Here is a 115,343-nt window from a genome sequence, read left to right on the forward strand (position 1 = left end):
AGTGACGCTGTAGAGGCGACCTGTCAACAATACCGAATTTGGGATAACTTAGACGCCAGCGCGAACTGCTACGACTACCTGGAAGCATTTTGCATTAGCTTTGCCGAATTACTGGTCAGCCGCGAGGCGCTGGGGGTGATGCGGGTGTGCGCCGCCGAAGGCGGACGCTCTGACGTGGCTGAGTTATTTTGGCAGGCCGGGCCAGTCAAAATGCGGGCAAAGCTCAAAGAGTTTCTTAGCGAGCAACAACGGCAAGGCCAACTTCACTTTGCCGATGTGGATACTGCGGCTTCGCAGCTTATTGCCATGCTTCACGGCCAGACCCATACCCGTCTGCTACTGGGGCTAGATAGCAGCTATGACCCCAAGCAGCTAAGCCGTTACGCCATTTCTTGCGCGCAACTATTTTATAAGGCACATCAAGATTGAATACCGGGTTTAGCAGGCTCTTGAACTTCCACGGGGCTTGGCAGCTCTTCTGTTGGTGCAGGCTTCTTAGCAAGTAATTTGATCACGGGTTTTTGCAACAATGCACTATTGGGATAAGTCACCGTGCTGCCGTCATCCCGGCGTATCAAAACATGAAACGACGCCACCTCGACGATCTCCCCCGAAATATCCTCATCAGGATCGACAACTTTTACCCGATCCCCCACCCTGTAGGGAAAGCCAAAAAAGATAATCATCCCCGCCGTTAAATGGCTGAGAATCGACCACTGCGCAAACAGCGCAATGCCGATAACCGCCAGCACCGAGGACAGAAAGATAAATAACTGTTGATACCCCAAACCCAAAATAAAGCAGAACACCATCACCGCCAACACAATCATCAAGGTGTTGAACAGCTTGCGAATAAACAACACTCGCATTAACGGCACTTTGCGCGCCCGGGCAAATTCATCTAAAAAACGATTTAGTACACGGCTCAATAATAACAAGCCAATTAAAGCGCCCAACAATATGAGGACTTTTAACAACATTGTATTTCCCTTTTCATGTTCTCAGCGCGTTGTTCTTGATACACAGTTTATGAGCATACCGGTTTTCAAGGTCTTGATTTAAACGCGGGGTTTATCAGATGCTCATTCAAGATGACGGCGCCGACTTCAGAGCCTTATTTTTTAAAGGGTCTGCGGAGTTTTCGCAAGTGCTGCAGGCCATTATTATACCCGCCGCTGGGTAGTACATTCTCCCGATGCTGATACATATTTGCGGTATATGCTGTGGTCACCTCTGCCAACCACGGCGCCCACTCGGGTGCTTGAGACTGTACCCGAAGCAAAAATGCTGCCGGGGTTTCGCCAGGCTCTCGGCTTACACCTCGACGCGCCAGTGCGCGGCAGCAGCGCAAATACTCTCGACTGAAGGGGTCTGCACTCTTCGACCGGGGCAGTCGCATAGACGATAAAGCGATGTACAACAGCGGCAGGCCACCCGCCAACATCACCACCGCCAACAAGCGCATGGGGCTGACTTCACCTAATAATTTGCCAAGCAACTGCCATTGCCGCTGCTCATCGTAATTCAACACCCAACGTGCCCAGGCATAATTAATACTGTCCATGAAGTAACGCATTTTGGTGGCCCAGGCAAAATGCCGCAGCGACAAAGGCGCATCTTGAAGAAAACTGCCCTGCTCTCGCATTAAGGCATCAGCGCCAAGCTGAATACGTGAGGGTGCGACAAAGCTGGTGGGATCAATCCGCTGCCAGCCCTCGTCGTCTAACCATACTTCTACCCATGCATGAGCGTCGGATTGATGCACCATCAGATAATTTTCCGCCGCGTTGAGTTCGCCGCCCTGATACCCCACTACCAACCGTGCGGGCACACCGGCAGCGCGCATTAAAAAAGCAAAGCTGCCTGCAAAGTGCTCACAAAATCCCTGCCGAGCCGTAAACAAAAACCCATCCACGTTGTTCTCACCCAGCGTCGGCGGGTTCAAGGTATAGATGAAGTCATTTTGCAGAAAATATTGCTGCGCAGCGGCAACCCGCTGGCGAGGATCCTCCAACTGCCGCCACTGATTCGCCAAGACTCTGGCTTTGGGATTGCCCGCCCCTGGCAAGCTCGTATTCCGTCGCAGCGTATCGGGATACGGCTCGGGCTTGCGACGGCTAATGTCACTTTCTACGCGGTAGCTTAAGCGGCCACTTAACGGCCGTTTAGGTGACCAGACATAGGCACTGTTGCTGCGAATATCATCACGATGGATGTCGGCAACGGCAAGACTGTACAGCCATTGATGAAAGCCCGGTTCCAAGGTCACGGTATACCCTTGGCTGTCGTTGAGGTTTGTCGGAGCGGCTTTAAGAATTTTACGCCACGGCGCCTCCGTCCAGCGCCGACCATCAAAGTCTTCAAACACCAAGCCCCGCCAATACAGATCTTGCTGCCGGGGCGCTTCGCCCTCAAAGCTGACGCGAAAAGCTAACTCGCCAGAACGGCTGAGTCTGGCGACATCACCAAATTCCAAACTATCGGACATACCGGTGCGGGCGTCTTTACCTGGCAAAGGCATAGACCACAGCGGCCCAATTCTGGGAAAAATTAAAAACAACGCCAACATCAACGGCAGTGACTGCGCCGCCATAAGCAAACTCAAACGCAACATGGTCATGGGCTCATGGCGTTGACGATGCAGCGATTGCTGGGCAATTAAAATCACCAGCAATTGCCCCAACGCGATCAATACTGAGCCAATTTGCTGCGAGAATAAAAACCCACTGGCGACCAAAAAATAACACAGCAGCAATAGCAACCAATGATCCCGGGCGCTTTTTAGCTCCAGCAATTTTAGTGTTAACGCGCAGACCAGAATGGCCAACATGGCCTCAAGATTGACCAAGCGCTCAAACTGCCAGTAGACCAGCGCTATCACCAACGCAGCCAAAGCAAATTTCTGCCAACTGGGAGGAAATGCGCTGCGGCCCTGGGCAATGCGCCAATACCAATACGCCACGGCCAGCCACGCAGGAAACGACCACAGCGGCAAAATATCCAAGCGCGGCAATATCGCCACAGCCTGTGCCAGCAGCAACCACACTACCGAATAACGCCCCTGCAGCAGCATCACGCCTCCGCCAAGGCCAGGGCAGCCAGCACGTTTTCTAAATGCGCCTCACCACTGCCTAACTCAATTTCGCGCTTGGGCAACCGCAAACCAAACTCCACCCCGGCGGTATCGCACTGCAATGCCCAAGCACACAACGTACTTAAGCGCTGCTCAACGGTGAGTCCAGCCAAATCGGCCCAATCCAGCATCAACTGCTGGGACTCTCTTTGCTCAAAATATCGGCTGATCAGCCCCTGCCCTTTTGCCAGTGCTTTCCAATGAATACGCCTTGGCGGGTCACCCAGTTGATAGGCCTTAAACCCCGAAAACTCATCGCTATCCCCGCGCAAATCCTGCCCCATTTCGCCCCCGGTGCCCGCATTAAGTGGCAGCGGTCGATGGGCCTGGGGAGCGGGATAGACCAGACATTGCCAATCCAGGCGGGACAATGACCAACAGCGCAGCAGGCCCAGCGGAAAATAACTTCGCAACTGCAGCCGGTCGGGGTGCAGCAAACCTCGATGCTGCGTGGCGCAGTGAATCTGCAGTTCACGGCTGTAATTTAATTGATCTGCTTCCAGGCTGAAACTCAACTCAGATTGCTCGAGGAAACCAATATATATTTGCTGACGCGGCCGCTGCGACGCCTCTACATACAGTTTAAACACCGCCGTTTGGCCAGCAAAAACCGGTTCTGCCGCACCCGCTTTTAAGCTGATGCCCGCGATATTGCGATAACTATGCAAAATGGCAACTAACAACAAACTGAACAACCAAAAACTCAGCGCAAAAATTAAATTGTTTTGGTAGTTAATAGCCAATAACAGCAAGGTTGCCAGCATGCCTAAAAATGCCAGCCCGGCTCGGGAGGGGAAAATAAAAATACGACGATGATTAAGAAAAAGCTGACGCTGAACAGGATTGCGCTTGTCCAGCCAGCGGTTGAGGTGGGGCTGCCACAATTTGGCAAGGGGCCACTTCATCACACCACAACCGGCACCTTGGATAACAACCGCTGGACTAAATCGATAGCGCCGCTCTGGCCTTCTGCAGAGGGTTTGACCCGATGAGCAACCACCGGCTCTAATAACTGCTGAATATCATCTGGCAGCACATAATCTCGACCCGATACCAGCGCCCAAGCTCTGGCACATTGCAACAGTGACATAGCTGCACGGCTAGACAGTCCATAAGCGTATTGCCCGTCTTCACGGGTAAAGGCAATCAAGCGTTGTAGATACGCCACCACCGCTTCGCTCACCGTGATGCGGTCCACTGCGGCTTGCAGTTCTTGTATTCGGGTTGCATTGAGTATCGGCGTCAACTCGTCGAGGTGATTGCGGGGATTGCCTTCCATAAGCAAGCGACGCTCGGCCCGCTCGTCCGGATAACCCAATGAAATACACATTAAAAAGCGATCCAACTGGGACTCAGGTAAGGGAAAGGTGCCAGATTGAAACCAAGGGTTTTGGGTGGCCATAACAAAAAACGGCTGGGGTAATTTGCGGGTTTGGCCCTCAACCGTGACTTGATACTCAGCCATGGCCTCAAGCAATGCACTTTGCGTTTTGGGACTGGCGCGATTAATTTCGTCGACGAGTAAAAACTCGGTAAAAATAGGCCCCGAATGAAACTGAAAGCTGCCGCTATCTTGATCAAAAATCGACACTCCCAGCATGTCCGCAGGCAATAAATCGCTGGTGCATTGCACCCGCTGATATGCCAGCCCCGCCGCTTTGGCAAAGGCTTGTGACAAAGTGGTTTTACCCACGCCGGGCAGGTCTTCTATTAACAGGTGTCCCCGGGCAAGCAAGCAACACAGCGCTTGCTTGATGGGGCCTTCCTTACCCAATACAACGCGGCCAACTTCCTCACTAAATTGCTGGAGAAGATCAGTCATAACTACAGCGCATCCAAACCACGCTGCATATCCTTTTTCAAATCGACAATATCTTCCAGGCCGACCGCTACCCGAATCAGGTTGTCAGTGATACCCGCTTGATCTCTATCCTCTTGGCTGAGGCGACCATGGGTCGTTGTGGCCGGATGCACAATCGTTGTTTTAGCATCACCCAAATTTGCGGTAATCGACACCAGTCGGGTCGCGTCAATAAAACGCCAGGCAGCAGCTTTATCGCCGCTTACTCTAAACGACAGCACTCCACCAAAAGCCGATTGCTGGGATTTGGCCAAGGCGTGTTGCGGATGGCTTTCTAAACCTGAATAAAACACTTTGTCGATGCCCGCTTGCTCAGACAGCCACTGAGCCAAGGCCAAGGCATTGCTGCTATGGGCCTGCATACGCAGACGCAATGTTTCCAAGCCTTTGAGAAAAACCCAGGCATTAAAGGGGCTCATACTGGGACCGCAGCTGCGGATAAAGCCCAGTACTTCGTCCATATGCTCTTTGCGCCCTACCACCGCACCGCCAACACAACGGCCTTGGCCATCGAGGTATTTGGTAGCCGAGTGCACCACAATAGCAGCACCCAAACTCAAGGGTTTTTGCAGTGCAGGAGTACAAAAACAGTTATCGACCACCAGCAGGCTGCCGTGCTCTTTGGCCAGCGCCGACAAGGCTTTGATATCGGCAATTTCTGCCAGTGGATTAGAGGGCGTTTCTAAAAACAGCAGCTTGGTTTCTGGACGCAATGCATCGCGCCACTCTTGTGGATTGAGCGGCGAAACATAGCTGGTACTGACCCCCAACTTGGCCAGGTATTTGTTCAACAACACGGTGGTGGTACCAAACACACTGCGGGAACAAATGATGTGATCCCCAGACTTCAGCAGCGCCATGCAAGTGCTGAGAATTGCAGCCATGCCCGATGCGGTGGCTACCCCCATCTCGGCTCCTTCCATTGCCGCAATGCGGTCTTCAAAGGTGCGCACCGTGGGGTTGGTATAACGAGAATACACATTGCCCGGCTCTTCGCCCGAAAAACGCGCCGCCGCTTGAGCGGCTGAGCCAAACACATAGCTTGAGGTGGTGAAGATAGGCTCGGAATGCTCACCTTCAGGGCCGCGCACTTGCCCTGCTCTAACGGCTAAAGTATCGAGCTCTGCCTCGGCAAGAACGGCTACGCGCTGTTGTTGATAGTCTTCCTCTGTCATGCTCTTTTCCAAAATCTGCCTCTGAGAAGAAGCATTGAAATCTTTAGGACACGTCGTTGTGCAAACCGATCAGTGCGCCATCCCCAACAGCGGCGTTGCGTGCTGTTTGGTTATCGTCGCTGCGATCGGCAGCAAGCTTATCCAGGTAAGCCTGATCTACATCGCCAGTCACGTAATTGCCAGTAAACACCGCGCAATCAAACTCCTGGATATTGGAATTACCTTCAGCAGAACAATACACCAGATCTTCCAGGTCTTGATAGATCAACCAATCGGCGCCAATTTCTTCCTGAATCTCGTCGACACTGCGACCATGGGCAATCAACTCGGTTGCCGCAGGCATATCAATGCCATAAACATTCGGGTAACGCACCGGGGGGGCGGCAGAAGCGAAATACACTTTTTTGGCCCCGGCATCTCGAGACATTTCAATAATTTGCTGGCAGGTGGTGCCCCGTACAATAGAGTCGTCCACCAACATCACATTTTTATCTTGAAACTCAAGACCGATGGCATTGAGTTTTTGCTTAACCGATTTTTTGCGTGCGCTCTGCCCCGGCATAATAAAGGTGCGGCCGATATAGCGGTTCTTCACCAGCCCTTCCCGAAACTTCACCCCAAGCCGCGCCGCCATCGATTGCGCGGCAATCCGACTTGAATCGGGAATAGGAATAATAACGTCGATATCGTGATCAGGGTGATCTCGCAATATCTTATCTGCCAAGCGCTCGCCCTGGCGCAACCGGGATTTGTAAACTGATACGCCATCCATAATGGAATCGGGACGGGCAAAATACACATGCTCAAAAATACAGGGATTTAAACGGCTAGACGTCGCGCACTGACGAATAGTGATATCGCCATCGCTGCTGATAAATATTGCTTCGCCGGGGGCAACATCTGCCACCAATTTAAAGCCCAGCGCATCCAGCGCCACACTTTCTGAAGCCAACATATATTCGTTGCCAGCAGCCGTTTCTCGCACGCCGTAAACCAGCGGCCGAATACCATTGGGGTCACGAAAGCCGACAATACCGTAACTGGCCACCATCGCGACCACGGCATAGCCGCCCCGGCAGCGTTGATGCACACCGCCAATCGCCGCAAAAATATCATCGGCTGCAGGAATTAACTTACCCAACCGCTGCAATTCATGGGCAAATATATTGAGCAACACTTCAGAGTCGGACTCGGTATTAAGATGTCGCAAATCTGATTGGAACAACTCCACCGACAGAGCTTCTGAATTGGTCAGATTGCCGTTGTGCGCCAAGCTAATGCCATAGGGGGAGTTAACATAAAACGGCTGGGCCAATGCCGGGCTAGAGCTGCCCGCAGTGGGATAGCGAACATGGGCTATGCCCATATTGCCCATTAAGCGCTGCATATGACGGGTGTGGAAAACATCTTTAACCAGCCCATTACCCTTGCGCTGGTTTAGCTTGCCATTTTCACACGTTACGATACCGGCCGCGTCCTGGCCTCGATGCTGTAGTACGGTGAGCGCATCGTAAAGATCCTGATTTACATTGTTTTTGGCGACTATGCCGGCAATGCCACACATGCAGTGTTACCTCATTTGGGACGCTATCAAAAAAACATCAGCTCGAATGGCTGGAGAAAAAAGACGACCCCCAAGAAACAAGGTCGTTAAAGGTTTGTTCGGACCAGTCACTCATCATGGTGAACTCGGGGATTAATTGTGAAGCTCGCCACCATTGATCTTGCTCAATGCCGTTTAGCATTGACGGTAGCAATACCACCAGGGCGAGCACCACAATTAGCCCTCGGGCGGTGCCAAACATCATTCCCAGTAGTCTATCTGTGCCGCTAAGCCCGGTGCGTTTAACCATTTCAGCAACTAAGTAGGTCAGCAGACTGCCAACAACCAAGGTGCCAGCAAACAACAATACGTAGGCTAGAATTTCTTGCAGGTAGGGTTTCTCTACCAGCGAGGCCAGTAATGCCACCATTTGCTGATGAAAGGCCACTGCAATAAAAAAAGCCGCAGCCCACGATGCAAGCGACAGCGCTTCGCGAACAAAGCCGCGAATCAGACTGATCAATGCGGAGGCGCTAATGACGGCAATAATCGCCCAATCTGCCCAGTTAAAGCTTGTCAGCACCGCGTCCGGCTCTCCTGATGGGATGAGCTGCGGATTCTAACAAGCCAAAGAGCCCAGCCCAAGCAGCAATTGCGCGGGAGTGGGAAATTACCCTTCAAAACGGGTCACAATTGACTTCACCGCAAAGCCTTTATCAATTTCTTGTTTCAGTGATCGCGCTCGACTCTCTTCGATAACGGGGCCCACTTGAACCCGGTAAAGACTGCGGCCGCCGCTGCTGTAACTATCGTAAAAAGCTTTGTAGCCACGGGCTTTTAGCTTGCCGACCAAGGCATCCGCATTGGCTTTCTGACCAAAGCTGCCCACTTGCACCACCCACGCCTTGGGTAGACCACGCTGGTCTATTTTGGACGCGCTTTTTGCTTCGGTTTTGCTAGTCTCGCGCTCAGGCTCAGTTTTAACTGCGGGCTTGGGTGCAGGCTCGGGCTCGGGCTTGGGTGTTGATTCCGGCTTGCTTTGGGATTCGGATTTAGGCTTTTCTGAAAACAAGCTCGGTGGCTCTGCACCAGCGCGAACACCTTCACCGCCATCAACCTCCTCGTCGCTAGGCGCTAAGGTTTTTTGGGGAGGTAAACGATTATCTGCCACCGACGGCACGCCTTCTGGCTCTTGAGGGCTTTGTTCCAATACCGGCTCAATACGCGGAGACGGCGGAATCTGGGTTTCTCTGTCTACCCGGTTATCCACCGAACCGGTAAACAACAAAGACCAAACAATGACACCCAAACACAATAAAACCAGTGCCCCTACCAACCGTTGCCGCATCATTACTGTTGTCCTCCAGCAAAACTCTGCTCGTCCATTACAGCCACTATTTCAGCAACCGTAAAGAAAGAGCCAAAAACCAGTATTTCATCTTCTGCACGGGTGCTGGCAACAACCTCTGCTAGCGCCTGCCCGGCACTGTTGTGCAAGCGATACTGCCGCCCCAAACCCTGCAACACATCGCCGATCGTTGCCGCGGCCATAGCCCGGGGCGTGGAATGCAGTTGCAGTATATGCCATTGGTCTATGGCGGAGTCACACATAGACAGCATTTCATCCACCGCCTTATCGCTTAACGCCGAAAAAATAGCGACTCGCCGCTGGCCGTTATCTAAGACTGGCAAGGTCGCCAGCATCGCCCGCAGCGCAGCGGGATTGTGGGCAACGTTCAAACGGACCTTGCGCTGCCGATAAAGGCGACTTTCGCCCCGCCCAATCATAGAGACGTTTTGCAGACCTTGCCGTATCGCGGACTCATCAACCACTAAAGCGAGTTGGGACAAGGCTTGCAGCACTGTTGCTGCATTGTCCAGCAACACCGCCGGGAGAGGAAGGTCGCGGTAAGATTTGCGCTCGCTCTGCTGCCCCCTTCCCCACCAGTGCCAGGAGGTAGCCTCTCGGCTAAAGCCAAAGTCGATATCTCGGCACAGCAATCCTGCTTTTATTTCTTGAGCATGGTCCACGACGCTGTCCACTCGCAGGGGGTCACCCATGACGGCAGGCTTTGTCGCACGGAAAATACCGGCTTTTTCCCGGCCAATCTGTTCTCGGGTGGTGCCCAACCAGGCTTGATGGTCCAAATCGACTGAACTGACAATAGCAACGTCAGGGTCAATAATATTGACCGCGTCTAATCGTCCCCCTAGTCCCACCTCTAAAATCAGCACATCTAACTCGGCCTGCTGAAACAGCCATAATGCGGCTAAGGTGCCAAATTCAAAATAGCTTAAAGGCGTGCCCCCTCGAGCTTGATTAACCGCGCTAAACGCCCGGCATAAATCGGCATTACCGGCTTGCTGGCCATCCAGGCAAACACGCTCGTTGTAACGCAATAAGTGGGGAGAAGTATAGGCGCCGCAGCGATAGCCAGCCGCCGTTAAAATAGAAGAGAGAAGCGCAACACAGGAACCCTTGCCATTGGTCCCCGCAACACTAATAACAGGAATATCAAAACGGATGGCCAGAGCCGCTGCCACAGACGCGGCTCTCTCCAAGCCCAACTCAATTTCTTGCGGATGCTGCTGCTCAATCCAATGCAGCCACTCATCAAGGGTGGAGAAAGCCATCAGCCCTAAATTACTGTTGATAAAAGGTCATATTGCCCAGCAGACGAGACAGCGTGTCGCGCATGTCTTTACGATGCACAATCATGTCAATGGCACCGTGGGCCAGCAAAAACTCACTACGCTGGAAGCCAGGTGGCAATTTTTGACGGATGGTTTGCTCAATAATATTCGGGCCAGCAAACCCGGCGCGAGCACCCGGCTCAGCAACATTGATATCACCCAGCAGAGCCAAACTGGCAGAAACCCCACCGTAAATAGGATCGGTCATCACCGAGATATACGGAATGCCATTTTGCTTGAGGCGTTCAAGCACGGCGCTGGTTTTGGCCATTTGCATGAGTGAAATTAGCGCTTCCTGCATTCGGGCACCGCCTGAAGCAGAGAAACACACCAGCGGACGGCGCTCTTTTAAGGCGACATTAGCTGCTTGGGCAAACTTCTCCCCCACGGCCGAGCCCATAGAACCGCCGTGGAAGTTAAATTCAAATGCGACAACAACAACGGGGACTTCTTTAACTTCACCTTTGAAAGCCAGCAACGCATCTTTTTCGCCAGTACTTTTTTGCGCGGCGCTGAGACGATCTTTGTATTTCTTTTTGTCTTTAAATTTCAAGCGATCAACCGGCTCGATATCGGTCAGAATTTCTTCTCGGCTGGACTCATCAAGAAACAGAGCAACACGGCGACGGGCCCCCACGCGCATATGGTGATCGCACTTGGGGCAGACTTCCAGATTGCTTTCCAGCTCGGGCCGATAAAGCACAGCGTCACATTTAACACATTTTTTCCACAAACCTTCTGGGACAACACCGCGTTTGTCCCGTCCCTCTTCTGGTTCTGTTCGCCGCACCCCTGATGGCAGAATCTTATCGACCCAACTCATATTTTCTTCCTGTCTTTTATGGTTCTACATTTTGCTACGACTGTATATTCAAGGCCTTAAAAGGCCTCACGCATCCCAACACCGTTTGCTAGGATGACTGGCTACTCACCATATCCACCGCCTCGCGGATTTCAGCAATCAACGCCGCTGCGCTTTCAACTGCGGGCACAGTATCCTGAGAAGCTTGCGCCTTGGCAAGCCGCTCAATTAACGCACTACCCACAACAACACCTTCGCATAAAGGTGCCAAAGCAGCGGCAGATTTACCGTCTTTTATACCAAAGCCCACGGTAACCGGCAGTGTAGTATGCCGCTTAATCACCTCAAGCTGTCTAGCAACCGCCTCTGTATCCAGATTCCCTGCACCCGTTACGCCTTTTAAGGACACGCAGTACAGATAACCCGTTGCCAGCGAGACAATTTTCTTAACCCGGTCTTCGCTCGTGGTTGGTGCCAACAGAAAAATAGTGTCAATTCCATTGTCACGCAAAACATCAACTTGCTCGGCAGCCTCTTCCGGCGGAAGGTCGACAGTCAACAGGCCATCCACGCCTGCCGCACTGGCGCGCTCGGCAAACACCTTAAAGCCCATGCGCTCAACCGGGTTAGCATAACCCATCAATACCACCGGCGTATTGGAATCTTGCTGCCGAAACTCACGGACCATTTCCAGCACCATGGTCAAGGAAACTTTATTCTCCAGCGCTCGCTCGTGAGCCAGCTGAATAGTTGGGCCTTCGGCCATAGGGTCCGAGAACGGCACGCCCAACTCGAGAATATCCGCGCCTTGTTTTACCAGCTCGTGCATCAACGGCACCGTGGTATCCAACGCCGGATCACCGGCAACAATATACGGCACCAGTGCTTTACGACTGCGGGCAGCCAGCTCCGCAAATACAGCGTTTAAACGGCTCAACAATCCGCTCCTTTAATCAATGCCAATGCCGTCGAGTGTCGCGACGGTATGAATGTCTTTGTCCCCACGACCAGAGAGATTGATCACAATACTCTGCTCAGGGCTCATTGTTTTTGCTAGTTTTTCGGCGTAAGCCACCGCATGACTGGATTCCAAGGCGGGCATAATGCCTTCAACCAGCGTTAACTTGCGGAAAGCAGCGAGGGCTTCATCGTCGTTAATGGCAACGTAGTTAACCCGGCCAATATCTTTTAACCAAGAATGCTCAGGCCCCACACCGGGGTAATCTAAACCTGCAGAGACCGAATGGGTATGCATGATTTGACCCGCGGCGTCCTGCATTAAATACGTGCGGTTACCGTGGAGAATGCCGGGAATACCATCACTTAAAGGCGCGGCATGTTCACCCGTTTGCACACCGTGGCCACCGGCTTCAACGCCGTACATTGCCACGCCGTCATCGCCTAAAAAGGGGTGGAACAAGCCAATGGCATTAGAGCCACCGCCAACACAAGCCACCAGCGCATCGGGAAGTTTGCCGGTTTGATCCAAACACTGGGCGCGCGCTTCGCGGCCAATCACCGACTGAAACTCCCGAACCAGTTTGGGGTAAGGGTGTGGACCTGCTGCCGTGCCGATTATATAAAAAGTGTCGTCGACATTGCTGACCCAATCACGCATCGCCTCGTTCATGGCGTCTTTCAGGGTTTTGGTGCCAGACTTAACCGATACAACATGGGCACCCAGCAATTTCATGCGATATACATTCAACGCTTGGCGACGAATATCTTCTTCGCCCATAAATACATGGCATTCCATACCCAAGCGGGCCGCTACCGTCGCAGAGGCAACGCCATGTTGGCCGGCACCTGTTTCCGCAATAATACGGTTTTTCCCCATGTATTTAGCCAGCAATGCTTGGCCAATGGTGTTATTTACCTTGTGAGCCCCCGTGTGGTTGAGATCTTCACGCTTCAGGTAAATCTGCGCACCGCCCACTTCGCTAGACCAGCGCTTGGCATGGTACAGCGGCGAGGGACGCCCCACGTAATGGGCTAAATCCAGATCGAATTCTTGCTGAAAGCTGGGTTCTTTGCGCAGTCTTTCAAAGGCTTCAGACAATTCGTCGAGGGCAAACATCAGCGTTTCTGAAACGAAACGGCCACCATAAGGGCCAAAATGGCCAGTATTGTCTGGAAATTGACTGAAATCGGTTTTAATAGCTTGGTTACTCACTACTCGTTGACTCCTGTAAGTCAGCTCGCGCAACGGCGGCTAAAAAGTCTATCAAGGCTTGCTGACATTTTATGCCGGGGCCGCTTTCTACACCGCCACTCACATCCACAGCCCAGGGTTGAACCTCTGTGATAGCGGCTTGAATATTGTCCGGCCGCAAACCACCAGCCAACACCAGCGGCAGTGCTAATTCACCTGGAATCCGCTGCCAGTTAAACACTTCACCCGTACCGCCCGGCACGCCTGGTCGATAGCTGTCCAGCAATAAGCCACAAGCTTGGTGATGCTGCTGAGCAAATGCGACAACATCAACCTCGTCTTTCATTCTCAAGGCTTTCAGGTACGGTCGACCAAACTGCTGACAATAATCCGGCGACTCGCTACCGTGAAATTGCAAAATATCTAAGGGGCATTGTGCCAGCACTTGCCTGACAACATCGGGATTTGCGTCGACAAACAAGCCCACCGTGCTCACAAAAGCAGGCAACGCGGAGATGATGTCTGCAACCTGCTCTGCCGTGACAGCTCGAGGACTTTTTTCGTAAAACACAAACCCCAAGGCATCGGCACCCGCCGCCACCGCTGCCAAAGCATCGGAGACTTGGGTAATACCGCAAATTTTTACGCGGGTTCTTTGCACTTGGATGTGAAGACCTGTCATTCGTGGGAGCGAATAATAGCAAATTCAACAGCTTGCTGTCTGTAGATCCGGGAACTAAGGACGGAGAAATTCCGTGTTCACAAACACCGGCCCCGGCCGATTTTGCGGCAAGTTGAAGTGCGCGGGATAACTCACGTCAACGAGATACAAGCCATAGGGCTTGGCAGTAACGCCGCCTTGGGTACGATCCCGACTGGCCAGCACCTGCGCCGTCCAGCCCGCAGGCTGTTCACCACGTCCAACCGCAATCAAAACACCGGCGATATTACGTACCATATGGTGCAAAAAGGCATTGCCCTGAATATCCAGAACAATAAAGTCCTGCCAGCGCCGTACTTCGGCAAAATGAATATTGCGCATCGGTGAATGGGATTGACAGGACGACGCCCGAAAGCCACTAAAGTCTTGTTCGCCCAACAATACCTGGGCCTCGCGGTGCATTAATTCTGCATCTAAGGGCACATCAACGTGGGTCACCAAACCGGCAAGGTGGGCAGTTGGCTGCTGACGGTTCAAAATAATATAGCGGTAACGTCTGGCCGTGGCTGAAAACCGGGCGTGAAATTCATCGGTCACCGGCTCCGCCCACTTCACCACAATATCGCTGGGCATTTGTGAGTTACAGCCTGTCACCCAGGCTTTACGAGAACGCATCGCTGGAGCATCAAAGTGCACCACCTGATGTGCCGCATGCACTCTGGCGTCGGTTCTGCCTGCGCAAATTACGGTGACGTCTTTGGCTGCAATTTTGCTCAGGGCTTTTTCCAGCTGCTCTTGAACACTGGGCATACTAGGTTTGCTTTGGCGCTGCCAACCCCGGTAATTTTGACCTTGGTATTCCAAGCCCAAAGCAATGCGCCCCTCCGGTAGAGGGGCGCTATCGATACGCAGAAAAGCGTCTTTTGAGTCGGGAAGCTGGGGCATTTACAACTGTTCTAATAACAATAAAGCTTCTTTCTTTTGCTGTTCATTGCCCTCGGCAATGACCTCATCAAGAATATCTTTGGCACCGTCATTGTCACCCATGTCCACATAGGCTTGAGCCAAGCCCAGCTTGGTACTGACATGGTCGTCATCATCTAACAAGAAGCTATCATTATCAGACTCGTTCAGGTCTGCATCAAACTCATCAAACACGATATCTTGCAGATCTATGCCATCTTCCAGCGCATCGGTTTGCTCAGCCTCAGCTGCTTCGCTGACATGCTCTTCTGACTCTCCTTTTAAACTCTCTTGATCAGCCTCGCTTGAATCCTGCTCCTGAACAGACTCTTCCGGAGCGGAGGGCTCTAAATCAGCATCAAAAGAAAGCTCACTATCGTCTTCCAAAGAGAGATCAAACTCTTCGCCAGCATCCAATGCCTCATTTGCTTCAGAATCAGAAAGCTCAAACTCAACACTATTGTCTAAACCCGATGCTATAGCGCTGTTGTCCAAATCCGCCGTTTCGCCAACAGGGTCAGGGGTGGTAGCCAAGTCAAACTCGCTGGCACTGCGCTCTAGACTCAATTCTCCGTCGGCTTCGGCATCGGCCTCTGCCAGAAGATGATTTACGCTGCCATGGCCCTCTTCATCGTCTTTCTCGCCTTCAAACTCAGGCAGCAAATCGTCAGAGCTCGACAGCTCATCCAATGCCGAAGTGGTATTCTCTTCACTACTGGAGTCAAAGGTGTCATCAAGGTCGAAATCTAACTCGCCATCAACATCTGCTAGCGGTGCGGCTTCTTCCAGAGAAACATTCTCTAAAGTCGAATCATCATCAAAATCAAAATCCAGTGCAGCCAGGTCATCATCCAAGGACGCCAACTGATCGGCTTCGTTGTTGACGCTGTCGGACCCCGCAGCTGCATCGCTTTCAGTATTTTCGTCCACAATGGCTTCTGGTGCAGATTCATTCAATGCCGCAATTTCATCTGCCGACAACTCAGCACTTGGCTCAGCCGAAACGGCTTGATCTGACGGCGCCTCATCAATATCTAAAGGCTCGTTGTTTAAAGAGGCTGCATCAAAGTCCAGCGAAAATTCATCCTCACTGGCCGATCCAGGAGAATTAAAGTCATCGTTTTTTAATGACGCCTCATCCCGCTCAGAAGCTGGATCTTCTTTTGTGCCTTCATTAAACGTGTCTTCATCAAATTCGAAATCAAATATATCTTCGTCATCTAGCTTTGCTGCCGCCACGTTGTTTGTATTATCAGCGCCTTCAATATTTTCAAATTCAACACTGGCATCAGCGCTATCTGCTGGCGCAGTATCGACAACGCCACTGTCGGCAGTGCTATCAAATGGTGAGTCCGAACTACCAGTGTCACGCAGCCAATCACTGACGCCCTCTGTTGCAGACATAGACTCTTTAACACGGGCTATCGCATCCGTATCACCTAAGGCTTGAAGTTCTGCATAAGCTGTTTCAAAACCGCTGCGATTGTGGGTATCCAAATACACATCAATCAATTTAAGTCGCAGTTCGCTGTTCTCAGGGTCTTGAGCAATCGCATTCTTTAGTAGTGCTGCGGCTTGGTCATAGCGGCCATAGGCAGCGTAAATATCCGCCTCTGCTGCCGCATCGCCCATTTGTGGTTGAACGGCGTTCTCACTGACGCCATCATCTTGCAGCTCAGCGGTGATATCGCTTTCGCTTACTTCTTTATTATCTTCTTCGCTTACAGCTTCAGCACTTTGTTGATCGTCATCTTCAACACGGCCCTTCTGCTCTTCTTCAGCAAAATCCAAGTCGGCCACGGCAGCAAAGACGTCTTCCGGATTCTCACCCTCTAAAGACAGTTCCTGCTCATCTACGAGGTCAAAATCAGTTTGTTCGCTGCCAATATCCGCAAAAGCAGCGGGGGTGATTTCTGGCGTTACCTCATTGTCAAAATCTGAAAGATCTTCGTCTTGTTCCCGCTGATTCGCTCGTTGCTTTAACCACAATACAAGCAAGGCCAACAATGCGAGAATCCCACCCAGCAACCACAGCAAACGCTGCTTGTACCAGGATTGTTGCGTGGTATTGGATGTTGAATTATCGGCTTGCGACGCGGTTGAAGGCGCTGCAGGCTCCTCGGCCATGTCCGAGCTTTGCTCGTCCACACCGTTTTCGGCACCCTTTGACGCCTCTGTAGACTCTGGGGCAGACGCCCCATCCTCTGCTGCTTCATTGTCGCCGGTCATCGCCAATTGGCTGTTTGCTTGTGCCTCGTTTGCTTCAGCCTTGCTAAGCTGTTGCTCAAGCATCTGTGCTTCTGATTTAGCACTGGCATCGGTAGAGGGTTCACCGGACTGCAACGCTGCAAGCTGGTCATTCTTTAATTGCACCAAAGATTTCAGGGCGGCAATCTGTTGCTCCATGGCCTGAGCTCTTTGCACCATCGCTGAGTTTTCAAGGCGGGATTTTTCAGCCTCTTCTTCAGCGGCCTGCAAACGCTCTTTTAGTTGCGCACTGTCGCCATCGGCACTGCCACTATCACCGGCGCTGGCAATCGAAAACTTGGCATCATTCGTACTATTGTTGTCAGCCGCCGCTTGACGGCTCCCTCCGGTAAGCTGGGGGGCAGTCGCTGACGATGTCGTAGAATTACTGTCAGAAGAAGGACTGCCAGCAGAGCTACCCGCACGCCAAGCTTCATCCTGTCGCTTTAATTCTTGCAAGGCATTTCTATGGGATACGGCTTTGACTTCCGCCTCACTGGGTAACGCCAACACATAACCAGATTTTATGCGGTTGACATTATTAGCAATAAACGCCTCAGGATTTTTTTCAAGCAAAGCCAGCATGGTTTGCTGAGTCGTCACATAGGGGCTGGGTTTAAAGCGGCTAGCCAACTTCCACATGGTGTCTTGATGTTGAACCCGGTAGCTTGACGGTGCCGAAGACTCGGGCAAAGATGCTTGCATATCCTTGGCCCGAGGAGCGACATCCGCAGGCCCCGTCGCGGCGGATTCTGCCGCTACAGGCTCAGGGCGAGTATTGCGCATTACCGGGCCAGAGCTAGAGGGCTCAACCGCATTAGTGGTCGGCCTAACTGCGGGGCTGTTATTCCGCACAGGCGCCGACACCCGCGAAGCCGGCGCATCATTAAAAACCGGTAAATCTAATAAGACAGTGTATTCACGCAGAATGCGGCCGTTAGGCCAGCGCGCTTCGATAATAAAATCGAGGTAGGGCTCCACCACAAAGCTGTCACTGGTAATAACAACCCGACCACGGCCATTGGCATCTACCTCTACCACAAAGCTGAGGGAGGACAGAAACTGGCTGCGATCAACACCGGCATTTTCAAAAGCATTGTTGTCAGCAAGCGTAACGAGAATTTGTTCGGCACTGAGGTCGCCAAGATCACTGAGGGGAATACTGGCTTGCAAGGGCTGATTCAAGGCTGACTTTAAATTGAGTTCTCCCAAGCCAAGTGCAGCTACCACACCACTTTGCAGGGCTGTAAAAGCCAATACCGCCGAAGCCAGCTTCGTTCTCACCATAATAAAATCACCGTATGTGTTCCGTGTCTGTCAGCGGTATAATTGAGTGCTTTGTTTACAAGACCTTTGTGGTTTCAAAGATTTTAGCGCACCCATGAATGCTCAAATTACAATATTAAACCCAACTCTTTACTCAGAAATCAGCGAAGTTCTGCATTGAATCGCCAAGCCTGTATCAGCTATCAGCACCATCAACTACGCTGCTGTTGTGTTTTGGCAGAGCAGCGCGTCATTAAGACTGATTGTCCTTAACAAGCGCTGCCACATAACTGCCGCAACGCTGCCTCAGTAGATGAAGCCTAAGTTATCACAGAGTGACGTAGAGGTTCCCTCGCTAAATAGTAGTTATATATCACTTTTTATCAAGATTTCCAGCGCGGAAGCAATGTTTGTTATTACCCCATCCCGCAAATTATCGCCAATTAATGTGCAGCGAAGGCGTTTATCGCTCCGCTTATCAATGCGAATATCTGCAATATCGATGCCGAGATCATCTGGCAAGCTTGCAGGAGAAACGTGCTCAGATATGTCACTCGCCAAACGGAAGCGGGATTTAGCCCCTAACGACTGCAGTAGTGCGGAGTAATCGATGGTCTCATTACAGTCCACAATAAGACTAATATTGTGACCGTAAAATACCGGTGCGGTAATCACATGACAGCGCACATCAACCGGAGCCTCAAAGTACTCAGCGAGTTGCTGTTCGATTTGATTGGCAAACAAACCAGCTTGATCTGCCACCACATTAAAGGCAATTTGCTGCCCCAATGCTTTCTGCTCTATCGGCTGGCCGTTAAGTAACCGAGCTGACTCATAGGCAAGAGCATCAATTCCCTTCTTACCGTGGTAAGACACCGGCAGACATATCGCTGCATCTACCGCAACCGGTACTTGATCAAGCAGGCCTAACAACGCAGCGCAGTGACTTGCCGCGGCACCGGCAATAGAAAACTGGCGCTGGCCCGGCGCCAAGTCTTCGCCAAAATACCACGCGCCCTGGCCGCGCTGAGCCAGACTGTCAGTGCCATCTAAAATCAGCACGTCTGCATCTAACAATGCGTCTATAGCACGCTCTGCCAGTTCTTGATCATCCAGAAAAATCGCTGCCGCAATATCTGTGGCAACAATATCTTCTGGAGAGCGCACTGCGACCGGACGTCCGCGCCAAATCAGGCTGTCACCGTCGGCGTCAGCCGTGACCGGCAGAATACTGCCGATAGCCTGATTGTCACTTAAGCGTTCCAGCAGGGCATCGACGCCGGGGCCTAGCTCACAGTAAATTGCCAGCGAAATTGCCATTACTTAATATCACCCATCAAAATACGCAGCATTCGACGTAAAGGCTCTGCGGCACCCCATAGCAGCTGGTCACCCACCGTAAAGGCGTTGATGTACTGATCACCGAGGTTGGTTTTACGCAAACGGCCAACCGGGACCTGAAGCGTACCGGTTACCGCTGTGGGGGTTAGCTGTGAAAGCGTGGACTCTTTATCGTTAGTGACCACTTTCACCCAATCATTTGCCGAAGCAATCGCGCTTTCAATGGCATCCATCGAGGCGGATTTATTCAACTTAATAGTCAGCGCCTGACTGTGGCAGCGCATGGCGCCGATACGCACACAGGTGCCATCAATGGCCAACGGCGAGTTTTCGCGACCGAGAATTTTGTTGGTCTCGGCTTGCGCCTTCCACTCTTCACGGCTTTGACCATTTTCCAAGGCAGTGTCAATCCAGGGTAACAAGCTGCCACCCAAGGCGTGGCCAAAGTTGTCCGTTGGAAAATTCCCAGAGCGCATGGTTTCAGCAACCTTGCGGTCAATATCCAAAATATTGCTGCGGGGGTCGGCCAGCTCTGTGGCAACGCCGTCGCGAATACTGCCCATTTGCTCAATCAACTCGCGCATATTTTGGGCGCCCGCGCCAGAAGCGGCTTGGTAAGTTTGGGCACTCACCCACTCCACCAATCCTTCCCGGAACAAGCCGCCAATACCCATCAGCATCAAGCTGACAGTGCAGTTACCACCGATAAAGTTTTTGACGCCTTTATCCAAGCCCTGTTTAACCACATCGAGGTTAACCGGGTCCAGAACGATAATGGCGTCATCTTTCATACGCAGTGACGACGCCGCGTCAATCCAGTAGCCATTCCAACCGCTATTGCGCAAAGGTTCGAATACCGACTTGGTGTAATCACCACCCTGACAGGAGATAATAATATCCATTGCCGCCAGCTCGTCGATGTTGCTGGCATCTTTCAAGGCCGGGATCTCACGGCCAATATCCGGTCCCTGACCACCCACATTGGAGGTAGTGAAAAAAACCGGCTCGATACCCGCAAAGTCATTTTCTTCCAACATGCGGCCCATCAATACTGAACCGACCATGCCGCGCCAACCAATAAACCCTACTTTTTGCATCATTACTTCCTCTTGATTCTGTGTGTTTCAGCCTTAACTTTTTGTCCTTAGCTTAAGGCCTCGATAACCGCATCGCCCATCTCCGTTGTGCTGACTAACTTACAGCCCTCAGAAGCAATATCGGCGGTGCGTAAACCTTGGTCCAGAACACGACTGACCGCATCCTCGATAACCTGCGCAGCGGCTGCTTCGTTTAATGAATAACGGAGCATCATGGCCACTGACAAAATAGTCGCCAAGGGATTGGCCTTGTTCTGGCCAGCAATATCCGGCGCGCTGCCATGACAAGGCTCATACATGCCTTTGCCATTCACATCCAACGACGCTGACGGCAGCATACCAATCGAGCCGGTCAACATGGCGGCAGCATCAGAGAGAATGTCACCAAACATATTGCCGGTCACCATCACGTCAAACTGCTTGGGTGCTCGCACCAGTTGCATCGCAGCGTTGTCCACGTACATATGGCTGAGTTCAACATCGGGATAGTCCTTGGCCATATCCTGCACCACTTCCCGCCACAACATCGTGACCTCAAGCACATTCGCCTTATCAACACTGCACAAACGGCCGCCACGCTTTTGCGCCAGCTCAAAGGCAAGCTTGGCAATACGACGAATTTGCGATTCGTTATAAACGTAGGTGTTGTAACCTTCGCGCTCGCCATTTTCCAGCTCGCGAATACCTCGGGGCTGACCAAAATAAATACCACCCGTCAGCTCACGAACAATCAGAATATCCAAACCCGCAACCAACTCTGGCTTTAGCGACGAAGCATCGGCCAACTGAGGATACAGCAGTGCCGGTCGCAAGTTGCCAAACAAATCCAGTCGCGACCGAATCGCCAACAAACCAGCTTTTTCTGGACGCTCTGCTGGCGGCAAGGTATCCCATTTAGGGCCACCCACAGCGCCCAACAAAATGGCATCGGCGGCGTCACACAAGGCAATCGTTTCTTCAGGTAATGCCGTGCCCTTCGCATCAATCGCGGCGCCACCGACCAGACCGTCTTCAAGCGTTAGGTTCAAACTGTGTTGATCATTGACCAGTGCTAGTACGCGGCTGGCTTGCGCCATAATTTCCGGACCAATGCCGTCACCGGCCAAGATTGCAATTTTCTTTGTATTACTCACGGGAAATCCTTATTTCAACGTTGCTTAACCAGCCCGGAATAACCAGGGAGATTTTTGCTGCCATTTGACTTCATAAGCTTTAATGTCGTCGGCATCTTCAAGGGTGAGGCCGATATCATCCAAACCGTTAATGAGGCAATGCTTACGAAAACTGTCCACCTCAAAACTAATGCTCTCACCAGACGGAGTTTGAATAGTCTGGGTGGGCAAATCTACCATCAGCTTGTAACCGTGTTCGGCATACATCTCTTTAAACAAGCTATCAACTATATCTGCTTCTAAAACAATAGGTAAAACGCCATTTTTAAAGCAGTTATTAAAGAATATATCGGCAAAACTCGGCGCGATCACACAGCGAAAACCGTAATCTTCCAAGGCCCAAGGCGCGTGCTCACGACTCGAACCACAGCCAAAATTCTCCCGAGCCAGCAATATTGAGGCCCCCGTATAGCGCTGTTCGTTTAAGGGAAAATCCGGGTTTAATGGCCGCTCACTGCAATCCTGCCCGGGCTGTCCCTCATCCAGATAACGCAGCTCATCAAACAGATTGGGACCGAAGCCACTGCGTTTAATGGATTTCAAAAACTGCTTAGGGATGATCATATCGGTATCAACATTGGCGCGATCCATTGGCGCGGCAATACCGTTTAATGTCGTAAAAGGCTTCATGCTGCACTCCCTTTGGTAAACTCACGCACATCAACAAAGTGACCCGCAATCGCAGCGGCGGCGGCCATGGCGGGGCTCACCAAATGGGTACGCCCCCCAAAGCCCTGCCGCCCTTCAAAATTACGGTTAGACGTGGACGCACAATGCTCCCCTGCCCCTAATTTATCGGCATTCATCGCCAAGCACATTGAGCAACCGGGCTCCCGCCACAGCAATCCCGCCTCACTAAAAATCTTGTCCAGTCCTTCAGCCTCAGCTTGCTGCTTTACTAAACCTGAACCGGGAACCACCAAGGCCTCTTTAATATTGGCGGCAACTTTTTTGCCCTTGACGACGCTGGCCGCTTCTCGCAAATCCTCAATACGAGAATTGGTACAGGAACCAATAAAGACTTTATCCAGCTGAATATCGGTGATTTTCTCGCCGCCTTTCAGCCCCATATATTTCAACGCCGATGCGCAGGCACTACGTTTTGCCGGGTCAGAAAAATCCTCTGGCGTGGGCACAACGCCCCCAACAGGTCCAACCATTTCGGGGCTGGTCCCCCACGTGACCTGTGGTTCAATCTCGGCGCCGTTTAATTCAATAACGGCATCAAATGCGGCATCGGCATCGCTGTGCAGGGTGTTCCAATAACTCACCGCATCGTCCCACTGCTCAGCTGTCGGTGCAAAAGGTCGACCTTTAACGTAGTCGATGGTGGTTTGGTCTACAGCAACCATACCCACTCGGGCACCGGCCTCAATGGCCATATTACAAATGGTCATGCGGCCTTCCATTGACAGCTTGCGAATGGCTGCGCCACCAAACTCGATGGCATAACCCGTGCCGCCCGCCGTACCAATTTTGCCAATCACCGCCAGCACGATATCTTTTGCCGTGACGCCGGGACCAAGTTCACCGTCGACACGAACCAGCATGTTTTTGCTCTTTTTCTGAATCAGGCACTGGGTCGCCAACACATGCTCGACTTCAGAGGTGCCAATCCCGTGGGCCAGCGCGCCCAGCGCGCCGTGGGTAGCGGTGTGGGAATCGCCGCACACTACCGTCATTCCCGGCAAAGTCGCGCCTTGCTCCGGGCCAACAACATGAACAATACCCTGACGAATATCATTAATAGAAAATTCGGTAATCCCAAATTCATTACAGTTATCGTCCAGGGTTTTAACCTGAATGCGAGACACCTCGTCTTCGATACCCTCAACACCGCCACTGCGCTGCAACTTTTCTGTTGGCACATTGTGGTCTGGCGTCGCCAAATTGGCATCGATGCGCCACGGGCGACGGCCCGCCAGACGCAAGCCTTCAAAAGCTTGCGGCGAGGTTACTTCGTGAACCAGCTGCCGATCGATATAAATCAAGGCAGTGCCATCGTCACGGGTTTTGACCACATGGTCGTCCCACAATTTGTCGTATAAGGTTTTAGCCGTCATCGCCGTCTCTTCCGTTTAACCATCTAGCTTGGATTGGTGATATTTTAGGCAAGGCCATCCAATAAAACAAATTCATATTTTTTATTATTTGAATTCCAAAAAGGAATAGATAAACTTAAAGCATGGATACTCAAGCCCTGAATGCCTTTCTCGCGGTGGCAGAAAACCAATCGTTTTCACTGGCTGCAGAGCAGCTACACATTACCCAACCCGCAGTAAGCAAACGTATTTCAAGTTTAGAAAAGCAACTGGACTGCCGATTATTTGACCGAATCGGCCGCCACGTTCATCTTACCGAGGCCGGGCGCGCTCTACTTCCCCAGTGCCGCAAGATATTACAGGATATTCGCGAAGCTGCCCGTAGTATTCACGATCTTCAAGGCGGCATTTCAGGTCGTTTATCCATGGGCATCAGCCACCATATTGGTCTACACCGTCTGCCACCTGTATTGCGAGAATTTAGCCAACGCCACCCCGACGTGCAGCTGGATATTGATTTTATGGATTCAGAACGGGCCCACGACCGCATTTTACACGGCGAAATGGATCTGGCGGTGATCACCCTCTCTCCCGTTGCCGACCAGCATTTGCAGTCCATCCCTGTCTGGGAAGATCCCCTCATGGTCACCATTGCTGCAGACCACCCACTGGCAAGCCAGAAAGAGGTCACCGCCGAGATGCTCAGTCACTACACGGCGATCCCACCGGGTCTTAACACCTACACCGGCCAGATCATTAAGGAGCTGTTTGACACCAAAGGACTGGAAATGAATATCGGCATGTCGACCAACTACCTGGAGACCATTAAGGTGATGGTGGGTATCGGGCTTGGCTGGAGTATTTTGCCGTTGACGCTGCTAGATGACACCGTGGTGGCGCTGCCGCTAAAGGGCATGCCTCTGCAACGGATTTTAGGCTGCGTACACCATCGCAGCCGAAGTCTGTCGAATGCCGCTCAAGCCTTTATTACGTTACTGGAAGCCGAGGCCATCAATGCCAAACATTAAGAGCCAGGCACTGACCTCCATCAACGATTTTTGGGGCTAAGTTGAACAAGCAGTGCAGCCATTGCTGCAGGGGTATCCCCATCGAGATAAATGCCCGGATCACTCACCACAATGACATCACAGCACTCGGGATGATCCGTAATAATCGCTTTGCCACCCCGGTCTCCACACAGCTGGCTTAAAGCCGGAAAAAAACGGCGTCCAAACACCACTGGGTGACCTTGACGGCCATCACATTGCGGCAAAACAATGCGCTCAGGGCTGGCCGATGCCGCCAAGGCAGCCAAGGTGCTCACTCGTATTAACGGTAAATCTGCAGGCATCAACATAACAGCATCTAGCGCCGAGTCAGTCATCACATCATTGAGCATATCGGCAATGGTGCCACCCATCCCCTCCTGCCCACGCGGGCAGACGATAGTCTCACCCACTAGCAAAGGAGCAATATTATCATGACGACGAATACCAACCCGAGCCTCGACCCCCGCTTTTTTCAGTCGTCGCAGCATGGCATTGACCAATAAACCGCCATCGGGCATGCGTACACTGCGCTTATCCTGCTCGCCAAATCGGCGGCTTTGTCCGGCCGCCAGCAAAAGCGCCAACACCTTCATTATTTGAATTTGGCCCGCAAGGAGGTGAGTTCCGCCATAATCGCCACCGCAATCTCCATCGCCGTTTTGCTGCCGATAGCCAAACCCACTGGCGCTCGGAGCTTAGCCAACTGCGCTTCGCTGACATCTAGCTCTAACAAGCGTTGGCGACGCTTATCTGAGGTACGCTGAGAACCCAGCGCCCCGACATAAAACAACGGCTGGGTCAGCGCCTCCATGAGCGCCATATCATCAATTCTGGGGTCGTGGGTTAAGGTGATGACAATACTGTGGTTATCGCTTGCCCGCTGTCTCACTACATCATCCGGCATCCCTGAAACCAGCTCTACGCCAGGGAGTGGCCATTGATCCAAACGCTCCGGCCGAGGGTCGGTCACCAACACGCGATAATCCATCGCCAACGCAATCTCGGTAATACAGCGGGCCAACTCATTCGCCCCCACCAAAAGCAGTTGGTAATGAGGACCAAAATCCTGCTGTAATCTGTCTTCGCTCAACTCTAAGGCAGCGCAATACTCACGCTCGGCTAACTGCCAATCACCGGACTGTAAACACACCAGACGGCGAATCGCCCGGCGTGAACTCAATGCAGAGCTAACTCGCTCTATTAAAGGCAAATGTCGGGCATCCAGACGCTCCACCAGAATTTGCATTCGCCCACCACAAGGTAAGCCGAATCGCTCATTCTCTTCAGCACTAAGACCAAACTCGATAAGTTCGGGATGCTTCTTCGCCAACGTTCCCTCTGCTAACCGCTGCAATAAATCATCTTCTATACAACCGCCAGATAAAGAGCCACTCAACTGACCATCATCACTAAGCAGCAACAATGCGCCCTGGGACCGAGGTGAAGCGCCAAAGGTTTTGGCAACCGTACACAACCAGGCCACTTTACTTTCTCGCAAGGCAGCAGTGGCAGCGGTTAAAACAATGTCATCTGATGAACGCAAAGTTGATATTCCCAAATACAAAAAACGCCGCAAAAGCGGCGTTAATATTAATGCTTAAACAAGACTCAAACCGAAATTCAAACTAGTACCAGCGATAGGTACCTTGAATTGCAATGGTGCGAGGCTGCTCAATAAAACCGTAATGGCCAATGCTACCAAATATGTTACTGGAAAGCGGCGTATCGTTTGAGTAAGAAATGACGGTCTCATCGGTTAGATTTTTAACCAAGGCCGCAACTTCCCAACCCTTACCGGGGTCCGCCAGAGACACCCGTAAATTGGTTTTTACGTAAGCGTCTTGCTGCTGGCTAGGATCCAGATTCTGAGAAGAGTTGTAGTCACCCGTAAAGACAAAGTCCGCCGCGCTACGCAACTCCAGATCTTTCAGTATCGAGGTGGTGTAAACCAAACCTATATTACCGGAATAGTCTGCCACGTACTGATTCGTCTTGCCTTTGTAGTCACAAAACTCAACACCGCTAACCTCTCTGTCTGGCTCTTGACCCTGAAAGCACTGACCGTTCTCGTAGTCCGTAAACTCAAAGTCCAAAAATGCCAGCGCCCCTGTGATCATTAACTTTTCCGTCAAAGCGACCCGGCCATCCAGCTCAAGCCCCATGGTCTCGGCAGCACCCGCATTACCCACATTAAAGCCCAAAGTACCGTCAAAAATACTCACCTGCAGGTCGTCATACTTGGTGTAAAACAACGCCGTATTAAGCTCTGCAGCGCCACCCCAAAGCGAGGTTTTTGCACCAAATTCAATGCTGGTTGCCTGCTCTTCTTCGTACTCAAAGCTACCCACTAGCATTTGCGGATCAGCAAGATTTTGCAATGGGCGAATGGAGTTAGTATCTGGTGACGCGTTAGACCGAGCGTCGTAACCACCCGATTTAAAGCCTCGGCTCAAAGTAGCGTACAACATCACATCGTCGCTATAGTCGTACTGAAGATTTAATGATGGCGAAACATTGCTCTCGGTACGGGAACCAGTCAGGTTGTGTCGCTCAGCTGAAAAGTTCTTCGCCACAACCGTATCCACTTCACCTTCAGGGATACGCTCGCCGGTTTGGATATTGGCAAAATCTAAGCTGCGACTACCATCTTTTTTCTCGTAGGCGTAGCGCAAGCCCAGGGTTGCCCGAAACAGATCTGTGACATTCCACGTGGTTTGTAAAAACACAGAGAACAGCTCGGTGTCACTGCTGAAATACCGAGGTGTACCCAGGTTACGAATCGCATCCCCTGCATCACCAATACCGCCCAACTCAGGTAAACCCGCATCAAAAAATGGTTGCAGAATGGCTTCCAGCGGCGTGCCAGCAAAGGTCCCTTCCACAACATCATCCAACGGCCCACCCGTCAAATCGCCACTCTGAGGACCTTCACCACGGCCACCCACTTCCTGGATATCCGCTGCATTGATTAAGCCCGGAAGAATATCGCTCTCTACCCGAATGCTATCGTAGAAATCCAATTCACTGTACTGAACAAAGGCGCCACCGATAAACTCAAAGGTTTCCCCAACAGGCGATACCCAACGCAGCTCTTGGCTAAATTGTTTGTACTCTTCTTCTGCGGCCACGCTAAATAATGGCGCGCCCGTAAAATCACAATCACAAAGCTCATCGGTTTGATAACCAAGTAAACCAGTAATAAAAGTGAACTGGTGACCATCACGATAATAGTCTACGTTTAAGGTCGCATTACGGGTGTCGTTATAACTGAAGTCACCGTTGGAAGAACGCTTAAAATCTTGCCGATTGTTAAGCACAGAGGAATCAGCATCAACCGTGGCCAGCACGATAGGACCGACACCAACTTCCGTAGAATCCAGGATTTCGGCATAAGTTTTTCCGGTAAAAGAACTTGTCGTCGAAGTTGACCGCTGATCATTAATAATTTCAATTTGACGACCATTCACATCAAAAGAGCCCGCCTCTAATTTCAGCGATGCCGTCAAATCGGCGCTGGCATCCCAATCCAGAATAAGTCGGAAAGTTTGCTCATCTCTTTCAGGCTCATCACGGTTCAGGGTGATGTTTTCAATGTGGCCATCAATCTGGCGTTTACGAATTGCCACCCGTGCGCCAAACTCATCGTTGAGGGGGCCAGAAGCGACAAAATCCAAAATGCGCTCATTGGTCTCTGGCTCATAGGTCAAGGAGACTAAACCTTCGGTTTCTTGACCGGGTCGTGCTGAGATTAAACTCAACGCACCAGCAATACTGTTTTTACCGAACAAAATATTCTGTGGACCACGCAATACTTCCACCCGTTCTAAATCGAGAAATGGGGCTCGGGTCAACTGAGCGCGACCATAGCTAATGCCGTCAAAATACATCCCTACCGATTGTTCAAAGCCGGGGTTGATACCCGAGCCAATACCGCGAATATAAATATTGGTACCAATCCCCGTCTCGGACATGGTGAGGTTGGGAACATAAGACTGCAGGTCTTCTATTTTGCCAATCCCGGCCTCCAGCATCTTATCGCCAGTGACCGCATTAACAGAAACCGGAACATCTTGCAGGCTTTCGGCCCTGATAGTGGCCGTCACGATCACCTCTTCCAGCACCGCTTGCGCAAAACTGGCACTACTGGCCAAGGCGACGCTAGTGGCTAGAAGAGTTTTTTGAAAAGATGAAAAAACACGTTTTAAGGCCATATGACCTCCGAGGCTATTATTTTTTATTGGCTCTTTGTGGCTACCCTATAAGCAACCCCAAACACAGAAGCTTAGCTTCTCACTTTAGCTTTATGTTTGCAATGAAAACATGGCGCAATTTTCTATATTCCCCGCAATATAAATTGTACTGCTAAAAAAATGCCCTGCAATGCAGGGCAATAAAATCACAAGGCATTATTCCTTCAGCATGCTACCAACGCAGAGACAGCTGCAGCGCAACACTCCGAGGGCGCTCAACAAATGAATAATGACTGATGGCACCAAAGCTGCTGTTAGCCAATGGGGTATCATTGGAATAAGAGACTACCTCTTCATCGGTGAGGTTTTTCGCGACTAGCGCCACTTCCCAGCCATCGGCTTCACTCGCCAATGCCAGACGCATATTCACCTTCACGTAGCCATCTTGCTCTTGGCTAGGGTCAAGGTTTTGCGAAGAGTTATAGTCATCGGTGAAGACAAAATCAGTAGAAGCACGGAATAACAGATTATTGGCTACCGGTTGCTCATAATTAAAAGCCAGGTTGCCTGAATAATCCGCCACGTACTGGTTAGACTTGCCTTCGTAGTCACAGAAATCCACACCGTTCACCGTCGCATCAGGCGTTTGCCCCTGATAACACTGCCCATTCGGGAAATCAGTAAACTCAAAGTCAAGGAATGCTAACGCTGCGGTCATACTTAAACGATCGGTAATCGCCAATCGGGTATCCAACTCGATACCTTTGGTTTCAGCCGCCCCCGCATTGCCCACATTAAAGCCTAGTGTGCCATCGAAGATACTGACTTGAAGATCATCGTATTTGGTGAGAAATGCCGCTACATTCAGCTCGAGACGACCGTCCATAAAGCTGGTTTTAGCACCGACCTCAAAACTGGTGGCTTTTTCTTTGTCGTATTCAAAGGCCCCCACAATCACCGATCCCGCTGCATTAGGAGCCGTGTTTGGCGACGCATTTGAGCGCGCATCAAAACCACCTGTTTTATAACCCTTGGTGACTGTTGCGTAGCCCATAACGCTATCACTGAAGTCATATTGCAGGTTTAACGATGGCGCAAATTGATCTTCATCCTGCTCACCAGAAAGGTTATGGCGTTCTATTTTAAATACGCTTGCCAACACCCCATCCACCGTACCCAAAGGCCGCTCATTACCGTCCAGGTCTGCAACTGTCAGGCTTCGGCTACCATCCTTCTCTTCAGAGGAGTATCTAACACCCAATGTGGCGCGAAAGCGCTCAGTTGCATTCCATGTGGTTTGCCAAAATACAGACCATAAATCAGAATCGGAAGTGAACTCCCTTGGCGTGGTGGTATTGGCAATAGCATTTCCTGCTGCTGCCGAACCAGTACTCACAGCAATCGCTTGGGGAAGAATGGTGCCGTCTATGCGAATAGAGTCATAAAAATCTAACTCGCTTTTCTGGTAGTACGCACCGCCGATATGCTCAAAAGTGCCTCCGGAAGCCGACACCCACCGAACTTCTTGACTGTATTGTTCATACTCCTCATTGAACAACACATTAAACACATTGGCGCCGGTAAAATCACAGTCACACAGCTCATCAAACTCATAACCCAAAATACCGGAAATAAAAGTAAGCGTGCCTTCACCTAAAGCATAATCGACATTCAGGGTGACATTACGAGTGCGGTTATCGCTGTAGTCGCCATTGGATGAGCGTTTAAAATCCAAGCCCGTATTCAGCACCGAAGGATCGGCGCCAAAACCCCCTACAAGGGTTTGTGAATAGTTTGGATTGCCCACCGCCACGGCCCTGTCAGTGGTGATTTCCACCTGCCGACCATCAACATTAAATTTGCCCAGTTCAAACTTCAACATGGCGGTCAAATCGGGGGTTGCATCCCAATCAAGTATCGCCCTGAACGTGCTTTCTTCTCGGGCTGGCTCATCGCGATTCAGCGTTAAATTTTCGATATAGCCGTCAAATTCCCGTTTCCGCAGCGCCACACGCCCACCCAGGGTGTCCGTAATAGGACCAGACAACACCACGTCTGCTACTTTTTCACCGTGGTCTGGTTCATATAGCAATGAAACAAAACCTTCTTTTTCTTGCCCCGGCCGCGCCGATACCAAGCTCAGCGCACCCGCGATGCTGTTTTTACCATAAAGAATATTTTGCGGGCCCCGGAGCACTTCCACCCTCGCCAAATCAAGAAATGGCGCGCGGGTAAGCTGAGCGCGACTGTAAGCAATGCCATCAAAATACATGCCCACCGACTGCTCAAACCCTGGGTTAATACCTGAACCAATACCTCGAATATAAATATTGGTGCCTATGCCGGTTTCCGACATAGAAAGGTTCGGCACATACGCCTGCAGGTCCTCTATCTTATCAATACCAATTTCCTGCATTTTTTCACCGGAAACGGCATTTACAGAGACAGGCACGTCTTGCAGGCTCTCAGCCCTAAACGTTGCCGTTACTAAGACCTCCTCTAGAACCGGAGCTGCAACAGCACTTGCACTACTGGCCAAGGCTACGCCGCTTGCTAAAAGGCTTTTTTGAAACGATGTGAAAACACGTCCTAAGGTCATATGACCTCCAAAGTTTGTTAATTATTATTGGTACATTGAGATAACCATTGATGATCAACCCAATCCACTGGAACTTAGCTTGCCACTTTCAATACATGTTTTCAATGAAAACATGACGTAATCGGCTGTAATTTTTAAATACTAACTATTGTTATGACTTAAGCATTTATACGCGATTTATCACAATCTGATTTTAGTGTAGATGGGAATATGGACTTGTACATATTTCGGGGCAAATTTAGCTGTAAAAAATCACACTTTGCTGCCAGAGCTACATTCAGCCAAGGCCTGATCACACTAACCCAATTGTCACTGCTGGAAGTCATTTTTGCCTCCGGCTAGGCGCCAGCCACTTGTTTAGTCACTCTAAACAAGTGGCTGGCAACAAAACTGGGGGCAAAAATGGTCCCAGCCCTACCTACAGGTTGTGGCTAAAAAATCCCCATACACAAGCCAGCCGCAAAAGCGGCACCAAGCTCTTCAGCACTTGCCAAGACTGTCGCATCTGGCGGACCACGGAAAATGCTCGGCTCTGTTGCAGAAATCCAAGGAATACCTTTGGCAATACGGGCAGCGAGTTGGGCGGCGTTACGGCCATCATTCCCGGTACATATCAACAAGCCATAGGGCAAATGTAACTCTCTATCAATAGCTGGATAAAAGCAGCGATCCAAAAACTCCTTCATTCCTCCAGCCATTGAGCCAGAATATTCAGGAAAGACCATTAAAATACCATCAGCCCATATCACGTCCCGAGTGCCCGCCTCTGCCGCCCGCAATAAACGTGCAGAAATCGCCTCGTCGGCCTCTATAGCACCTTTATAAACAGCATACGCCAGCTGTTCATTGCGACCAGACTGGCTGTGATAGACAATAAGGAAATTCTTTTTTGCTAAATCTGTCATTCTCTTAATATAGCCTCAACCTCAATACATATTGCTTGCTACTGTAACGCCACCAGCAAAGCCCGTGAACTACTGAAATCACGATTCAAAGTTTTAACGGGGACTTATTGGCAAGTAGTACAAAGGAGCCACAATGAAGTATCTACACACCATGGTCCGGGTTCGCGACCTGAACGCCTCGTTAAATTTTTACTGCACCTTGCTAGGCCTCAAGGAAATATCGCGTTACGACAGCGAAAAAGGCCGTTTCACATTGATTTTCCTTGCCGCGCCAGAAGATGCCGAAAAAGCTCAAAAAGACAAAACACCCACCTTGGAGCTGACCTATAACTGGGACGATGAAGTTTATGAAGGTGGCCGTAATTTTGGCCACTTGGCATTTGCCGTGGACGATATCTACCAGCTATGCCAAAAGCTCCAAGACGGCGGCGTCACCATTAACCGACCACCCAGAGACGGTTATATGGCCTTTATCCGTTCGCCCGACAACATCTCAATAGAATTACTGCAAAAGGGCGACGCCAAAGCACCTGCAGAGCCTTGGCAATCGATGGCCAATACCGGCGAGTGGTAAGATTTCGTTTATATCGACGGATAGGAAAAACGAAAGAAAAACTCAGAACAGACCAAAGAACCAGCCGTCGCGCTGCAGGTCTTTTTCGCAAATAGCCAACTGGCCACGATAGGTTTGAGACCGGGACGTCACTTTACTGGCGACCCGTTTCAACCACGCTTTGCGATCAAAAGTACGGCGTTTAAAACCACCATGGCCTTCATGATAAGCCAGATACAAGCTATAGGTGTCCGCAGGGCTAATGCCGTTTATACGCGTACTGGTGTTGTTGTACCAACCAACAAAATCAATAGCATCTTCAAAGTCATCCCGGTCAGCACCCCAGTTACCTGACTTATCTTTATACCAACGCCAAGTACCATCTTTAGCTTGCGCATAACCATAGGCATCGGACATACGTCCCGCAGGAATAAAACCCAACCAGTATTTACGTGGCGGTTTAGCGTTAGCAACAAACCTGGATTCTTGATGCATAATAGCCATCATCGATGGAATCGGCGAATTCCAGCGTTTAGATGCCGCTTTAGCATCGTCATACCAGCCACTTTTTTCGCGAAAAATATCGCAAATATTATTGGGGTTGCGCGGTGGAGACGTGGTGCAGGCCGTCATCACAAAGACCAGACCCAACAGCACTAGCACACGAATCAAAGCTGCCCACCTTCTTTTAGCACTGCAATCAAACCTTCTTCATCAAGCGTTTTTATTCCCAGTGATTGTGCTTTCGCTAGCTTAGAGCCTGCTGCGGAACCCGCCGCCACACAATCCGTTTTTGCCGATACACTCCCTGCCACCTTAGCACCCAAGGCCTGTAATTTCTCCTTGGCCTCGGCCCGAGTCATGGCTTCGAGGTTGCCGGTTAGCACCCACGTTTGCCCGCTTAAGAGTTGAGCATCACTTCCGGTCTTGATCTCCGGCCAACGAATTCCTGCGGCCACCAATGCCGCCACGACATCGCGGTTATGCTCTACCGCAAAGAACGCCGCAATATGACTGGCCACAATCGGTCCAACATCGTCTACCACTAACAGAGCTTCTTGGTCTGCGGCCATAAGATTCTCTAGACTGACAAAGTGCAAGGCCAAATTGCGTGCTGTTGCCTCGCCAACCTCACGAATGCCTAAAGCAAACAAAAACCGTGGCAAAGTGGTGTCTTTAGACTTATTCAGTGCGGCAATAAGATTATCAGCCGACTTCTGGCCCATACGTTCAAGCCCGGCAAGCTGCGGTGCAGTCAGTGAATACAAGTCCGCAATGGTTTCTATCAGCCCAGAATCCACTAACTGATCGACTAACTTGTCACCCAAACCATCAATATCCATTGCCTTGCGAGAGGCAAAGTGCTTAATCCCTTCTCGCCGCTGGGCACCACAAATCAAACCACCGGTGCAACGCAGCACGGCTTCGCCGGGGGCTTTTTCAAGAGGGCTCTCACAGACAGGACAATGCTCAGGTATTTGAATAGCGCGAGCATCAGCGGGCCTGCGGTCTTCCACTACCTGAACAATTTGCGGAATGACGTCCCCGGCGCGACGAATAATAATGTCATCGCCAATCATCACTCCCAAGCGTTGCACTTCATCAAAGTTATGTAGTGTGGCATTGCTTACTGTCACGCCGCCAACAAACACCGGTTCAAGCTTGGCAACTGGCGTAATGGCACCGGTTCGTCCAACTTGAAACTCCACCTCTTTTAACGTGGTAATTTCTTCTTGAGCAGGAAATTTATGAGCAATGGCCCAACGAGGTGCCCGTGATACAAACCCCAAGGTGTCCTGTACTGACAGCTCATTCACTTTAAAAACAATACCGTCAATGTCATAGGCCAGGCCATCTCGCTGGGCCAACAGCGACTGATAATAGTCCAGGCAGCCTTCGATATCGTCCACCACATTTAATAGCGGGCTCACCAAAAACCCCCACTGGGCCAGCTTTTGCAAACCTTCACTATGGCTTTTAAAAAGCTGTTGTTGATCTTCCGCCAATGCCACGCTGTAGCAGCACATTTCCAGTGGCCGACTGGCGGTAATCCGGCTATCAAGCTGGCGTAAACTTCCCGCGGCGGCATTGCGAGGGTTTACAAACAGCTTGCTGTCATTTTGCCGGGCTTGGGCGTTAATTTTTTCAAAGCCAGCCCGAGGCAAATAAATTTCGCCCCGCACCTCTAATTCATCAGGCCAATCATCGCCCTGTAATTTAAGTGGAATAGAAGCAACCGTGCGGACATTTTGGGTAATGTCTTCACCCTGCTGGCCATCCCCGCGCGTTGCGCCTCTAACCAATACTCCGTCAACGTATAACAGGCTTGCGGCAATACCATCCAGCTTTGGCTCACAGGCGTAGTGGAAGGTTTCCTGATCAGCCAAGCGGCTACGTACTCGACGATCAAAGTCCCGCAATTCTTGCTCTGAAAAAACATTGTCCAACGACAGCATGGGGATTTCATGGCGCACCGTTTTAAAGGCACTCAACGGCTCCCCCCCAACGCGTTGGGTGGGCGAATCGGGTGTACGCAATTCTGGGTGCTGGGCTTCAATATCTTGCAGCTCCCGAAACAAGCGGTCGTATTCCACGTCGGGAACGCTGGGCTGATCGAGAACGTAATATTGGTGGTTATATAAATGCAGTTGCTCGCGCAGCACCGCTGCACGAGACTCAGGAGAACTTGTTTTTGTCATGCGACGCGGGTTTTATCCTGATTATAGCGATTACATCAGCGTAAGCTGGCGACGCTCAAAGTCGCGAATCCGTTGGCGGTAGTGCTCAAGAGTTTGCTTGGTCGCGACACTGTGGGTTTGATCCCGAAGTTCACCGCCAAGATTATTAACCAAGCAGCGCGCCGTTTCCAACATGGCATCAAAAGCTTTAATGCTATTTTTGGGGCCTGGCAAGTGCATAAAAAACACCAGCCCCGGTGTAGTGAAATCTTCGATACCGTCTAAATCAAAATCACCGGGCTCAACCAAGTTGGCAATACTAAATTGCACCGGACCAGTGCCATCTGATTTTTCATAGCGGTGAAAAATATTCATTTTTCCGTAGCGTACATCGCAAGCCAACAAAATTTGCAGCATATCTGAGCCATTAAACGGCTTGCCTGTGGGCGACAGGACATTAAGCACCATCAACTCTTGATGCTCAGGTTTCGTCTCGGCGCCAGACTCTGTTGTGGCGCGTTTTTTCTCATCTGCTCGTCGGCTGGCAGCAATGCTCGCCGACGGCTCAACCTCAAAAGCTCGGTCTTCACGTTTCGCTGTCAGACCCGCGCTCATGTCATCGGCTTGGTTTACGTTGGTTTTAGCCGCTGCAGTTTCAGAATCATCTATTTCAGACCGAGCTGACTCCGATGCAGTCTGTTCAAATTGATTGGGCTTAGCGTTTGTTGCTTCTGATTTGGGCACCTCAAATGAAGAGGTATCTCCAGACGGAGATGCCAAATCATCCTGCAAAGATCTTGTTTTATCTAATTCAGCTGATGCCGTATCGTCAATACCCACGTCGGCATCATGTTTAACTTGGTCGCCAACTGACTTCCTTTGCCGAACTGGCGAGACGTATTCTTCACTCGGATCTCGAAATAGAATATCGTCATCGTCAAAGTCTTCGCCAGTGGTATTCACCTGGGGCCTGTCCACCGCTGGCTCTTGCCCTGACAATCCGCTCGGCTGGCCGCTTTGAGTGGCTGTATTAGCACGCTTAACATGTAAGCTCGGCGATTCTCTCACTGCAATGACTCTTGCGGTGCCGCCGGGCAACTCAGGATTAATCATATCCTCATCGACATCATCCCGAGACTTACGAGACGCCACTCGAATCGTCTCTCGCCGATCATTGCGCATACGGCGATAGCCATCCAGCAAGACCGCCGCCGCTAGCAAACCACCTATAATAATTAACCAGTCTTTGACTGTGAGATCCATTACGAAGCCCTTACCCCGACCGTAACCGGTCACTATCTTATCTTTTGCTTTGCAGTTGGATTAAACGTCGCCGTTATTGTTCCACGCAGATTGTGAAATATCCACTGCTCCCCCGGTGTTCTAATTTGAGCACCTTTTTTACAGGCTATTTTAGCTCTCTATTTTGTCACCGCACGTCAACAACGAGCTTCTCGCGGTGCTTCCATTACCGGCTTTATTATAGCGCGGCCATCTCAGCCGCCTTTTCAAGATCAACCGACACTAAGCGCGACACCCCTGGCTCGTGCATAGTCACACCCATTAGCTGATCTGCCATCTCCATGGTGATTTTGTTGTGACTAATGTAAATGAACTGCACCTCAGATGACATCTCCTTCACCATGCGAGAGTAGCGCCCCACATTGGCGTCATCCAGCGGCGCGTCCACCTCATCGAGCATGCAAAACGGCGCTGGATTAAGACGGAAAATAGAAAACACCAAGGCAATCGCAGTAAGTGCTTTTTCACCACCAGACAACAAGTGAATAGTGCTATTACGCTTGCCCGGCGGTCGCGCCATGATAGAAATACCGGTATTGAGCAAATCGTCCCCGGTCATTTCCAAATAGGCATTACCACCACCAAACACTTTCGGGAACAAGGCCTGCAAACCTGCATTTACCTTGTCGAAGGTGTCTTTAAAGCGGTTGCGGGTTTCCTTGTCGATGCGGCGTATTGCCGACTCCAGGGTTTCCAGCGCTTCTTCCAGGTCCTGATTCTGTGCATCCAGATAGTTTTTGCGCTCAGATTGTTGCTTGTACTCTTCAATAGCGGCCAAGTTAATAGGGCCCAAGCGAGCAATCCGCCGCCCCACCGACTCCAGCTCTTCCTGCCAGCGGCTTTGGCTGGCCTCTTCCGGCAAGCTATCCTTAACCGTCTCCAGGTCAAACTGCGCTTCTTGAAGTTGATCCTGCAGAGCCTTACGACGCACTTCCAGCCCTTGCCGATCAACCCGAGCTTGCTCCAGTTTGCCCCGAACGTCCTGCAGACGCAGGTCAATACCTTGACGACGCTGCTCGTTTTCCCGCAACTGGTGAGCCACCTGGTCCAAAGCCCGGCGAGCCTCTGCCAACTCTTCTTCCACCCGCAGGCGCTTATCCAAATTCGCTTCTAGCTCCATTCGCAAATCGTCAATGGGGCTATCGTTATCGCCAAGGGAGGCCTCGATCTGGGCGCGGCGCTGGGCCAACATCTCTAATTGCTGTTCGCTACGGCTGATATTTTGCGCTACCGCATCGCGCTGGGTCCGCAATGACTGGTGCCGCATCGCCAATTGATGAGAGTGATCTTTACTCTGGCGGGCCTTTTGTCTGGCGGCATCCAGTACGCTACGACTATTATCTCGATCTTTCAGCAAATTCTCGCGCTTGCCAGAATCCTGCTCCATTGCCTCAATGGCTTCTTGCAGGGTCATTCTCGCTTCTGCCAGCGACTCTTGCTCTAGCTGAAACTGTTTCCGCTGCTCTTCAATATCCGCATCCAAACGCTGACGTCGAGCCAATAGCTGTTCATTTCTGGCTTGTTGCGCACTCAACTCGGCTTTAACTTCACTTTGCTTCCGGCTGTGCTGCTGCACATCGCGCTGGGCTGCCTCCCGATCCTGCTCAAAAACTTTAAGCGATTCCCGGCTAGATTCCAGTGTGCTTAACAGTTCAGCCAGCGTGGCTTCCTGAACATCAACCCGCGCCTGCAAGTCCTGCAACTCCTGTTGCCGCTGCAATACCCCGCCTTGCTCCGCCTGGCCTTTGCTGACTCGCAGCCAATGGGCACCAAACCACAGTCCCTCTGGGGTAATAACCGACTCGTCGGCAGCTAATGTGCTACGCATAGCCAAGGCGTCGTTGAGATCCGTCGCCGTTTTAATTTTTTGCAGCGCAGCAGCCAAGGCACCTGCCCCCGACACTTTATCGGCAAGACTGCCCGGCGTAGCAGTGACCTCATCAGCCACTTCAACAAAATTCAGCTGGCCTTGTTCCAGATCATTTAAAAGACTGGAAACCGACGCCAAAGAGTCAATCTGCAAAGCTTGCAGCTGGTCAGCCAAAACTGTTTCTACCGCTGTCTGCCAAGTTTCATCGACGTTTAAATGCTCAGCCAACACCGGCTGACTGCTGAGGCCGTGTTTTTCCAGCCAGGCTTGGGCCTTGTCATCATTTTGCCCTAACGCCGCTTGTTGCAGGGCCTCTAGCGAGGCGGCCCGACCACGTCCTTTTTGCAGCTCACTACGCAGGCGATCCAGTTCGTCTTCGCCCCGCTTGATATCGTCTCGGCAGCGTTCAATTTTAGGCAGCAGCTCGTCCAATCGCGCCTGCATGGACTCGCCTTCTAGTTCCATTTCTGCTGCTTGCTGCTGCAACAGCTCGATTTCTTCGCCATCGTCGTCGCCGACAAGGCCTCGACGCTCCTGCTCAACTTTTTGAATGCGTTCCTGTAGCCGTTGCAAACTCAGTTCAAGATGTTGAATTCGAGATTGCTCTACCTCAGCACGCTGCCTCGGCTGGGCGGCATCCTGATTGAATTCGTCCCAGCGCTGTTGCCACGACTGCATGGATTCTTCTGCCACGACCAAGGCTTCGGTGGCCACTTCTTCCTCTGCTGCCAACATTTCCAGCTCGGGTGTTAACTGTTCCAGCTCTTCTTCCCAACGCAAGGCATTTTCCTTGTCGCCTTCTAGGTGCTGGCGCGTTTCAAGCTGGCTCGCCTCCAATTGCTGCAAATCATCACTGAGCTGACGCTGACGTTCTTGTTGATGCTGAATGGTCTGCTCGGCCTTGGCGATTTCAGTGCCGATACTGTAAAAACGGCCCTGAACTTCGTTAAAACTATCATTGAGCTGGCTGTGCTGATCCCGAGCTTGCTCGATGGCCGTGTCGACCGAAACCTGCTCGGTGACGACAGCTTCTCGGTCCAGCTCCAAGCGGCTGATGCGCGATTCCTTTTCTTTAACCTGATCGTCCAACTCGCTCCACTGCAATACCTGCAACTGCGCTTTGAGTAAGCGCTCGTCTTTTTTGTATTCGGTGTATTTTTCTGCCGCAGCGGCCTGGCGTTGCAAATGCTGGAGCTGACGTTCCAGCTCATCCCGCAAATCGGTCAAACGCTCCAAATTCTCTTGGGTACGGCGCATGCGGTTTTCGGTTTCCCGGCGGCGTTCCTTATACTTGGAAATCCCGGCGGCTTCTTCAACAAACACCCGCAGCTCTTCTGGCTTAGACTCAATCAAGCGGGAGATCATGCCCTGCTCGATAATCGCGTAGCTGCGCGGGCCCAACCCAGTACCCAAGAAAATATCGGTGATATCCCGGCGGCGGCATTTGCTGCCATTTAAATAGTATTCAGACGTTCCTTCCCGGGTGACCTTACGGCGTATCGCAATTTCGCTGTAGCGGGCATATTCACCGCCCAGTTTCCCGGCGCTGTTATCAAACACCAACTCAATAGAAGCCTGGCCGACGGGCTTACGATTGACCGAGCCGTTAAAAATAACGTCGGTCATCGACTCGCCCCGGAGGTTTTTGGCCGAGCTTTCGCCCATTACCCAGCGCACCGCGTCGATGATATTAGATTTGCCGCAGCCGTTAGGGCCTACCACCGCAGAGAGGTTAGACGGGAAGTGAACCGTAGTTGGATCGACGAAGGACTTAAACCCCGCCAGTTTGATACTTTTCAGACGCATAGAATGCTAGGAAATCCGTTTTGTGGTGGTGACCGTTATTTTTCAGCAAAGCGAGATTATAGCCTGCCCGACTCTGAGTAAAAGCAGAAATTACAGGCTGCGACAGCCAAAGCAGCAATTAAGCGAATTTTACGCCCTCATGGGCGTAAAACAGCATAGAGAGAAGGAAGACAAACCATAAAAACCATCACCGGCAACAATCATGTTCTTAGTAGCGATTATTTTTCAAGCTGCTGATTAATCAGCAGCGTTAACGCTTTATCCTCACCGGCTTCGATGGTTTGCGGCGCGGCGATCCAATCTCCATGTTGACGAATAGCGGTGCCATTCAAGCTGATATGCGCCGTAATCACCAAATTGGCAAAATCCTTTAAAGTCTTGCCCTGTCGAATCACATCCGCGTCAGTGATGAATACCGACACCGGCCAAGAGGATTGATTCACCCCCCGACGCACCGCCGCTACCGGCATAGGGTTGCCGTCATCGCTCTTGGCCACCACAAACAAAACCCCATCTGGCGTCGCCCCCAAATCAGGATCAACAGCAACGCTAACGCTCAAACCGCTCAGCTCACCTGCTGCCTGTGCTCTTTCCTTTGCCGTCGCCAAGCCTTGTTGAATGACCGCCTGCTCACTGCTCCCGGCCGCCAAGCCCGGTAACAGTCGCTGCCAGTAGTCAATTGCCGTTAAATAATCTCCCTTGGCAAAGGCATCAATACCCAGCACACCCAGAGCCGTGGCTTGCCGGGGCGCAATCGCCAGCGCCTGTTTCAGCAACTGACGCATATCCCCATCCAATTGGCGGTTATTCGCCAAATAGCGGGCTTGAGCCAGCTGGGCCATCAGCTCGGCATCATTGGGAAAGAGCTCCAACAAGCGTTGGTAATACGGCGCTGCCCCGGCAAAATCACCCGCCTGACGACGCAAACTCGCCATCATCGACAGATGATCCGGGCTATCCGGGCGCTTGGCCAAGGCGCTCTGCAAACGCTGCTCAAATTCCTCTAAAAGCTCAGGGCTAAGCTGCGGGGCTTCGACAATCTCCTGCTGCATTTGCCGCAATGCTAAATCTTCTTGGTAGCCCAACAGCTGATATAAGAGGATGGCCAGCAGAGGAATCAGCAGCAGTAATACATATAAACTGCGCTGTTTACTCTGCAAACCCTCAAAATCCGGACGCTGGTCGGTTTCATTTACCAGCTGCCGCTTGAGCTCCTGCTCTAGCTCTTCCAGCTGGCTGGCATCAATAAGGCCGGTGTTAAAATCGGCTTTTAACTCCTGCTGGCGTTGACGAAAGAAGGATTGCTGAGCAGCAAGATGGCGCTGTGCATTCACGGCTTGCGGTCGCTTACGCGCAGCAGCCAACACAATGATCAGCGCCACCAGCACGAGAATTCCCATACCCAGATAAAGCTCAATCACGCTGAGAACCTCCCCGCGCATCATCACCCTCATCCATTAATTGGCTTAAGCGTTGTTGCTCCGCTGTGCTCAACTCTCCGCTGACCGGCACATCACCACTGCGACGCGCCGACAGCCGCCACCACACCAGCCCGCCTAACAACACCAAGGCGATAGGACCAAGCCACAATACCGACGTGGCCGCCGACATTCGGGGGCGATAAAGTACAAAATCGCCGTAGCGCTGGAGCATATATTGGGTAATTTCAATATCGCTTTTGCCCGCCATAATCATGCGATGAATTTCTCTGCGTAAATCTTGAGCAATGGCCGCATCAGAGCCAGATAGATTCTGGTTCTGGCATTTGGGACAACGCAGCTCATCGATAAAATTCTGGTAGCGTTGCCGCTGCACATCATTGTCAAAGCGATAGGTTTCGATCACCGCAAAACTCGACACCGAAAACAACAACGCCAATATCAATACCAGGGGCTTCATTGCGACGACTCGTTCAGCTTCGCTAGCTGGGGCAAAAACTGCCTGTCCCAAACTTGTTGATCCAAGGCGCCCTGGTAACGAAACCGCACAATTCCCTCAGCATCGACCAAATAGGTTTCGGGGGCACCGGTCACGCCCAAATCAAGACCAAACACCCCGTCGGGATCAAACAAGGTCGCCACATAGGGGTTACCTTTTTCTGTTAGCCAATTTTTGGCTTCCGGCGCATTGTCCTTGTAATCCACTGAATAAATGCGCACACCCTCTTGCGCCAACTTTAGTAAAAAAGGGTGTTCAAAATGACAACTGGGACACCAGGTTGCCCACACATTTAACAAAAACCAATCGCCGCCCAGTAAATCCGCGCGCGTTAGGGTTTGACCGGTGCTCAACTCGGTTAGAGCAAAGCCTGGCAAGGGTTGATCAATCAAGGCCGAAGGCATGGCGGTGGGACTGTATTCGCCAGTTTGCACTCGCTTCTCAACGCCAAAAAAAACCGCCGCCAAAATGACAAAAATCACCAGCGGCAGAAAAAGCTTAAGCCTTTCCATAGTCGACTCCTGTGTTATCGGCAACGGTACCGGGTTTGCCTGTGACTCGATAACGACGATCAAAAATCGCTAGCAGGCCGCCTAATGCCATTAACACCCCACCGCCCCATATCCACCGCACAAAGGGTTTTATATGAATTCGTACCGCCCAGGCATCGCGACCCACTGGTTCGCCCATCGCCACATACACATCTCGCCATATACCGGCATCAATCGCCGCCTCGGTCATCACCTGCTGACCTCTGGCGTGATAGCGCCGTTTTTCCGGGTGCAAGTCGGTTATGATTTTGCCGTCTTGAAAGAGGGTGAAATGGCCTTGTTGGCCGCGATAATTTGGGCCTTCAAGTGGGTTGATGCTGTTAAAACGAAGACGGTAACCAAAGGCGCTTTCGGCTTCTTCTCCCACCGCCAAACGAAGATCCCGCTCATCGTGAAAGCTGGTAGTCATCGCAACCCCTAAAATACTGCAAGCCAAGCCCAGATGGGCGATCAACATGCCATAATAAGACGGACTCAGACGCTTCAAACCTTTTGCCAAACTGCTGGCGTGGCGCAGCTTAAACCGTAAATTCACGACGCTGCTACTCACGATCCAAGCGGTCAGCAAAACCCCCAGCGTGGCGCCAATATGAAATTCGCCACCCAGCCAAGCAGGTAAAATCAGTGCCAGCAAGGCACTGGCAACAAAAGCGCCCAACATGGTGGGCCACCAATCTTGCCAGCGACTGCGCTTCCACTGGGTAGATGGGCCAAGGCCCAGAGCCAAGCCCAGCAAACAACACAGCGGTACAAAAATAGCGTTGAAATACGGTGGCCCCACAGAGTATTTACCCAGCCCTGCAAAATCCATAACCAGCGGAAACAAGGTTCCCAGCAACACGGTGAGGGCTGCCACAATCAACAGGATATTATTGACCAGCAGCAAGGCTTCTCGAGACAGTTTAGTGAAGGAGACATTGCGATTTTCGCTCGGTGCTTTAAAGGCGTACAAGGTTAAAGAACCCCCCACGACCAACACCAAAAAGCCCAAAATAAACATGCCTCTAGTAGGGTCAGCGGCAAAGGAATGCACCGACGTTAATATCCCTGAACGGACCAGGAAAGTCCCCAGCAGGCTCAATGAAAAAGCAAAAATTGCCAGTAGCAACGTCCAACTTTTAAAAGCGCCGCGCTTCTCAGTGACAGCCAAGGAATGGATCAAGGCCGTACCCACCAACCAAGGCATAAATGAGGCGTTTTCTACCGGGTCCCAAAACCACCAGCCACCCCAGCCTAATTCGTAATAAGCCCACCAGCTTCCCAAGGTGATGCCGACGGTCAAAAACAGCCAAGCGATATTGGTCCAGGGCCGTGACCAACGCGCCCAGCTGGCATCCATTCGACCACTGAGCAAAGCGGCAATAGCAAAGGCAAAGGCCACGGAAAAACCAACATAACCCACGTATAACATGGGCGGATGAATCACCATGCCGGGATCTTGCAGCAGCGGATTAAGGTCCTGGCCCTCTGCTGGAATATTAATGAGATGGCGGGCGAAGGGATTGGAGGTAAACAGCGAAAAGCTGAAAAAGCCCACGGCAATCATGCCCATCACCGACAGCACTCGGGCCAGAATATCCAAGGGTAACTGCCGAGAAAACAAGGCCACCGCGATGGTCCATAGCGTCAGAATTTCCAACCACAGCAACAGCGAGCCTTCATGGCCACCCCACAAGGCGCTGAACTTATACGCCACCGGTAATAAAGTATTGGACTGGGCAGCAACAATATCGACGGAAAAATCGTCGCTGATAAACGCATAGACCAGGCACAGCGTTGAAATACTGGTAAACACAAACTGCCCCAGCGCCAGATAGCGCCCCGAGGCCATTGCTGCTGCATCTCCCCGGTAGACGCCGACCATCGGCAAAATGGCCAAAGCCAACGCAAAACAGAGCCCCAGAATTAAAGCAAAGTGACCTAGCTCAACTATCACGTCCCAGTCGACTCCTTGGCTGCCGCGGCTTGCGCAGCCGCCCTCGCCTCGGTCTTTTTCAGGGCATCACTCACTTCAGGGGGCATATAATTCTCATCGTGTTTCGCCAGTACTTGGGTGGCATAAAACACGCCATCGCTCCCGAGGTTTCCCGAAACAACGACGCCCTCACCCTCGGCAAATAAATCGGGGAGAATGCCTTCATATTCAACCGGGACTACGGCGCTAAAGTCGGTAACCACAAACTGTACCTTTAGACTATCCTCACTGCGTTTGATACTGCCCTCTTGTACCATGCCCCCGGCGCGAATCTTTTTGTCCAATGGTGCTTTACCGGCAACAATGTCTGCCGGGGGATAAAATAAATTGATATTTTCTCGCAGGGCGTAACCTAAAAAGGCCGCCGCAACCGCGACAAGCAACAAGATAAAGATGACGATCATTAATCGTTGTTTACGGACAGGATGCATTAGCCCTCACTCCTCTGAGCCGATTGTTCCCGACGCAGCACGGCGCGAATCCGTTGCTCTGTTAGCCGTCGGCGTCGAGCTGGCGCCATCACCAACGCCAGCAAGACCAGCGCAGAAATGCCGTAACAAAACCAAACATAGCTGCCGTGACCATCCATGCTCCACAACGCAGAAAAACTCTCAAAAACCACGCGTTTACTCTCCCACCAGCGTTTTCACCCAACGGGTGTTGCGCTCTCGTTCCAAAATTTCGGCTCGGGTATAACTCAATACCATCCAAGCAAAAAACAGATACATGCCACTGATCGTTGCCAATAACGGCCTTAGCATACTGGGATGGATGGACGATTCACCAACAAATTTGATACTGGCGGGTTGATGCAGGCTATACCACCACTCCACCGACCAATAAATAATAGGAATATTCACCGCACCAACAATGGCCAGCACCGCACAGGCCTTGGCTGCCGCGTCACGATTTTCAAAGGCTTGATGCAGGGCAATAATGCCTAAATACAAAAAGAACAGGATCAGCACCGAGGTAATTCTGGCATCCCACACCCACCAGGTTCCCCAGGTCGGCTTTCCCCAAACTGCGCCGGTAAGCAGCGCTAAAAACGTTAGCGAAGCTCCAATTGGGGCAATGGCTTTCATCACCATTGCCGCCAGTTTCATTCGCCAGATCAAATGAATGGCACCAGCGGTGGCCATTACCATATACCCGCCCATGGCCACCGCCGCAGCGGGAACATGAATATAAATGATTCGAAAACTATTACCTTGTTTGAAGTCTTCTGGCACAAATGCCAGCCCCCAAACACTGCCCAACACAAGCAGCACCACAGCTGGCAAAGCTAACCAGGGAATCAAACGGCCGCTGAACTGATAAAACCAGCGTGGCGATCCCCATTTATGTATAAAAGCCCACATTGCCAAAACCGATACCCTAAGCTAGTAAATTCAACATGCCTTGCAAATATTCATTAACACTCAAAGCGACTGCATGCTTGAGGTCATTACGTCCTCGACACACGTTTAACAACTGCAACGCCTCATTGTAAAACAGCACGGTCCTTCGCACTGTAGTCCATTGGTCCCATTATTGGTCTACGCTGATCCGTAACGACGCTGAAATAGCCAATGGTGCCAACGCAATCGCGAGCAATAAAAACCCCGCCAGCACCGATAACTGCGGCAAATACGCCGCCGATTCTGCTGCAGACTGGACGGCACTGCTGCCAAAAATCAGCACCGGAATATACAGGGGTAGCGTAATCAATGACAGCAACAGCCCCCCTTTTCGCAGCCCCACCGTTAGCGCAGCCGCGATGGCACCAATAAAGCTCAACACCCCAGACCCCAGCAGTAAACTCATCATCATTACTGGCATTCCGGTACTGGGCATTTGCAGAATTAATGCCAGCACCGGCGAAATCAAACTCAACGGTAGTCCGGTCATCAACCAATGAGCCAAGACTTTAGCCATAACTTGGGGATATAAGGGCACAGGGCTGAGCAGCATCTGCTCAAGACTGGCATCGTCAAAGTCGCCCCGAAACAAATGGTCCGTCGCCAACAAAGACGCGAGCAGTGCCACCACCCAGACGATGCCCGGTGCCAATTGGCCCAGCAGCGCTGGATCGGGGCCGATGCCCAATGGAAACAGCGAGCAGACCATCAAGAAAAAAATCAGCGGGTTGCTCCACTCACTTCCCCGGCGCAACGCTGCCGAGAGATCGCGGCGCAATACCGCCATCGCCACGCCAAACAGACTAATGGAGGCTGACATCACCGCCTCCCAACTCCAGCAACCGGTGCTGCCCTTGTGTATTGAGCGTGTGGTGGGTGGTTAGCAATACCGCCCCACCCTCGTTACAAAAAGCCTCCAACCACCCCTCGATCTCCGAGACACCTTGCTGGTCTATCGCGGTAAACGGCTCATCCAGTATCCACAACGCGGCCGGTTGGCAAAATAAACGGGCCAGTGCCGCACGACGCTGCTGACCCGCAGATAAGCTGGAACAGGGCTGCTGTTCAAAACCTGTTAAACCGACTTTGTTCAACGCAGCAAACAATTTTGTCTCTGCCACCACCAAGCCCTGAATAGCGCAGGACCAGCGCAGATTTTCCAGCGGACTCAGCACGGCTTTATTACCCAAGCCATGACCGAGATAAAGGGTATCGCTGCGAAATTGCGCTAGCACCTTTGACATCTCTTCGCCCCGCCAGAACACCTTGCCCTCATAACGGGAGGACAGGCCCGCCAAAATCCGTAACAGGGTGGTTTTGCCACTGCCATTTGGCCCGGCGATTTGCAGCATTTCTCCGGCGAACAGAGAGAAACTCAACGAGGAGAACAGGATGCGGTCGTCACGTTCACTAAAAAGTTGTTGAATTTGCAGAAGGGGATCAGCCAAAACCGCGCTCGCCAGTGGGTAAAAAACTCGGCCAAGTATATACGAAGTGAAGACAATTTCCCCGCACCGGGATTTTCAATTCTCGAACCGAAGTTAAAGAACCGGAGGGTTAACCCAAAAAAGAATTAAACTTGGTTCTTACGCTGGGACCACTGTGCGACATCATTAGCCAACAAATCCAAATACGCCATTGCCCGACGACGCTCTTCGCGACTGCCGCCATCCTCTAGCTTCAAGAGTAAATCCCGCACCCAGCACAACTCTCGACTAAAGTAATGCAGCTCTTCAACAACACGTTGGTCTACCATTGCCGCCGCAGCCTTGTTTTGAACAACACGGCTATCGTCATTTCGACTATCACCACCATCTTGCCACCAGCTCTTTGCCGTATCCGTCGTTAAATCTGGCAAGCTCTGAGCCTCCGCGTTATGGCTGAGAATATCCACCTTGGCTTCCGGCGCAGCTGTTGTGGGCTTGTGATGTAAACCGCCTGTCTTCTGCTGGGACGAAGACGCAAATGAGGGGATTGAGTCGGTAGGCGTATGAACATGATAACGGGGCTGCTCTAACGCCTGTTGTAAACGACGGCTCAACTCGCTATCGACTACCGGTAACGCATCACCCCGCTGGGCGCAGGCAAACATCTCGGTCAAACTAGAAACTACAGCATCAATCAAGTTCAGCAAGGCCGGGCTCAATACAGCACGACGCCCCCGCATTTGTTGAATCACATCAGCCCCAGACAAGGACAGCTCCGCAATGGATTCCATTTCCATCACCCGGGCACCCCCATATAGGGTATGAAAACTGCGATGGATATTGTCGAGAATTCGCTGGCTATCGTAGCCGTATTGCAACTCACTTACCTGCATCACCAAGCGTTCGACAATTTCCTCAGCCTCCGCCAAGAAAATAGTCAATAAGCCATCGCCACCTTCACTGTCTAGCATCTTGACTTACATCCTCGATATTGGCGGCGTATCGCCCGCACATTCAGAATTGACCTTAGGGAGAAAAGCAGGCCAGCATCGCCGCGAGCTTTTTCTCTAGCATTGCGGCAGTAAAAGGCTTAAGTAAAAAACCATTAACGCCAGCCTGCGCCGCATGGCTAATATCCTCGCGATTGGCCTGGGATGCCGTCATTAAAACTGGCGTTTCCCACAAACGCTTATCCGCTCGAATTGCCCTGAGTAAATCTAAGCCGGTCATTTCCGGTAAGTCCAAATCGCAAATCAAAAAATCTACCCGTTGATTATGCAACGACGTTAAAGCACTCAGCCCTTCACTGGCTTCGGAAATATGTCGACAACCAATATCCATCAATAAATTACGTAGCATTCGCCGCATACACGCGGTTTCATCCACCAATAAAATTCGCAATTCAGCCCGACGTAACGGTTTAACCCGTTGATCACCGCGATCATCGCCATCCACACTGCCTTCGCCAAAAGGATCTGGGCCCATGCCATCAAAATGACGGTTCATACGCGCTGGGCTTCCGCAGCAATGGACTCTGAGCTTAAGAGCTGTTCAACAAAAAATTCCAAATGCCCCTGCGAGCGCATCGCCATGGGCCAGGCACTCACCTCTTCTGCCAAACGTTTCAGCGCCCGCGCCGCCGGGCTGCCAGGGGCTGCTGTTAATAACAATTGCTGCTTACGCACGGCATTACGTAGCGCTTCATCAAACGGAATCGTGCCAGCATATAGCAAGCCAACATCCAGAAAGCGGTCGCAAACACCTTGCAGCTTTGCAAACAGTGCTCGGCCTTCTGTCTCGCCTTTGACCATATTGGCTAAAATTCTAATTCGCCGTTTGCCGTAATCTTGGCTCAGTACTTTTATCATCGCGTAAGTATCGGTAATGGACGACGGCTCATCGCACACTACCAACAAAACATCCTGGGCCGCAGCCACAAAACTCACCACCGAATCGCCAATACCCGCCGCCGTATCAATAATCAACACATCCAGTTGCGATGCTAATTCGCTGAAAGCGCGAATAATGCCGGCATGATGCAAGCTATCCATCCGCGTTAACCGACGCGTGCCTGACGATGCCGGAATAATCTTTAGTCCAGACGGACCCTCCAGCATAATGTCCAGCAAACTGCATTCACCATCTAATACTTGCTCAATATTTTTAGTGGCTTTTAAGCCCAGCAACACATCAACATTTGCCAAACCAAAATCCGCATCAAGCAGCGCCACGCGTTGTCCCGCTTCGGCAAGAGCGCAGCCAAGATTAATCGACACATTGGTTTTACCTACGCCGCCTTTGCCGCCACTGACTGCAATCACTTGTACTGGCTTAACCATGCTCGCCTCCCACTCGAGGGAAAATAACATCCCAACGTAAACCCAGCCGATACTCGCCGAGCTTTCTTGCCCCAGCCATCGCCATTATTTTTTTCAGTAGCCGTTCATCAACATCGTTCACTGTTAGCAATATCACAAAATGTCCCAACGCCACTTCCTTTAAGAATGGCTTCAGGGCGGGAAGATCTTGAGACAGCCCCAGCAAACCGCCGAGCCAAGCACTAAACCCCAACACACACAGCGGCAAACTCCACAGCGTGGTCGTGCGTAGTGCCCCCTCGGGCAAGCTCCACAGCGACACCAATAAAATGGCGGCCAACAGCCCCAGCACCAAGCCCCAAAATCCCCACAAAATACTTAGCCTAAGAACACTTTTAGTTTCAAAAAATGACGCCACCGGCAAGCCTTTCTGGCTTATCGCTGCCGATGATTCCGTTACCACCGACCACTTCCAGCCGACTAAGTGACGCTGGTTCAGTAATTCTGCGACGGCTGTCACTGTCTCCAGATCATTGCAGGCATATATCAAACGCTTTGAAGCCATTTACGCGCCAGCCTTTATTTCAGGGACTGAAGTCGTTCAGAGGCACTGACAACCTCCGTTAAGCGAATTGCCAATTTCTCATCTACCACGACCACCTCGCCCCTCGCAATTAAAGTCCCGTTGACCAGCACATCCAAGGCTTCCCCCGCCTGCCGGTCCAGTTCGACAACACCGCCTTGATGCAACTGCAGCAAATCCCGAATGGCCATATCCGTACCGCCCACTTCCAGGGTCAAGCGCACGGGAATATCCATCACCCGTTCCAAATCGGGTTCGGCAGCATTGCGGTTTTGCAGGCGCTCGTCCCCAATGCTGGTATTTGCCCGTTCTAAGTCGACACCGTCCGCTTTTGAATTCCCCGAAGCGCTTATCTCTGCTTTCAATGCGTCTCGCTGACGTCGCAAATCATTATTTTGGTCATCCATATTTTTCCTGCTTTACACCTTTACCCGCGTGACGACCGACTCACCACGACAACAATCACGTTTGACTACAAGGACTCGTTTAACTTGAGTGCCAGTTTGTTATTGATAATGCCTAGGCTTGCCCGATACAACGGCATGCCCGCTGCTTTTAACACGGCCTGATTCTGATGCCCCAGCTGGATCACATCACCGGCTTGCATCTGGGTCAATGTTCGCAAGCTGATATTTTTTTCTGCCAGAGTACAGTGGGTGCTGACCCGGGTATCCATCACCGCACTGCGAATAGACCGACGCCATAACGGGTCGTCGCTAAAGGAACGGTCCAGCAAGTCGGGCCGCATCAGTGTATTGCGGACCGGTTCCAAGCAGGACATGGGAAACACCAGATGAAATTCGCCACCGGTGCCCTCACTGTCAACCACAAAGCGGCTCACCAAGACCGGGTCGGCACTGCCCGCGATAACCGCCATCACCGGATTCACCTCCCGGCTAACAACCTCACACTGTAGGTTTAACAACGGTGACCAGGCAGCATTGAGGTCATCTATTAACAAACGGGAAAAACGCTCAATCAAACGCTGCTCAGCAACACTAAAATCCCGACCATCTACGGCCGAACCGCGGCCACTGCCCCCAAATAACATATCGAGCAAACGAAAGATCAGCCGCGCATCGGCCATGATCATCGCAGCCCCGCCCAGCCCAGCCAAACGCAGCAAACTGAGGCTACTAGGGATATAAAGACTGTGTTGATAGGCACCATAACTGCTGAACTGCAGCGACTGGGGAATAATTTCGGTGGGACGACCCAATAAGCGAGAGAGGCTGGCGCGAAACTGCTCGGCAAAGCGCTGATTTAAACGCTCCAAGCCCGGCAGAGACTCTCGCCGAATATGACGCCGACTGGCCAGGTCAAAGGGCTGGGCATCGTTTGCGGCCCCATTGGCACTGATATCCTGCGTGTCGACATTGCTAAGCAAGGCATCGATTTCTTCTTGACTGAGGATATCTTTCATTACGTAACCTGCACCCTTTAGCTTTTGGCCTTTAATGTGATTGCTGAGCGCTTAATGAGTCACCTGCTTCCAACTCGCCAGCTCACGCTGATAATCGTCTAATGCCTGGCGAGCCAGGCCCAGCTCCTGCCGTGCACCATCAAAAACACCATTTCGCCCTCGTCGCTCCAGCTCCAGCAATCGCTGGGATAAGCCCACTGCACCAACACTGGCCGCCGCACCTTTTAAAGTGTGGGCAAGCTTTTGCAAAGTCTCAGCATTTTCGCCATCAATCGCAGCTTGCATCAAATCAAACTGCAATATCGCATTATTGGCAAAAACCGCTAATAGCTCATCAAGGTCGTCTCCCATCACCTCTTGGAGTTCATCAAGAAAATTCCGGTCTATGCTGCTTAAACTGCTCATATTGAATGCATCCGTTTATTCAACTGCTTTATACATACCGCTATTGCCAACGCATTGGCAGCGATCAGCTTATCCCTAATTTTCGAGAATCAATAATAATCTCGCCCAAATCAGCCAATTTTCGAGCCACACCAAGGATTTCGTCCCGAGCTTCAACCGAAGCCGCTTGATAGCCCTTAACACCATGTCGCAGCTTTTGACTTAACTCACTGCGTCGGCCCCTACTTAACGCCTTTAATATGCGGCTACGACTGGCATGGGGTAAATCCATAACCGCGGTAGCCAACAAGTCCACCGCAAGAGGCTCAATGACTTTTTTCAATTCTTGACTGGGCAAGCTAAGCAACTCATTAAAGTCGAACATCATCGCTTCAATTCGGGCGGCTCGTTGGGGCTCCATACTGCTCAGCGCCGCCAGCAAGTCGCTCTCTTGCTGCGTCGAAAGTTCTTTAAGCAAATCTGCCGCCAGTCGCTCCCCTTTCACCTGTTGCTTTAACTCAGAGCCACTGCCGTTAAGGTGACTAGACAATACTGCGTCTAACTCTTCAAGTGCCAACGACGAGATATTTTCCAGGCTCGACAAACGGTCTAACAAGTCTTGACGCTGGCCTTCAGGTAGAGACATTAATACCTGGCTGCCCTGCTTTGGACTTAAACACGCAACCAGAACCGCCTGAATTTGCGGATGCTCGTTGCGCATAATTTCAGCGATACTGTGTGCATCCAGCCAGCGCAATTTGGCAAGCTGACTATCAGAAGACAAGGCTGACAAGCGTTCACCCAACAAGCGGCCACGCTCACGGCCTAAAGCATCGTCGAGCATATGTCGCATATCTTCACGACTATACGAGCGAATATTAGACGCTTGAGCAGCATCGTGAATAAAGCGCTGCAACACGCGGTTGCTTGCGCCTTCACCGTAATCTTCTAAGTTCAACATGGCACTGCTCAACCGCTGCACATTTTCAGGGGGCAACTCCCTCAGCACCGCGATGGCTTGATCACGATCCAGCGACATTAAAACCATTGCCGCCTGCTCAGTATTACTGAGACTGCTTAAATCTGCGGAGAACTTTTGGCTACGACTCATCCTGCTCCATCCATTGACTCAGTACATTGGCGATGCGACGTGGCTCGTGCTGGGATAAGGCCTGCAAGCCCTCCGAGGCCGACTCCCCATGACGGAGGGGCTTGCGACCAGTGACACCATGGGCAATCGCGCCATAAGCAAGCGGACTACGATCAAACGACCCACGATAAGCAGACTGCCAAAACATTAGCCCGAATAAACCGCTCAAAAAAATGGCCAGCCCCACCAACACAATATCCAGATCACTAAAACTGGCATACCACAGCTGGTTCGCATTATCGAGAAAGGGCCGCGCAACCAATTGAAGCGTCGCCAGCTCTTCCTGCTCGGTCACATTAGCAGCGTTCATACCCAAGGCGGGTAACAGCAACTGCCTAATTAAACGTTGTAACTCGGGATCAATCGACTCCCTATTGAGCAATATCACCACTTTAACGGCATGCTGATTATTGCCAATCGTAGAGTCAGACGCAGCTGACACCCCGGCGTAATGCACTAACAGCCGCATATCATCGGGGGTAATGATTGGCCGCAGCAATGTCCGCAATTTGGTTTCTAAAACCGCTTCGCGCTGGCTTTGCAAATCGTAGGGGTTAACGTCGGTGCCAATGGCCACTGGCTTATGTTCAGCGCCAAATAGATTCGAAGAGGGAAAGACCAAGCGAACCAATACAGCCGATAAGGACAGGCACAGCACAAAAAACAGCAGTGCTGTGGTAATGCTTCCCCTGTGTGTCCTTAACTGCGGCAACGTCCGACCTCATACGATCAAGCTGTCGATATTTTGACAAACCACCAAGAAACGGGCGCAAAAACTGTCGAAATATTGACACAAAAGCTGCTTTTATAAGCAAAAACAGCCACTTGTCGTAAAGGTAGCAGGTTTCAGGCCAGCTTTTCGCTTACTATGCACGCGCCATAGATTAGCCAAGGGACGGTGTTACCAGCTTGCTCACCAGCGTATTTATTATTAACGGTGTTTAGTGCAGCTGGGTCACTTCAATAAAGTCGTTTTCATGCACGTCGGTCGGAATATTACCCGCATCCACCGTCTGCGCGGAATCAAAACCATACTCCTGGCGCTCACCACTGCGGTCAATTTCCAAGCTGGCAAAATCAAAGAGATTGCCGTCGGCCATTTGCGACGGGGCAATGTTTTGCATAGATGAAAATATTTTCTCGATACGGCTCGGGTCGCTCTTTTCCCAATCCAGCAGCATCTGGCGGATATTTTGGCGCTGCAAATTTTCCTGCGATCCGCAAAGGTTACACGGAATAATCGGAAATGCTTTGCTCTGGGCGAATTGCTCTATATCCCGCTCCCGACAATACGCCAAGGGGCGAATAACAACATTACGGCGATCATCAGACAACAGTTTGGGCGGCATTCCTGCCATTCTTGAACCGTAAAACATATTTAAAAACAGTGTTTGAACAATATCGTCTTTATGATGACCCAAAGCAATTTTGGTGGCGCCAATCTCTTCGGCAAAGGCGTAAAGGGTTCCTCGTCGCAGTCGCGAGCACAGGCCGCAGGTCGTTTTACCTTCTGGGATTTTTTGCTTAACAATCGAATAGGTATCTTTATTGACGATGTAATATTCAATACCCAGCGTATCCAGGTATTCTGGCAGAATATGCTCGGGGTAACCCGGCTGCTTCTGGTCCATATTCACCGCCACCAGATCAAATTTGATCGGCGCGCTCTTCTGCAAATTCATCAGAATATCCAGCATGGTGTAGCTGTCTTTACCACCAGACAGACACACCATAATGCGATCGCCCTCTTCTATCATGCAGTAATCGTCAATCGCTTGACCGGTATGACGGCGGATGCGTTTTTGCAGCTTGTTAAATTCCAGCTTAGACAAGGTGGTCATGGGGCCAACCTACTCGGGAGTGTGGGTAGAAACGAAAGGGCGGCATTATATAGAAACGGACAAATTACAGCCAATGCTTACGGCGGCCAGAAACGCTAAAGTCCATTCAATCACGCTATTTGATCGCAAAACCGCCGCCAGTTTGCACTTCTGTCACACGGTCCACTGGCAATCTTTGCCCGACATGCTTATCATTACCGCGCCAAAAATACCTGGCACGAGGTGTAAAGGTACCTCTAATGCGTTTCTGGTAAATTCCTGCCCAGCACCCGCTCAGCGATAATGTGCGGTAAAGTACTTGGCCAAGAATGAGTTAAATGTATTAGAGGTGCCTTTTCACGGCCAGACCCCGGCACGGGTGCAGCGTCGGAAGGTGTAATCCACCTCCGATTGCACCCGCTCTCAAATTCTTGATCAGAGTCTTTTACCAAATACCAACAAAGGGAACGCTCCATGAAACAACCCGTTCGCGTCACCGTTACAGGTGCAGCCGGCCAGATTGGCTACGCTCTTCTTTTCCGCATCGCCTCCGGTTCCATGCTGGGCGAAGACCAACCCGTTATTTTACAACTGCTGGACATCACTCCTGCTCTTGACGCCCTGCAAGGCGTGAAAATGGAGCTGGAAGATTGCGCATTCCCACTGCTGGCCGGTGTTGTTTGCACTGACGATCCCAATGTTGGTTTTAAAGACTCTGATTATGCTCTGCTTGTTGGTGCCCGCCCTCGCGGTCCCGGCATGGAGCGTAAAGACCTGCTAGAAGCCAACGCAGCGATCTTCTCGGTACAAGGCAAAGCCATTGACCAAAACGCCAGCAAAGACATCCGCGTATTGGTTGTCGGCAACCCAGCCAACACCAACGCCCTGATTACTCAGCGCAACGCACCGTCTATTCCTGCTCGCAACTTCACCGCAATGACTCGCCTTGATCACAACCGCGCCATGACGCAAATTGCCCAGAAAACCGGCAAAACCGTCAATGACGTCACCAACATGACCATCTGGGGCAACCACTCTGCCACTCAGTATCCAGACCTGTTCAATGCTAAAGTCGATGGCAAAACAGCATCTGACCTCGTTGATCAAGCCTGGCTGGAAAGCGACTTCATCCCCACTGTTCAACAGCGTGGCGCGGCGATCATCAAAGCACGTGGCGCCTCTTCTGCCGCCTCTGCTGCCAATGCTGCCATTGACCATATGCGCAGCTGGGCACTGGGCACCGAAGGTGACGACTGGGTATCAATGGGCGTTTACAGTGACGGCAGCTACGGCATCGCCGAAGGCCTGATCTACTCTTTCCCTTGCCGCTGCAAAGACGGTCAGTGGGAAATCGTTCAAGGTGTTGAAGTAAATGAGTTCAGCCGCGGTAAAATGGACGCGACAGCTCAAGAACTGACCGAAGAGCGTGACGGTGTTAAGCACCTTCTGCCCTAAACCGGTTTAGCACCCTGGCGATTCACTCATCGCTAGACCGCTAACGTCAAAAGCGACCTCCGGGTCGCTTTTTTTGTTTTAAACCACCAAAAGATCTAAAAACGTAATTCAAAGCCGCTTAATCACCCCCGTGTGACACACACCTCCCCAGCGATACCGGCGGCAACGGCGGTCTACTGGATACCGGCTCAGAGGCCGGTATGACGACAAAAAAGCACGCTGAGCAGAAGGCTTTACAAAACTTTTCTGCTAAAAACTGGCAGTTTCCTCACCCCCATCTATACTCACAATGACACACACAAAACGATGGAGGACATTGCCCCACATTTACAAAATCTGCAAAAAAGAAGTCAACTGAAGTACTCCAAAAAATAATAGTCAGGAGATTACTATGCTCTCAGTTCACCGTTACTCAAAAAACCTTATTATCGCGCTGCTGTTGTCCGTGTTTGCCGTTCCAGCCGTTGCAAGTAGTATCAACGTCGTCTACGACGAAGCGACCTCGCGCTCTTCAAAACGTGTTCAGGCCTTATTTCTGGATTCCAATATTTCTTCTCGATTAATAGAAGTTGCCGAGCAAGATTGGCGAATCCCCGACGGTCTCACCCTCCATTTTGTTGATTCTGACGAACCAGAAATGTATTACGGCGCGGGTAACAACGAAATCGTTGTGTCCTACGCGTTTTTACCTGATTTTCAGAAACAATTGAAAAAAGTTGGTATTGGCAACAGCAAGCAAGAGCGCTTAGAAACCTCGCTGCGTTTTACCCAGATTTTGATGTTTATGGAGTTGGGTTACGCCATGTTCGATAAGGCCGATGTCATTACCACCGGCCGAGGTGAGCAAGAGTCCGTCGCATTTATGATCTCCACCATTATGGAATCGGACAAACGCCACGGCATCGACACCTTTGAAGTACTAGGCGCGTTTCTTGCCCTTTCACACGAAGCCTCAATCAGCCCCGAAGGGAGCGAAATTCGTCAGTATTGGGGGAATCGTGGCTTGATTATGAAACCGCCCTACGACGAGTTTTGCCTCATTGTCGGTAGCGCAACAGAAAAGTACCAAGACCTAGCCAACCAGCTGAAATACTCAACAGAGCGGGTTAGCGAATGTCAGGATAAATTCGCTAACAATAACAACAGCTGGATGAAGCAGCTGCAACCCTTCCAACGCTCAAAGGTAAGCGTCGCAGCCGATCTTTAAGCGCCGCCAATCCCCTTCCCGCCAGCCTACCGCAGCATTGCCGCGGTAGGCTTTTTTACTCCTCTATATTCATTACCGTCGCACCAAATTCCGTATGTCATATACCGCTATATTGTTAAAAAACAAGCAATTATCGCGATCTCTGTGCAACTTTCTTTGACACAAGCAAGGCCCTACCGGTTAAATGGTAATGCTAATTTCCCCACTGTCACTTACGCATCCTGGACCTTTGATTGAACGCCACGACCATTAACACACTCTTTTTGATTGGGTCCGTACTGGTTGCGGCGAGCATTCTATTCAGCGCCATGTCCTCTCGGTTGGGCATTCCCATCTTGGTGATTTTTCTCGGCGTTGGCATGATGGCCGGGGTCGATGGCTTTGGCGGCATTGTTTTTGACAACTATCCTCTCGCCTATTTAGTCAGCAACCTGGCATTGGCGGTCATTCTTCTCGACGGCGGGATGCGCACCCGTACCAGCAGCTTCAGGGTGGCGCTGCGACCAGCCCTTTCTCTTGCCAGTGTTGGGGTATTGATTACAGCCAGCCTGACTGGAGGGCTGGCCGCTTATCTGTTTGACCTGCCCTGGCTAGAAGGCATGTTGATTGGCGCTATTGTCGGCTCAACCGATGCCGCTGCGGTATTCTCGTTGCTGGGGGGCCAAGGCCTTAACGAGCGGGTCTCCTCCACCCTGGAAATCGAGTCGGGCAGCAACGACCCAATGGCCATGTTCCTGACCATTGCCTTGATTGACCTCATTGCCGCGGGCCAAAGTCAGATTGGCATTGGCATGTTGTGGCATTTACTGGTGCAGTTTGGGCTGGGTCTGTTTTTTGGTTTAGCCGGGGGCTGGCTGCTTTGGCGTCTGATCAACCGGGTCGAATTGGCCAATGGCTTGTATCCTCTGCTGGCGGTAAGTGGCGGGTTAATTATTTACGCCGTCAGCACCGGCCTTGGCGGCAGTGGCATTCTGGCTATTTATCTCTGTGGTTTGATCATTGGTAATCGGCCCATTCGCAACCGCCACGGCATTTTGCATATGTTCGACGGCTTGGCCTGGCTCAGCCAAATCGCCATGTTCTTGGTGCTGGGTTTATTGGTCACCCCCAGCGAGATGCTGCCCATTGCCCTGCCTGCACTGATATTGGCGCTGTGGATGATCTTGGTTGCCCGCCCCGCTGCGGTGTTTATCAGCCTTGCACCGTTTCGCAACTTTAACCTGCGTGAGCGGCTGTTTATTTCTTGGGTGGGTTTGCGGGGCGCGGTGCCGGTTATTCTGGCTATTTTTCCGATGATGGCCGGATTGGAAAATGCCCAGCTATTTTTCAATACCGCGTTTTTTATTGTCTTGGTCTCACTGCTCATACAGGGCAGCAGCTTAAGCTTTGCTGCCCGCAAAGCCGACGTATTAATACCGCCTATTCCCATGCCCATCTCTCGGGTAGGTATGGAGGTGCACCAAGCCAGTCAATGGGAATTATTCGTCTACGAGCTGGGGCCAGAGAAATGGTTTATCGGCAACGAACTCCGCGCGTTGCATTTACCCACTGGCACCCGCATTGCCGCGCTGTTTCGGAATAAAGTCCTGCAACACCCCAGCGGTAGTACCCAGTTATTGGCCGGGGATATTCTCTGCGTTATTGGCCACGAGGCCGACTTGCCCGCACTGGGAAAACTGTTCAGCGAGCCACCAAAACAAGCTTTGGATATGAGCTTTTTTGGCAGCTTTTTGCTCGACGCCAATGCCCGCTTGGGTGACTTGGCGGCGATTTATCCCATACCCTTAAAAGAGATTGACCCCGACGAAACCATCGGCAATTTTGTCAATCAGCGCGTAGGGGGCAAAACCGTCTTAGGTGACCACATACAGCACTGGGGGATGATCTGGACCGTTGCCGAAATGCAGGGTGAGCAGCTCCACAAAATCGGTGTGAAGCCCGTCAGCTAGCTTCTAATCTCACTACGCTACTCGGGCTTGGTGGGTTCAGCAGCGCTGCCATTTTCATTATTAGCGCTCTTATCAGCATGCTCCTCGGTTCGTGGGTCCATTTCAAACGCGGCCGGTGACGTCGCGGCCATCGGAATAAACGGCTCGGTTTCGTCCACAACCGGTAACACATGACTTTTTCGGCGCCGTGAAATACCAAAGGCAAACAACAGCAGGCAGCTTCCTGAATACAAAAACAGCCCACCGGGCCCAAACAACGACATCACCCCCGAGGCGATGGGAGCACCAATCGCCGAGCAAACACCCAGCACAAAAAGAATGCCACTGCCCACCATCACAAACTCGTCGGGGGTAGCACTGTCAGAGGCATGGGCCAGACAGATGGCATAGAGGGTCATAACTGAGCCGCCCCAAAACAAGGCCAATAATAGGGATAACTGTCCGCCACTATTAAACGCCAATGCCAGTGAGATGCCAGCCCCAAACAAGGTACTAAAAAACAGCACCAAGCGGCGATCATAGTGATCTGAAAGCCGTCCCAGCGGCAGTTGAAACAGCGCGCCGCCTACCACCACGGCACTCATAAACAAACTTAACCCCGCAGCATCCAGGCCTATTCCTTGGGCATAAATTGGTCCCAACGACCAAAACGCACCCGTCACCAAGCCACAGCACATGGCGCCGCCCATACCTACATGGGAGATTCGCCACAACTTTCGTAAATCCAGCTTTACCGCCTGCATCGGTGCCGGTGCCAAAGTCACGGTTAAGGATACCGGCACAATGGCCAGTGATAATAAGATAGAGGCCATCCCAAACAATTGGCCACTGGAAGGCTCAGCAAAGTTTATTAGCTGTTGACCTAAAGTGATCATGCCCAGATTAATCATGGTGTACACCGACAAAACCGTGCCACGGGTTTCTTTGCTCGCCCGGTCGTTTAGCCAGCTTTCAATGGTCATGTGTAAACCCGATACACAACTGCCCAATAAAAACCGCAGCAGCAACCACACCGCAAAACTGGGAAAATGGTGGAAGCAAAGCACCAGCGCAGAAACCAGCGATGCCAATACGGCATAACAGCGGATATGTCCCACCCGCCGAACAATATGCGGCGTGGTAATACAGCCCAGTACAAAACCGGCAAAATAGCTGGAGCCGGTCAGGGCAATTTCGGTTGCGCTAAACCCCACCAGCTGCGCTCGCAAGGGCAAGATAGTCAAAATCAGACCGTGGCCGGTTAAAAACAGCGCATTAGAGAGCAATAAAGACGCAATAGGAAAAAACAACTGTCGCATTCGATCCCTCTCATTCACAGTGGCTAGGCATTAGAATACCCAGACCATCCCTCCCTCGCTACGCTTCCAAGGCTTTTATACTAGCGTTATTAAAAAATAGGAGAATCTCTTTAATAGTCAGGCCACTAAACTGAACAATGTTTGTCACATTGCTAAACAAAGCGCTTGAACTACCCAAAAAGCCCGTCTACTGTGGCGGACTTCGCGCACTGCTTGGCCCTGTCCACCTGCCAAGAAATCGTTTACACCAGTATTAACAACACTCTTTGAGGGATGTAACGCGCCAATGATGAGGCTGCGGAAAAGTATTATCGCCGTGTTTATCGCCGCTGCCGCGCTACTGCTCTGTGCCCAAAGCCGAGCAGAACTGCTGGTAATGGCGGATATTTCGGGCGCCGACGACTCTCTAGATAGTGCCATACAAGACAATATCCGCGCCCACCTCAGCGCAGACAATCTGCCCTGTTCCACCAGTGAAAGAAGTTTACTCCGCGCTCTGCGTAAAAGCGGCGACGAGATATCCCGCGCCATGCGGGCACTGGGCTATTATCACAGCAGTTGGAAAATCTCCCATAAAAAAGACAGCCGCTTGGAAGAAGGCATTAGTAAAAAACTGATTAATAAACGCCAAGACTGCTGGAAGGTTCGAGTGGTCGTGACACCCGGTGAGCCGGTAATAATGACCCAAGTCGACGTCAAGGTATTAGGCGAAGCCAGCACCGACCCGGTTTTTCAAGACTACTTAAACGAGTTGCCCGCCAAAGTAGGCCAACAACTCAACCACGCCGCCTACGAAGACATTAAAAAGGGTTTAAACCAAAGAGCCCGCAACTTTGGTTACTTTGAAGCCAAGCTCGATACCCACACGCTAGAAATAGACACTGACACAAATCAGGCAAACATCTCCATCAGCTTTGATAGCGGACCTCGCTACCACTTTGGCGCGGTGACGTTTTCTGCGTCGCCGCTGGGTGAGCCCTTATTAGAGCGATTCTTGCCCTTTCAAATCGGCGAGGCCTTTAATAACAACAAGCTCATCGAATTTCAAAGCAAGCTGGTCAGCAGCGGCTATTTCGACAGCGTCAGTGTCGACCAACAAACCTCAGAAAGCGACGCCAAAACCGTGCCTATAGCGGTCACCACCACCCCCAAAACACGCTACGAAACCACGGCGGGTATTGGCGCCTCCACCGATACCGGGCCGCGCTTAAGCTATGGGCTGCGCAATCGACGTGTTAACCCCGACGGCGATACCTACCAAGTTAGCAGCCAGCTATCGCCGGTGCAGTCCAACTTGGGTTTTCAATACTCCCAGCCTCGGGCCAACCCGTTGACCGAAAAGCTGCAATGGTCAACGGGGATAGAGACCGAAGACACCGACACGGTAGATAGCACCAGCTTTCAGGCGAAGGTGGCCTTAATCGATGAAACCAGCAGCAACTGGCTACAAACCACCAGCCTTAAGTTTTTGCGGGAAGACTATGAGGTTTCTGACGTCGACCGCAGCTCGATACTACTGATCCCAGAAATTGCCTGGACCAAAAGCCAAAGCAACAATCCACGCTATCCTACCAAGGGCTGGCGAATCACCGCAGCCGTACGTGGCGCAGTAAAAGAAGTGGTATCCGACATCAGCATGGCGCAGGTAGAAACCGACGCGAAACTCATACTGCCACTTTTTGGTGGCCGCGTTATCAGCCGCGCGGGTTTTGGCGCCACCGCGCTGGACGAATTTGACGAACTGCCCGCCTCGCTGCGATTTTTTGCCGGTGGCGACAATAGTGTGCGGGGCTTTGGCTACAAAGATTTGGGCCCTGAAGATGACGAAGGCGAAGTTATCGGTGGCCAACACCGCATTACTGCCAGTATAGAATATGATCACAAAGTATGGCGGGATTTTGCCCTGGCCACCTTCTACGATGTGGGTAACGCCTTCGACTCAAAAGACTTTACCCTGTATCACAGTGCTGGTATCGGTATTCGCTGGTTTAGCCCCATCGGTCCAATTCGTATTGATTTGGCCTTCCCGTTAAAGGACGGCAGCTACCGCATTCATTTATCGATGGGGCCAGATTTATGAGCCCAACAAAATTGACCAATCCAGCAAAGCCCGACTCAAACAAAGCCCCTCGCTGGCAACGCAACTTAGCGGTCAGCATCCTTGGCATGCTGCTGATTGCTGTTATCACTATTGGCTCATTAGTCGCCCTACTCAGCACGGAAAAAGGCAGCCAATGGTTGCTCGCCCTCGCAAATGACAAGGTCGAGCTATTTGATTACCAGCACGCCAGTGGCAATCTCGCCGATGGTCTGCAAATCAGTCACTTGCAAATTCATGCGGGTGGTACCCGCATCGATATCGCTAGCCTGGAAAGTCGCTGGCAATTCTGGGAGCTGCTCAGAGGCCGGTTTAGTATCAGCCAGCTGCATGTTCAGAAACTCGACATCCACCGCTCTAACAAACAAGATCAGACGCCCACTGCACCCGGCGCATGGCCGACATTGTCGCTACCGCTGCCGATCGCCATTAAAGATTTAATGGTGCATGAACTCAGCATTTATCAAGGCGACAGCATTCAGGTCATTGAGACGATTAAACTCCAGGCGAGCATCAGCCCTTTAGGTTTAACCGTTAACAATGTAACGGTGCAAAAAGGCGAACAGCAACTTGCACTGCAAGGCGAAATCGCAGCGGCGTTTCCCTACCCACTTAAGCTCAATATCCATTGGCAGAGCACACTAAACGACAAACAGCAACTCCGGGGTGAAGGCAGCGTCTCTGGCAATTTACATACGCTAAATATCCAGCATCAACTGCTGTCACCCTATGTGCTAAATACTAAAGGCGAGTTAGCACTGGCGGTGAATGACGCCGTGATGCAAATCGATCCCGATACGATCAGCGTGGATATCCATAACCAATGGCCGCAAACCCCCATTGCGGTTGGCGCCGATGACAGCCTACAAAGCCAAGGCCAGTTAGATATAAAAGGTCGATTTGACCGCTACGTACTGAGCCTTAACAGCCGTTTAGCAGCACAACAGAAAAACGGCACTGCTCCGCAGAATAATCGCGCGGCACCGGCAAAGGCGACACCCACAAATCCGCCAGAGTCGCTTGTGCAAACGGCACTTGCCAAACCCAGTCACATTTCTATCAATGTTCAAGGCAACAAACTGGCGCTGCAGCTCAGTGACAGCAGTGTGGAAAGTCATCTCGGTAAACTTGTTATTAACGGCAAAGCCGACGCCAATGCCCTGCTCAACGGCGGCGGTCCGGTAAGCTGGGATATCAGTACCGTCTTACAAAATATCACCCTGGAAAAATTACTGCCCCAGTGGCCCGCCGTCATTAACGCCAACGCGGTTAGCCAAGGTCAGTGGCAGGATGATAAATACACTATCGCCGTCAATCTCAAATCACTAAAAGGGGAGTTACGGGGTAACCGTATTGATGGTAAAGGCAATATCGCCATAACTGAAACCTCCCAATCCATCTCAAATTTCACAGTTAATATTGGCGATAATGCCCTGCGGGTAACAGGCACCCGGCAAGACAACATTGATCTTAACTGGAATATAAACGCCCCCAAACTCACTCAACTGTATAAGGGCCTGAGTGGTCAACTCATGTCACGTGGCGAGCTATCGGGTAGCTTGTCCGCACCCAATGTTAATGCCACCGCCGAAGGCAAATACCTCAAGTTTGACGGCAACAAACTCGATACCGCCACGTTAAATGCCAACATCCAAAAAAATGTATTGGACTTACAACTGCAGCTCAGCGGCATTGAAGCCGCGGCATTAAAAGATGCCGAACTCGCGGTGAATATTCAGGGGAATATGAACCGTCATAGCGTTTCTAGCCAGCTGCACAATGGCATGGAACACCTTACCCTAGACTTGAGTGGTGGTCTTAAGGACCAACGTTGGCAAGGCGAAATTTCTCGCTTGAATATCAACTCGTCCACCGCCGGAGACTGGCAACTTAAAAAGCCAGCGCCGCTTTATGCCGCCGCCGACAACGTGCAGCTTGAAGACTTTTGTCTGCAACAAAAACAAGCCTCCATCTGCAATCAATTGCATTGGCAAAACCAAACCCTGACAACCAAGGCGAGCTTGAACAACGTCGCCATTGAAAACTTTATTCAAGGCATGCCCGAAGGTAGCGGCGTAAGCGGTCGCCTGAATGCCGAGCTTAACGCTGAGGGCCCCATCACTGCATTAAAAGCAGAGGTGAAGGCTTCCATTGATTCACTGCTGATGCGTTACAAGCCCGCCGAAGATGAAGCGCTTGTCGAGTTCGACGGCAAATTTAGCCTTGCTGCGCAATCTGACGGCAAAAAAGCCACCGCCCAAAGCCGCTTTAGTTTAGCCGAGTTTGGCGAGCTAAATGCCCAACTTTCAATGGACGCCTTAAACGCCGATGCCAATCTGCAGGGTGAAATCCAAGCTGGCTTTAGCAATCTGCAATGGCTGGGTTCACTGCTGCCCCAACTGGAAAAACTCGACGGTAAACTCGATAGCAATATCAATATTGCCGGTCAGCTTTCCAAACCCGTTATCGCTGGCGAAGTGTCGCTGCAAGCACTGCGCATGGATATTCCAGACCTGGGCTTAAATTTACGCGACGGTGAACTATCGGCCAAGATCGACAACGATTCTCAGTGGCAAACCACCGCCAAGGTCATGTCTAAAGACAGCGCACTGTCTCTTTCAGGTCAAGGTTCTCTAGACGGTAAAAACGGCCCCGTTGGCACATTAACGGTGACCGGCGATCGTTTCTTGCTAGCCGACACTGACGACTTGCGAGCAATGGTCAGCCCCAAGATCGATATTCAACTCAAAGACGAAACCATCGATATTGGCGGCAAACTGGCCATTAACGAAGGCCACTACCATCTAAATGCCCTGCCCTCCCAAGCGGTTGATGTATCCGGCGACGAACGCATTGTCTCCAAAGAGCCAGAAAATCAGCTGGGTGGCCGACCATTGAATATCGAAATAAATCTGGCGCTGGATAAAAGCTTTACCTTTAAGGGCTTGGGCTTTAGCACTGCGCTGGGGGGCAACTTGCGCATTAAGCAAAAAGGCGACTCGGCACCCCAAGCCTACGGCAGTATCAATCTGTACGACGGCTTGTACAAAGCCTATGGCCAAAAACTAGCGGTAGAAAGCGGCATATTGATTTTTCAAGGGCCGCTGGACAACCCCGGTTTGAACATTACCGCGGTGCGAGAAACCAAAGACGGCACCGCTGGTATTCGCATTGGTGGCTATGCTCAGGATATTCGCAGTGAATTATTCTCAAACCCCGCCATGTCACCCACTAACACCATGGCTATTTTGGTCACCGGTAAAGCGCCATCGCAAATGAACCAGGACGATGCCAATCAGGTTGCGAATGCTGCCACCGCATTGGGGATTTCTCAAAGCGCCGGAATCAGCAATACTCTTAGAGAAACCTTCGGAGTAGATGTACTCAGCTTGCAAGGCGGTGAAACCTACACCGAAAGCTCATTGGTGGTCGGTAAATATCTTAATCCCAAGCTCTTTGTCAGCTATGTGCAAAACCTGTTTACCCCGGTTGGCGCAGTGCAGCTGGAATATAGCCTGACCGACAACCTCGGTTTAAAAGCCCAATCGGGCAAAGAGCAAAGCATCGACTTGCTCTACAAGGTCGAGCACGGCGATTAGTGTTGCGAGGCGACGTTAAGCGCTCAGCTGCCCTATATCATGGCCGCCCCACATAAGCACTGTTAAACCATGAGTTTAAAACAACGATTTCATGGTGCCGCCATCCACAGTGAGGGTCGCACCCGTCACATAGCTGGCGGCATCTGACAACAAAAATGCGCCGACCTTGCCAAACTCCATCGGATCACCATAACGGCCAAGCGGAATGTTTGCTTCATTTTCGGTCTTGGCTTGTTCGACGCTACCGCCCGTTCGCTGCGCCTGAGCAACATCCAATGACTTCACCCTGTCGGTGTAGATCAATCCGGGAATAAGATTATTCACTCTGATGCCGTCGCCCGCATATTGCCGTGACAAGGTTTTTACTAAGCTGCTGACTGCCGAACGCATCACATTCGAGAGCAACATAATTGGCGCGGGTTCTTTCACGGTGCTGGAGGTGATCGCCAGAATCGCCCCACCTCGCTTTTTCAGCTCGGGTAACACCGCATTGACCATCCGCACCGCACTCATCAGTGTTAACTCAAACGCGGCCTGCCAATCGCTATCGTCAAAGTCTTCAAAACTTCCCGGAGGCGGTCCGCCAGCATTGACCAGCAAACCGTCCAAACGACCAAAGTCGCCAATTGCTGAACTGATCGCAGTTTGAATACTCGCGCCATCACTGGCGTCCATGACATAAGCTTTCACGGTTTGACCACTTTCGTCTGCAAGGACCTGTGCCGCCGCAGAGATGGCGGCTTGGTCGCGGCTGGCTATCGCCACACTGGCACCGTTTAACACCAGCTGCTGAGCAATTGCATAACCCAAACCTTTGCTGGCCGCGGCCACAAAGAAAACCTTATCTGTTAGTTGCAAATCCATAACTCGTCTCATCAGTAGTAAATTTGAGGCTTCGGTAACATTTTACTGTATTCGTTCAAGACAAAGACGCGGCCTGAGGAATTAGGTAGAATTGCCGCCTTTATGGCAGCTGCCAGGCACTTAGCTTGCGGTAAACGCAAAAAACACGTGACAGCCCATATAATCGCTGTCAACATTAATGCCTTAATGAAGGCACACGACTATGACTAGCAACCCTACCAGCACCAACTACCACCACGGCAACCTTCGCCAGGAATTGATGGAGTTGGCAGAAAAACATCTTGTTGAAGGCGGCATCGGTGACCTAAGCTTACGCGCCCTGGCCCGAGAGATTGGCGTCTCCCAAACCGCACCTTATCGCCATTTCAAAGATAAAAACGCCCTGCTCGCAGCCTTGGCAACTGAAGGTTTCAATCGCTTTTTTGAAATTTGCAAACCCAGCGAAAACGAGGTGCGGGCAGACTTCAGCTTGCTTAAATTTGGCCTTGCTTACGTGCACTTTGCCAAAACTCACACCGCCATGTTCCACCTTATGTTTGGCCCAGCACTCACCCCGCGTAATGAATACCCCGAGCTCTTTTCGGCGGGTAGAGAAGCTATCTACAAAGTACGCGCTGGCGTTGAGCGCGGGTTTAAAAACAACGAGATTCGACAAATCGATGATGTCGCGTCCATTGCCCACACCATCTGGGCCGCTGTTCACGGCGTCGCCACCCTAATGCTGGATCACTCAGACACCTATGGTTACCACCGGGACCTGGACCTTCAGGCAGAAAAATCCCTGCGAATGATGGTGGCCGGACTTTGTGTAGACCCAAAAGATATTGCCACCCTGCCCACTGAAGCCAGCAAATACTCTGAGCAGCCAAAAACAGAAAGCTAAGCGGTCTAGTAGCAGTCAAGTTACCAGCCAGCAAGCGCTCGCTGGTAACCCCGTTACAACTTATCCCGGCTAAAAAACGTCCATATACCATCCCAGGCGATAACGCTTTTAACGCTGATCAAGAAGAAGCTCTCAACGCAGCAAACACAGCGGCACCTCTAACGGCCTCCAAATCTTCCTCTACGTTCAAAGCGATCTCTGCCCGCTTTAGCGCCAACCGCCCATGATATTTGGCGGCATCGCTCATCCCGGCGTCACCGGTAGAGGCGAGTGAGTGTAAGGCTTTTTGTAATCGTACCGACACCTCCACCATCGCTGCACCATCGCGACCAATTGCTGTAAATGCATCGTCGAACATTTGTCGCACTGTAACCTCCGGCACTTCTACACGGTCGTATTGAGGTAGATCATTATCCTCGGCGGTGTTGGGCTGCCCCCACTCGGCCAAGAGTCGCAGCAATGTTCCGACAACATTAATTGCCGTGCCGGGATCATTCACGGCAGGCGACAAGGCGCGGCTGGCAATCTCTGACAACACCACCAAGCCAAAGCGTGGGTCGTCGTCAAACAAACGATGGCGACCAATTTGAAACGCCTTGATCACACATTGGGGATCAATATCGACGTTCTTGTCTTGCTTATCTCTGATGTAAGCTAATGGCTGACCCGGTGCGGCCAAGCTACCCGGCAGAGCCATCACAACTAACCGAGCATCGGCCTCCTCCGCCCACTGCTGAAGTGCCGCTGTGTCGATATGTTGTACATACCCCACTCGCTCTGTAAACACAGCCTGACCACTGGGCTCAGCGCCAACTTGCACACCACAAAGCCTTGGCGCGTTCTGCCGACGTTTTAATGCTGCAGCAGTAGCCAATTCCACTTTATCGATGGTTGAACCCATGCGTCCTAAACGGGCGATACGATCTACCCAGCGGACAAAGGTCATGATAACAATGCCAAACACCATTATCGTCAGCGCAAAGAGTACAAAGAGACCTGCGGTGTCGAAATAATTATTGGTGACTGCGGTAATCCCCACAACACTAAAAATAAATGCGCCAACAAAGGTCGACAGTGCATTTTGAGAGGCATCGTCCGCGACAACCAAGGTGAACGAACGCGGGGTGGCGGTACTGCTTGCCGAAGCGTAGGCCGACACCATCGACGTCACCGAAAAAGTCGCAATAACCAACATGCTGGCAGACATAATGGACAGCAGCTTTTTGATTGAATCTACCGCAATCTCAGGGGCCAATTCTGCTAACGCACTGCCATCTGCCAGCTTGGCGATAAATACCGCTGCAATCGATAACAAACAAACAGCTAAGGGTTTAACCCAAAGCCGCTCGCGAAATCGGTTAATGATAAACCTGAGCCGGTCTGCCGACATGAACGAAGCCATTTTGATCCCTTTTTTAATTAATGGATTTTGGCTTAGGAAGGGGATGGGCGTCCATGCCCAATTCATTTTTTAAACTCTGTGCGCTGACCCGTACCTATCTACAACCGCGGCATTTAAGCAATGAAAGGTTTACACAATATCGTCAACCACTCCGCCATCCACCCGCAGCGCGGCGCCACTGGTGGCTGAAGCCTGCTGAGAGCACACGTAAACGACCATATTGGCCACCTCTGCCGTGGTTGCCGGGCGCTGTATCACCGAGCTGGCGCGATGGGCCATCACAAATTCTGCGCCCAACTCTTCTACACTTTTACCCGTTTTTTCTGCTTCATCGGCAAACATCGCCTCAAAACCATCGGACAAGGTCGGCCCCGGCAAGACACTGTTTACCGTTACGCCGCTGCCCGCCACACGTTTTGCCAACCCCCTCGACAACGACAGCTGCGCTGTTTTACTGACCCCGTAATGAATCATATCGGCGGGAATATTGCGCGCTGACTCTGAAGAGATAAACACCACTCTGCCCCAGCCGTTTTCCTGCATCGTCGGCAAATACGCCCTGGATAATCGCACTCCCGACATCACATTGGTTTGCCAGTAACGCGCCCATGTGTCGTCGTCGGTTTCAAAGAAATCTTCCGGACCGTAGATGCCCGCATTGTTGACGAGAATATCCACTTTTGGCACTGCTTTGATCAATGCCGCACAGCCCTCTGCACTGCCAAGGTCGGCAGCGACGGTGCTCAAGGTCGCCGAGGAAAATTCGGCAAGCAAGCTGTCTTTTGCCTTGCTGAGACTACTTTCATTGCGGCCATTTAAAATGACCTCTGCGCCGGTCGCCAGCAAACCCTTGGCAATGGCAAAACCAATGCCGCCAGAAGAAGCCGTCACCAGTGCGCGTTTACCTTGAAGATCTATATGCATTTCATATCCTTTAGTGTTGAGGAATCTTGAGCAATACCTTTCTGCCAATTGCTGAGCAGAAGCGAACAAGTGTCCACAAAAATATCGTATCGGCCCCGGTTTATTGATTAAATAGACAAAGTATTAAGGCACCTCTGATTAATTCGGTAATGTTTCAACGGAGTCTCTGGCGCGCACTGGCAAGACGCGATGCGAACGACTGCATGGATGCAGGAGGTAGCGCAACGCAGGAGCAGTTGCCGCGATTAAGGCTGGTTGTCCTTAATGAGCATGGCAACGCAGTCCAGTGTGCGCCAGAGGCCCGCCCCTCGGGGCTTAGCCAAAAGCGACTCAACTGCGTTGCCGCCACTTGAAAGGCAACCAGCATTCCTTCATGTCGGCGCCTTGTTGAGCCGCTTTTGGCTAAGCTTGAGATATCACCGAATTAATCAGAGGTGCCTTATGTAATTTTGTCTAAAGAGTTAAAAATGAAGGGATTAGATGACCTGATCGGCCTACGGGTATTTGAGCGTGTAGTCACCTTAGGTAGCCTGACCGCGGCCGCTCAGGATTTAGGCCTGTCTATTGCCGCCGCCAGTAAACGGCTGGCCAAGCTGGAAGCCCGCCTGGGTTTGCAACTCATTCATCGCAGCACCCGCCGATTGTCGGTCAGCGACGAGGGTAAAACCCTTTACAGCTACGCTCAACGCGCTCTTTTAGAACTGGATCAAGCCGAAGAAATTCTGCTGCAAACCAACCAGCGGGTGGCGGGTAACTTACGTATCACCGCCCCCCACAGCTTTGGTCGGCAGCGTTTGGTGCCCCTCCTCGCGCCCTTTAAACGCGACTTTCCCGATTTAAACTTGCAGTTGATATTTACCGACGGAGTAGAAGACTTAATTGCTGGCAGTATTGATGTGGCTATCCGCTATGGCCAGCTTCCCGATTCGGGCATGGTGGCCCGGGAACTACTCCCCAACCGCCGGGTGCTATGTGCATCGCCAGACTATTTAGGCCGTTGGGGCACCCCCAGTTCACTAGACGACTTACAACAACACCAGTGTATTGTGCTGGGCAGACAGGCTGATACTGAGTGGCGGTTTACCAATAGCAGCGTTCAAGTCCACGGCAGCATTTGCTGTAACGATGGCGAAGCGGGTCACAGCATGGCCCTGCAAGGTATGGGAATTGTACTGAAGTCGTATTGGGATGTTGTCGAAGACCTGCAGTCAGGGCAATTAATTCAAGTCCTCCCCGACCATGCCCAAGCCTCGGCGCCGATCAGCGCAGTGTATTTACAGAAACGCGACCTGGCACCCAGGGTGCGCGTGTTTATCGACTTTTTGGTGGCCGAAATGGACAAACTGCGCAGTCAACTGCCTTTTGTTTAATGTGGGGCTGCCGCTTGCCTGGCATGAGTCATCAACCTGACGACACCCTCTTCCCCACACCTTTAGCTCCTCAAAATAGCCATTGGCGGCGCGCTCACCACCCGCCGACAACCCAGCCATCCTGTGGCTGCAAACAAAAACCCACCAAACAAGGGCGCAGCAATAAACACCGGCCAATGCCATACCAACGGCATGTCCAACACCCATAGCTGCACGGCCGATAAAGTTAGGTTACATCCCAGCGCGGCCAGTAAGCCCGCCATTGCCCCCATCACCACAAACTCGGCTAACAAGCTGCTACGAATTAACGACGTACTGGCTCCCAGCGTTCGGAGTAAGGCATTTTCTTTGAGGCGACTGTCAAGACTCGCCTGCACATTCGCAAGCGTCACTAACAGCGCACACACCAGCACCATCGCCAACACTAAACCAATAGCCGCACTGAGCTGGGCAATCACGGTTTTCATTTGCTTCAAAATGCCGTCAATTTCAATAAGCGTAAAGGTGGGAAATTGTCGGAGCAATTCGGATAACAATGGCTTTTTATCCGGCGGCAAATAAAAGCTGGTGATATAGCTACCGGCATATTGACTCAAACTATCAGGCGGAAAAATAAAATAAAAGTTGGGGCGCATACTCGTCCACTCCAGACTCCTTATACTCGCCACCTCCGCAAACAGCGACTGCCCGCCTAAGTCAAAACGTAACCGGCTGCCCAGCTCCAGTTTAAGTTGCTCGGCGATATCGACTTCGACAGAAACGGGCAGAGGCTCGCGTTGCTTATCACCGGCTTGCCACCAACGCCCCGACAATAAGCGATTATCATCTGGCAAGGTTTCGGCCCAGCTCAGGTTCATCTCTCTATCAATATTATCTTCGGCCTTATCTATGCCTTTAATATCACCCACGGCATTGCCATCAATATGACTAAGGCGTCCCCGCACCATGGGATACAAACCCGCGTAGGAAATCTCCTGCCGTTGAAAAAATGCCTGCAGCGGTGCCAGTTCAACATTCTGAATATTAATTAAGAAGTGATTGGGCGCACCAGCATCTACTTGTAACTGCCAATCTTCGATTAGGGACTCTCTCAACACCGCCAGGCTGGCCAGTGCCATTAACGCCAATGCAAAACTGGCTACCTGAAAAGCATTGGCAAAACGCCGTCGATAGATTGCTGCCAACACCAATCGCAAGCGTGTGCCCTTGGCTTTTTCTGCGCGAAATTTAGCAAAGCGAATCAGTAACAGCACCGACACCATAGCCAAAACGACCAGAGTGATGCTGGCAAACATCACCGCTAAAGCAATCCACAAATTGCCGCTATACCACCACATTAAGCCAGCGATACCAAACAAACCCAAACCGCCGCTGGCCACTAGCGCAGTACTACCAGCAGCCTGATCACGACGCAGGACGCGCAGGGGTGAAACCCGACTCAACTGCCAGATAGGCGGCATCGCAAAAACCAGAGTACAGACCAAGGCCGTGGCGCCGCCCACCAGCAATGGCAACCAACCGGCACTGGGTATCTCCAGATCGATCAGCTCTCTCAGGCTGTAAAATAAGCTCCACTGCAGGGCTTTACCCACCACGGCACCCATCAAGGTGGCCAGTACCGCCAACAAAAACAACTCGACGAAGAAGCTGTGCAAAATATAACGGCGACTGGCACCGAGAGCTTTCATAACAGCCACCTGGTCAACATGGCGCTCACCAAAACGCCGGGCAGCCAGTGCCACGGCTACACCCGCCAGCGCCACACCCAAACTTGCGGCCAACAGTAAATACCCCTCGGCTCTCGATAATGTTTCGGCAAGGGCGGGCTGGCCGTCGCGTACATCCAACCACTTATGGGCAGGTAATAACTGAGGCTGTAACCACTGTTGATACGCCTCCAATGCCTCGGCATCGCCACTGAATAAATAGCGATACGACACTCGGCTACCGGGCTGAACAACCTCGGTGGCGGCAACATCCTCTTGGTTCATCAGTGCTCTTGCCGCAAACAACCCAGACATGCCGCCTTGATCTGGCTCGCTTATTAACACTTTGCTGGCCGTTAGACTCAGCTCTCCCAGCTCAATTTTCATGCCGGGCGTTATCGCCAATAGTGAAAACAACCGCGAGTCTAGCCAGATTTCGCCAGGGGCCGGGCCCACCTCAGTCAACTGCCCCGGCCCAAACACCTCGTCACCTGCCTCAATGGCGCCAATCAAGGGGTAAGCTGCCGTGGCAGCTTTAATCGACGCCAATTGCAATTGATCATCAGCCATTAACATCGAGCGGAAACGCAGGGTTTGGGCCTGACGTAAATCCAACTCTCCGGCCTTTTCCAGCCACGCCTGGGGTAGCGGTCTAGGTGACTTCAATACCCGGTCAGCAGCCAGAAAATGCTGACTCTGCTCCAGCATGGCCAGGTTTAAACGTTCGGAAAACCCGGCAATACCGCTGACAATGCTCACCGCCAATAACAGCGATAGGGCCAACAAAGCCAGCTCCCCGCCCCGCCATGCTCTGAGTAAATTGCGTAATGCATGTCGAAACATCATGATGGGCGATCTTCCGTCAACACCCCATCATCCATTGTTAAAATGCGCTGACAGCGACTGGCAAGGCTGGCTTCATGGGTGACCAACACCAAAGTCGTGGCAGATTTTTGGTTTAACTCAAACAGTAAATCAATTATGTGTGCGCCGGTTTTAGCATCAAGATTACCGGTGGGCTCATCGGCAAACAAAATTTTGGGTTGCACAGCAAAGGCGCGGGCCAACGCCACGCGCTGTTGCTCCCCCCCGGAAAGCTGCCTAGGGTAATGGCTCTCTCGCTCGGCCAGCCCGACGCGATGCAAAAATGTTTTGGCAGTTGCCAGTGCATCGCGGCGCTGGTCTAGCTCGAGCGGCAACATAACGTTTTCTAATGCGCTTAAACCCGGCAGCAATTGAAATGACTGAAAGACAAAGCCGACATAGCGCGCCCGCAAGGCTGCACGTTGGTCTTCATTCATTGAACTCAACGACTCTCCGGCAATGGATACATCACCCGTGCTGGCGGTATCTAGCCCTGCAAGCAGTCCCAGCAACGTTGATTTACCGGCACCTGAAGCTCCGACAATGGCCACGCTTTCTCCTGTCTTGATTTCTACAGAAATCCCTTTCAATATCTGCAGCGTATGTCCAGCTAGTGCCACTGTCTTACTGAGGTTTGTAACCGATATCATATGACTCACTTTATCCAGTTTTTGCCCGGACGGATTTCGCCTCGGCGCGCACTAGCCCTATTGCTAGTCCTGTTATTACAAGGGGCTTTGCCCCGAATTGTCCTTGCCGACACCATTCTACTATTGGGCGACAGTCTGAGTGCCGCCTATAAAATACCCGTAGAAAGTAGCTGGCCCGCCTTGTTACAAGATTCCATCGACGAGGAACACAGCCTTAAAAATGCCAGTGTCAGCGGCGAAACCACTGCGGGGGGGCTTGCCCGACTACCGGCGCTACTCGCCAAAAACAATACCGATATATTGATTATTGAGCTGGGAGGCAATGATGGGCTGCGTGGCTACCCGCTGGTACGCATACGAGAAAATATCGAAAAAATGATCAAGCTTGGCCAAAAAAAGGGGGCCAAGGTTGTGTTACTGGGCATGCATATTCCGCCTAATTACGGCCGCCGCTATGCCGACGGCTTTCACAATATTTACCTATCACTAGCCGAAGAAAACAATACGGCCTTATTGCCGTTTTTACTAGATGGGGTGGCCAAGCAACCACGGCTAATGCAGGGCGACGGCATTCATCCCACGGCAGAGGCCCAGCCGATAATTTTGCAGAATGTATTGTCGGTGCTACGACCTTTGCTCGACTCGACTAATTAAACGCCGTTCAGGCACTTAAAATGCGGGAGGCTTAAAGCCCTACAAAAGCCCCTACAAAATGGCCTTACACCAAGTTTCGAGGATCAAGCATCTTTTCCAGTTCAGTTCTGGATAGGTCAGTCATTTTTTCTGCGACATCAATCACTGGCCGCCCTTCTTTATAAGCTTTTTTAGCAATGTCAGCCGCATTTAAATACCCTATCACCGGATTTAAGGCCGTCACCAAAATAGGGTTGCGGGACACCGCCCGATTCAACGCTGCCTCATTAACCACAAAGCCAGCAATAGCTTTGTCTGCCAATGCCGTCATGGCATTACTCATCAGCTTAATACTCTGCAATAAGTTACTGGCGATAACGGGGAGCATTACATTTAACTGAAAATTACCCGATTGCCCGGCAACCGTTATACACGCATCATTTCCTATCACCTGTGCCGAGGCCATCGCGACCGCTTCAGGAATAACCGGATTCACCTTACCCGGCATAATACTGCTGCCAGGTTGCAATTCCGGAAGCTGAATTTCACCCAAGCCGGCCAATGGCCCGCTATTCATCCAGCGCAAATCATTACTGATTTTCATTAAACTGACCGCCAGCGTTTTCAACTGTCCCGACGCAGCCACGGCCACGTCTTGACTGGCAATGCCTTCAAAGAAGGAGCCGTTAGGCATAAAACTCATACCCGTATCCGCACTTAATGCCGCACAGAATTTTTCTGCAAACAAGGGAGGCGCATTCACTCCCGTGCCCACGGCTGTTCCACCCTGGGACAACAAACAAAATTGACGAAGTGTTTCTTGTAAGCGTTCGCGGTTTTTATCAAGCTGCCCTGACCAAGCCTCCAGCTCTTGTGAACAGCGAATGGGCATGGCATCCATCAAGTGGGTACGGCCAGTTTTAACGATATCGTGCAGCTCAATACTCCGTTCATTAATAACAGCTTGTAAATGATCTAATGCCGGTAAAAGGCGCTGTTGAAGGGCCAGTGCAGCACTGAGATGAATGGCCGTAGGAATCACATCATTGCTGCTCTGGCTCATATTAACGTGATCGTTGGGGCTAATCTCAAGGCCACTATGACGCTGCGCCAAGGCAGCCAGCACCTCGTTCACATTCATATTGGTGCTGGTCCCGGAGCCGGTTTGAAACACATCAACCGGAAATTGATCGGCATATTCGCCAGCCAGGATTTTTTCCGCGGCCAAACTGATGGCTTGATATACCGCTTCGTCCATGAGCCCGGCCTCATGGTTTATCATTGCTGCACAGCGCTTAATACGCGCCACTGCGCGAATAAACTCGCTGGGCATGTGCTGGTCGCTAATCTTAAAATTGTCCACCGCGCGCTGAGTTTGGGCGGCATATAAGGCAGATTCAGGTACCTCGACCTCACCCATGCTGTCTGTTTCTTTGCGATACCCAACCATGTTTCTCTCCTTAAGATAATCTTAAGATAGCCCGTAAATAATGCCCGTGTCTTATGCTAAAGCTGACAGATGGCAGCGAGAGATGTTCCCCTACCCTATGCCAGCTCGACAACTGATAGAATAGCCACCCTGAATGGGAGGAACCGATGTCGGATTATCAAAACGCTAGCGCACAACAATGGCAACAATGGGACCGAGACCATATTTGGCACCCTTATTCATCGGCGTTGCAACGCCCTGACATCTTTCCGGTCGCCTCTGCCAGCGGTGTACGATTACAGCTCAGTGACGGTAGAGAACTCATCGACGGCATGTCATCCTGGTGGTCCGCTATTCATGGCTACAATAACCCAATATTGAATCAAGCGGCCAAAGCCCAGTTAGATACCATGTCCCACGTTATGTTTGGTGGCTTAAGTCATCAACCAGGCGCCAGCCTTGGCAAGCGATTGGTCGACATCACCCCTGAGCCACTGAGTCGGGTATTTATCTCCGATTCTGGCTCGGTGGCCGTGGAAGTGGCGATTAAAATGGCGCTGCAATTCTGGATTTCGCAGGGCAGTAAACAAAAGTCCAAACTGCTAGCCCTGCGCAATGGCTACCATGGTGACACCTTTGCCACCATGGCAGTGTGCGATCCGGTCACCGGCATGCATCATCTGTTTAGCGAAGTGCTTACCCAACACTTTTTTGCCCCCTCGCCCACCGTCGACTTCAAGCAGCAAGCCACTGATGACGACATGGCTGATATGCAGGCGCTACTGGAAGCTCATCACCAATTCCTTGCCGCGGTAATCGTCGAGCCAATTGTGCAAGGTACTGGCGGCATGCGCTTTTATTCCCCCGACTATCTTCGCCGGCTACGTACACTTTGCGACGACTACGGCGTGCTGCTGATCCACGACGAAATCGCGACGGGATTTGCCCGCACCGGCGAAATGTTCGCCTGTGACCACGCAGGTATCAGTCCCGATATTATGTGTGTTGGCAAAGCATTAACCGGCGGCTATATGTCTTTAGCGGCCACGCTCTGTACCGAAGAGATTGCCGTTGGTATCTGCGAGGGCGAAGCCGGTGTTTTTATGCATGGCCCGACGTTTATGGGTAATCCTCTGGCTTGCAGCGTCGCCAACGCCAGTATCGATTTACTATTAAGCCAAGATTGGCACAGCAATATGCAGCGTATTCAACTTGGCTTGTCTGCAGGTTTATCCTCCGCTAAAGAGATAAATGCTGTAAAAGACGTACGTTGTCTGGGCGGGATTGGTGTGATCGAGCTACATAAGCCGGTGAACATGGTAAGTATTCAAAAACGCTTTGTTGAAGCAGGCATTTGGATACGCCCCTTTGGCAAGCTTGTTTATACCATGCCGCCCTATATTATTAGCGACAAAGACCTGGCGAGTTTATGCAAAAGTATGATTGAAGTGCTGCACAAAGAGTTTGACGCATGAGTCAAAAGCCATCGCTGAAACACAAAATGCACGAGGTGATTTTTGGTACCGAAAAAGGTCCTGGCCGCAACTTTGACATAGCGGTCATTATCATCATTCTCGCCAGTGTATTTGCGCTGTTTTTAGATTCTGTCGCTGCGATCAATGCAAAGTATGGCCACCTGTTATTTACCGCTGAATTAGCCTTTACTTTTTTATTCACCGTAGAATATTTAGCTCGCATCTACTGCGTACCCAATCGAAAAAAATACATATTTAGTTTTTATGGCTTAGTCGACCTCATCGCAATCTTGCCAACCTACCTGTCTATTTTTATTCCCGGCGCGCAGCATCTTCTTGTGGTTCGAATCTTCCGGGTATTGCGAATTTTTCGCATTTTTAAATTGCTTCATTATATGATCGAAGCCCATGTATTGCTTCGATCACTGGAATCATCGCGGCATAAAATTTCCGTTTTTTTAGTTGCCGTCGTAACCCTGGTTATCGTTTTTGGCTCATTAATGTATCTTATCGAAGGTCCAGGCAATGGATTCAGCAGCCTTCCTAAAAGTATCTATTGGGCCGTGGTTACCGTCACCACAGTAGGCTACGGTGATATTGCCCCACAAACAGCAATGGGCCAGGCTGTTGCCGCCATGGCGATGATTACTAGCTACGCTATTATTGCCATTCCAACCGGGATTCTTAGTGCAGAGCTTATAAGAGAGAGTCAGCGTCAAATTAGTCAACAACAATGCAATAGCTGTAAAAAATTAGGTCACGATAAAAACGCAAACTATTGCAAATATTGCGGCGCACAGCTACCTGTTACCGAATAGATAAGATGCACAATAAAAAAGCCAGCCGGGCAGTTTGGGGGGAGGGGAAATAGCCCCGACTGGCGAGGGGGTATAAAAAGAGTGGAGACTCTTTTCAGCTGTACATAACGTTTTTAGAAAGCAAACCTGGCGCCGAGTTTAACGGTATCCATATCACCTTCAAAACGGGTTGCCGGTGCTGGCAAACTGGAATCTTCCAAGTCCACCTCGTAACGGTCGTACTCTAAAGCGACTGCTAGATTATCGGTAACATGGAAGTCAGCGCCGATACCAACAAAGGGCTCATCACCGTCATAGCTTTCTTTCAAGCCACCGACATTCACGTCTGCGTCCCAGAATAACTGACCGACTTTAGCAAACAAACCAAAGCGCTCACTGAGCGGCAAACGACCCACCACCGCAATGTCATAGCCATCAATATCGGCTTTGCCTATATCACCACCAAAACTACCAAAGTCAAGATAGCCCGCTTCTACAGCGATAAAGGAGTTGAACTGTAAACCGACCAAGGCTTCTTTAAAATCATCATCTTCATCAAAGTCGCCGCCGCGATCTTTATAACCACCGTAGTTACCACCAACATAAAGATGCGGGCCTTCTGGTGCAGCCATCGCAACTGGTGCAAGTGCAATCGAACCACTGGTTAATGTAAGCAGTGTTAAAATCTTTAATTTAGATGAGCTCATCATTACTTCTCCCGTTTCTTTTTTCCCGATAAGGATGCGCTGTCAATAATGTTGACTGTTTTAACCTGCCAACGTTTGCATCATTCGTATACTGTGAGCTTGGCTTGCTGTCGTTAGTTCCGCTTTTGGTATTATTCCGCTTCTTCAAAATCTTCTGAGCCAGATTTACGCTGCGCAATAAACTCTTTTCGACTGACAACACCATCAGCATTGGTATCAACATCATCAAAGTCATGTCGCAGAGTACGTTCTATCTGCGCTTCGTCTTTATCCAGCTGATCATCTCTATTTCGATCTAAGGCACTAAACACCGCATTATTGGCATCTTTTGCCCGCTCTAACTTTTCCTGAGGGGACGGGTCGGGGTTTTGACCAATATCACTACCCAAAGGTGCCGCAACAACTGACAAAGAAAGTGCAGAAACAACCGTAGCGAATGGAATTTTCCAGTTCATTGACCGTTTCATTAATGAGTAACTCCCTGTGATTTCTCTGAATTTTGCGCGGAGCAAAATAAATCTCTGCGCCCTGTCCTATCTTCGGACTAGCTAAATTTAAGAGAGTTCGGATTTTTTAACAGTTCGCAAAAAAGCAAATTTCCACTAGCATGACGTGTTACTGCATATTGCTATAAAAATTATTGGCGCAAGGAGTCGTTTCGGTGATCAAAACCGTTGAGATACATACCCCCGCTCAGGGTCTACACAGCATTACTGACAAAGTGCGCGACGCACTCCTCAACGCACCCGCCGAAGGTTTATGCACCCTATTCATACAACACACCTCTGCCAGCCTTTTGATTCAAGAAAATTATGACTCTTCCGCGCAAAGAGACTTAGAAAACTGGTTGAATCGATTAGTTATCGAAAAAGACCCCCTCTACACCCACACACTTGAGGGCGCCGATGATATGCCCGCGCATATTAAAGCCGCGCTCACTGCCAGTTCGCTCTCCATCCCTATTATCGGCGGTGAATTGGCACTTGGAACGTGGCAAGGTATTTATCTGTGGGAGCATCGGCGGGCAGCCAATATTCGTAAAGTCATTATTCATTGCAGCCCGTAATATGCTTTCATTTTGACCAAAACGCCGCTTATCAAGCTGGCAGCTCAGCCATGGCAAGATTGGCTGCACATGCTAGTATCAAATCATTAAACCTTTTCCATAGTGGGGACGACGTTGAAATATTGCTTACCGCTTATTATTGCCCTAGTAGTCGCAAGCTTGGGACTCTACTCCAACCAGAGCCTGGCCATAGAGCTGGGAGGCACCCTGCCCGCCTATCAAGTAGAAAGCAAAGGCGAACTGATACTTGAGGGAGAGGATATTCGCTATCAACCTTGGTCTTCTTCTGCCATTACGAACGATAGCCCTACACTTATTTTTTATATGGCTGCGCGCCTGTCTTCCGAAAAAATCATTGCGCCATTACGCGATCAACTTGATGCGAAAAATTATGCAGATGGCAGTTTTCAATCCATCAGTATAGTGAATATGGATGAGGCCTTATGGGGGACTGGTGGCTTGGTGCTAGGAAAACTTGCCGATAATAAACGTGACCACCCCCGTGCTACTATAATTGCAGATGATGTGGGCAGTGCTCTGTCACTCTGGTCGCTGAAAAAAAAGAGCGTGGCGGTAATACTCCTTAACAGCGATGGCGTCATTGAATACCTGAATCAAGGCTCACTAAGTGAAAACGAGGTAGCGGAAATTATTCAGCTTTTAGATAAGAAAATAGCCAAATCACAGGCAAAATAAACCACTTCACCTCCACCTGAGCGCTGACAATGCCAGGCAAATCTCTGGTATTGAATACACAGACGCATGACTGAAAAATCTGATGATATCGCCTCTATCACTCAAGAGGCGCCGCCCAGAGAAACGCTGGAAATCCTGTATCAAGATGACAATCTTGTGGCGGTCAACAAGCCCACCGGGTTGCTGGTACACCGCAGCCCGATTGACCGACACGAAACCCGCTTTGCTCTACAACTGTTGAGAAACCAACTGGGGCGCTATGTTTATCCCCTACACCGTCTGGACAAGCCAACGTCTGGAGTACTGCTGTTTGCCCTGTCTGCAGAATTTGCCAAAGCAATGGGAGCAAGCTTTGCCCAACACGCAATTGATAAACGCTATCTTGCCGTTGTGAGAGGCCACTGCCCAAGTGAAGGAGTTGTTGATCACCCATTGAAAGAAGAAGACAAAGCGCCAGGGCAAGCATTTGCTGAGCCTCAGAGCGCGACAACAACGTTTCGTTGCCTGGCGCACCATCAAATTGAGGCGGCCATTGAAACCTATCCCCAATCCCGCTATTCCTTGCTGGAGCTATCCCCCTTAACGGGTAGACGGCACCAACTGCGCCGACACATGAAGCATATCTCTCACCCCATCATCGGTGATGCCAAGCATGGGCGTGGCCGCCATAATCGCTATTTTGCTGAACATTTTGATTGCCCAAGACTACTGTTGCACAGCTATATCAGCAGTTTCCAACATCCACTTAGCGGTGAAAAAATAATGATTCAAGCGCCGTTGGATGAAGCTTTTTCCGCCTTGTTACAACGTTTTTCTTGGTCTGATGCTGTCCCTAATCGGAAACAGCCACAGCAATAACATACTGATTAGCGTTGGCGGTAGGGAATTTGGCAATACTCTATGCCCCGCCGAGGGCGAATGCCATTTTTGGCTAAGCACATTTTCATGGAGTTCATCGACAAACTGATATTGGGGGTCGGGCCTAGAAAGACATGGTCCATCTGCATCTCTCGAGCGCTTTGCAACGCCAGCCTAAACTTCATAAACGGCACCAGCATACTGCGCCCCTCTCTGAAAAATACCGGCGCTGCCATATAGTCTGAAATGACTGGCGAAACTAGACGCCACTCTTGCTCTTCTTCAAACGAGGGGTGTTTGAGAATCGCCGCAATTCGTAGGAGATCCGTTTCCAACTCCTGAAAAAGGGAGTGACATACCTCTGCATCGGCATTGCTGTCACTAATATCACCCTGCGCGGCCAATGCCTCTACCGCATCGACGATTTTAGCAATCAAAGTACGCTGGCCATTGCTGTCGTAAACACAACGTCCCAGCCTAAAATCCTGTTCTGCGGCACAAAAGCTAACGTATTCGGCATCAAACCCCAGACTAGCGCCTTTTCCCATGGCGCTATAACCCCGCCACTGACTTAACAGGTTGCCATTAGAACGAAACGACGCACCAAATAAAATATGACCATTGGTAATTCGGTGCTCGACCCAGTCAATAAAGTAATTCAATAACTGCGGGCAATCATGTCCAGACGCTATCCGCTCGGTCACCTCCGCTTTCACCAGATCCGCGGTGTGGCGTAGTTCAGCCGAATCGTTCATGTAGCGAATATCGCTGGCCCAAAGCACTTGGCTGCTGACAATCCCCAGCACGCCGGTGAAGGAGGTGTAATGATACAAAGTATCTTTTGGCCGCTCCGCGTATAGGGATTCGGTAATGGCTGTAATCATCCTCGCTCCAAATTTTGCCTTAATCCGAACGCTTCAAACCAAACGGGTAATAATTTAATGAAACAGTTAAAAGTCATCGCTGCCACGTAAAAAGCTCAGTACCATTTCATTGAAAATCACCGGTTTTTCAGCATGGAGCCAATGCCCCGCCTCCTCAATGGTTTTAATTTCTACATTGGGAAACTGCTTCTGGATACCCACCCGGTACTCATCTTTTATATAGTCTGACGCGCCGCCTCTAATAAATAAGGTGGGCCCCGAAAATATGCCCTTACTCGGCGCTTCACTCAGATTATCGTAACACTGTGCAATCGCCGACAAATTCATTTTCCACGCCCAGTTTTCATCGCTGCTACGCATCAAGTTTTTTAGCAAAAATTGTCTAATCGCTACTTCAGGGATTGCGCTCTGCAGTTCGACATCGGCTTGTTGCCGGCTTTCGATGCCTCGCAGATCAAGCCCCTGCAAGGCAGTTAAAATATCATCGTGACCCCGCCCATAAGCGACCGGTGCAATGTCAGCAACCACTAATTGCCGGACACGTTCAGGAAAGCTGGCGGCAACGTCCATTGCCACTTTGCCGCCTAAAGAATGACCCATAATATCGGCTTGGTTGATATCTAAATCATCCAGTTTGGCAATGACGTCCTTTGCCATATGCGGAATATCCATTACGTCGCTATGGGCAGATTTACCGTGGTTACGTAAATCCAAAAGTACTACTTTATAAAATGGCGACAAATATTTTGTGAGTGCCAATAAATTGCTGCCAGAACCAAAAAGACCATGCAGCAAAACCACTGTTTTCTCGCCTTCTCCACGAACTTCGGCGTGAAGATTGACGGTGCCAGTGGCAAGTTCACTTCTCATGCTATACCTCGATTGCTAGAATGCTGGACCAAACTAATTACAAAGGTGTGATTGTGCGAAAAATTACAACGCTAATCTATTGCGTGTTGGCCGTGGTATTTCTACTCCAGGGCTGCTCGTCCGTCCGCTACAACCCCACAACGTATGAGTATTACATCAACAAAGAGGCCCTGAAAAAAAGCCCCGTTAAGACAGTTATCATTGCGACGGTAAATGTTTCTGGCGAGCCGACCCGGTCGATACTACGGGACTCTGTGCCTAAGATCGACGCCATGACCGAAGATTACCTTACCGCCAATGGTTACGAAGTGCTTCCTCAGCATATTTTTGAAAATGCTTGGCGCAAGGCTATTTTGACCCATGGCGATTTCTATGACCCCACCAGCGGTAAGGTTGACGGCAAAGGTTGGCAAATCGTGATGGCCAGTACCCTGGCTCAAATCAAAGAAGAAGGTAGTGTAGACGCCGTGCTGTTCACCGACTTAATTGAGCATGAGGTACAGCATAGCCCGGGACTGAAGCACAATGCGCAATGGTACGGTGTCACCAGAGAACCCGCCGTTGATGGCGCAGCTGACTCGGTCTCAGTCGAATTTGATTGGACGCAAGTTATTAAGGGTGCGAGTTTAATCATGACATTGTACTCCCCTGACGGCGAACCCCTCTTCAGCAGCCGCGGCGGACTGGACACGCTGCATTCAATAGATAAGCGGCGCTCAGACAAAAGTTTTGTTCGAAGAAAGAAAATTCTGAGCAAAGACCGCTTTATTGAAGAAGGGATTCAACTCTCTCTCCATCCATTAATAAAAATGGAAGCGTGGCCAGGCAAGACAGAAGAAGCCAAAAACGACAAATAACGGTCTGGCCCCAGCCAAACAGGGCATGAATATTGCCCTGCTTGGCTTTTGTAATCACTATACGCGCGCTCCTCCCCGTCATTTCGCGCTTCATTCTGCTCTCAGTATTGTTCAGCATTCATACAGCCATCCTCTGGCATCTTTAAGCTGTATATTAGAACAGGAGCCCAGATTATGAAGCTCATAAATGCCGTATTCATCATCACCAATTTAGCGTTTGCGGGCGCTGCCCAAGCAGGCCACCCTAGTAACTATCACAAGGAGTTTCGTGGTCAAGTTGTGGCTGGTCATAGCTACTACAGCCATCCCCATCAACGCGATCAACATTTTGGCAAGCACTACAAGCAGCGTGACAAGCATTACAAACATCGCGATAAGCGTCACGCCCGCAATCATCATACGCATGTTTACTATGAGCAGGCACCACGCTATTACCAACGCCACGTGCACACCCGTTACTGCGACCATCGTCGTCGCGGCCACGATACTGGCATCCGAATATTTTTAGGCTTGTAATCAGTCCAAAACAGCCTCGGCCAGCTGTTAGCTGGCTCTTTATTCCCCTAGGGTTTGTCGGACCAGCTCAATGTGTCGCTGTAAGGCCAAATGATCAGTAGATGGCGGCTGGCTCACCCACCCAGAAAATTCCACAGCGACAAGCAAATCAATGTCGGCTTGGCTGAGTTGATCACCCACCAAAAAACGTCGGTTTTCCAGCTCGGCATTCATATCCTCGAAAAATGCAGTTAATCGCTTGCTTCCCCGCTCAGCCAAGGCGGGAATCTGTTCCAATTTTAAAGTGCCAGGCAACGCCCTACCTTTAAAATTGTCATTGCCATTGCGCAGTACTTCCGCTACTGCCGAAAAACCCTCAAGAAAAAAGCGATGGCAATATCCTAATATTTGAGCCCGCTCTAACGCGTCATTACCAAAAACCGTTTTTTCCGGATACTGATGATCTAAATAGGAGCAAATAGCAATCACATCGCACAAACGCTGGCCATCATCCAACAGCAACACGGGTACCGTGCACCGAGGATTCACTTCTTTAAATGCTTCTGAAAACTGCGCTCCTTCCATCAAGCTTATTTGCTCACTGGCTAGCTCTACGCCCTTGTATTTAAGCATTAACGCGACACGCCGCGGGTTTGGCGCAGGGTCAAAAGTATAGAGTTTCATTGTTGTTACCTCAGTTGCCTATTATTGATTCAGGATGAGTTCAGCTGTTCTAACGTATTGTCTTATCACTGCACTCCACATAACGTAGCTCATTGCAGTCAAGCACTGCGACTTCAGCAAAGCTGACGTATAATGAGAAGTACAGCAAAAAACACTCTACCATGCTTAGGACAGTGGATAAGAACCCAAAGCTATGCGCTATTTTCAACTGACATCGATATTGCTGGGAATCCTGCTGGGATTTAGCGCAGCAAGCTATGCCAACCCGCTGCAAAGCTTGGGACAAGGTGGCGGTATTATCACGCGTCCCAATTTAAATGACCGCCAGTTACGACCAAGTCAAATTCAGAACAGCATCAGCTCTCGGGAAGCCGTCTCCATTGCCGAACGCCGTTATAACGGCCGCGCAGTCGGCGTCCGTCAAATCCAGGACCGGGGCGGTGTCGCGTATAAAGTCAGAATCCTCCAAGACAATGGCAAAATAAAAAACGTTATTATTGATGGCCGCTAAGAGCAATAAAATATGCGAATTCTATTAGTTGAAGACGAAGAACTCTTACTGGCTGATCTACAAAAACAATTCAGTCAAAACGGCTTTGCATACGATTCAGCCACCGATGGTGAAGAGGCGTTATTTCTCGGCCGCGAACACGACTATGATTTAGCAATAGTAGATTTGGGCCTGCCAAAACTGGATGGCATCAGCCTTATTCAGCGTTGGCGAGAAGAAGACAGAAACTTTCCGGTGTTGATTTTGACCGCAAGAGGCATGTGGCAAGATAAAGTGGCCGGTCTGGAAGCGGGCGGCGACGATTATGTGACCAAGCCCTTCCAATTTGAAGAAATCCTTGCTCGCGCCAACGCCTTGATCCGCCGCTCAGCAGGCTTTGCCAGCCCTAAACTTCGCTTTGAAAACCTACAGATAGATACCGGCGCCAAACGCGCTGAAGTCAATGGCCGCGTGCTTGAACTCACCGCGTTTGAATACAACGCGCTAGAATATTTAGCGTTGCGCAGTGGCCAAGTGGTGTCTAAAACAGAGTTAACGGAGCATCTATACGATCAGGACTTTGACCGGGACAGCAATGTCATTGAGGTTTTTATTGCCCGACTTCGCAAAAAAATAGACCCTGAAAGCTCACTAAAACCCATTTCCACCCTTCGCGGCCGGGGCTACCGCTTTGAACTTAGTGCTCAGCAAGAGAGCTAATGGCCCGCAAACACCCCGGCTCAATTACCCGACGCCTACTGTTTGCAAGCTTAACGGCGTTCCCTCTGTTGCTGCTATTAACCGGCGTCGCCATTGATCGCGCCCACACCAATAGTCTTCTCAAAGCTGAGTATGACCGATTAAAACTGCAGTTTTTTGGCTTGCTTGGCGCAATGGAATGGCAAGAAGGCCATTTGGTGATGAGCGAGCGTTTACAAGAAGCTCGATTCACCCAATTCCGATCCGGCCTTTATGGTGTTGTCAGCAGCGATACCGGTAAGCCGCTATGGCGCTCAATGTCGTCAGAAAGCCTGAAACTACCAGAGGTGGTCATCCCCCATCGTGCTGGCCAAGCAATACACGACAGCGTTGTCATTGAGGATAAAGCCCATTTTAGCTATCGCTATCTGGCTATTTGGGAAAATGAACAAGGTGGTGAAACCCCCCTGCTGTTTTCGCTGTATGTAGAAAAAACCCCTTTTCTAGCCGAGCAGCGCCGCTTTCAACAACAGCTCACTATTTGGCTGGGTTCGGTACTGATCGTAGCCATTGTGTTATCTGCGGCCATTCTGTATTGGGGGCTACGACCATTGCGACGGCTTGCAGAGGATCTCGCCAAACTTGAACGGGGCGACCAGCTCGCATTAGGCGACAATTACCCCAGAGAGTTATTGGCAATTACCAGCAATCTTAACCAACTCTTAGATAAAGAACAGAAACAGCGGGAGCGATATCGCAACACCCTTGGCGACTTGGCGCATAGTTTAAAAACCCCACTGGCCGTACTCCGAGCCCAAGACCTAAGCAGTGAAGACCGACGGGAACAGCTGCAGCGAATGGAACATATTGTGGCCTATCAACTTCAGCGTGCTGTGGGCTCTGGCCAGCACAGCTTGTTGCGCAAGCTTGATGTAAAACCCTTGCTAAATCGACTCTGCGCCAGCCTGAACAAAGTTTATCGTACAAAAACCATTCTCTTTACTGTGGAGGTTGATGCCAGTATAAAAATCGCCATGGATGAACAAGACAGCATGGAGTTATTCGGGAATTTATTGGATAACGCCTGCAAGGCCTGTGTTCAACACATTCACATTAGCACCCGCGAAGAACAGCAGCGTATTCAAATTTTGCTAGAAGACGACGGCCCCGGTATTAGCGAGGCTCAACGCTGTGAGTTATTAAAACGAGGCCAAAGAGGCGATCAATACGGCACCGGGCAAGGCATTGGCTTGGCGGTGGTACGGGATATTATTGAAAGTTACGATGCGCAGATTGAGATCAGCCAGTCCAAAAAGCTAGGTGGCGCCAAGATTACCTTAACACTACCCAGTTAAAGCTTTATTAAGACCTGTTCTGAACTAATCCAGATCAGAACATGACTTTCATGTTCCAGAAGAAATCGACCTCTGCTTGATCCAGCAAACTTTGCTCAATATTGTCATCCCCTACAGGTACCGCGGCCACAATATCGGTTTTAATCACATCTCGCCAAGACAAACCCAAGCTTAACCCCGCATCAGAGAGTTGCCGTGTATTGCCGGCAGCACCTTCTGCATCTTCATACCACGCTTGGCCATGCTCAAAAAATATTGCTGGCGTAAATGTAAAACCAAATACCGGTAATCCATTACCAGTAAAGCTCAATTTAGTATATGTGCCAGAGTCACCAACCAGCACCCCAGGAAGATAGGCACTCAAACTACTGCCTCCCAACACAAACTGCTGCTGCTGCGGCAGTTGAGTGTCATTACTAAACTGAGAAATAAACTGTAGATTTAAACTGGCCCAATCCACAACATTCAATTTGGCCGACGCCCGAGGTTTTAACACCACAAATTCACCACTGCGACGACCAATACCAACAGTGCCCTCTTCATCACTGCTACCTAATGTTCCCGAATCTGACCCTAAGCCTGTTTCCACAAAGCCTTGCGCAACAATTTGCGTGGGAATACTAAAAAGGCGCATTATCCGATTATATTTAAGCCCCAGCTCCAACGTTGTTTGGGGCTCGTCTAGCAGACGTCCAAAGCCTTCAAGATCAATAGTGCTCTCGATATGTTCTAAACGCTGAGAAAAACTGAGTCGACGAAAACTGTCACTGCTGAGAATCTGCTCACCGGTCACTGCAATACTGGTGCTCTCTGCCTCCAAGTCGAGAAAGAGCATTTGGGTTTCAACAGTCCCGTCGCCATTATTGTCTTCTTCAGCAGGTGCAAGACCACCTAATACCCCATTGAGGAGATCACACACAAAATTAAGCCCGCCTAAACATGACTCCTGTTGGCCATCGCCGGGCACCGGGTTGCCATTGTTATCGGGAACAGCAACGACAAGCCCCACATCCCGGGCATACTCCACATAATTTCCCTCAATACCGTACAGCCCCCAAGGGCTCGGTGTATCGAGTTTCAGGGTGTAACCATTGTAATAATCACCCCCATTGGTCTCACCCCATTGAGTCATGGCGCGGTCGTAAGAAAAATTAAACTCGACACCATTACTGAAGTCGTGCTTCAAACCTGCATTTGTAAAATAACGACCTAAAAACCGGTTACCAAGGTTGTTGGCACCAAGACTGACCTTGGTAGCGTCATGGTCGGCAATCTCACTTTCTGTGAACACCATCGTAAAGTTCTGAGGGTCGGTATCCACTTGGTAACTGATGGCGTATTCCACTCCCGAACGCTGGCTTTTTATGTCCGCAAGCACCCGCGGCTCATCAAATTCAGCCCGGGTTAAATGCTCATCACCAATCAGGCCATCAAAATAATTGGCTATCGCTTCTGGCGCTTTGATATTAGCCAACTTGCCATTAACCACATGGGCGTAAACTACGTTTCCTTGATGGGCGTAGTACACGGTTACCAGCAAATGTCCAAGCTGGTAATACGCTTGGTTGAGTCCATTAACGGCCTGGGCCGGGGTTTGCGCTGCGCCCATAATCGTATCGATTTGGGCGTCAGTTAAGTATTTATTGCCACTGATACGAAGTGTATATCCAGCTACCTCACGCTCAATTACCCCCGCAGAGCTAATTGCCGCGTAATTCTCTATTTTTGCCGCCGTTGAAGCTTGGGGCGGGATAACAGGAGGTAAATCAATAGCCATGTGTACTCCACTTCATATCTTTATCATTTCGGCTGCTAATTGATCAGCCGCAGTTCTACTCGACGATTCGCCGCCCGAGCAGATGTCAACTTCTCACCACTCAGCCCCACAACCGGCATTCTGGGGTCTGAAGCCCCGTAACCTTTAGAAATTAAGCGCACCGGAGCCACGCCCTCATTAATCAAATAGCGGCGAACGGCTTCTGCTCGTTGCAAAGACAATTTTTTGTTGTAGCGCGCATCACCCGTGTCGTCCGTATGACCGGCTACCTCTACCTGCTTATCGGGCATTTTTTTCAAAATCCGGGCAGCCTGTTCAAGGATATTGGTAGAAGATGAGGTTAACAACGCGGTATCAACCGCAAACTCGACGCCTTTTAATTCAAGAGGTTTATTGAGGTCAAAATGACAGCCCGATGGCAGCACAATGGCTTTAGCCGGAGAGTCTGGACACTGATCCAGCTCATCGCACACACTGTCATTGTCGCGATCTTGGCAGTTTTCTGCCATTAAAATGGGGCTAAATGTAACCTTCTCAACGGTTTCACTGTCATTTTGATCTTGTCGGGTATCAACGGTTTTAGTGGGTGCATCATTGCTTATCGACACACCTGGCAACGAGACAGTCAACACGGTGGGATCAAGATCACCACTCAACACGGAGCCTTCAAGAAACTCGATAACAGCCGGTTGTTCAGGATCCAATGCATTAAGCCAAGGCATGATGGAGGGCGTTAAGCCCCCTCCAGACGGTGCACCAAGCAAAAGAATGTCCTGGCCACTCACCCCCACACTAAGCAGAGCATCATCCGTCAACGCACCAATAGACAACAGGCTGTCCGAATCAGGCATTTCACCTAACAGCCCAACGTTTATCAGCCCGGTTTGAATCGAAACCCCCTGCCCGCTCCCGTCACCCAAAAGAGTCGAGAGCAAAGACTGAGCCCCCAGAGGCATTGAAGCTCCGGCGACAAACAGGCTTAGCAGCAATGTTCGACAAATCACGTTCAAAATTGCATCCAGTCACTTCTTATACTTCGACTATCAGTCGTCAATGCTTAGCGCACTTAATTGTCATTTTCAGCTAAAGCAGCCCCCACTATGGCGGGAATTAGCACATTGGCGCACCGCCGGTAACTGCTTGACGCAGGGAGCTGCATATATTCCACTTTCTGTGCAAATTATAGCCTGTCACAAGGTGTAAGTCTTTGCTATATAGCAGCTTATGTAATAGCTGGTTTCAGGGCGTTTTACCGCATTACTGCCCAAATTAGTGGCCAATAAGCATTCAATAACGCTGTTATCAAAACGCGAACAGTCAATGCCGCTCCATAAAACTGGCCTACCGCATTAAACAAATACACTTAGTTGCGATACAAAACCGAGCTTCACCGATCCCCAATACGCACCACCATCACACATATTGCTGTTATTTTTCCTTATATACCCACTTACAGCCAACCCCCTCGTCCGTCAGCCATCTAAACATTAGAAAAGAGTCAACACCCCCGGTTACCATGTTGGCTTATAAGCAAGCATCGGCTAACCGTACAGCTGCGAGCTCGATTCAAAAACAGCAATCTCCAAGCCCTGATAAAGTCGTTGCTTTGGGACAATAGCGAATCAACCAAGGTGAAAAACAAACTTGTGGCAGTAAGGAATTACAAAAACCTCCCGGCAACTCATTTGCGTGTTTATGCCTGAGCTTTCTTTTTTTAATGCCGTTCTTCCTTACCAATGGGAACCCATCCTGAGCATTATCTTCGGCGGCACGCTCGTAATGCACCTGCGCGGTCTTATTGCCGGGGCCCAGGCCAGTATGACTAAACAACTTTGTTTTTTTATTGGCCTAGCTTTGATGTACGCTGCGCTGCAAACGCGATTCGATTACTACGCACAATTTGTTTTTTCTTTTCACCGCCTTCAGCATTTAATTTTGCATCACCTTGCCAGCATGTTAATTGTGCTTGCCAATCCACTTCCGGTCCTCAGCTACAGCCTTTCCGATAAAACAACACGCGGCTTTACTGTTTTCTGGCAGCGCTCCGGTTTAAGCATCGCTTATAAAATAGCGCAAATACCCTGGATCGCCGCGCCACTATTTGTTGGCATCATTTATTTATGGCTGATACCCCAACTACACTTATTAGCTATGCTCAGCCGCAGCCTCTACAACCTAATGAACTGGGGCATGGCTGTTGATGGCCTGTTGTTCTGGTGGCTGATTTTTGATCCCCGCGCTGTAAAACCGGGCACCTCCACGCTAGGTTACGGAAAGCGCTGCCTGCTCTTGGCAGCCATCGCTTTTCCACAAATTATTTTGGGCGCTTACCTCACGTTTTCAAAAACCATCCGCTACGATATTTACGCGCTCTGCGGTCAACCCTGGCCCCTGTCGCCACTCATCGACCAACAAATCGGCGGTTTAATCACATGGATTCCCGGCGCAATGATGAGTGTAGTGGCAATGTTGATTGTCATGGTACGCTGGCGATCGTCCTCCAAAACATCAACCAAAAAAGGGGGATACTGATGACTCGCCTTGCGCTGACAACGTTTCTCAGTCTACTGTTACTTTCGGCCTGCCAAGCTGACTGGCACACTCAAGACATCTCGCCACTGATGCCACCCCTAGCCTTTCAGCTCACCGACGAAACCGGGCAGCAGACCACAGCAAACGACTACCTCGGCAAGATTAATCTGGTATTTTTTGGATTCACTCATTGTCAGTCCGCCTGCCCTGCAACCCTATCTCGGCTGGCATCTTTACTTGACGCGCTTCCACAATCTCAGCGCCAACAAATTAATGTGTTATTTGTCAGCGTAGATCCCAGGCGAGACTCGCCTCAGCAATTAACTCAATACACCAAAGGCTTTGGCTCGCGTTTTATTGGTCTTACTGGTACTCAAGATCAACTACAGACTCTTCACAAACGTTACAGAATCACTTACGGCTACGGGAACGCGTCTCCCACAGGGAGTTACATGGTGTCTCATAGCGCTGGTGTCTTTGTTTTTGCCAAAGACGGCAGTGCACAACTTCTCCTTCAACCTAACGACAGCAGCAAAGCCATTATCGCCGACCTGCGACGCTTAAGTAGCAAACGCTAGTGTTTATACACTCAGTTTAAATCGTTTATTGCGTCAATAGACCGCTACGTTAGATCTAAACAAAAACGCCAAGCCTTTTTCAAGACTTGGCATTTTTAGGTTAACAAATGCAGCAAAGCTGCCGTTCTAACTTAGATTGGCAATGGCAGAGAATCCAAACCCGGCAACGCATCTAAACCAGGTAAAGCGTCTAGCCCCGGCAAAGCAGACAAGCCTGGAATAGGTAAACCACCATCGCTAAAGCCCATCAAGTTCCCTTGTAAATGATCAAGCAGTACCAAGAGCTCATCAACAATAGCCGTCACCTCACCCTGAATCACATCGGGATCAGCACTTGGCAGAGCATCCACAACATCAGTGACTTGATCAGTAATGCCACCACCACCCGCCAAGTCATCAGCTGCGGTATCAATTGTTTTTGTCAATTGCTCAAGAACGTCCGAACCCGCATCCAAGGGCAAGCCATCAAGACCAGGAATCGGCAAACCGCCATCACCTAAAGATCCTAAAAGCGGCAGTGAATCCAGACCAGGGAGGCCACCGCCCCCCAAACCAGAAAGCAGGTCCAGGCCCGGAAGCCCACCACCCAGCGAACCCACAATAGGCAGACCATCAAGACCAGGTAAACTTGGCACCCCACCGCCCAAGGCGTCCAAACCAGGCAGAGAACCCAGTGGAATCAAGCCAATCAAATCCAGCCCTGGTAGCGCATCCAGGCCCGGCAAAGGCAGCGCGCCGACAACAGGCACCTGAGCATTGGCAGACCCCATCATTGCAGTCAAACCACCCGCAAAAACAGCTGACCTCAAAAGGTTATTTTTCATGACGTTTCACTCCAAGAAAACTGAATTCAAATCGTTATTTATCGCCTGATTGCTTGTTCATTAAACTATCAGCAACAGCATAAACTGATGTGCATATTACGGGTTTATACCTATGCATCATTGTGACGACCATCACAATTAACGATTTTTCCAAGGGGAGGTACGGCCTTAACGCTAAACCACAGCCAACATCCGAAAACGGGGCAAGTCTAGCCATCATATCAAACTGTCAATCGACAAGAAAACGAGTAAAAGACTACCAACAAGCCAATCTAGTTTTCTGGCATCGTAAAACGAAAAAAGCAGCCATGAAGGCTGCTTTTTTTAAAATGGTCGGAACGGCAGGATTTGAACCTGCGACCCCCACACCCCCAGTGTGGTGCGCTACCAGACTGCGCTACGCCCCGAAATCAGGGCAGGCATAATACCCCAAGAGATTAATAGAGTGAACCTATCTTTTTAAAAACTTTAACAATTCTTCCAGTTCACCTAGCATTTGTTTAATAACTAAACGCGTCTGCGATGCTTCATCTTTTGCGACCTCACCGGTCATTCGCTGGCGGGCACCACCGATGGTGTAACCCTGCTCATATAGCAAGCTGCGAATTTGACGGATCATCAACACATCCTGGTGCTGATAATAGCGGCGATTACCCCGACGCTTAACAGGCGCGAGCTGGGGGAATTCTTGCTCCCAATAGCGAAGGACGTGCGGCTTTACACTGCAAAGCTCGCTGACTTCTCCAATGGTAAAATAGCGTTTGCCGGGAATGGGCGGCAACTCATCATTGTGGCTTGGTTCCAGCATAATCCTCTACTCTGGATTTTAATTTTTGGCCGGGTCTAAACGTCACCACTCTACGGGCCGAGATAGGAATCTCCTCTCCCGTTTTAGGGTTTCGCCCCGGCCGTTGGCTCTTATCCCTAAGATCAAAATTGCCAAACCCGGATATTTTAACCTGTTCGTTATTTTCCAAGCAGTGCCTGACCTGCTCGAAAAACAATTCGACCAGCTCTTTTGCCTCACGCTTGTTCAAACCAAGTTCTTCGTACAGCCGTTCAGCCATTTCGGCCTTGGTCAGAGACGTCATCCCTTAGTTCCTTAGTTTTGCGCCGAAGGCCTCCTGTAAGCGACTCACAACAGCCTCGACAAACTGATTTACTTCTTCTTCGTTTAGGGTGCGCGATGAATGCCGGAACGTCAAGCCTAGCGCAAGGCTTTTTCGTTCAGGATCAATGCCTTTACCTTGGTAAATATCAAAGAGCTTCAAGTTAATAAGGTAAGCCCCTGCCGACGCCCTTACCTCGTCCAGCAACTGCTGAGCAGGAAGGTGTTGATCAACAATAAGCGCCAAGTCCCGGCGAACCTCGGGGAAACGCGATAGCTCTTGAAATGCAATATTACGCCGACGGGTAATAAAATCCAAAGAAATTTCAAAAACATAGACCGGACTTACAAAATCATACTTACGCTGCAAAGTGGGATGTAATGCGCCAATAACCCCCGCCAACTCGCCACCAACAAACACATCGGCGCACTGGCCAGGGTGCAGGGCTTTGTGAGTGCTGGCAGCAAAACTCACCGTTTCATCCACACTGCCCAGTAAACTTTCCAAATCGCCTTTTAAGTCGAAAAAGTCTACCGAATCGGCACTGGCATTCCAGCTTTCGGGCTCACGCCTACCGCACAATAACGCAGCTAGTGCGGGTGTTTGTTCAACAACATCAGCTTGTTGAACAAAGCGCAGGCCCGTTTCAAAAAAGCGAAGCCGGGATTGCTGACGCTTGCTATTGTGCATAGCCGCTTTTAATAAGCCCGGTAGCAGTGATGTGCGCATCTCTGCCATATCACTGGAAATAGGGTTGCGTAAGGCAACGGTCTTAAGGTCGCTTAATTCCGATTGCAGTGCCGGATCAACAAAACTGTAAGTGATCAGTTCTTGATAGCCTTTGCCAACCAATTGCTGGCGTACCACAGACATTGGCCGACGATTTTCCGGTGCGTCTTTAATGACCAACTCACTACTAATAGGGCTTACCGGTAAGCGATTGTAGCCATACACCCGGGCCAGCTCTTCCAGCAGATCCACCTCAATGGTGATATCAAAACGCCAGCTGGGTGGAACCACATTCCAGCCCTCTTCCCGACGCTCTACGGCCATTCCCAGGCCAGATAAAATCGACTCTACATCTTTAGCGAGCAGAGCCATACCCAGCAGCTTTTCTATCCGCCCTTCTCTCAGAAAAATAGATTGGGCTTTTGGAAGCGCATGACTTTCTGCGGTGATCAGCGGTCCAGCCTCGCCACCACAAAGCGTTAAAATCAGCTCACTGGCACGCTCCATAGCTCTAGTACAAAGCTGATAATCCACCCCGCGCTCAAAGCGGTGTGAGGAATCAGTGTGCAAGCCGTAACTACGGGCGCGACCGGCAATTTTGTCGGGCGCAAAAAATGCCGCTTCTAAAAACAGATGTTTGGTATTGGCGGTAACTGAAGAAGGTTCTCCCCCCATAATACCCGCCAAGGCTAATGGCTTGCTGTGATCGGCAATAACCAGGCTGTCAGGTTTTAGCTCCAAGGTCTGGCCATCTAGCATTGCTAGCGCATCACCCGCTTTTGCTTTTCGGACCACGATGCCGCCATCGATCTGATCCAGGTCGAAGGCATGCATGGGCTGTCCCAGCTCCAGCATGATGTAGTTGGTCGCATCTACTACCGCATCGATGCTGCGCAAACCACAACGGCGCAAGCGTTCCTGCAACCAAAGCGGACTGGGACGGCTCACATCCACGTTGCGAAGCACCCGTCCCACATAACGAGGGCAGTCTTCATCGGCCTCAAGCTCAACGGTCAAGGTCTCATTGTGGCTGGCCGCAATACTGCCATCGCCGTGATCAACGAAGGGCATGTCGTTCAGTACCGCTGCCTCACGAGCAATACCACGTATGCTCAAACAGTCGGCCCGGTTCGGGGTTAAACCCAGTTCGATAACCGTGTCATTCAAGTTCAAGTACTGGTGTAATTCTTCGCCAACCGGCGCGTCGAGCGGCAATTCCAACAAACCATCGGAGCTGTCGGCCATGCCCAACTCTTGTTCGGCGCAAAGCATCCCGAAGGATTCCACACCACGAAGCTTGGCTTTTTTGATTTTGAAATTATCGGGCAATACCGCACCGACTTTGGCCAAGGGGACTTTGATGCCCGCCCGCGCATTGGCCGCACCGCACACAATCTGTACCGTCTCATCGCCAGCATTCACGCTGCATACTTGCAGTTTCTGAGCGTCAGGATGGGGCTCAGCACTCAGAATTTCTGCCACTACCACACCGCGGAACTGGCCCGCTACGGGTTCGATGGCATCCACTTCCAAACCGGCCATGGTTAATTGTGCTGCGAGATCATCGGTATCCGTGCTGGGATCAACCCACTCTCGCAACCACTGTTCGCTGAATTTCATTTTTTATCCTTGATACCCTGTTTTTTTGAGTTAATTACGGTACTGACAACCTGGGTGACTTAGCGAAACTGCCCAAGAAACTGCAGATCGTTCTCAAAAAACAGGCGCAGATCATTCACGCCATAGCGCAACATTGCCAGGCGTTCTACCCCTAAACCAAAAGCAAAACCGGTGAAGCGCTCGGTGTCGATATTAGAAAATTCAAACACCCGAGGATGCACCATGCCGCAACCCAAAATTTCGATCCAGCCAGTGTGCGAGCACACCCGACAACCGTCACCGCCACACATGACGCACTGAATATCCACTTCTGCCGATGGCTCGGTGAAGGGAAAATAGGACGGCCGGAAACGCACGGCTAACTCTTTCTCAAAAAAGGATCTCAGAAACGACTCCAGCATGCCTTTTAAATCAGCAAAGCTGCAGTTCTCTGAAATCATCAAGCCTTCAACCTGATGAAACATTGGCGTATGCGTCAAATCAGAGTCACAACGATAAACCCGGCCAGGACAAATCAGCTTCATTGGCGGCTCGCTGCTCTCCATCACCCGTACTTGTACCGGCGAAGTGTGGGTACGCAGCACATGAGTGTCATCCACATAAAAAGTGTCGTGCATCGCCCGCGCGGGATGATGAGCAGGAATATTGAGGGCTTCAAAATTATGGTAGTCATCCTCTATTTCAGGGCCTTCTACCACGTCGAAACCAATACCTTCAAAGAAAGCCGACACCCGCTCGATGGTACGAGTAATAGGATGGAGACCACCCAGTTGTTGACCCCGCCCCGGTAAGGTGACATCAATGGTCTCAGCGGCAAGTTTGGCGTTAACCTCAGCTTCTTCTAACGCGGCTTTACGCTGGGAAATTTTCTCCGCGAGCTGGGCTTTTACTTTGTTTATCTCTGCTCCAGCCGCAGGGCGTTCTTCGGCAGACAAATTCCCCAAACCTTTTAGCAAGGCGGTGATGTGACCTTTTTTACCCAGATACTCAACGCGAACCTGATCCAACACCTGACCACTGTCAGCGGCGGCTATCTTCTGTTCCGCCTCTGCGGCCAAGCCGCTTAGATTATCCATTCTGCTTTCCCAGTTGTTCGGCTAGCACAGCACTTAGAAAGAGCCATGCAAAAATACTGTAGATTACTGTTTTACAAACAAAATAGGGAAAGAGCCAGGCTCTTTCCCTATTCGACGTGCATATTCCCTTGCCACTTACCGCGGCGCAGGAGGATCAGGCCAGAGCTGTTTTTGCACGCTCAACGATGCTGGCAAATGCCTCTTTATCGTGAACAGCTATGTCAGATAGCACACGGCGATCCAAAGCGATATCCGCTTTTTTCAGACCGGCGATCAAACGGCTGTAGCTCAGACCATTGGCCCGAGAAGCAGCATTGATGCGCGTGATCCAAAGTGCACGGAAGGTACGTTTCTTAACACGACGGTCACGGTAAGCATACTGACCTGCTTTGATTACAGCTTGCTTAGCAACACGATAAATCCGTGAGCGCGCACCGTAATAACCTTTGGCTTGTTTCAAAATTTTCTTGTGACGGCGATGGGCGGTCACACCACGTTTTACGCGGGGCATAATGTCTTCCTCTTAATCTTGATGACTTCGGCTTAAATGGCACGCAACATACGGTCTACCAATACTTTGTCCGACTTATGGACAGCACTGGTACCGCGTAGTTGACGCTTACGCTTGGTGGTCATCTTGGTCAAGATGTGACTTTTATGGGCGCTTTTACGCTTATAACCGCTACCGGTTTTTTTAAAGCGCTTCGCCGCTCCGCTGTGAACCTTTACTTTTGGCATCGTTAGATACTCCGCATTGCATTTTTCGTTTAAGTAGGCCCAAAGAGCTCGCTACTTTTTCTTTTTCGGGGCAATGACCATCGTCGCTTGGCGGCCTTCCATCTTCGGAAATTGCTCTACAGCGCCGTATTCAGCGAGGTCTGCTTCAACTCGCTGCAACAACTGTATGCCTAATTCCTGGTGGGCCATCTCACGACCGCGGTAACGCAGGGTTACCTTGGCTTTATCCCCATGCTCGAGGAAACGTATCAGGTTGCGCAGTTTTACCTGATAATCCCCATCATCCGTCCCAGGTCGGAATTTAACTTCCTTAACCTGAGTCCGAACCTGGTTTTTTCGGGCCGCAGCTTGCTGCTTTTTGGCCTCGAAAACATGTTTACCATAGTCCATGATTTTACAGACTATTGGGTCCGAATCTGCGATTTGGACCAAATCTAGTGTAACTGCTTCTGCCGCCTTCAGGCCCTCAGCAAGCGGAACGATGCCTACCTGGTTGCCATCTTGATCGATCAGTCTGATCTCACGGGCTTCAATGTCACCATTAATTAGCGCTTTTTTACTGCGCCCTTTTGCGTTATCGCGTTTAATTGCTAATTCTCCGGGTTTGCGCGGCCTCTATGAGCCACGCCTTCAGCGAGAAGGTTTGCAAGGTCATCTAAAGAGAGTGAACCAAGGTCCTCGCCGCTACGTGCACGCACCGATACGGTCCCCGTTTCCACTTCCTTGTCACCAACGACAAAGAGATACGGGACCTTCTGAATTGTGTGCTCGCGGATTTTAAAGCCGATCTTCTCATTTCTCAAGTCCGCATCGACTCTAAACCCACGTTCTTGCAGGAAATCTTCCACTTTAGAGACAAATCCAGCCTGTTTGTCCGTAATATTACAAACAACCGCTTGCACCGGCGCCAACCAAAGTGGAAATGCGCCCTCGTAGTGTTCGATCAGAATCCCGATAAAACGTTCGAAAGAACCCAAAATAGCTCGGTGCAACATCACTGGCGTTTGGCGTTCACCCGCTTCATCCACATACTGAGCACCAAGGCGGCCCGGCATAGAGAAATCGACCTGAATTGTGCCCAATTGCCATACCCGACCGATGCAATCCTTCAAAGAAAACTCAATTTTGGGACCGTAAAACGCGCCCTCACCCGGCAGTTCTTCCCAGGGCAGTGATTTACTGTCCAGCGCCAAAGCCAGCGACTGCTCGGCTCGATCCCAGTCCTCGTCGCTACCAACCCGTTGCTCTGGGCGAGTCGACAAACGATAAATCACTTCACTAAAACCAAAATCGGCATAGACGTCGTGAAGGAAGTCGATAAAGTCTGCCACTTCACTTTGAATTTGGCCCTCTGTACAGAAGATATGTGCATCATCCTGCACAAACCCCCGGACGCGCATAATGCCATGCAAGGAACCAGAAGGTTCATTGCGATGACAGCTACCAAACTCAGCCAAACGCAGCGGCAAATCACGATAGCTGCGTAAACCCTGATTAAACACCTGCACATGGCAAGGGCAGTTCATAGGTTTAACCGCAAACTGACGATCATCCGCCGTCAGCGTAAACATGCCGTCACTGAATTTATCGGCGTGACCAGATTTTTCCCACAAAGAAATATCCACCACCTGAGGGGTTTTGATCTCTTTGTAGCCATGCTGGCGCTGCTTAAGCCGCATGTATTGCTCAATGCCCTGATAAATGCTCCAGCCTTTTGGATGCCAAAACACCATACCGGGCGCTTCTTCCTGCATATGGAATAAATCTAATTTCTTAGCCACTTTGCGATGATCCCGCTTGGCTGACTCTTCCATAATGCGCATGTGTTGCGCGAGCTGTTTTTTATCAGCAAATGCGGTGCCATAAATACGCTGCAGCATTTTATTATCAGAGTCGCCACGCCAATAAGCGCCACTTACCCGCAACAATTTAAAATGCTTGCAGAAGCTCATATTGGGTACATGGGGGCCACGACACATATCCACGTATTCTTCGTGATAATAGAGACCCGGCTTATCGTCTCGAGCCACATCTCGCTCAAGAATCTCTAACTTATAAGACTCCCCACGGGCCTCAAAGGTGGCGACGGCTTCTTCCCAACTGACTTTTTTCTTTACTACCGCATAGCCCGTTTTCACCAGCTCTTTCATGCGCGTTTCTAGCTTTTCCAGATCTTCCTCGGTAAGCATATGATCGAGGTCAACATCATAGTAAAAACCGCTATCGATAGTGGGGCCAATCGCCATTTTGGCTTCTGGCCACAATTGCTTTAAGGCGTGCCCCAAAAGGTGGGCACAAGAGTGGCGAATAATCTCCAGGCCATCTTCATCCTTGGCCGTAAACAGGGTCAGCTCGGCATCATCGGTAATCACATCGCTGGCATCACGACGCACGCCATTAACCCGACCGCCCAAGGTCGCTTTGGCCAAGCCTGGACCGATATCGGCAGCAACATCCAGTACGCTAACAGGCTGGTCAAATTCACGTTGACTACCATCGGGGAGAGTAATGCGGGGCATAGCGAATCCTTTTACAGTGGTGGCCCCTACGAAAGGCCACATGACTAAAATATGAGGTTTTAACGAGGGCGAACATTATCCACGTTGATGATTAACGCTGCAAGAAAGATGCATCCTGAAATCACTAACCGATTTTGAAAGAACCCACGAAAATGGAGAACTATAAGGGGGTGCATCGATGAGGGAATTGGTAGGACCAGGCGGATTCGAACCGCCGACCTCTACCATGTCAAGGTAGCGCTCTAACCAACTGAGCTATGGTCCTAAGGGCTGATCTGCATTTGCGCAGTCATTGTTGAACAGTTTTTGACAGCTGGCTTCGACCTCAGCTTGAGGGCGATCAACTACGCTAGCTGCCTGAACGACGCGCATTATAGTCAGGCCGTTCAAACAGCACAACCTTAAACCGCGTTAACTGATAAACATCTGCTGTTTGATTTCGACTAACTTATCTCTAACCCGGGCCGCCGCTTCAAAATCCAGGTTCTTCGCATGGCCCTGCATTTCTTGCTCAAGCTTTTTCAACAGCTTGGCAAGCTCATCCTTCGACAGACGTTCCGCATCCACCAGGTAATCACCGCTGGGTTCAGCCACTTTACGCTGATCACCACGCCGCTTGCCCTTGGAACCAGGCACCGCACCGGCATCAAGAATATCGGCAATAGACTTAGTAACACCAACGGGAGTAATGTCATGCTCTTCATTAAACGCAAGTTGCTTTTTCCGACGCCGCTCAGTCTCTTCAATCGCCCGCTGCATAGACCCGGTAATTTTATCGCCGTACAAAATTGCCTTGCCATGCAGGTTTCGGGCAGCCCGGCCAATGGTTTGGATAAGAGAGCGATCAGAGCGAAGAAAACCTTCTTTATCAGCATCCAAGATGGCGACCAACGAGACCTCCGGCATGTCCAAACCTTCTCGCAACAAGTTAATGCCGACCAGTACATCAAACTTACCCAACCGAAGGTCGCGAATAATCTCCACCCGCTCTACCGTATCAATATCGGAATGTAGGTAACGGCACCTCACGCCATGTTCATCCAAGTATTCGGACAGATCCTCTGCCATCCGCTTAGTTAACGTGGTTACCAGCACCCGTTCTCCCACCTCAACTCGAAGTCCAATTTCAGATAAAAGATCATCCACTTGAGTCGTTGCGGGTCGAACCTCAAGTTGAGGATCCACCAAACCTGTAGGCCGCACCACTTGTTCCACGACTCTTGCAGCATGCTCTTTCTCATAGGGGCCAGGCGTTGCTGAAACAAAAATTAGCTGCGGAACCAAACGCTCCCACTCTTCAAACTTCATCGGCCGATTATCCAGCGCGGAAGGCAAGCGAAAACCGTATTGAACCAGTGTTTCTTTTCGCGAGCGGTCGCCTTTGTACATCGCACCTATTTGCGGAATAGTGACGTGAGATTCATCAATTACCACCAGGGCATCAGGTGGCAAATAATCAAATAGTGTTGGCGGTGCCTCGCCGGGCTCACGTCCGGACAGGTAGCGAGAGTAGTTTTCTATCCCGTTGCAATAACCAAGCTCTCGAATCATCTCCAAATCATAGCGAGTACGCTGCTCAAGGCGCTGCGCCTCAACCAGCAAGTCGTTTTCACGGAGGTGGGCTAGCCGCTCAACCATCTCTTCTTCTATACGATCTACCGCTTTTAGTAGTGTTTCGCGCGGCGTGACATAATGGCTTTTGGGGTAGATGGTAATTCGAGGCAGCTTACCAAAAGACTCACCCGTTAACGGATCAAACCGCGTAATTGTCTCAATCTCATCATCAAACAGCTCGACACGAATCGCATCTTTATCGCTCTCTGCTGGGAACACATCAATAACATCGCCCCGCACTCGATAAGTGCCGCGCTGAAAAGCAACATCATTCCGCTTGTACTGCAGCTCTGCCAGCCGCCGGAGCAACTTGCGCTGATCAATACGCTCACCCCGCACCAAGTGCAGCACCATTTTAAAATACTGCTCGGGGTCACCCAGACCGTATATTGCAGACACCGAGGCAACAATAATGGCATCTGAGCGCTCCATCAGCGCCTTTGTCGCCGATAAGCGCATCTGTTCAATGTGGTCGTTGATAGAAGCGTCTTTTTCTATAAACGTATCTGACGCGGGTACATAGGCCTCTGGCTGGTAGTAGTCATAGTAAGAAACAAAATACTCCACCGCGTTTTCAGGAAAGAACTCCTTAAATTCACCGTAAAGCTGCGCAGCCAAGGTCTTGTTAGGGGCCATAACTATCGTCGGGCGCTGCAGCTCTTTCACAACATGAGCAATACTAAACGTCTTACCCGAACCCGTTACACCCAGCAGCGTCTGAGCGTGTAAACCCGCGTTCAGCCCCTCCACCAGGCCAGCAATGGCCTTGGGCTGATCGCCTGCTGGCTCAAACTTGGAAACTACTTTAAACGCTCTGCTCATCAAGAACTTCCAGCCACTGTAAACCCTCCATCTTACTCCCCCTACGCGGCTAGCTCAAAAATCGCTAAGCCTCGGATAAGTCAACGAAAAGCGTGAAAACAAGAAAATCCCCGGCCAAGGGTTGACGCTTCTGAGAAACATCATTAATATGCGCGGCCTCAGCTGATGAAGCTGTTCCGCCTTAGCTCAGTTGGTAGAGCAAATGACTGTTAATCATTGGGTCGCTGGTTCGAGCCCAGCAGGCGGAGCCAAATTTAAAAGGCCTTTACGCTTTATAACGTAAAGGCCTTTTTTTATGCCAAAAATTTGTCCCCACCTCCCTCAGACACCGCAAGCTCATTACAAGAGAAATTTTTGCCTACCCAAGCAGCAACGGGTTACATTGGTCTAAATCTCTATTGTGACGTCCTATGAATCGCCCACTCAAAGTCATTTTCTGCGCAAGCTTCCTGCTCTTTGTTGCACCATTACAGGCACAGACACCTACTTTTAGTTCTGCTCACCAAAAAATTGCCAAGCACTTTCTTTCGGACACACACTACCCCGCCGAACGCGCGTTTTGGATACGCCACAACGAACTCGTTTTAGCGGTAAATAAAACCAAGGTAGATGAGAAGGAATACGCCAAAATGGTCTGCACTAAACTGCAGCGCTTTGGTTTTGGCAGTCAAGATGTAACGATCATGATCACGGAAGCTTCAGCCTTGCGCAAAAACCAGCTAGGACCGGTTCTAAGCCAACGCCGCTGCAACCACTAAAATTAGAACGGCCAAACCAGTGGAACAATAATTATTGTCGCCGCCCCGACTAACAACGTCAGAGGTGTGCCCATTTTCAAAAAATCTGAGAAGCGATAATCCCCAGGGCCATAAACCATAAGATTCGTTTGATAGCCAATAGGCGTAGCAAAACTTGCGGAAGCGGCCATCATTAAGGTCACTGCGAAAGGGACAATACTGACATCAAGCTGTTGACTCGCCGCCAGCGCAATAGGAAACACAATCACCGCTGCAGCCAAGTTTGATATCACCGCCGAGAACAGGGCCGTCACCAGAAAGATAGCGGCCAAGGTCATTATCGGAGACTGACCAGCCGCCGCGACCATTAAATCGGCGATGGAGGCTGCCGCCCCGGTTTTTTCCAGCGCACCACCTAGAGCGATAGAGGCAGCGATGACCAGCAACACTTGCCAATCAACACTGCGACGAGCATCGGTGGCACGAATACAACGTGTCAGCACCATCAAACCTGCGGCAACAAAAGCCGCCTTAATCATAGAGAGCCAACCAAAGGCCACCACCGTCACCATCGCCAGCATAATCAATGCAGCCCGCAGACGATTTTCATGTCGAACAGGGCGAGAGTTTTCAATTGCGCTGACTAGAAGAAAGTCTTTGGAGTAACGCTGGTTACGAACAAATTCATCATGGGTTTCAAGTAGCAGAGTATCCCCCGGCTCCAGCTCCACATCGCCGATCCGGCCTTTGAGCTGCTGGCCATTTCGCGAGAGCGCAATTATAGCGGCGCCATATTTGTTACGAAAACGGATATCTTTAACTCGCCGCCCCAGCTGGGGAAAGGTCGGTCCAATTACCACTTCCACCAAGCAACGCGCAGAGTCATTGGTACCAATTTTAAAGGCCTGATCCTCGGCAAGTTTCAGTCCATGGATATTTTTCAGGTCGACAACGGAGCGAACATCTCCAGCAAAAATCAACCGATCATTAGCCAGCAGAATTTCTTCTGGCGAAACCGCTGTCAAGATGCGGTTGTCGCGAACAATTTCAATAATGAACATACCGGGAAGCTGCCGCAATCCAGCGTCTTCAATAGAACGCCCCACTATTGGGCTCCCCGCCTGGACCAGCATCTCGACAATGTATTGACGGGTATCTTCAAATCGCTGAGCCTGCCCCGACCGATTCGGCAGCAGCCAGCGACTCAACAACACCGTTGCAGCCAAAACCAACAAGGTACTCGGCAGACCGACCCAAGCCAGGTCAAACATCCCTAAAGCAGCATCAGGTGCCTGAGCAATCAACATACCGTTAATCACAAGGTTGGTACTGGTGCCCACTAGCGTACAGGTCCCGCCAATAATAGCGGCGTAGCTCAGCGGCATCATCAGTTTAGAAGCCGAGAGGTTATTTCGCTTCGCCCAATCCCGCACAGCCGGTACCATCATCGCGACCACCGGCGTGTTATTGAGAATAGAGCTAAATACCGCTACAGGTGCCATCAAACGCCATTGAGCAGTGAGCACCGATTTCGGACGCCCTAATATATTGGTGGATATCCAGCTAACGACACCAGTTTCCGACAGCGCTTGGGCTACGATAAACAACACCCCAACCGTGACCATGCCCTCATTAGACATGCCCGCCAACGCTTCTTCCGGCGTTAGCACACCCAGTAACAGCAACACCGTTACCCCGCCGCACAACACCATATCTGGAGGACGACGGGTAAATACCAGCACTGAAAAACAAGCGCCAATCACCGCCAGTACGCACCATGCCTCCAACGTGAACAAGTATCTAACCCGCTAACGCTTGATAAAACTGAGAAAACTGCGCGGTGAAACTCTGAAGATTTTCGGCGGGCAGGTCATTGATACCAGCGGCGGCGGCACGGCCACCACCGGTGGCAAACTGACGGCAAAACTCATCGGCGCCCTGCTTGTTGTTCAAGGGCGCACGGATACTCACCAAATAATTGCCATTTTGCTTTACCGTTAACACAGCATGCGCGCGATCCGGGTGATCATTGGCAAGGTCATTACTGTAAACCCCGCTCACTCGGCGCGCCCAACGCTCATTAGGCAGAATATAAACCGCTGACACCTGATCAGCATTCACTGGCGGCAATTTTGCTGCCGCGGCCATATCGTTATGATAGCCAGTTTGTAAATGTTCAAAAATTTCCTTCGCTTCTCGCATAAATTCACGAGGACTGGCGTAAGGCAGCAGCTTTTTAAATAGCTCAGCGGGGTGAAAGTGCAAATCTTCGAGACTGGCACCATAACCATTGTAGTTGAGATAAATCCCCAGGTTTTCCAGAGCCTCTAGTTCAGGCTCAGTAATATCGAGGCTTTTCGCTAAGGTCTGAGCGCTCTGACGCAGGTTGTCACCAAATGCCCCTACCACTGCCCACTCAGCAAACTGACCTTTTAACAGGCCATTCACAAGCAGCGCGGTGCACACATCAGAAGCAGTATTGATCTTAGTAGTGAGGTTGTTGTGCTCTGGAATATCGCCGGCAAAGTGATGATCAATATAAAGGACCTCGGCACCGCTGTTGAGCACTTGCTCCAGGCCGCTGCGATTTTTGTCCAGTGATACGTCAAGAATCGTTACTTTGTCACCTGCGTTGGCGCTTACACGATCCGCCAAAGCGATATCGCGTTTAACCCCAGTGATAAGCTCACTATCGACCGGATCGGCATTTCGGAGCTGGAGTAATGCACAAATTCCATCGGCATCCCCATTAAACACATCAACATATTTCATACGCTCAGCACATCTCCGCAAACGATTAAACGATCTTTATTTTTAGACGGTATAGTCAAATTCAACAGCGATGCTAATAACATTTCATCAACAAGTAAAACGGGATATCACAATACTCAGTATCGATTTTTCCGATACTTATTGTGCTGTATAGCCATGCTTTAAAACTTCATCAAGTCTTAAAATCGAGCTTTAGACAGACAGCTCCTTATTGATACTGCGCAGCGCCTCAGCCGGATTGTCATTACGGGTAATAGGCCGCCCAATAACAAGATAGTGACTTCCCATGGCCATGGCCTCTGCCGGCGTCGCCACACGCTGCTGGTCCCCCTTCTGACTGCCTGGCGGGCGAATGCCTGGGGTGACCAAAGCGAAGTGTTTACCCAGTTGCTGGCTTAGCATTTCAGCTTCCTGAGCAGAACACACCACCCCATCCAGACCACAGTTTGCAGCAAGCGCGGCCAAGCGCGAAACTTGATCTCGTGCCTCACCAGCCACGCCAATTGCGGGTAATTCTTCAGAGCGCATCGACGTTAATACCGTAACGGCCGTCAATAAAGGCGCAGCTTTGCCATACGACTGCAACGCCTCGGCCGCTGCAGTCATCATCGCCGCCCCGCCAACGGCATGCACATTCACCATCCACACACCCAAATCTGCTGCCGCCGACACTGCCGCGGCAACGGTGTTGGGAATATCATGAAATTTGAGGTCTAGAAATACCTCGAAGCCTCTGCGGTGCAAGTCTTTTACAATATCCGGCCCGAACCGCGTAAATAATTCCTTGCCTACTTTTAAACGGCAAGATGACGGATCGAGCTGATCGACCAACGCATCAATGGATTCACGCTTGGGAAAATCCAGCGCAACAATAATGGGGGATGAAGTTACCTGAGGGGATGAAACTGCCATAGGGGCTAATCGCCTTGTGTACCACGAACAGGCGCAATGGTACCCCACTGCTCACAACTAGGACACAGCCAATGTAATTTCCGACCGGAAAAGCCGCAATGACGACATTGGTAAACAGGACGGGTCGCAAGCACTTCGTCAATGGCAAGCCGTAACTCCGCCTGCCCTTCCGCATCGCTTAAGCTCAACCAGCACGACAGTGTTTTAAATGTTGGCCGTCGCTTTACGACGCTCTGAATATACGTCAACGCTTCAGCTTTTCCTTTTACCTCAGCAAGAGCGCCTGCCAATTCTACCGCTAAATACGAGCTGTCCGTTGTGGCACCAAAACGACTAAGGGCATCGACATACTCTGCGGTACTCGCCATTTCACTAAAGGCATTTTTAAACAGCGGTAATATTTGCATGGCCCACAGTGGCTGTGACCGGAGTAATTCCTGCAGCACCGCCAAGGCCTCACCAGCTCTTCCCTGGCGCATCGACAACGCTGCCAACAACAAGCCAACTCGCAAGCAATCCGAATCGTATCGCTCCGCCTTTACCAGTTCACGCTTTGCCGCTTTCAAGTCTCCATCTGACAGCAAACGTTCGGCTATCTCGCAGTGGTAATGGCTAAGGGCTTTCTCAACAAGCTGCGGCGACTTATCTTGCGCGCGACGCAACCAACCCCGTTTCGGCAACAGCTGCACAGCTACCGCAATCGCCTGTTCCCATTCTTTTTCAGTCTGATATATATGTCTTAAGTGCTCTAAAGCCTCAGCGCGGTAACCTTGAGACTCATCGACCAAATCCCGCAACAAGCGCTCAGCTCGGTCCAGTAATCCCGCAGAAATATAATCTCTGGCAAGCTCAAGATGTACCTTATGCAGTTCCACTCGAGGTAACGAGGGGCGGGAAAGCAGGTTTTGATGGATATGGATCGCCGCCTCCACTTCACCCTTACTACGCATCAAGTTACCTAGAGCAAGGTGAGTGGGAAGGGTTTCAAGGCGAACAGGCAACTCATTCACCACCGTGAGCACCGCCTCGTCAGCCTGCTCATTAAGGAGAAAATTAAGCCCTTTATAATAGCTATTACTGTCATCCACTGGCGCGGGTAGTTCAACTTTTGAACGACCCAAGCGCCCAAGTAACCATCCCACAGCAATCGACGCAAACAGTAATAGAAAGTTACTGACACTTGCTTCCATATCTAGCGCTACGATCTCCGCAAAGCAGGTAAAAAAATCAATATTCCATCCAGAGTCATTACGCTCTTGTCACGCCAGACCGCTGCCCCTCCAGGTTTGCGAGCTTTCTTTTTAGAACCAACCTAGAAGCTTGCAAGCGAGCCATGGCGAAGGATGCGGCAAGCATACCCAAAATGCCACCCGCAAAAAACGACAGGATCAACCACGTTGATAGGCGCTGCTCCGGCAACTCCATTATTAAAATATTAAGTGGCACAACCACGTCGTTCTCAATAGTGAACAACAGGCCCAATGCCAAAACCAGCAATAAGACCACTATCAATAACAGCGACTTGATCCAGCGCATGAGTTTCATCCAGACATAAAAAAACGGTATAGCCGTAGACCATACCGTTTCTAATAAAATAAGGCTATAAAGCCAGCGAACAGATAATACCCGTGGGTATTAATCCAGACTCTGGTTTACTCGCTCTCGAAGCTCTTTACCAGGTTTGAAGTGAGGAACATATTTACCGGGAAGCTGAACCGTTTCACCTGTTTTGGGATTACGTCCTTGCCTTGGCTCCCTATAGTGGAGCGAAAAGCTGCCAAAACCGCGAATTTCAATTCTATCACCGGTGGCCAATATCTGAGACATATGCTCAATAATGGTCTTCACTGCTAACTCAATGTCCTTGTGAGACAGTTGTGGCTGGCGCTCAGCGATCAACTCTATCAGTTCGGATTTTGTCATAGCGTGTTCCCGTTGCTCACAACATCAAGCCCCTAGCTTATCACTTTTTTGCAGATAAGCCAGAGACTTACGGGTGCCTAAAGCCACCCGCAACCAGACCTTAGTCTTTGTTTTCCATCTGAGCTTTGATTAGATCGCCAATCGTCGTTGCAGCAGCTTCGCTTTGGTTTTCACGCAAAGACTTCACTGCCTCTTTCTCATCCGCCATGTCCTTCGCCTTAATAGACAGGGTCAAGCCACGGTTTTTACGATCGACGCTGATGATTTTCACTTCAACTTCTTCGCCTTCTTTCAGCACATTGCGCGCATCTTCAACCTTATCACGGCTGATTTCAGACGCTTTCAACACACCTTCAACTTCTTCAGCCAATACGATGACTGCAGACTTGGCGTCAACTTCTTTCACCGTACCGGTTACGATGCTGCCTTTATCGTTGATGGCAACATAGTTAGAGAACGGGTCGTCTTCCAACTGTTTGATGCCCAAAGAAATGCGCTCGCGCTCTGGATCGATAGACAGAATAACGGTTTCGATTTCGTCGCCTTTCTTGAAATTACGCACGGCTTCTTCGCCAGTTTCGTTCCAAGAAATATCAGACAAATGAACCAGACCGTCGATGTTTCCGTCCAGACCAATGAAGATACCAAAATCAGTGATGGACTTAATGCCGCCGCTAATTTTATCGCCTTTGGTGTACTGAGAACCAAACGCATCCCATGGGTTTTGCTGACACTGTTTAATACCCAGAGAAATACGACGACGCTCTTCGTCAATGTCCAGAATCATCACTTCCACTTCGTCGCCAACTTGTACGACTTTAGAGGGGTGGATGTTCTTGTTAGTCCAATCCATTTCAGAAACGTGAACCAGACCTTCAACGCCTTCCTCGATCTCAGCAAAGCAACCGTAATCAGTCAGGTTAGTCACCTTGGCTTTTACGCGGCTGTTTTCTGGGTAACGGGTTTTGATAGCAACCCAAGGATCTTCACCCAATTGCTTCAGACCTAGAGAAACACGATTGCGCTCACGGTCAAACTTCAGGATGCGAACATCAATTTCGTCACCCACGTTGACAATTTCGCTTGGGTGCTTGATGCGCTTCCACGCCATATCAGTGATGTGCAGCAAGCCATCGATGCCGCCCAAATCAACGAAAGCACCGTAGTCGGTCAGGTTCTTAACGATACCTTTAACGACCATACCTTCTTGCAGTGATTCCAGCAGCGCTTCGCGCTCTTCGCTGTTCACGCTTTCCAGTACCGCGCGACGAGAAACCACAACGTTGTTGCGCTTCTGGTCTAGCTTGATAACTTTAAATTCCAGCTCTTTGCCTTCGAGGTGCGCCGTGTCACGAACGGGACGCACGTCTACCAAAGAACCGGGAAGGAATGCACGAATGCTGTTGATATCAACGGTGAAGCCGCCTTTGACTTTACCATTGATGATACCAGTAACAGTCTCTTCTGCTTCGTAAGCCGCTTCCAGCGAAGTCCATGCTTCAGCACGCTTGGCTTTTTCGCGAGACAATTTAGTCTCACCAAAACCATCTTCTACAGATTCCAGAGCAACCTGCACTTCGTCACCGATTTGCAGGCTAAATTCACCGCTTTCGGAAAAGAACTGGTCACGTGGAATAACGCCTTCTGACTTCAAACCAGCGTGGACCGTTACCCAGTCGCTGTCGATATCAATAACCACACCGGTCACAATTGAACCGGGCTTCATATCAATGGTTTTTAAACTTTCTTCAAACAGTTCAGCAAAGCTTTCGCTCATTCGTCATTACCTGAAATTTAATTGCGGTATGAAATTTACCACATATCGCCGCACATCCAGCTTGCGCGGGTCAGTTCATAATGCCGAGGAAAGTGCCAGCTGGTTTCGCACTTCTCTCGACGCTTTAGCCGCTCTAATTATTTAGAAACAGCAAAATGGGTACTGACCATGGCCAGCACCCTTTGAAACACCTCATCTATCCCTAATCCGCTGCTATCAATACGTTTAGCATCGGCTGCAGGCTTTAAAGGAGCGTGCTCGCGCTGTGAATCGCGCTCGTCACGAATTTGTATCTCCTCTAAAAGGGTCGCGAGGTTAACACTTTCACCCTTCGCTTTCAACTGCTTAGCCCGGCGCTGGGCGCGCTCCTCGGCACTGGCGGTTAAAAAGATCTTTACGCCCGCATCGGCAAACACCACCGTCCCCATATCCCGGCCATCTGCCACCAAGCCCGGCTGGGTCGCAAAATCCCGCTGACGCTTTAACAACGCCGCCCGCACTGCTGGCAATACCGCCACTTGCGAGGCTAAATGTCCGCTGCGCTCACTGCGCAAGGCCGTAGACACGTCTTCGCCATCCAGAATGACTTTAGTCGGCTCACCCACTTCGCCTGCAATAAATTCCACATCTAAGTTGCCAGCCAATGCCGCCACTTCGGCCTCATTGTCTAGGCTCACCTTACGCTGGTCTGCAGCCATGCCGACCAAGCGATAAAGCGCGCCGCTGTCCAACAAATGCCACCCCAAATGCCGGGCTAACATTTGGCATAAAGTCCCTTTACCAGAACCACTGGGACCATCAATAGTTACCACTGGTACGATGTCAGTGCCCTCAGTCATTGCAATTTCTCTATCTGCATACCTACTTCGCGAGCAAGCTCAACAAAGTTCGGGAAAGACGTGGCGACGTTATCACAGTCTTGTATCACTATTGTGTCAGTGGACCGCAGC

Annotated in this window: 105 protein-coding genes and 3 tRNA genes (2 of these 108 running past the window's edge); 25 read left to right on the plus strand and 83 right to left on the minus strand. The window is 50.8% G+C overall.

Annotated elements, in window-relative coordinates:
• Positions 1 to 429 carry the 3' portion of a TetR/AcrR family transcriptional regulator gene (locus IMCC21906_RS11280; RefSeq protein ID WP_047012249.1) on the plus strand. The gene continues 201 nt to the left of window position 1, outside the view, so 429 of the gene's 630 nt are visible here — the last part of the coding sequence; the start codon falls outside the window, past its left edge; its stop codon occupies positions 427 to 429.
• Here the strand turns inward: IMCC21906_RS11280 and IMCC21906_RS11285 are convergent.
• The 20 genes from IMCC21906_RS11285 to leuC form a co-directional block, all read right to left on the minus strand.
• The gene (locus IMCC21906_RS11285) at positions 420 to 980 is read right to left on the minus strand and encodes a mechanosensitive ion channel domain-containing protein (protein ID WP_047012250.1); all 561 of its coding nucleotides are present in this window, start codon (positions 978 to 980) and stop codon (positions 420 to 422) included. The genes IMCC21906_RS11280 and IMCC21906_RS11285 overlap by 10 nt on opposite strands.
• A gap of 134 nt (positions 981 to 1,114) precedes the next feature.
• Positions 1,115 to 3,073 carry a DUF3488 and transglutaminase-like domain-containing protein gene (locus IMCC21906_RS11290; RefSeq protein WP_052763505.1) on the minus strand — a complete coding sequence of 653 codons (1,959 nt, stop codon included), beginning with the start codon at positions 3,071 to 3,073 and terminating at the stop codon, positions 1,115 to 1,117.
• Positions 3,073 to 4,038: a DUF58 domain-containing protein gene (locus tag IMCC21906_RS11295; RefSeq protein WP_047012251.1), complete on the minus strand. Its 966-nt coding sequence runs from the start codon at positions 4,036 to 4,038 to the stop codon at positions 3,073 to 3,075. The genes IMCC21906_RS11290 and IMCC21906_RS11295 overlap by 1 nt, the downstream gene beginning before the upstream one ends.
• The gene (locus tag IMCC21906_RS11300) at positions 4,038 to 4,955 is read right to left on the minus strand and encodes a MoxR family ATPase (RefSeq protein WP_047012252.1); all 918 of its coding nucleotides are present in this window, start codon (positions 4,953 to 4,955) and stop codon (positions 4,038 to 4,040) included. The genes IMCC21906_RS11295 and IMCC21906_RS11300 overlap by 1 nt, the downstream gene beginning before the upstream one ends.
• Before the next feature lie 2 nt (positions 4,956 to 4,957).
• Positions 4,958 to 6,169 (minus strand): O-succinylhomoserine sulfhydrylase, encoded by a 1,212-nt coding sequence (locus IMCC21906_RS11305; RefSeq protein WP_047012253.1) that lies wholly within the window; start codon positions 6,167 to 6,169, stop codon positions 4,958 to 4,960.
• 43 nt (positions 6,170 to 6,212) lie between these two features.
• Positions 6,213 to 7,733 (minus strand): amidophosphoribosyltransferase, encoded by a 1,521-nt coding sequence (purF, locus tag IMCC21906_RS11310; protein WP_047012254.1) that lies wholly within the window; start codon positions 7,731 to 7,733, stop codon positions 6,213 to 6,215.
• Between the two features lie 37 nt (positions 7,734 to 7,770).
• Positions 7,771 to 8,295 (minus strand): CvpA family protein, encoded by a 525-nt coding sequence (locus tag IMCC21906_RS11315; protein WP_047012255.1) that lies wholly within the window; start codon positions 8,293 to 8,295, stop codon positions 7,771 to 7,773.
• Positions 8,296 to 8,382: 87 nt separating this feature from the next.
• Complete coding sequence (locus tag IMCC21906_RS11320; RefSeq protein WP_047012256.1) at positions 8,383 to 9,063, minus strand: SPOR domain-containing protein; 681 nt, start codon at positions 9,061 to 9,063, stop codon at positions 8,383 to 8,385.
• Positions 9,063 to 10,346: a bifunctional tetrahydrofolate synthase/dihydrofolate synthase gene (gene folC, locus IMCC21906_RS11325; RefSeq protein ID WP_047012257.1), complete on the minus strand. Its 1,284-nt coding sequence runs from the start codon at positions 10,344 to 10,346 to the stop codon at positions 9,063 to 9,065. The genes IMCC21906_RS11320 and folC overlap by 1 nt, the downstream gene beginning before the upstream one ends.
• Positions 10,347 to 10,356: 10 nt before the next feature.
• The gene (gene accD, locus IMCC21906_RS11330) at positions 10,357 to 11,229 is read right to left on the minus strand and encodes an acetyl-CoA carboxylase, carboxyltransferase subunit beta (protein ID WP_047012258.1); all 873 of its coding nucleotides are present in this window, start codon (positions 11,227 to 11,229) and stop codon (positions 10,357 to 10,359) included.
• A gap of 88 nt (positions 11,230 to 11,317) precedes the next feature.
• Positions 11,318 to 12,145 carry a tryptophan synthase subunit alpha gene (gene trpA, locus IMCC21906_RS11335; protein ID WP_047012259.1) on the minus strand — a complete coding sequence of 276 codons (828 nt, stop codon included), beginning with the start codon at positions 12,143 to 12,145 and terminating at the stop codon, positions 11,318 to 11,320.
• Positions 12,146 to 12,157: 12 nt separating this feature from the next.
• Positions 12,158 to 13,381 (minus strand): tryptophan synthase subunit beta, encoded by a 1,224-nt coding sequence (trpB, locus tag IMCC21906_RS11340; RefSeq protein WP_047012260.1) that lies wholly within the window; start codon positions 13,379 to 13,381, stop codon positions 12,158 to 12,160.
• A complete protein-coding gene (locus IMCC21906_RS11345; RefSeq protein WP_231580259.1) occupies positions 13,374 to 14,021 on the minus strand; it encodes a phosphoribosylanthranilate isomerase in 648 nt (215 codons plus the stop codon). The genes trpB and IMCC21906_RS11345 overlap by 8 nt, the downstream gene beginning before the upstream one ends.
• Positions 14,022 to 14,096: 75 nt before the next feature.
• The gene (gene truA / locus IMCC21906_RS11350) at positions 14,097 to 14,966 is read right to left on the minus strand and encodes a tRNA pseudouridine(38-40) synthase TruA (RefSeq protein ID WP_082117459.1); all 870 of its coding nucleotides are present in this window, start codon (positions 14,964 to 14,966) and stop codon (positions 14,097 to 14,099) included.
• On the minus strand, positions 14,967 to 18,518 hold the full coding sequence (locus tag IMCC21906_RS11355; RefSeq protein WP_047012262.1) for a FimV/HubP family polar landmark protein: 3,552 nt from the start codon (positions 18,516 to 18,518) through the stop codon (positions 14,967 to 14,969).
• Positions 18,519 to 18,863: 345 nt separating this feature from the next.
• Complete coding sequence (locus IMCC21906_RS11360; RefSeq protein WP_047012263.1) at positions 18,864 to 19,817, minus strand: Asd/ArgC dimerization domain-containing protein; 954 nt, start codon at positions 19,815 to 19,817, stop codon at positions 18,864 to 18,866.
• Positions 19,817 to 20,935 (minus strand): aspartate-semialdehyde dehydrogenase, encoded by a 1,119-nt coding sequence (asd, locus tag IMCC21906_RS11365; protein WP_047012264.1) that lies wholly within the window; start codon positions 20,933 to 20,935, stop codon positions 19,817 to 19,819. Before asd ends, IMCC21906_RS11360 begins: the two co-directional genes overlap by 1 nt.
• Before the next feature lie 47 nt (positions 20,936 to 20,982).
• Positions 20,983 to 22,068: a 3-isopropylmalate dehydrogenase gene (leuB, locus tag IMCC21906_RS11370; protein WP_082117460.1), complete on the minus strand. Its 1,086-nt coding sequence runs from the start codon at positions 22,066 to 22,068 to the stop codon at positions 20,983 to 20,985.
• Between the two features lie 24 nt (positions 22,069 to 22,092).
• Complete coding sequence (gene leuD, locus IMCC21906_RS11375) at positions 22,093 to 22,737, minus strand: 3-isopropylmalate dehydratase small subunit (protein WP_047012265.1); 645 nt, start codon at positions 22,735 to 22,737, stop codon at positions 22,093 to 22,095.
• Entirely contained in the window at positions 22,734 to 24,170 is a 1,437-nt protein-coding gene (gene leuC, locus IMCC21906_RS11380) for a 3-isopropylmalate dehydratase large subunit (RefSeq protein ID WP_047012266.1), read from the minus strand. Before leuC ends, leuD begins: the two co-directional genes overlap by 4 nt.
• A 122-nt stretch (positions 24,171 to 24,292) precedes the next feature.
• Here leuC and IMCC21906_RS11385 point away from each other — a divergent pair, with 122 nt between their 5' ends.
• Complete coding sequence (locus tag IMCC21906_RS11385; RefSeq protein WP_047012267.1) at positions 24,293 to 25,177, plus strand: LysR family transcriptional regulator; 885 nt, start codon at positions 24,293 to 24,295, stop codon at positions 25,175 to 25,177.
• A gap of 20 nt (positions 25,178 to 25,197) precedes the next feature.
• On the opposite strand, the gene IMCC21906_RS11390 is transcribed toward IMCC21906_RS11385, so the two are convergent.
• From IMCC21906_RS11390 to IMCC21906_RS11410, 5 genes are all read right to left on the minus strand, one after another.
• Positions 25,198 to 25,791, minus strand: coding sequence for an NTP transferase domain-containing protein (locus IMCC21906_RS11390; protein WP_047012268.1), 594 nt, complete (start codon positions 25,789 to 25,791; stop codon positions 25,198 to 25,200).
• The gene (locus tag IMCC21906_RS11395) at positions 25,791 to 26,741 is read right to left on the minus strand and encodes an XdhC family protein (RefSeq protein ID WP_052763506.1); all 951 of its coding nucleotides are present in this window, start codon (positions 26,739 to 26,741) and stop codon (positions 25,791 to 25,793) included. Before IMCC21906_RS11395 ends, IMCC21906_RS11390 begins: the two co-directional genes overlap by 1 nt.
• 82 nt (positions 26,742 to 26,823) lie before the next feature.
• Positions 26,824 to 29,409: a TonB-dependent receptor gene (locus tag IMCC21906_RS11400; RefSeq protein ID WP_047012269.1), complete on the minus strand. Its 2,586-nt coding sequence runs from the start codon at positions 29,407 to 29,409 to the stop codon at positions 26,824 to 26,826.
• A 211-nt stretch (positions 29,410 to 29,620) separates the two neighbouring features.
• Positions 29,621 to 31,987 carry a TonB-dependent receptor gene (locus tag IMCC21906_RS11405; RefSeq protein ID WP_047012270.1) on the minus strand — a complete coding sequence of 789 codons (2,367 nt, stop codon included), beginning with the start codon at positions 31,985 to 31,987 and terminating at the stop codon, positions 29,621 to 29,623.
• A gap of 431 nt (positions 31,988 to 32,418) precedes the next feature.
• Positions 32,419 to 32,892 carry a flavodoxin family protein gene (locus IMCC21906_RS11410; protein WP_047012271.1) on the minus strand — a complete coding sequence of 158 codons (474 nt, stop codon included), beginning with the start codon at positions 32,890 to 32,892 and terminating at the stop codon, positions 32,419 to 32,421.
• A gap of 133 nt (positions 32,893 to 33,025) precedes the next feature.
• On the opposite strand from IMCC21906_RS11410, the gene gloA reads away from it, so the two are divergent.
• A complete protein-coding gene (gene gloA, locus IMCC21906_RS11415) occupies positions 33,026 to 33,466 on the plus strand; it encodes a lactoylglutathione lyase (protein WP_047012272.1) in 441 nt (146 codons plus the stop codon).
• Positions 33,467 to 33,508: 42 nt separating this feature from the next.
• Here the strand turns inward: gloA and IMCC21906_RS11420 are convergent, their stop codons facing one another.
• From IMCC21906_RS11420 to ttcA, 23 genes are all read right to left on the minus strand, one after another.
• Positions 33,509 to 34,117: a transglycosylase SLT domain-containing protein gene (locus IMCC21906_RS11420; RefSeq protein WP_369795758.1), complete on the minus strand. Its 609-nt coding sequence runs from the start codon at positions 34,115 to 34,117 to the stop codon at positions 33,509 to 33,511.
• A complete protein-coding gene (ligA, locus tag IMCC21906_RS11425; RefSeq protein ID WP_047012273.1) occupies positions 34,114 to 36,144 on the minus strand; it encodes an NAD-dependent DNA ligase LigA in 2,031 nt (676 codons plus the stop codon). The genes IMCC21906_RS11420 and ligA overlap by 4 nt, the downstream gene beginning before the upstream one ends.
• A 30-nt stretch (positions 36,145 to 36,174) precedes the next feature.
• Positions 36,175 to 37,386, minus strand: a complete 1,212-nt coding sequence (zipA, locus tag IMCC21906_RS16375) for a cell division protein ZipA (protein WP_052763507.1) — start codon at positions 37,384 to 37,386, stop codon at positions 36,175 to 36,177.
• A 217-nt stretch (positions 37,387 to 37,603) separates the two neighbouring features.
• The gene (gene smc / locus IMCC21906_RS11435) at positions 37,604 to 41,101 is read right to left on the minus strand and encodes a chromosome segregation protein SMC (protein WP_047012274.1); all 3,498 of its coding nucleotides are present in this window, start codon (positions 41,099 to 41,101) and stop codon (positions 37,604 to 37,606) included.
• Positions 41,102 to 41,319: 218 nt separating this feature from the next.
• On the minus strand, positions 41,320 to 42,522 hold the full coding sequence (gene ccmI / locus IMCC21906_RS11440) for a c-type cytochrome biogenesis protein CcmI (protein ID WP_197085894.1): 1,203 nt from the start codon (positions 42,520 to 42,522) through the stop codon (positions 41,320 to 41,322).
• Entirely contained in the window at positions 42,515 to 43,000 is a 486-nt protein-coding gene (locus IMCC21906_RS11445) for a cytochrome c-type biogenesis protein (protein ID WP_047012276.1), read from the minus strand. The genes ccmI and IMCC21906_RS11445 overlap by 8 nt, the downstream gene beginning before the upstream one ends.
• Positions 42,997 to 43,551 carry a DsbE family thiol:disulfide interchange protein gene (locus tag IMCC21906_RS11450; RefSeq protein ID WP_047012277.1) on the minus strand — a complete coding sequence of 185 codons (555 nt, stop codon included), beginning with the start codon at positions 43,549 to 43,551 and terminating at the stop codon, positions 42,997 to 42,999. Before IMCC21906_RS11450 ends, IMCC21906_RS11445 begins: the two co-directional genes overlap by 4 nt.
• Complete coding sequence (locus tag IMCC21906_RS11455) at positions 43,538 to 45,526, minus strand: heme lyase CcmF/NrfE family subunit (protein WP_047012278.1); 1,989 nt, start codon at positions 45,524 to 45,526, stop codon at positions 43,538 to 43,540. Before IMCC21906_RS11455 ends, IMCC21906_RS11450 begins: the two co-directional genes overlap by 14 nt.
• Complete coding sequence (gene ccmE, locus IMCC21906_RS11460) at positions 45,523 to 45,996, minus strand: cytochrome c maturation protein CcmE (RefSeq protein ID WP_047012279.1); 474 nt, start codon at positions 45,994 to 45,996, stop codon at positions 45,523 to 45,525. Before ccmE ends, IMCC21906_RS11455 begins: the two co-directional genes overlap by 4 nt.
• Positions 45,996 to 46,187, minus strand: coding sequence for a heme exporter protein CcmD (gene ccmD / locus IMCC21906_RS11465; RefSeq protein WP_047012280.1), 192 nt, complete (start codon positions 46,185 to 46,187; stop codon positions 45,996 to 45,998). Before ccmD ends, ccmE begins: the two co-directional genes overlap by 1 nt.
• A 4-nt stretch (positions 46,188 to 46,191) precedes the next feature.
• Positions 46,192 to 46,926 carry a heme ABC transporter permease gene (locus IMCC21906_RS11470; protein ID WP_047012281.1) on the minus strand — a complete coding sequence of 245 codons (735 nt, stop codon included), beginning with the start codon at positions 46,924 to 46,926 and terminating at the stop codon, positions 46,192 to 46,194.
• A gap of 169 nt (positions 46,927 to 47,095) precedes the next feature.
• Positions 47,096 to 47,785 carry a heme exporter protein CcmB gene (gene ccmB / locus IMCC21906_RS11475; protein ID WP_047012282.1) on the minus strand — a complete coding sequence of 230 codons (690 nt, stop codon included), beginning with the start codon at positions 47,783 to 47,785 and terminating at the stop codon, positions 47,096 to 47,098.
• Positions 47,769 to 48,413 (minus strand): cytochrome c biogenesis heme-transporting ATPase CcmA, encoded by a 645-nt coding sequence (gene ccmA / locus IMCC21906_RS11480; RefSeq protein WP_047012283.1) that lies wholly within the window; start codon positions 48,411 to 48,413, stop codon positions 47,769 to 47,771. Before ccmA ends, ccmB begins: the two co-directional genes overlap by 17 nt.
• Before the next feature lie 125 nt (positions 48,414 to 48,538).
• Positions 48,539 to 49,363 carry an Hpt domain-containing protein gene (locus tag IMCC21906_RS11485; RefSeq protein ID WP_047012284.1) on the minus strand — a complete coding sequence of 275 codons (825 nt, stop codon included), beginning with the start codon at positions 49,361 to 49,363 and terminating at the stop codon, positions 48,539 to 48,541.
• 55 nt (positions 49,364 to 49,418) lie between these two features.
• The gene (locus IMCC21906_RS11490) at positions 49,419 to 49,898 is read right to left on the minus strand and encodes a response regulator (protein ID WP_231580260.1); all 480 of its coding nucleotides are present in this window, start codon (positions 49,896 to 49,898) and stop codon (positions 49,419 to 49,421) included.
• Entirely contained in the window at positions 49,895 to 50,731 is an 837-nt protein-coding gene (locus tag IMCC21906_RS11495) for a MinD/ParA family protein (RefSeq protein ID WP_047012285.1), read from the minus strand. Before IMCC21906_RS11495 ends, IMCC21906_RS11490 begins: the two co-directional genes overlap by 4 nt.
• A complete protein-coding gene (locus IMCC21906_RS11500; protein ID WP_047012286.1) occupies positions 50,724 to 51,275 on the minus strand; it encodes a hypothetical protein in 552 nt (183 codons plus the stop codon). The genes IMCC21906_RS11495 and IMCC21906_RS11500 overlap by 8 nt, the downstream gene beginning before the upstream one ends.
• A gap of 14 nt (positions 51,276 to 51,289) precedes the next feature.
• Positions 51,290 to 51,700: a flagellar motor switch protein FliN gene (gene fliN / locus IMCC21906_RS11505; RefSeq protein WP_047012287.1), complete on the minus strand. Its 411-nt coding sequence runs from the start codon at positions 51,698 to 51,700 to the stop codon at positions 51,290 to 51,292.
• Between the two features lie 65 nt (positions 51,701 to 51,765).
• Positions 51,766 to 52,716, minus strand: a complete 951-nt coding sequence (fliM, locus tag IMCC21906_RS11510) for a flagellar motor switch protein FliM (RefSeq protein ID WP_047012288.1) — start codon at positions 52,714 to 52,716, stop codon at positions 51,766 to 51,768.
• A gap of 51 nt (positions 52,717 to 52,767) precedes the next feature.
• Positions 52,768 to 53,121, minus strand: coding sequence for an Hpt domain-containing protein (locus IMCC21906_RS11515; protein WP_047012289.1), 354 nt, complete (start codon positions 53,119 to 53,121; stop codon positions 52,768 to 52,770).
• A 64-nt stretch (positions 53,122 to 53,185) separates the two neighbouring features.
• On the minus strand, positions 53,186 to 54,211 hold the full coding sequence (locus tag IMCC21906_RS11520) for a FliG C-terminal domain-containing protein (protein ID WP_047012290.1): 1,026 nt from the start codon (positions 54,209 to 54,211) through the stop codon (positions 53,186 to 53,188).
• Positions 54,201 to 54,908 (minus strand): hypothetical protein, encoded by a 708-nt coding sequence (locus IMCC21906_RS11525; protein ID WP_047012291.1) that lies wholly within the window; start codon positions 54,906 to 54,908, stop codon positions 54,201 to 54,203. Before IMCC21906_RS11525 ends, IMCC21906_RS11520 begins: the two co-directional genes overlap by 11 nt.
• 283 nt (positions 54,909 to 55,191) lie before the next feature.
• The gene (gene ttcA, locus IMCC21906_RS11530) at positions 55,192 to 56,091 is read right to left on the minus strand and encodes a tRNA 2-thiocytidine(32) synthetase TtcA (protein ID WP_047012292.1); all 900 of its coding nucleotides are present in this window, start codon (positions 56,089 to 56,091) and stop codon (positions 55,192 to 55,194) included.
• A gap of 453 nt (positions 56,092 to 56,544) precedes the next feature.
• Between ttcA and IMCC21906_RS11535 the strand changes: the two genes are divergently transcribed.
• The 3 genes from IMCC21906_RS11535 (at position 56,545) to IMCC21906_RS11545 (ending at position 60,681) form a co-directional block, all read left to right on the plus strand.
• A complete protein-coding gene (locus IMCC21906_RS11535; protein WP_047012293.1) occupies positions 56,545 to 57,525 on the plus strand; it encodes a malate dehydrogenase in 981 nt (326 codons plus the stop codon).
• Between the two features lie 391 nt (positions 57,526 to 57,916).
• Positions 57,917 to 58,732 carry a DUF4344 domain-containing metallopeptidase gene (locus IMCC21906_RS11540; protein ID WP_047012294.1) on the plus strand — a complete coding sequence of 272 codons (816 nt, stop codon included), beginning with the start codon at positions 57,917 to 57,919 and terminating at the stop codon, positions 58,730 to 58,732.
• Positions 58,733 to 58,965: 233 nt separating this feature from the next.
• Entirely contained in the window at positions 58,966 to 60,681 is a 1,716-nt protein-coding gene (locus IMCC21906_RS11545) for a potassium/proton antiporter (RefSeq protein ID WP_047012295.1), read from the plus strand.
• 17 nt (positions 60,682 to 60,698) lie between these two features.
• Here IMCC21906_RS11545 and IMCC21906_RS11550 read toward each other — a convergent pair whose 3' ends face one another.
• Positions 60,699 to 61,979, minus strand: coding sequence for an MFS transporter (locus IMCC21906_RS11550; protein WP_047012296.1), 1,281 nt, complete (start codon positions 61,977 to 61,979; stop codon positions 60,699 to 60,701).
• Positions 61,980 to 62,265: 286 nt separating this feature from the next.
• Between IMCC21906_RS11550 and IMCC21906_RS11555 the strand changes: the two genes are divergently transcribed.
• A complete protein-coding gene (locus tag IMCC21906_RS11555; RefSeq protein WP_047012297.1) occupies positions 62,266 to 64,059 on the plus strand; it encodes an autotransporter assembly complex family protein in 1,794 nt (597 codons plus the stop codon).
• The gene (locus IMCC21906_RS11560; RefSeq protein WP_047012298.1) at positions 64,056 to 67,676 is read left to right on the plus strand and encodes a translocation/assembly module TamB domain-containing protein; all 3,621 of its coding nucleotides are present in this window, start codon (positions 64,056 to 64,058) and stop codon (positions 67,674 to 67,676) included. The genes IMCC21906_RS11555 and IMCC21906_RS11560 overlap by 4 nt, the downstream gene beginning before the upstream one ends.
• A gap of 75 nt (positions 67,677 to 67,751) precedes the next feature.
• Here IMCC21906_RS11560 and IMCC21906_RS11565 read toward each other — a convergent pair whose 3' ends face one another.
• Positions 67,752 to 68,540: an SDR family oxidoreductase gene (locus IMCC21906_RS11565; protein WP_047012299.1), complete on the minus strand. Its 789-nt coding sequence runs from the start codon at positions 68,538 to 68,540 to the stop codon at positions 67,752 to 67,754.
• Between the two features lie 202 nt (positions 68,541 to 68,742).
• Between IMCC21906_RS11565 and IMCC21906_RS11570 the strand changes: the two genes are divergently transcribed.
• Positions 68,743 to 69,423, plus strand: a complete 681-nt coding sequence (locus IMCC21906_RS11570) for a TetR/AcrR family transcriptional regulator (RefSeq protein WP_052763508.1) — start codon at positions 68,743 to 68,745, stop codon at positions 69,421 to 69,423.
• A 118-nt stretch (positions 69,424 to 69,541) separates the two neighbouring features.
• Here the strand turns inward: IMCC21906_RS11570 and IMCC21906_RS11575 are convergent, their stop codons facing one another.
• Both IMCC21906_RS11575 and IMCC21906_RS11580 read right to left on the minus strand, forming a co-directional pair.
• Positions 69,542 to 70,825, minus strand: a complete 1,284-nt coding sequence (locus IMCC21906_RS11575) for a DUF2254 domain-containing protein (RefSeq protein ID WP_047012300.1) — start codon at positions 70,823 to 70,825, stop codon at positions 69,542 to 69,544.
• A gap of 129 nt (positions 70,826 to 70,954) precedes the next feature.
• Positions 70,955 to 71,749 carry an SDR family NAD(P)-dependent oxidoreductase gene (locus tag IMCC21906_RS11580; RefSeq protein WP_047012301.1) on the minus strand — a complete coding sequence of 265 codons (795 nt, stop codon included), beginning with the start codon at positions 71,747 to 71,749 and terminating at the stop codon, positions 70,955 to 70,957.
• 467 nt (positions 71,750 to 72,216) lie between these two features.
• Here IMCC21906_RS11580 and IMCC21906_RS11585 point away from each other — a divergent pair, with 467 nt between their 5' ends.
• Positions 72,217 to 73,119 carry a LysR family transcriptional regulator gene (locus tag IMCC21906_RS11585; RefSeq protein WP_047012302.1) on the plus strand — a complete coding sequence of 301 codons (903 nt, stop codon included), beginning with the start codon at positions 72,217 to 72,219 and terminating at the stop codon, positions 73,117 to 73,119.
• 62 nt (positions 73,120 to 73,181) lie between these two features.
• On the opposite strand, the gene IMCC21906_RS11590 is transcribed toward IMCC21906_RS11585, so the two are convergent.
• Entirely contained in the window at positions 73,182 to 75,671 is a 2,490-nt protein-coding gene (locus tag IMCC21906_RS11590; RefSeq protein ID WP_052763509.1) for an ABC transporter permease, read from the minus strand.
• The gene (locus IMCC21906_RS11595; RefSeq protein WP_047012303.1) at positions 75,668 to 76,339 is read right to left on the minus strand and encodes an ABC transporter ATP-binding protein; all 672 of its coding nucleotides are present in this window, start codon (positions 76,337 to 76,339) and stop codon (positions 75,668 to 75,670) included. The genes IMCC21906_RS11590 and IMCC21906_RS11595 overlap by 4 nt, the downstream gene beginning before the upstream one ends.
• Here IMCC21906_RS11595 and IMCC21906_RS11600 point away from each other — a divergent pair, their 5' ends adjacent.
• Positions 76,340 to 76,993, plus strand: coding sequence for an arylesterase (locus IMCC21906_RS11600; protein ID WP_047012304.1), 654 nt, complete (start codon positions 76,340 to 76,342; stop codon positions 76,991 to 76,993). It begins immediately after the preceding gene.
• A gap of 64 nt (positions 76,994 to 77,057) precedes the next feature.
• Here IMCC21906_RS11600 and IMCC21906_RS11605 read toward each other — a convergent pair whose 3' ends face one another.
• Complete coding sequence (locus IMCC21906_RS11605; protein WP_047012305.1) at positions 77,058 to 78,422, minus strand: aspartate ammonia-lyase; 1,365 nt, start codon at positions 78,420 to 78,422, stop codon at positions 77,058 to 77,060.
• Positions 78,423 to 78,568: 146 nt separating this feature from the next.
• Between IMCC21906_RS11605 and bioA the strand changes: the two genes are divergently transcribed.
• Positions 78,569 to 79,876 (plus strand): adenosylmethionine--8-amino-7-oxononanoate transaminase, encoded by a 1,308-nt coding sequence (gene bioA / locus IMCC21906_RS11610; RefSeq protein WP_047012306.1) that lies wholly within the window; start codon positions 78,569 to 78,571, stop codon positions 79,874 to 79,876.
• A complete protein-coding gene (locus tag IMCC21906_RS11615; protein WP_047012307.1) occupies positions 79,873 to 80,694 on the plus strand; it encodes an ion transporter in 822 nt (273 codons plus the stop codon). Before bioA ends, IMCC21906_RS11615 begins: the two co-directional genes overlap by 4 nt.
• Positions 80,695 to 80,807: 113 nt before the next feature.
• Here the strand turns inward: IMCC21906_RS11615 and IMCC21906_RS11620 are convergent, their stop codons facing one another.
• Together IMCC21906_RS11620 and IMCC21906_RS11625 are read right to left on the minus strand one after the other, a co-directional pair.
• Positions 80,808 to 81,383: an outer membrane beta-barrel protein gene (locus IMCC21906_RS11620; protein ID WP_156166035.1), complete on the minus strand. Its 576-nt coding sequence runs from the start codon at positions 81,381 to 81,383 to the stop codon at positions 80,808 to 80,810.
• Between the two features lie 128 nt (positions 81,384 to 81,511).
• Complete coding sequence (locus tag IMCC21906_RS11625; RefSeq protein WP_156166036.1) at positions 81,512 to 81,847, minus strand: hypothetical protein; 336 nt, start codon at positions 81,845 to 81,847, stop codon at positions 81,512 to 81,514.
• A gap of 194 nt (positions 81,848 to 82,041) precedes the next feature.
• On the opposite strand from IMCC21906_RS11625, the gene IMCC21906_RS11630 reads away from it, so the two are divergent.
• The 3 genes from IMCC21906_RS11630 (at position 82,042) to IMCC21906_RS11640 (ending at position 84,000) form a co-directional block, all read left to right on the plus strand.
• Positions 82,042 to 82,446 carry a secondary thiamine-phosphate synthase enzyme YjbQ gene (locus IMCC21906_RS11630; protein WP_047012309.1) on the plus strand — a complete coding sequence of 135 codons (405 nt, stop codon included), beginning with the start codon at positions 82,042 to 82,044 and terminating at the stop codon, positions 82,444 to 82,446.
• A 114-nt stretch (positions 82,447 to 82,560) separates the two neighbouring features.
• The gene (locus IMCC21906_RS11635; RefSeq protein WP_047012310.1) at positions 82,561 to 83,142 is read left to right on the plus strand and encodes a YtfJ family protein; all 582 of its coding nucleotides are present in this window, start codon (positions 82,561 to 82,563) and stop codon (positions 83,140 to 83,142) included.
• 66 nt (positions 83,143 to 83,208) lie between these two features.
• Entirely contained in the window at positions 83,209 to 84,000 is a 792-nt protein-coding gene (locus tag IMCC21906_RS11640) for a pseudouridine synthase (RefSeq protein WP_156166037.1), read from the plus strand.
• A gap of 8 nt (positions 84,001 to 84,008) precedes the next feature.
• Here IMCC21906_RS11640 and IMCC21906_RS11645 read toward each other — a convergent pair whose 3' ends face one another.
• Together IMCC21906_RS11645 and IMCC21906_RS11650 are read right to left on the minus strand one after the other, a co-directional pair.
• Positions 84,009 to 84,884: a DUF2971 domain-containing protein gene (locus IMCC21906_RS11645; protein WP_047012311.1), complete on the minus strand. Its 876-nt coding sequence runs from the start codon at positions 84,882 to 84,884 to the stop codon at positions 84,009 to 84,011.
• A gap of 66 nt (positions 84,885 to 84,950) precedes the next feature.
• Positions 84,951 to 85,754 (minus strand): alpha/beta fold hydrolase, encoded by an 804-nt coding sequence (locus tag IMCC21906_RS11650; RefSeq protein ID WP_052763510.1) that lies wholly within the window; start codon positions 85,752 to 85,754, stop codon positions 84,951 to 84,953.
• Positions 85,755 to 85,807: 53 nt separating this feature from the next.
• Between IMCC21906_RS11650 and IMCC21906_RS11655 the strand changes: the two genes are divergently transcribed.
• Positions 85,808 to 86,611, plus strand: a complete 804-nt coding sequence (locus IMCC21906_RS11655) for a hypothetical protein (RefSeq protein ID WP_156166038.1) — start codon at positions 85,808 to 85,810, stop codon at positions 86,609 to 86,611.
• 174 nt (positions 86,612 to 86,785) lie between these two features.
• Positions 86,786 to 87,127 carry a hypothetical protein gene (locus IMCC21906_RS11660; protein WP_047012312.1) on the plus strand — a complete coding sequence of 114 codons (342 nt, stop codon included), beginning with the start codon at positions 86,786 to 86,788 and terminating at the stop codon, positions 87,125 to 87,127.
• Between the two features lie 39 nt (positions 87,128 to 87,166).
• Here the strand turns inward: IMCC21906_RS11660 and IMCC21906_RS11665 are convergent, their stop codons facing one another.
• Entirely contained in the window at positions 87,167 to 87,790 is a 624-nt protein-coding gene (locus IMCC21906_RS11665) for a glutathione S-transferase family protein (RefSeq protein ID WP_047012313.1), read from the minus strand.
• Between the two features lie 193 nt (positions 87,791 to 87,983).
• On the opposite strand from IMCC21906_RS11665, the gene IMCC21906_RS11670 reads away from it, so the two are divergent.
• The 3 genes from IMCC21906_RS11670 to IMCC21906_RS11680 are packed head-to-tail and all read left to right on the plus strand — an operon-like array spanning position 87,984 to position 90,334.
• Positions 87,984 to 88,301: a PepSY domain-containing protein gene (locus IMCC21906_RS11670; protein ID WP_047012314.1), complete on the plus strand. Its 318-nt coding sequence runs from the start codon at positions 87,984 to 87,986 to the stop codon at positions 88,299 to 88,301.
• 12 nt (positions 88,302 to 88,313) lie between these two features.
• A complete protein-coding gene (locus IMCC21906_RS11675; RefSeq protein ID WP_047012315.1) occupies positions 88,314 to 89,000 on the plus strand; it encodes a response regulator transcription factor in 687 nt (228 codons plus the stop codon).
• Positions 89,000 to 90,334 carry an ATP-binding protein gene (locus tag IMCC21906_RS11680; protein ID WP_047012316.1) on the plus strand — a complete coding sequence of 445 codons (1,335 nt, stop codon included), beginning with the start codon at positions 89,000 to 89,002 and terminating at the stop codon, positions 90,332 to 90,334. The genes IMCC21906_RS11675 and IMCC21906_RS11680 overlap by 1 nt, the downstream gene beginning before the upstream one ends.
• A gap of 34 nt (positions 90,335 to 90,368) precedes the next feature.
• Here IMCC21906_RS11680 and IMCC21906_RS11685 read toward each other — a convergent pair whose 3' ends face one another.
• Positions 90,369 to 92,111 (minus strand): hypothetical protein, encoded by a 1,743-nt coding sequence (locus IMCC21906_RS11685; protein ID WP_047012317.1) that lies wholly within the window; start codon positions 92,109 to 92,111, stop codon positions 90,369 to 90,371.
• 35 nt (positions 92,112 to 92,146) lie between these two features.
• Positions 92,147 to 92,962, minus strand: a complete 816-nt coding sequence (locus IMCC21906_RS16380) for an OmpA family protein (RefSeq protein WP_197085895.1) — start codon at positions 92,960 to 92,962, stop codon at positions 92,147 to 92,149.
• A gap of 844 nt (positions 92,963 to 93,806) precedes the next feature.
• Here IMCC21906_RS16380 and IMCC21906_RS11695 point away from each other — a divergent pair.
• Together IMCC21906_RS11695 and IMCC21906_RS11700 are read left to right on the plus strand one after the other, a co-directional pair.
• The gene (locus IMCC21906_RS11695; protein ID WP_047012318.1) at positions 93,807 to 94,643 is read left to right on the plus strand and encodes a cytochrome c oxidase assembly protein; all 837 of its coding nucleotides are present in this window, start codon (positions 93,807 to 93,809) and stop codon (positions 94,641 to 94,643) included.
• On the plus strand, positions 94,643 to 95,221 hold the full coding sequence (locus IMCC21906_RS11700) for an SCO family protein (RefSeq protein WP_047012319.1): 579 nt from the start codon (positions 94,643 to 94,645) through the stop codon (positions 95,219 to 95,221). Before IMCC21906_RS11695 ends, IMCC21906_RS11700 begins: the two co-directional genes overlap by 1 nt.
• Before the next feature lie 131 nt (positions 95,222 to 95,352).
• Here the strand turns inward: IMCC21906_RS11700 and IMCC21906_RS16855 are convergent, their stop codons facing one another.
• The 12 genes from IMCC21906_RS16855 to uvrB all read right to left on the minus strand — a co-directional run bounded on the left by IMCC21906_RS16855 (position 95,353) and on the right by uvrB (position 106,272).
• Entirely contained in the window at positions 95,353 to 96,045 is a 693-nt protein-coding gene (locus IMCC21906_RS16855) for a hypothetical protein (protein WP_047012320.1), read from the minus strand.
• Positions 96,046 to 96,375: 330 nt separating this feature from the next.
• Positions 96,376 to 96,452: transfer RNA gene (locus IMCC21906_RS11710), tRNA-Pro, on the minus strand.
• 44 nt (positions 96,453 to 96,496) lie between these two features.
• Complete coding sequence (locus IMCC21906_RS11715) at positions 96,497 to 96,853, minus strand: MerR family transcriptional regulator (protein WP_047012321.1); 357 nt, start codon at positions 96,851 to 96,853, stop codon at positions 96,497 to 96,499.
• Positions 96,831 to 97,136 carry an integration host factor subunit alpha gene (gene ihfA, locus IMCC21906_RS11720; protein ID WP_047012322.1) on the minus strand — a complete coding sequence of 102 codons (306 nt, stop codon included), beginning with the start codon at positions 97,134 to 97,136 and terminating at the stop codon, positions 96,831 to 96,833. The genes IMCC21906_RS11715 and ihfA overlap by 23 nt, the downstream gene beginning before the upstream one ends.
• Positions 97,137 to 97,139: 3 nt before the next feature.
• Positions 97,140 to 99,503 carry a phenylalanine--tRNA ligase subunit beta gene (gene pheT / locus IMCC21906_RS11725; RefSeq protein ID WP_047012323.1) on the minus strand — a complete coding sequence of 788 codons (2,364 nt, stop codon included), beginning with the start codon at positions 99,501 to 99,503 and terminating at the stop codon, positions 97,140 to 97,142.
• A 59-nt stretch (positions 99,504 to 99,562) separates the two neighbouring features.
• Positions 99,563 to 100,579: a phenylalanine--tRNA ligase subunit alpha gene (gene pheS / locus IMCC21906_RS11730; protein WP_047012324.1), complete on the minus strand. Its 1,017-nt coding sequence runs from the start codon at positions 100,577 to 100,579 to the stop codon at positions 99,563 to 99,565.
• Positions 100,580 to 100,733: 154 nt separating this feature from the next.
• A complete protein-coding gene (rplT, locus tag IMCC21906_RS11735; RefSeq protein ID WP_047012325.1) occupies positions 100,734 to 101,090 on the minus strand; it encodes a 50S ribosomal protein L20 in 357 nt (118 codons plus the stop codon).
• 32 nt (positions 101,091 to 101,122) lie between these two features.
• Positions 101,123 to 101,317, minus strand: coding sequence for a 50S ribosomal protein L35 (gene rpmI, locus IMCC21906_RS11740; protein ID WP_022960515.1), 195 nt, complete (start codon positions 101,315 to 101,317; stop codon positions 101,123 to 101,125).
• Positions 101,318 to 101,368: 51 nt separating this feature from the next.
• Positions 101,369 to 101,905 (minus strand): translation initiation factor IF-3, encoded by a 537-nt coding sequence (gene infC, locus IMCC21906_RS11745; RefSeq protein WP_082117466.1) that lies wholly within the window; start codon positions 101,903 to 101,905, stop codon positions 101,369 to 101,371.
• 2 nt (positions 101,906 to 101,907) lie between these two features.
• On the minus strand, positions 101,908 to 103,836 hold the full coding sequence (gene thrS / locus IMCC21906_RS11750; RefSeq protein ID WP_047012327.1) for a threonine--tRNA ligase: 1,929 nt from the start codon (positions 103,834 to 103,836) through the stop codon (positions 101,908 to 101,910).
• Positions 103,837 to 104,024: 188 nt separating this feature from the next.
• Positions 104,025 to 104,101 (minus strand) — tRNA-Val (locus IMCC21906_RS11755).
• 146 nt (positions 104,102 to 104,247) lie between these two features.
• A complete protein-coding gene (uvrB, locus tag IMCC21906_RS11760; RefSeq protein WP_047012328.1) occupies positions 104,248 to 106,272 on the minus strand; it encodes an excinuclease ABC subunit UvrB in 2,025 nt (674 codons plus the stop codon).
• Positions 106,273 to 106,447: 175 nt separating this feature from the next.
• Here uvrB and IMCC21906_RS11765 point away from each other — a divergent pair.
• Together IMCC21906_RS11765 and IMCC21906_RS11770 are read left to right on the plus strand one after the other, a co-directional pair.
• Positions 106,448 to 106,523: transfer RNA gene (locus tag IMCC21906_RS11765), tRNA-Asn, on the plus strand.
• Between the two features lie 159 nt (positions 106,524 to 106,682).
• Positions 106,683 to 107,030, plus strand: coding sequence for a hypothetical protein (locus IMCC21906_RS11770; protein ID WP_047012329.1), 348 nt, complete (start codon positions 106,683 to 106,685; stop codon positions 107,028 to 107,030).
• 2 nt (positions 107,031 to 107,032) lie between these two features.
• Here IMCC21906_RS11770 and IMCC21906_RS11775 read toward each other — a convergent pair whose 3' ends face one another.
• The 9 genes from IMCC21906_RS11775 to aroA all read right to left on the minus strand — a co-directional run.
• Positions 107,033 to 108,805: an SLC13 family permease gene (locus IMCC21906_RS11775; RefSeq protein WP_047012330.1), complete on the minus strand. Its 1,773-nt coding sequence runs from the start codon at positions 108,803 to 108,805 to the stop codon at positions 107,033 to 107,035.
• A 4-nt stretch (positions 108,806 to 108,809) separates the two neighbouring features.
• A complete protein-coding gene (locus tag IMCC21906_RS11780) occupies positions 108,810 to 109,781 on the minus strand; it encodes a DHH family phosphoesterase (protein WP_047012331.1) in 972 nt (323 codons plus the stop codon).
• Positions 109,782 to 109,973: 192 nt separating this feature from the next.
• On the minus strand, positions 109,974 to 110,693 hold the full coding sequence (pyrF, locus tag IMCC21906_RS11785; protein ID WP_047012332.1) for an orotidine-5'-phosphate decarboxylase: 720 nt from the start codon (positions 110,691 to 110,693) through the stop codon (positions 109,974 to 109,976).
• Positions 110,694 to 110,698: 5 nt separating this feature from the next.
• Positions 110,699 to 111,883, minus strand: a complete 1,185-nt coding sequence (locus IMCC21906_RS11790) for a tetratricopeptide repeat protein (RefSeq protein ID WP_047012333.1) — start codon at positions 111,881 to 111,883, stop codon at positions 110,699 to 110,701.
• Positions 111,884 to 111,941: 58 nt separating this feature from the next.
• On the minus strand, positions 111,942 to 112,229 hold the full coding sequence (locus IMCC21906_RS11795; protein ID WP_047012334.1) for a LapA family protein: 288 nt from the start codon (positions 112,227 to 112,229) through the stop codon (positions 111,942 to 111,944).
• A 99-nt stretch (positions 112,230 to 112,328) separates the two neighbouring features.
• Positions 112,329 to 112,616, minus strand: a complete 288-nt coding sequence (locus tag IMCC21906_RS11800; protein WP_047012335.1) for an integration host factor subunit beta — start codon at positions 112,614 to 112,616, stop codon at positions 112,329 to 112,331.
• A gap of 100 nt (positions 112,617 to 112,716) precedes the next feature.
• Complete coding sequence (gene rpsA, locus IMCC21906_RS11805) at positions 112,717 to 114,393, minus strand: 30S ribosomal protein S1 (protein ID WP_047012336.1); 1,677 nt, start codon at positions 114,391 to 114,393, stop codon at positions 112,717 to 112,719.
• A 137-nt stretch (positions 114,394 to 114,530) separates the two neighbouring features.
• Positions 114,531 to 115,232 carry a (d)CMP kinase gene (gene cmk / locus IMCC21906_RS11810; protein WP_047012337.1) on the minus strand — a complete coding sequence of 234 codons (702 nt, stop codon included), beginning with the start codon at positions 115,230 to 115,232 and terminating at the stop codon, positions 114,531 to 114,533.
• Positions 115,229 to 115,343, minus strand: the final stretch of a protein-coding gene (gene aroA, locus IMCC21906_RS17095) for a 3-phosphoshikimate 1-carboxyvinyltransferase (protein ID WP_047012338.1). The gene runs 1,187 nt beyond the window's last position; only the last 115 of its 1,302 coding nucleotides appear in the window; its start codon lies off the right edge, out of view; the stop codon is at positions 115,229 to 115,231. The genes cmk and aroA overlap by 4 nt, the downstream gene beginning before the upstream one ends.

Origin of the sequence: Spongiibacter sp. IMCC21906, from assembly GCF_001010805.1 — a bacterium.
Lineage (GTDB): Bacteria > Pseudomonadota > Gammaproteobacteria > Pseudomonadales > Spongiibacteraceae > Spongiibacter.

What these genes read in the sequence shown, in the direction of transcription:
- IMCC21906_RS11285 (WP_047012250.1), bottom strand. Translation starts at nt 980, where the DNA reads ATGTTGTTAAAAGTCCTCATATTGTTGGGCGCTTTAATTGGCTTGTTA.
- IMCC21906_RS11290 (WP_052763505.1), bottom strand. Translation starts at nt 3,073, where the DNA reads ATGCTGCTGCAGGGGCGTTATTCGGTAGTGTGGTTGCTGCTGGCACAG.
- IMCC21906_RS11295 (WP_047012251.1), bottom strand. Translation starts at nt 4,038, where the DNA reads ATGAAGTGGCCCCTTGCCAAATTGTGGCAGCCCCACCTCAACCGCTGG.
- IMCC21906_RS11300 (WP_047012252.1), bottom strand. Translation starts at nt 4,955, where the DNA reads ATGACTGATCTTCTCCAGCAATTTAGTGAGGAAGTTGGCCGCGTTGTA.
- IMCC21906_RS11305 (WP_047012253.1), bottom strand. Translation starts at nt 6,169, where the DNA reads ATGACAGAGGAAGACTATCAACAACAGCGCGTAGCCGTTCTTGCCGAG.
- purF (WP_047012254.1), bottom strand. Translation starts at nt 7,733, where the DNA reads ATGTGTGGCATTGCCGGCATAGTCGCCAAAAACAATGTAAATCAGGAT.
- IMCC21906_RS11320 (WP_047012256.1), bottom strand. Translation starts at nt 9,063, where the DNA reads ATGATGCGGCAACGGTTGGTAGGGGCACTGGTTTTATTGTGTTTGGGT.
- folC (WP_047012257.1), bottom strand. Translation starts at nt 10,346, where the DNA reads ATGGCTTTCTCCACCCTTGATGAGTGGCTGCATTGGATTGAGCAGCAG.
- accD (WP_047012258.1), bottom strand. Translation starts at nt 11,229, where the DNA reads ATGAGTTGGGTCGATAAGATTCTGCCATCAGGGGTGCGGCGAACAGAA.
- truA (WP_082117459.1), bottom strand. Translation starts at nt 14,966, where the DNA reads ATGCCCCAGCTTCCCGACTCAAAAGACGCTTTTCTGCGTATCGATAGC.
- IMCC21906_RS11355 (WP_047012262.1), bottom strand. Translation starts at nt 18,518, where the DNA reads ATGGTGAGAACGAAGCTGGCTTCGGCGGTATTGGCTTTTACAGCCCTG.
- IMCC21906_RS11360 (WP_047012263.1), bottom strand. Translation starts at nt 19,817, where the DNA reads ATGGCAATTTCGCTGGCAATTTACTGTGAGCTAGGCCCCGGCGTCGAT.
- asd (WP_047012264.1), bottom strand. Translation starts at nt 20,935, where the DNA reads ATGCAAAAAGTAGGGTTTATTGGTTGGCGCGGCATGGTCGGTTCAGTA.
- leuD (WP_047012265.1), bottom strand. Translation starts at nt 22,737, where the DNA reads ATGAAGCCTTTTACGACATTAAACGGTATTGCCGCGCCAATGGATCGC.
- leuC (WP_047012266.1), bottom strand. Translation starts at nt 24,170, where the DNA reads ATGACGGCTAAAACCTTATACGACAAATTGTGGGACGACCATGTGGTC.
- IMCC21906_RS11385 (WP_047012267.1), top strand. Translation starts at nt 24,293, where the DNA reads ATGGATACTCAAGCCCTGAATGCCTTTCTCGCGGTGGCAGAAAACCAA.
- IMCC21906_RS11390 (WP_047012268.1), bottom strand. Translation starts at nt 25,791, where the DNA reads ATGAAGGTGTTGGCGCTTTTGCTGGCGGCCGGACAAAGCCGCCGATTT.
- IMCC21906_RS11400 (WP_047012269.1), bottom strand. Translation starts at nt 29,409, where the DNA reads ATGGCCTTAAAACGTGTTTTTTCATCTTTTCAAAAAACTCTTCTAGCC.
- IMCC21906_RS11405 (WP_047012270.1), bottom strand. Translation starts at nt 31,987, where the DNA reads ATGACCTTAGGACGTGTTTTCACATCGTTTCAAAAAAGCCTTTTAGCA.
- IMCC21906_RS11410 (WP_047012271.1), bottom strand. Translation starts at nt 32,892, where the DNA reads ATGACAGATTTAGCAAAAAAGAATTTCCTTATTGTCTATCACAGCCAG.
- gloA (WP_047012272.1), top strand. Translation starts at nt 33,026, where the DNA reads ATGAAGTATCTACACACCATGGTCCGGGTTCGCGACCTGAACGCCTCG.
- ligA (WP_047012273.1), bottom strand. Translation starts at nt 36,144, where the DNA reads ATGACAAAAACAAGTTCTCCTGAGTCTCGTGCAGCGGTGCTGCGCGAG.
- zipA (WP_052763507.1), bottom strand. Translation starts at nt 37,386, where the DNA reads ATGGATCTCACAGTCAAAGACTGGTTAATTATTATAGGTGGTTTGCTA.
- smc (WP_047012274.1), bottom strand. Translation starts at nt 41,101, where the DNA reads ATGCGTCTGAAAAGTATCAAACTGGCGGGGTTTAAGTCCTTCGTCGAT.
- IMCC21906_RS11445 (WP_047012276.1), bottom strand. Translation starts at nt 43,000, where the DNA reads ATGAAGCCCCTGGTATTGATATTGGCGTTGTTGTTTTCGGTGTCGAGT.
- IMCC21906_RS11450 (WP_047012277.1), bottom strand. Translation starts at nt 43,551, where the DNA reads ATGGAAAGGCTTAAGCTTTTTCTGCCGCTGGTGATTTTTGTCATTTTG.
- ccmE (WP_047012279.1), bottom strand. Translation starts at nt 45,996, where the DNA reads ATGCATCCTGTCCGTAAACAACGATTAATGATCGTCATCTTTATCTTG.
- IMCC21906_RS11470 (WP_047012281.1), bottom strand. Translation starts at nt 46,926, where the DNA reads ATGTGGGCTTTTATACATAAATGGGGATCGCCACGCTGGTTTTATCAG.
- ccmB (WP_047012282.1), bottom strand. Translation starts at nt 47,785, where the DNA reads ATGTCAGCCTCCATTAGTCTGTTTGGCGTGGCGATGGCGGTATTGCGC.
- IMCC21906_RS11485 (WP_047012284.1), bottom strand. Translation starts at nt 49,363, where the DNA reads ATGCTAGACAGTGAAGGTGGCGATGGCTTATTGACTATTTTCTTGGCG.
- IMCC21906_RS11490 (WP_231580260.1), bottom strand. Translation starts at nt 49,898, where the DNA reads ATGAACCGTCATTTTGATGGCATGGGCCCAGATCCTTTTGGCGAAGGC.
- IMCC21906_RS11495 (WP_047012285.1), bottom strand. Translation starts at nt 50,731, where the DNA reads ATGGTTAAGCCAGTACAAGTGATTGCAGTCAGTGGCGGCAAAGGCGGC.
- IMCC21906_RS11500 (WP_047012286.1), bottom strand. Translation starts at nt 51,275, where the DNA reads ATGGCTTCAAAGCGTTTGATATATGCCTGCAATGATCTGGAGACAGTG.
- fliN (WP_047012287.1), bottom strand. Translation starts at nt 51,700, where the DNA reads ATGGATGACCAAAATAATGATTTGCGACGTCAGCGAGACGCATTGAAA.
- fliM (WP_047012288.1), bottom strand. Translation starts at nt 52,716, where the DNA reads ATGAAAGATATCCTCAGTCAAGAAGAAATCGATGCCTTGCTTAGCAAT.
- IMCC21906_RS11515 (WP_047012289.1), bottom strand. Translation starts at nt 53,121, where the DNA reads ATGAGCAGTTTAAGCAGCATAGACCGGAATTTTCTTGATGAACTCCAA.
- IMCC21906_RS11520 (WP_047012290.1), bottom strand. Translation starts at nt 54,211, where the DNA reads ATGAGTCGTAGCCAAAAGTTCTCCGCAGATTTAAGCAGTCTCAGTAAT.
- ttcA (WP_047012292.1), bottom strand. Translation starts at nt 56,091, where the DNA reads ATGACCACCTTGTCTAAGCTGGAATTTAACAAGCTGCAAAAACGCATC.
- IMCC21906_RS11535 (WP_047012293.1), top strand. Translation starts at nt 56,545, where the DNA reads ATGAAACAACCCGTTCGCGTCACCGTTACAGGTGCAGCCGGCCAGATT.
- IMCC21906_RS11540 (WP_047012294.1), top strand. Translation starts at nt 57,917, where the DNA reads ATGCTCTCAGTTCACCGTTACTCAAAAAACCTTATTATCGCGCTGCTG.
- IMCC21906_RS11550 (WP_047012296.1), bottom strand. Translation starts at nt 61,979, where the DNA reads ATGCGACAGTTGTTTTTTCCTATTGCGTCTTTATTGCTCTCTAATGCG.
- IMCC21906_RS11555 (WP_047012297.1), top strand. Translation starts at nt 62,266, where the DNA reads ATGATGAGGCTGCGGAAAAGTATTATCGCCGTGTTTATCGCCGCTGCC.
- IMCC21906_RS11560 (WP_047012298.1), top strand. Translation starts at nt 64,056, where the DNA reads ATGAGCCCAACAAAATTGACCAATCCAGCAAAGCCCGACTCAAACAAA.
- IMCC21906_RS11565 (WP_047012299.1), bottom strand. Translation starts at nt 68,540, where the DNA reads ATGGATTTGCAACTAACAGATAAGGTTTTCTTTGTGGCCGCGGCCAGC.
- IMCC21906_RS11570 (WP_052763508.1), top strand. Translation starts at nt 68,743, where the DNA reads ATGACTAGCAACCCTACCAGCACCAACTACCACCACGGCAACCTTCGC.
- IMCC21906_RS11575 (WP_047012300.1), bottom strand. Translation starts at nt 70,825, where the DNA reads ATGGCTTCGTTCATGTCGGCAGACCGGCTCAGGTTTATCATTAACCGA.
- IMCC21906_RS11580 (WP_047012301.1), bottom strand. Translation starts at nt 71,749, where the DNA reads ATGCATATAGATCTTCAAGGTAAACGCGCACTGGTGACGGCTTCTTCT.
- IMCC21906_RS11585 (WP_047012302.1), top strand. Translation starts at nt 72,217, where the DNA reads ATGAAGGGATTAGATGACCTGATCGGCCTACGGGTATTTGAGCGTGTA.
- IMCC21906_RS11590 (WP_052763509.1), bottom strand. Translation starts at nt 75,671, where the DNA reads ATGATGTTTCGACATGCATTACGCAATTTACTCAGAGCATGGCGGGGC.
- IMCC21906_RS11595 (WP_047012303.1), bottom strand. Translation starts at nt 76,339, where the DNA reads ATGATATCGGTTACAAACCTCAGTAAGACAGTGGCACTAGCTGGACAT.
- IMCC21906_RS11600 (WP_047012304.1), top strand. Translation starts at nt 76,340, where the DNA reads ATGACTCACTTTATCCAGTTTTTGCCCGGACGGATTTCGCCTCGGCGC.
- IMCC21906_RS11605 (WP_047012305.1), bottom strand. Translation starts at nt 78,422, where the DNA reads ATGGTTGGGTATCGCAAAGAAACAGACAGCATGGGTGAGGTCGAGGTA.
- bioA (WP_047012306.1), top strand. Translation starts at nt 78,569, where the DNA reads ATGTCGGATTATCAAAACGCTAGCGCACAACAATGGCAACAATGGGAC.
- IMCC21906_RS11615 (WP_047012307.1), top strand. Translation starts at nt 79,873, where the DNA reads ATGAGTCAAAAGCCATCGCTGAAACACAAAATGCACGAGGTGATTTTT.
- IMCC21906_RS11620 (WP_156166035.1), bottom strand. Translation starts at nt 81,383, where the DNA reads ATGATGAGCTCATCTAAATTAAAGATTTTAACACTGCTTACATTAACC.
- IMCC21906_RS11625 (WP_156166036.1), bottom strand. Translation starts at nt 81,847, where the DNA reads ATGAAACGGTCAATGAACTGGAAAATTCCATTCGCTACGGTTGTTTCT.
- IMCC21906_RS11640 (WP_156166037.1), top strand. Translation starts at nt 83,209, where the DNA reads ATGACTGAAAAATCTGATGATATCGCCTCTATCACTCAAGAGGCGCCG.
- IMCC21906_RS11645 (WP_047012311.1), bottom strand. Translation starts at nt 84,884, where the DNA reads ATGATTACAGCCATTACCGAATCCCTATACGCGGAGCGGCCAAAAGAT.
- IMCC21906_RS11650 (WP_052763510.1), bottom strand. Translation starts at nt 85,754, where the DNA reads ATGAGAAGTGAACTTGCCACTGGCACCGTCAATCTTCACGCCGAAGTT.
- IMCC21906_RS11660 (WP_047012312.1), top strand. Translation starts at nt 86,786, where the DNA reads ATGAAGCTCATAAATGCCGTATTCATCATCACCAATTTAGCGTTTGCG.
- IMCC21906_RS11665 (WP_047012313.1), bottom strand. Translation starts at nt 87,790, where the DNA reads ATGAAACTCTATACTTTTGACCCTGCGCCAAACCCGCGGCGTGTCGCG.
- IMCC21906_RS11670 (WP_047012314.1), top strand. Translation starts at nt 87,984, where the DNA reads ATGCGCTATTTTCAACTGACATCGATATTGCTGGGAATCCTGCTGGGA.
- IMCC21906_RS11675 (WP_047012315.1), top strand. Translation starts at nt 88,314, where the DNA reads ATGCGAATTCTATTAGTTGAAGACGAAGAACTCTTACTGGCTGATCTA.
- IMCC21906_RS11680 (WP_047012316.1), top strand. Translation starts at nt 89,000, where the DNA reads ATGGCCCGCAAACACCCCGGCTCAATTACCCGACGCCTACTGTTTGCA.
- IMCC21906_RS11685 (WP_047012317.1), bottom strand. Translation starts at nt 92,111, where the DNA reads ATGGCTATTGATTTACCTCCTGTTATCCCGCCCCAAGCTTCAACGGCG.
- IMCC21906_RS16380 (WP_197085895.1), bottom strand. Translation starts at nt 92,962, where the DNA reads ATGCCTGATTCGGACAGCCTGTTGTCTATTGGTGCGTTGACGGATGAT.
- IMCC21906_RS11695 (WP_047012318.1), top strand. Translation starts at nt 93,807, where the DNA reads ATGCCTGAGCTTTCTTTTTTTAATGCCGTTCTTCCTTACCAATGGGAA.
- IMCC21906_RS11700 (WP_047012319.1), top strand. Translation starts at nt 94,643, where the DNA reads ATGACTCGCCTTGCGCTGACAACGTTTCTCAGTCTACTGTTACTTTCG.
- IMCC21906_RS16855 (WP_047012320.1), bottom strand. Translation starts at nt 96,045, where the DNA reads ATGAAAAATAACCTTTTGAGGTCAGCTGTTTTTGCGGGTGGTTTGACT.
- IMCC21906_RS11715 (WP_047012321.1), bottom strand. Translation starts at nt 96,853, where the DNA reads ATGCTGGAACCAAGCCACAATGATGAGTTGCCGCCCATTCCCGGCAAA.
- ihfA (WP_047012322.1), bottom strand. Translation starts at nt 97,136, where the DNA reads ATGACGTCTCTGACCAAGGCCGAAATGGCTGAACGGCTGTACGAAGAA.
- pheT (WP_047012323.1), bottom strand. Translation starts at nt 99,503, where the DNA reads ATGAAATTCAGCGAACAGTGGTTGCGAGAGTGGGTTGATCCCAGCACG.
- pheS (WP_047012324.1), bottom strand. Translation starts at nt 100,579, where the DNA reads ATGGATAATCTAAGCGGCTTGGCCGCAGAGGCGGAACAGAAGATAGCC.
- rplT (WP_047012325.1), bottom strand. Translation starts at nt 101,090, where the DNA reads ATGCCCCGCGTAAAACGTGGTGTGACCGCCCATCGCCGTCACAAGAAA.
- rpmI (WP_022960515.1), bottom strand. Translation starts at nt 101,317, where the DNA reads ATGCCAAAAGTAAAGGTTCACAGCGGAGCGGCGAAGCGCTTTAAAAAA.
- thrS (WP_047012327.1), bottom strand. Translation starts at nt 103,836, where the DNA reads ATGCCCCGCATTACTCTCCCCGATGGTAGTCAACGTGAATTTGACCAG.
- uvrB (WP_047012328.1), bottom strand. Translation starts at nt 106,272, where the DNA reads ATGAGCAGAGCGTTTAAAGTAGTTTCCAAGTTTGAGCCAGCAGGCGAT.
- IMCC21906_RS11770 (WP_047012329.1), top strand. Translation starts at nt 106,683, where the DNA reads ATGAATCGCCCACTCAAAGTCATTTTCTGCGCAAGCTTCCTGCTCTTT.
- IMCC21906_RS11780 (WP_047012331.1), bottom strand. Translation starts at nt 109,781, where the DNA reads ATGAAATATGTTGATGTGTTTAATGGGGATGCCGATGGAATTTGTGCA.
- pyrF (WP_047012332.1), bottom strand. Translation starts at nt 110,693, where the DNA reads ATGGCAGTTTCATCCCCTCAGGTAACTTCATCCCCCATTATTGTTGCG.
- IMCC21906_RS11790 (WP_047012333.1), bottom strand. Translation starts at nt 111,883, where the DNA reads ATGGAAGCAAGTGTCAGTAACTTTCTATTACTGTTTGCGTCGATTGCT.
- IMCC21906_RS11795 (WP_047012334.1), bottom strand. Translation starts at nt 112,229, where the DNA reads ATGCGCTGGATCAAGTCGCTGTTATTGATAGTGGTCTTATTGCTGGTT.
- IMCC21906_RS11800 (WP_047012335.1), bottom strand. Translation starts at nt 112,616, where the DNA reads ATGACAAAATCCGAACTGATAGAGTTGATCGCTGAGCGCCAGCCACAA.
- rpsA (WP_047012336.1), bottom strand. Translation starts at nt 114,393, where the DNA reads ATGAGCGAAAGCTTTGCTGAACTGTTTGAAGAAAGTTTAAAAACCATT.
- cmk (WP_047012337.1), bottom strand. Translation starts at nt 115,232, where the DNA reads ATGACTGAGGGCACTGACATCGTACCAGTGGTAACTATTGATGGTCCC.